The sequence below is a fragment of the Pseudoalteromonas sp. CO109Y genome, assembly GCF_004208935.1.
Taxonomy (GTDB): Bacteria; Pseudomonadota; Gammaproteobacteria; order Enterobacterales; family Alteromonadaceae; genus Pseudoalteromonas; species Pseudoalteromonas shioyasakiensis.
This window is the reverse complement of record NZ_SGPD01000038.1, coordinates 115,343-230,685: the sequence shown is the minus strand read 5'-3', so window position 1 is coordinate 230,685 and position 115,343 is coordinate 115,343. Positions and strand designations below refer to the sequence as shown.

The window sequence follows — 115,343 nt, the reverse complement described above, 5'->3', positions numbered from 1 at the left end:
GTTTGTTCACCAAGTAATTTAAGCTCAACTTGTTTATCAAGCTTTTGCGAGATATCGCGTACTAAGCGAGGAAAGCGACTAAACACAAAGCTGATAGGCAACATGCGAATACGCATGACATTTTCTTGTAAGTCACGGGTATTATGTGCCAGTTGTGCTAAGCCCTCTTGTAATGAGGCTATAGTTGCTTCAGTGATCTCTTGCTCACCCAATTGACTTAACATCGCTTGGGTAATCACTAATTCACCCACCATGTTGATCAATGAATCAACTTTGTCGATACCAACCCTGATTGAGGTTGACTCTGCATTGGCTGTGGTTGCTTTAACTGGCGCTGGCTTTTTCGTATCAGTGATTGGTTTAACTGCTGCAGGCTCAGCCTCTTTTGCTGGCGCAGCCTCTTCAGCAACAGTTTCAACAGCGGCAACCTCTTCATCACCAAACAAACCACCACATAGGGTGATGGTGATATCAGCATCATCTTCAACCCACTCGAAAATTTCTTCGATGCAGCTTTGCTCTTTGTCTGTGGTTAAGAAAAAGCGCCACGACAAAAAACAATCTTCAGGGGCAAGGTTAGTAATATCGGGCACATCATCTTGAAAGGCTTGTGTTTCAAGTTCTCCCAATTCCGCTAATTCACTGATCATGTACAGTGGTTCATTACCGGTTTTAAATAAATGATGGTGTGGTTTGAAATCGATTTGATAGGTGTTAAAGCTGCTTTCGCTAACAGCTTCTTGCGTTGGCTCTGGTGCTTTACTTGCAGCACGCATACCAAGAATTTCTTCAAATTTAATACGCAATTCATCAGCTTCAGTTAGATCTGGCTGCTGCTCAGCTTGTAAAGTTCTGAGTAAAGCCCGTAAACAGTCAACTGATTTTAAAAGTAAATTTACATGCTCAGCAGTAAGATCTCGTGAACCTTCACGAATTTGATCTAAAAGGGTTTCGAGAACATGAGTAAAGTCTGCAACAGCACTAAAGCCAAAGGTACCGCTGCCTCCTTTTATTGAATGCGCAGCGCGAAAAATTGTATTTATGGTCTCTAAGTCTTCTTCGCCAGGCACTAAGTTTAATAACTCAGCCTCCATAGCGTCGAGTCCTTCGAAGCTTTCTTCGAAGAATACTTCAAAAAATTGGCTTAGATCTATACTCATGCCCCGCTCCTATTATTAGCGAATCACTTTTTTCAATACCGCTAACAATTGCTCAGGATTAAATGGCTTAACAATCCAACCAGTTGCACCAGCAGCTTTACCTTCAGACTTTTTATCAAGACCCGACTCTGTGGTCAGCATCAGTAAAGGTGTGAACTTGTAATTAGGTAAGCTACGTAATTCACGAATAAGGGTAATACCATCCATTACCGGCATATTCACATCAGAAATAACAGCATCAAAGCCTTGTTGTTTTGCGATATTTAAAGCTTCGCTGCCGTCTTTCGCTTCTGTCACATCAAAGCCAGCTTTTTTAAGCGTAAAACCAACCATTTGGCGCATAGATGCAGAATCGTCTACTGCTAAAATTCTTTTCATAAAAACCTCTTAATTGGCATTCTCAAGCACAAGATAATGGCTTAAGCCCAAACTATTAATTGCCTGTTGCAACGGCTTACTCTCGCCAACCCAAATAATTTTGTGTTGCACCGAAAGTAAATGCTTCTGTAATGCACATAAAAGCTGAATTGATGCTGTGTCAGCACGGGTCACTTCACTGATATCCAAACAGATATCATCATTTGCTGACAACTCTTGTAGCAAATCTTGATGGAGTGTTTCGACCTGACTAATAGCTAATTCTGTAGGGAGCTTTAACATTACTTATACCTTCCCTGCTTTAAACAATTCATAACAAAAGCTTAGACTGACTAAATAAAAATGCCATAATTTGAATCAAAAAATAGTAAAATTTTTTAGTAGCTTAGACATTTATATCAAAAAAGGAAGCTTTTCTTTTGCGGAAAATGACTCCCTTAACCAAGAAAGTTTACTTTGCGTAATAATCTGCTATTTTTTTGAACTCTCCAGTCAAAGTTGTGGCGTTTATTAATGGCACGCTGCCTTGTTTAAATTCAGGCTTAAAAATCGCACGTACCGAGCCATCGCCATCAACCATCACTACCGACGCGCTATGATCAACTGCATACTCTTGCTCATCACTATCGTTAATTGCGTAAATTAAGCCAAGCTCTCTGACAAATGGAAAAAGCTGTTTGTGTGGGCCTGATACTGCAAGAAAATCAGGATTAAAGTAATCAATGTAGGCTTTGCGTTTTTCGGTTGTATCACGCTTTGGGTCAACGGCAACAAACCATACCTGCACTTTGTAATCTTGGCTTAACTGCTTTTGTACTGCCGTTAGTTTCGCCAATGTCATTGGACATATATCAGGGCAACTGGTGTAGCCTAAAAAGACCAAATTCCAATGCCCCATAAACTGACTGTTATCAGCGGGCGCACCATGTTGATCGGTTAATAAAAACGGACTAATCAGCTTTGCTTGCTCATAAACCAGTGCTTCGACTTCAGGAGCGCTGTTATTTTTACCACAACCGGTTACAAACAATACCGCACTGAAACATAAAAAAGCGACGATTCGCGTCATAAAACTAACCATTTATCAATGAATAAGGCGATAAAGAGTAGCATTAAATGCACGATTGAAAAACGAAATAAGTCCATTGCTGTATCATCTTTTGGGGCAATTTTTAGTTTTAACGCTTTATAAATGAATATCGCGTTTAAAACGCTTGCTCCTAGTAAGTAAATTAGCCCTGACATGCCAATTAAATAAGGCAACACACATACCAAAGCAAGCAAAATGCTGTAGCCAACAACGCAGGTTTTACAAAATTCGATACCGTGAGTAACAGGCAACATAGGAATCTTTGCCCGCTCATAATCGCTTTTACGTGCAATCGCTAATGCCCAAAAATGTGGTGGGGTCCAAGTAAATATAATCATCACTAACAGCCAAGGAGCCGCAGCCATATGGCCTGTTTCAGACACCCACCCTAGCAACGGCGGCATAGCACCTGCCAAACCACCAATAACAATATTTTGCGGTGTGGCACGCTTTAAAAATGAGGTGTAAATAAAGGCATAGCCGACAAGCGCAAACAAAGTAAGAATGGCGGTGAGCGTATTCGCCCATACCATAAGCATAACAAAACCTAGTATTCCTATAGTTGCAGCAAAGCTCAAAGCATGTTGTTTACTGAGCCGACCTTTTGCCACAGGACGATGACGTGTACGTGCCATTTTGCTGTCGATTTCACTATCAACAACATGATTGATCACGGCAGCAGCAGCCGACAGCAAGCCAATACCTAGCAAACTTGCAAGCTGCACAAATACCCCTCGCCCAACATCGGGAGCCAATGCCAAACCAACCCAAGCAGTTAGTACAAGCATGGCAACTACTTTAAATTTACTGATAGCTAAGTAATCTTTAAGTAACTCTGAGCTTTGAATAAATAATGATTTTTCTGAGCTTAGTAATAATGCCATCACAGCCTCCTAGGTTCTTATTTTTAAGTGGAAGCATAGTCTTACCATGCTAAGCAGTAACAATGCGGCCATTAGGTTGTGCGCAAGCGCTACACTTAATGGGAAGTGCCAGTGCACAACAGCTAGACCTAAACAGATTTGGCACAACAAAGCGATTAATACAGTGACTGTGCAGTGCTTAATTTTTCGAGAGTAACAGCGTGAATATATGCGCCACATGATCAGCGCTAACACCACACAAGTAACCAGCGCCCAAATACGGTGTAGCAGATGAATAGACATACGCGCCTGCTGCGATAAAACGCCATATTCATAGGTGCTGTGCTCAAGCGGTAGCTGAAACACACTCTTCAAAGAAAACGGTTGTCCGTAGCTACACAGCGGTAAGCCATTACAATGCGGAGCGGCGTAATTTGCTGCAAGCCAGCCACCCAACGCAATTTGCAGTATTAGCACCACCAAGCCCACCAGCGCTAACTGATAATATGGCTTTGCGCCGCTATCACTGCTAGCAACAGGGTCGGTCTTTAAACGTAGATACAATAAAAACAGCAACGACAAGATACTAAAACCGCCGAGCAAATGCCCCATAACAACCAAAGGCTGTAGGTTCATAGTGACAGTCCACATGCCCAATACGGCTTGGAATACCACCAGCAATAATAGTGCTAATGGCAGTTTAACCGGCGTATTTGGATATTGGCGTTTTAACCAGGCAAAAACAAACAAGGCTAAAATAAGTAAACCAAGGGCACCGGCAAAATAGCGATGGATCATTTCTTTCCATGCTTTTGCTGCTTCAAACATCATATCAGGGTAGTTTTGTTCAACATGTAACAGAGCAGTTTCATGTTTTGGCACAGTTAAAAATCCATAGCAACCAGGCCAGTCAGGGCAACCAAGTCCAGCATCACTCAGCCGTGTATAGGCACCAAGCCCAACAACTAAGATAGAGAAGAAAACCGTAATTAAGACTAAATATTTATAATTTTTATACATCTTTATCCCCTTAATGAGGTTTAACTTGAACGCGCATAGTTAAGTAGTTTCTTTAAGTCTTTAAGTAAGCCTTTTTGAATCAGTCTGTTTTGTTCTGGCTCAGCCGTGTAGGGGTAATGCAAAACCACTAAGCCCATGTGATCAACCAAGTATAAGTCTCCCGCTTTGAGCGCAGGACTTACTGCTAATTGACGCCAATTTGCCGATACCTGCTGTTGATTTGTCAGTACCGCCACATCCACTTTTTGCTGATTTTTACCTAAAGCGACATATAGGTTATCTAGACTGGCTAATTGGTTTGCACAAACTTCACTGCACTCTTTTGGATAATTAAGCGCAATTGTCCATTGTTTAGGATCGCCTTGTTGCCAATCAGCTAATTTAACTTCTTCGCTTAAAAGCTCACCATGATTACTCGAACCACTCGGTAACCACTCAAGCTTTAATGCTGCATAAGCAAGTGCCAGCGGCACAAAACAGCATAAAACGAATAAACTAAGCGGGTTTATTTTCATAACCTCTCCTTCTCATCGCAAAATAAGCAATAACAACACACGCTAAGCCGATTAATAACCACTGCACGGCATAGGCGTAATGTTTATCTGGCCCCATCACGACACTCTGGTAATGCGGGGTTGCAATACCATCTGCTTCATTGCGATAACCAATAAAGTCTTGTAAGGGCTTTGCTAATTGAGCACTAAAAATTGCTAAGTCGATGCCTTGAATACGCTTAGGCCAGCCTTGCTCTGCACCAATCTCATCGGCAAGTGTGAAGCCTTGTAAGCTGCCTTGTTTCAATTGCACAGTAGCCGTAAAGCTTGTTGATTCTGGCCACACAACGGTTGGCAACTGGCTACGGTTTGTTGGAGCTTTTAGCCAACCAAAGTTAACGATTAAAGGCACGCTTTCACCTGCAATTGTCATCGCTACTAGTAAGTCATAGCCCACTTGCCCCTGATAAATTTGATTATCAAGCAGCCAGTACTGTTGTTTATTTACCTCGCCAGAGACCTTGACTTGCAAGCCCGTTTTATTCAGCTCTCTAGGTAAACTTTGCAGCTCTTGCCAGCTCAAAACTCCTTGCTCTTTAGAAACGGCTAACTGGCTTAGTTGCTGCTGTTTTTGCTCGCCTCGCTGGTATTGCCAAACGCTTAGTCGCAAACAAATAAGCACTGCAAGTATCACAACGCAAATTGCGATAATTGAGCTAAGCTTTTGTTTACGCCATAAAATTAACTGCATTTGGAATACCTAATATGATTAAAATCATTATTGTTTTGTTATTACTTTATATTCTGTTCAACCTATTTAGAGCGCTGTTTGTGATGATGTCAGCAAAAGAGCACTCGAAACCCATGTCGCATTACTTAGGTCGTCGAGTGCTGTTTTCAGGTATTGTGCTGGTGCTCATCATTGCCGCAATGAAATTGGGCTTTATTCACACCAACCCGTCGCCGCTTCACAAAGCTACAGCACGTACACAAACACAAATAAACACAACCACACCACATCAACAAAGTGCCAATACCAAGCAGCCGCTTGAAAGGCAAAATGCTTTTCACTCGTGAAGTGGCCTTTAAAAATTCTGAGCAGCACCACAAATAAAATAATGGTGCCTAGTGTCACGTGCATACCGTGAAATCCAGTTAACAAGAAAAAGGTATTCCCATAAACGCCTGCATCTAAGGTCAAACCTAAATCTTGGTAAGCATGCATATACTCGTAAACTTGTAAGCCAAGGAAAATCACACCTAATAGCACGGTTAAAGATAAAAATACCTTTAGAGCGCCGCGCTTATTGTTTTCTATCGCAACATGAGCAAAGTGAATTGTGACCGATGAGGTAAGCAGAATAAGCGTGTTGATCAGAGGTAGACCTTGCCAGCCCATAGCCTGTGTGGTCTCGCCCGCTGGCGTAGTTAATAGCGGCCATACGGCTTCAAAGGTTGGCCAGAGCACTTCGTTGGTCATAGCGTTATTACCAGCGCCACCGAGCCAAGGCACCGAAATCATACGTGCGTAAAAAAGAGCGCCAAAAAACGCCATAAAGAACATAACCTCAGAGAATATGAACCAGCTCATACCTTGTCTGAATGAGCGGTCCATTTGTGCTGAGTAAAGCCCTTTATGAGACTCTTCAATAACGTTTCTAAACCAACTAAAAACCATATAAACTAATATGGCAATGCCTAGATACAAGACATACTGGCCACTACTGCCCTCACCACTTACTTGCATCACAGTTAAACCAGCACCAACAGCAATTAAAAACATCGCGATGGCACCAACTATTGGCCAAGGACTCTCGGCTGGAACATAGTATTTTTCATAATTTTGATTCATTTTGTTTGCTCCCAATTAGCAATTAGCTTGGCGGCTTTTAATCGTTTTTAGCCACAACATGCCCGCTAATATCAAACACGGTATACGACAACGTCAGTTCCTCAACATCGTCGGGTAACTCTGTATCAACATAAAACAACAAGGTAAATTCCATTTCTTCACCGGCTTTCATTGACTGCTGATCAAAGCAAAAACAGGCTATTTTATGTAAGTACTTTGCCGCTTTACCCGGTGATACTGATGGAATTGCTTGCATGACTTTGTCTTCATTACTGGTGTTCTTTGCTGAAAATTTAACTTCACGCATGGCACCTGGTTGTACCGCCACGCTGTATTGCTCAGACTGCACCTTAAATGGCGCGCCGCTTTGGGCGTGAGTGGTAAAGCTGACATCAACTTGGCGCTGTGTATTTATTGATTCACTCGCGCTCGCTTTTTCTAATGATGGCTTACCATTCAACCCTGTAACGTCGCAAAACACGTCGTAAAGCGGCACCATTGCAAAAGCAAATGCGAACATGAGCAAGCATGTAATCAGCAGTTTTTTTAGCAAAGGTGCATGGTTCATTACTTAATCTCCGGCGGTGTTTCAAAGGTGTGATAAGGCGCTGGAGAATCGACTTCCCACTCTAAACCTTCAGCTCCATCCCATACTTTGGCAGGTGCCTTTTCGCCACCTCGAGCACATTTAAATACCACCAATACAAACAACAGTTGCGATAAGCCAAATGCAAAACCACCAATACTGATAATGGCGTTAAAGTCAGCGAATTGCAGAGCATAATCAGGAATACGACGCGGCATACCAGCAAGGCCAACAAAGTGCATAGGGAAGAACAACACGTTGACACTGATTAGCGATAACCAAAAATGCCATTTCGCCAGCGTTTCGTTGTACATGTTGCCAGTCCATTTCGGTAGCCAATAATAGGCTCCCGCCATAATTGAGAACACAGCCCCCGTCACAAGCACATAATGGAAGTGAGCCACCACAAAATAGGTATCGTGATACTGAAAATCTGCTGGTGTAATCGCAAGCATCAAGCCAGAGAAACCACCTAAGGTGAATAACACAATAAAGGCGATGGCAAACATCATCGGAATTTCGAAGCTAATCGAACCTCGCCACATGGTGGCCACCCAATTAAACACTTTAACGCCCGTTGGCACTGAGATCAGCATGGTGGCGTACATGAAGAACAACTCGCCAGCCACAGGCATCCCAGTGGTAAACATATGATGTGCCCAAACGATAAAACTTAGCAGCGCAATCGATGAAGTTGCATACACCATAGACGCATAGCCAAATAGCTTTTTGCGCGAGAAGGTCGGTACGATAGTCGATATAATGCCAAAGGCCGGCAAAATCATGATGTACACTTCAGGGTGACCGAAGAACCAGAAAATGTGCTGGAACATCACAGGGTCGCCCCCACCGGCTGCATCAAAAAAGCTGGTTGCAAAGTATTTATCGGTCAACACCATAGTGACCGCCCCTGCTAGAACTGGCATAACAGCAATTAACAAGAATGCAGTGATTAACCATGTCCAAACAAATAGCGGCAGCTTCATCCACGTCATACCTGGCGCTCTTAGGTTGACGATAGTCACGATAACGTTAATCGCCCCCATAATTGAGCTGATACCCATGATATGTACGGCAAACACAAAAAGTGCAGTGTTATCGTTGCTGTAAGTTGTTGATAGTGGTGCGTAGAAAGTCCAACCAAACGCAGGACCACCACCAGGCATAAGTAACGAAGCCAATAGGATTAAAAATGCAAATGGCAAAATCCAAAAGCTCCAGTTATTCATACGTGGTAAGGCCATATCAGGTGCGCCTATCATCATAGGTACCATCCAGTTTGCAAGCCCTGTAAATGCGGGCATAACGGCACCAAACACCATGATCAAACCATGTACGGTAGTCATTTGGTTAAAAAAGTGCGGATCAACTAACTGTAATCCAGGCTGAAACAGTTCAGCGCGGATCACCATTGCCATCGCTCCACCAATTAAAAACATGGTGAGTGAAAAAATCAGGTATAAACTACCAATGTCTTTATGGTTGGTAGTGTAAAGCCAACGCTTAAAACCTTTAGCTGGATGATGGTCGTGATGCGCATGCCCTGTTGCTTGCTCGTTAATAACATTACTCATTAGTTCGCCTCCGCTGCTGCATCAATCGCGGCTTGAATTTGACTCGGTTGGATAACATCGCCGGTATCATTACCCCACGCGTTTCGCTTATAAGTAATAACCGCAGCAAGTTGCTTAATTGAAAGCTGTTTATCAAACGCTTGCATTGCTGTGCCAGGCTTACCGTGTAACACGATATCTATGTGATCTTTTACATCACCTAATACAATCGGGCTGCCTTTAAGTGCTGGAAAAACGCCTGGTAGGCCCATACCGGTAGGTTGGTGACATGCAGCACAGCTTGCCATATACACTTGCTCACCTAAGACCATAAGCTCTTCTTTCGGTAATGTTTGATCAAGCAAAGCAGCATCTGCTGCGGCCGCATTGGCTTTTTCTTGCTTGGCATCTGCAAGCCAATTAGCAAATTCATCTTCAGGTAAGGCTTTCACCACAACAGGCATAAAGCCATGATCTTTACCGCATAACTCAGCACATTGACCACGGTATACTCCTGGCTCGTTAATACGAGTCCACGCTTCATTGATAAACCCAGGATTTGCGTCCTTTTTAACCGCAAAATCAGGCACCCACCATGAATGAATTACATCGTCTGAGGTCATTAAAAAGCGAACTTTTTTATTGATAGGAAGTACTAGCGGTTTATCTACTTCAAGCAAATAATGCTCAGTTTTCTCTGCTTGGTTGTCTATTTGGTCTTTAGGTGTAGATAGAATCGAGTAATAAGCAATGTCTTCGCCCATGTACTCGTAATGCCACTTCCATTGTGAGCCAGTCACTTTAATGGTGATATCGGCTTTAGAGGCATCTTCCATGGCAATTAAGGTTTTTGTGGCAGGCACAGCCATGGCGATTAAGATGACAAATGGAATGGCAGTCCAAAGTATTTCAACTTTTGTACTTTCATGAAATTGGGCAGGCTTGGCCCCTTTGGATTTACGGTGGTGTATTAAAGCCCAAAACATCACCGCAAATACGATGATGCCGATTACACAGCAGATAATAAATATCGTCATGTGTAACTCATAAACATTATTACTTATATCGGTCACCCCTTTACGCATATTGTATTGGCTATTTGCCAATGCAAGCTCAGGAAGTGCAAACAATATAAGCCACAAGGCGTAACGCAGTTTACCCATGTGACGGCTCCTTTAGATGCTATTGCAAGACGCAAAGCGAAAAGGCGATACAACAAGGTGCCCATTCGTTTTTCTTATTGTTCAGAGCGACTACGTATCATTTTGACCCACTTATGATACCGACCCCATGACTAACACCTCGCACATTTTTGTGTCTTTTTATTAATTAGGTGTTAATACAGTGTATTAACCAATTAGTTAAAAAATGACCAATAAGCAAGTTTTAATGATAATAAATGTTTATTTTGGTGCAGAAATAACAACTATAATCAGCGCTTTATTTAATGTTTAGGAGTAAGAACGAAATATAAAAAGAGAGGAAAACTGCGCTATATAAGGCTTTAAATGAAGAGTAAGGATTCACAAATCCTAATTAAGTAGTAAAATTTCAGTGGCGCACCAAATTGAGTCAATTTAATGCACCAAATTGGGAACGTTTACATCCAGTCAGCGTTACGAATAACACCTACCGCTAACCCCTCGATGTTGAACGACTCATGCTCAAGGTCAACCTCAATAGGCGAAAACTCTTCGTTCTCAGCGTGTAAAAGTACTTTGCGACCCGCTTTTTCTAGACGCTTAACTGTTACATCTTCATCGACTCGAGCTACAACTACTTGCCCGTTTTCAGCAACTTGTGTTCTATGTACTGCAAGCAAATCGCCATCCATAATACCAATGTCTTTCATACTCATACCATTTACACGCAGTAAGAAATCGGCAGCAGGTTTAAATAATGAAGGATCAACTTGGCAGTGACTTTCAACATGCTCTTGCGCCAAAATAGGTTCACCGGCTGCAACACGGCCAATTAAAGGTAAGCCTAGTTGCTCTGGCTCATCTTCTTCAATTAACTGAATACCGCGACTCGCCCCAGGCTTCATTTTGATCATGCCTTTTTTTGCCAGTGCTTTTAGGTGTTCTTCAGCAGCGTTGGCACTTTTAAAACCCAATGTTTGAGCTATTTCAGCACGCGTAGGTGGCATGCCTGTATCTTTAATAAAGACTTTAATTAGTTCTAAAATTTGCGATTGGCGTTTAGTTAATGGGCGCATACAACTGGTTTTCCATACAGTACATTTAACTGTGAGTATATACAGTTATTTGAAAATCGCAAATTTAAATTAACCCCATCATATTGCTACAAAACTAACATTGAACCACACCGAAAGATGCCATAAGGTATTAGCTTTAATTAGCAGGCTAAGGAAACACAATGAGTATTTGGCACCAACCAATCACGTTAGAGCTTTGCAAAGAGCTGGAACAAGGGATTACCGGTCAAGGCACTTTAATGAAAACTATGGGCATTGAGGTAACTGAAATTGGCGATGATTATTTAATGGCAACCATGCCTGCTATTCCTGAGCATCATAACCCTATGGGCATGGTCCATGGCGGAGCAAACGTTGTATTAGCAGAGACAGTGGCAAGCTATGCAGCCAATTTCGTGGTTGATTTCAATAAGTTTTATGCTGTTGGCCAAGAGATTAATGCCAACCACATGAAAGCGTCACGCAAAGGAACGTTAACAGCAACTGCGAGACCGCTGCATTTAGGTAAGCGAACTTCTGTTTGGGATATTAAAATTACCAATGCCGCAGGAGAGCTTTGCTGCGTATCAAGAATGACCGCAGCTGTTGTAGAGCGATAAATTCTGGCTATTTTTCAACAGGATAAATAGTAATTTCAATCCCTGCGCCAATTGCAGAGATACGTAACAAGGTATCGGCATGCAGGGGTTGGTTAAAGCATTTAGGCGAATTACCTGATTCAAAGCCTATATCAAATGTACGCTTTGAGCACGATAACCACTGTTTTAATGCATTGCGCGAGCAAGACTCAATAAGCTCGCAAAGCTGGTTAATTGCTTTATCTGGAGAGCTGATATCTGCGGTTGCTTCAATACGTGCTAGTTGGCGGTATTCATCTTGGTCATAATGTAAAACCATGGCGTTTTTCTTCAAATCAGCAACAAGCGCACTTATATCGTGCTTTGACTCAAGCTCCAGATCTACATTTAAAAATTGAATTTCCGACATACTCTCGTTTTTACCCTCTATTGATATCGACTGAAACTTTAACTCAGTTTTGTATATATACCAAATCTAGAATACAGTTAATGCGACATTATGCCGCATTGGCAATCTAGCTAAACAACCTAAAATAGCGCCCACATAACAATAATAACGGGGTAATAATGAAAAAACGCCTGTTTAAGTATGCTCGTAAAGGGCATAAATGGCTTGGCTACTTACTTGCTTTGCAGATCTTTTTTTGGCTCTTAGGTGGGCTGGTAATGAGCTCATTACCACTTGAAAAAGTGCATGGTAAGCATCTGGCTAATCGCAGTTTAAGTAGCCCATTTTTATTGTCGGACTACCCTGCTTCAATTGATAAAATAACAGCGCAATTCGAGCAAATCGAGGGTATTAAATATAGCCATTTTTTAAATACCCCGATTATAGAAGTTACATCCTTTAGCGGTACGTTTATTTTTGATGGCAGAACAGGTGCTAAAATGCCTGCACCGAGTAAAGCGCAAATCATTGAAAATGCGCAAGCTCACCTGCTTATTGACGCAAAAATAACGCAAGCGCAGTTATTAACAAAAGGGCCTAGAGAAGTCGGTCACAAAGCCAATGTTTGGCAAATTAGCTTCGATGATTGGTTAACAACAACCTTATATTTAGATAGCCAAACCGGTAAAGTTATAACTGTGCGCAGCACCCTGTGGCGCATTTTCGACTTTTTCTGGATGCTACACATTATGGATTATGATGAGCGTGAGAACTTTAACAATCCACTACTCATCAGCTTCTCAGCCACCAGCGTACTATTTTGTATTACAGGAGTTCTCTTGTTACTACAAAACGTTCGAATTAAACGTAAAAAACCAGCTACACGTGTTGGTCAATCAAAATAGGATTGCCATCTGGGTCGGTGATAATAAAACTCGCGTCACCGGCCTTTTGTATTTCTAATCCTTGTTGCTGAAATTGTGCAGCTAATTGCTCAAAGGTTGCAAATTCATCCAAAGCTTCGGCATTTTGATCCCATCCAGGATTAAAGGTCAGCATGGTTTTATCAAACATACCTTGAAACAAACCAATCAAATGTTCACCGTTTTTCATAATTAGCCAATGCTGTTCTATCTCCCCAGCAAACTCTTTGAAACCTAGCTTTTCATAAAACTGCTTTGAAGCACGAATATCTTTTACATTTAGACTTACAGAAAAAGCACCTAATAACATGGTTGTAATTCCTTTAATAAAAACGGCCTAACAACTATAGCTGAGTTGAAAAACTTTTCCTTTTTAGAATAGTCGCTCTAGAATAGCTGTTCCTGTAGTTCACTGATGTGATGGATATGCGTTTATTTTTATACTTAGCCCTTTGTTTTATTTTCACTTTTCCTATATCCGCTAAAGAATTTTCGAGCTTTTACAGTGCCAAAAAGCATTTAATTAAGAATCTACCAAGCAATAGTAAAAGCTTATATTGTGGTTGCGATATCAAGCGCCAAGGTAAAAAACTTGTGCCAGACCCTGATGCGTGTGGTTATATTCCTAGAAACTCTGTCACCCGTTCAGGAAAAGAGAATGCTCGCGCAAAAAGAATAGAGTGGGAGCACATTGTGCCTGCCTGGGAGTTTGGTCATCAATTACAATGCTGGCAGGATGGCGGTCGTAAAAACTGCGTAAAGGTCAGTGAAAAATTTCGTCAAATGGAGGCCGACATAAATAACCTTGCCCCCGCTATAGGCGAGATCAATGCTGACCGTTCAAACTTTCGCTACGGTATGGTGTCAACATCAAGCGCAAGTTACGGAGCATGTCCCGTAAAAATCGATTTTAAGCAACGCGTATTTGAGCCACCCATTTATGCAAGAAAGCAAATAGCCGATACCTATTTTTATATGCAAAAAACCTATGGCTTAAAAATATCTGATAAACAACGTAAATTATTTGAATCGTGGCAAAAGCTTGAAATAGCTGAAATTAGCAATCGAAAGTCTTTATAACTAGCAGCACATTCGTTTACATTTTAGACACTATAATTTATTGCTTTCAGATTAAGTAATTGTTAGTTTTTAAACAATTTATATAAGAAAGGAAGCACCATGTTTAAAAATAACAAACTCGCTTTAGCTGTCTTCTTAGCGGCTTCAGGCATGTCTTTATCTGGCTGCGGCGGTGGTGGCTCATCGAGCAATACCGATACCACGAATCCACCACCAACAACTTCTGAACCCACTTGGACGGCTGGTGTCTTTGATCCATCAAGCGAATTTAAAGATCAATGCGCTGTACCGCGAACTGGCAATGATCCATATAACGATAATCAACCTTACCCAGATACAGCAGGCTCTGAGTTTACCGAGAAGATGTGGCTACGTTCATGGAGTGACGAAACCTATCTTTGGTACGATGAAATAGAAGACAATGACCCAGATAACTTCAGCTCTGTCGCCGCTTATTTTGATCAATTAAAAACCTTCGAAAAAACAGACTCTGGTGCTTATAAAGATCAATTCCATTTCAGCAGGCCGACAGATGAGTATTTTCAAGAGTCGCAATCAGGTGTGGTTTCTGGCTATGGTATCAATTGGGCATTTATCAGTAATGTTCCGCCACGAGAGTTACGTGTTGCCTATTTAGAGAGTGGCTCACCAGCTGCAAATGCAGGCTTACAACGCGGTGATACTATTTTAATGGTCGACGACGTCAGCATTGACACTAATACCCAACAAGGCGTAGATATTCTAAATGAAGCGCTATTTGGACCGACAGCTGGCGACTCGCACAATTTTGTTGTACGCAGTAATGATGGCACCGAAAAATCGTTTACTCTAGTCGCAGGTAATATAACCCAAACACCTGTACAAAATGTCGATACTATTACCACAGGAGATGGCACTAAAGTTGGCTACATGCAGTTTAACAGCCATATAAGTATTGCTCAGCCTGAGCTGATAAGTGCTGTGAATAAGTTCAAAACCGACAATATCGACGAGCTTGTGATCGACCTTAGATACAATGGCGGTGGTTTATTAGCGCTTTCTTCGCAACTTGCCTATATGATTGCAGGTCCAGCCAATACGAGTGACTATTTTTACTATCAAGTCATTGAAAATGACAAGCAGCCCGAGAGCGACCCATACCCGTTTATTGATATTGAAGTCGATTATTCTACTTTCGAGGGAACAGGTAACACACTACCTGACTTAAATTTATCGAAAGTCTATGTACTCAGCACTGATAATACATGTTCAGCATCAGAAGCACTTATCAATGGCTTAAAAGGCATAGATACTGAAGTTGTTTTAATAGGTGGTAAAACCTGCGGTAAACCATATGGTTTTACCCCAACACATAACTGTGCAACCACTTACTATACCATTCAGCTAACGGGTGTGAATTACAAAGGCTTTGGCGAATACTCTGACGGCTTAGTACCAACTCCTTCACCGCAATTCGATGCAGATGTAAAAGGCTGTGAACTCGATGACGACTTTAACCACCAGTTAGGTGATAGTGATGAAACACTTCTGAGTGCAGCGCTTTATCATATTGAGAATGATAGTTGCCCAGTGGTAACGCAAAGTGTCACAGCTAAGCAAGCGACAACCTCATCTTATGCTGCTGATGAAGCTGGTATTGCGCTAAAAGCTAATACTACACTTTACAAAAATAATATGGATTTAACCCGTCCGCTACCAGCTAAGGAAGGTGATAATGAATAAAGCACTGTTCTTAACCTGCACCTTACTGGCAAGCATAGCAGGCTGTAAAAGTACTCAAGCAGAGCAACCGCAAGATGCTACGCTTGTTCGGGTAAACCCGGGAGTGATTACTGATATACAGCAGGCTATTCAGTCTGCTAAGGGCGGTGCACTGGTCACCTTAGCCGATGATGTGTTTACTAAAAGCGCAGAGTTACTGATTGACCACGGCACCAACAAAGGGCCTGATGGCCTGCCAATTATGGGTGCCCATTCAATTCCTTCTGAGAAGTTTGTGTTGCAAAAAGCAGGTGAGCAATGCCTGCTTTACTACCCCAAAAAAGAGCTCCGTATTCCACTTCCTAATGTAGAGTGCGAAGTTAACTAACAAAAGGCGCAGCTTAGGCTGCGCCTTTTACATCATAGGCTTTGGTGAGGGCCAAACACCTCATAATGAATGCGTTCACTTGCAACCCCAATACCTAGTAGTTGCTCTTTTATCATTGCCATAAAGGCGATTGGACCACACAGGTAAAAGTTACCTTTGCTTATTGGTAAGCTTTCTGCGATGTGGTTTACATCCATTAAGCCCGCAAAATCGCCCCCCTTGCTATCTTTAAACCAGGTAACACAATGTAATGAAGCGTGCGCTTGCTGTTGCTTAAATAAGTACTCTTTATAGGCAAACTGCGTCTCACTGTCGCAAGCATGCAGGTAATGAATTGGCTGATTAGGTTGATTACTTAATAGTGTTTCGAGCATCGCCATCATCGGGGTTTGACCAACTCCCGCTGAAATCAATACAACAGGCGAGTCAATTTCGCGAAGCACAAAGTCGCCTGCGGGTGGGTAAATTTCTACCTCATCCCCCTCAGTTAAGCTATGTAGGTAGTTAGATACCAAGCCTTCTTTTTTCACGCTAATACGGTAATTACAACTATTACTTTGCTGCGATAAAGAGTATTGCCTAACTTGCGTTAAATCACTGTTTGCAGGCGTTACTTTAATCCCTAAATATTGGCCTGGTAAATACGCCACAACAGGCTTTGCATCGGCAGGCGTTAATGTGAAACTACAAATTTGCGATGACTCCATACGTTTTTCTGTAATAGTGAAAGTACGGGTACCAAACCATCCTCCCGGCGCCTTTTTGGTTTTTTGATATAGCGACATCTCCTCATTAATACATACATCAGCTAATAACGAATAGGCTTCACGCCACGCATACTCAACCTCAGGGGTAAATTGTTCTGGCAATAACTCTTTTAAAGTCGCAATCAAATGTCCACCAACAATAGGATAATGCTCTGGCAAAATATGGTAACTGGTGTGTTTATGATTAATGCGCGCAAGCGCATCTTTTAACACTGCCAAGTTATCAATATTTGCCGCGTAGGCAGCTAAGGCATTAAACAGCGCAAATTGCTGAGAGCCCGATTGCTGATGTGTCATATTAAAAATATTTTTAAGCTCAGGGTTGTAGCTAAACATACGATCATAAAAATACTCAGTCACTTGAGGGCCTGCTTGTGCAAGCAACGGCAAAGTACTTTTAACAATCTGGATCGTTTTTTCAGATAACATAGTTTTTCCTATTGGAGAGATTAACCGCGGCGACCATCAACACGACGATTCACTAAGATGGGCGCACAATGAAATAAAAATAAGCTAAAGCCAGCAACCCACAGCAACGCACTTAACTGCCATGCAAGGTAATGACCTAAATAAACGGGAAGTAACGAACGTACAATGGCAGCTATCACAATGAGTACAAATGCCAAACTAATGTACGCAGGGGCTTGTAATGCGCGCCCAGTGTGACCATGAGAGACACGTACCATCATGGCGATGATCATCACACCTATGGTGCCAACAGTGATCAGATGAAGCGCATCTTTGAATAAGATAATAGGGCTGAAATAGCTCAGCGCGACGAGTATTAAACCAACCGATAAAGCCCAATAAGCCACATGTAATGACCATAGCAAAGGCACTTTTAGAATGCCTTTATGCCACCACAAAACACACCGGGCTGAATGTAAACAAGCAAGCCAAGCAAAAACCCAACCGGTGCTCATTGCGCTAAAAAATAGCTGACTCATAAAAAACCACGCAATGGCGAAAAGTGAGCTAAATACGACTAATTTATCGAGCTTGGGGGTTCCAACTTGTTCACTTAGGTTAAGGCCGCGCGCGGTAAAAAATGGCACAACTCGCCCAGCCACAACACCAACTAGCAGTGTCATGATAAGTACAGCGGTATCAACAACCCCCAGTGCCAGCGACATTTTATTAAGTACAACTAAGCTCAAAAAAATCACATTGAGCGCACAGAGCAAAGATGCGATGACAACAAATAAGTAGTTATGGCTGCTTTTTGCCTGTATCAGCATGTCAGCTAGAATAATAATTCCAGCTAGCCACCAAACGAGTTGTAGCGCACTAACAAGATAAAGGTTTAGCTGCTCGAACCCTGCAATCTCAATAAAAAAACTAAGCCTTGCAGCAAGCCAAATCATGCTAAGCAAACAAAGCTTAATACCACTTACACTCGCCACACCTGTCCATGTTTGTGCGGCGGTTAGCAAAAAGCCCATGGCAACCACGCTTGCAAAGCCAAACAGCATTTCGTGAGCATGCCAAAGCGTTGCGGGCATTGTTAGGTGCCACTGTGCATAGCCCGCCAAGATTAAAAACCAGTAACTCATAGCAAATACAGCTAAGGCACCTGCCGCCAAGAAAAAAGGCCGAAATGCTAATGCCCATAACGGCCACTGGCTGAGTTGATAAAATTTGATCTTAGTTGGCATAGGTTCAGTTAAATTAATGACTTTCATTCGTGCTCTCAGCGTTTAATTTCCCCAGCTATTGCACAGTTCAAGCCAAAAATAAAAACCATTAAATATCAATGCATTAAATTTAGACACTTGATAAACAAGTCAAAATGACACACAATTAAAAACATCAATAAAACACATTCAGGTCAAATTGACATGACGCTCAAAAAATCTCTTCTTGATGTTGCACTTGCACTTACCAAAGCAAGCAGTGTTGATCATAATTTCAGTTATCTGTTGAGCTGCATTAATGATTGGCTTGAATGTGATGCAGTTGCCTTATTATTGAAACAAGGCGATGTGTTAAAGCCCGTAGCCCTTCATGGGTTGTCGGACGATACGTTAGGAAGACGCTTTAAAATAGCGGAGCATCCGCGCTTATTTGAAATATGCCGTGGCAGTGAACCGCTAAAATTTGCCAAAGATTGTGGCCTACCCGACCCCTACGATGGTTTATTACAAAGCCAGCATGGCGACTTTCCTGTTCATGCCTGCATGGGCGTGCCGCTGCTGAGTAGCAAAGATAACAACGAACTATTGGGTGTTTTGACCTTTGATAGTTTAGATGAACATGCCTTTGACGCTTTAGCAATGAACGAGCTCAATCAACTAAAACAGCTAGCTGCAGGCTATGTTGAGCATGCCCTAACCTTGCAGCATTTTATGCAGCACGCACAGCACAACCATCAAGTTGCGCAGCAGCTTAACCTTGAGGCACTAACACGAGAAGGTGTCGAAATTATTGGTAATAGCCAAGCAATGCAGACCCTTAAAAATGATATTCAGCTGGTGGCTGCCTCAGAATTTAGCGTATTGATACAAGGCGACACAGGCGTCGGGAAAGAACTCGTTGCGCGCAATATCCATTTAAACTCAAAACGCCGCGACATGCCGTTGATCCACTTAAACTGCGCATCGTTACCAGAGAACTTAGCAGAAAGTGAATTTTTTGGTCACAGTAAAGGCGCATTTACTGGGGCACATATTGCGCGCCAGGGTAAGTTTCAACTCGCCGATGGTGGTACGCTATTTTTAGATGAAATCGGCGAGCTTCCGCTTGCTATGCAAAGTAAGCTATTGCGCGTATTACAAAGTGGTGAAGTACAAACGGTGGGGGAAGATCAGAGCCGTTATGTTGATGTCAGAGTGATTGCAGCTACCAACCGCGATTTAAAACAAGAAGTCGCTGCGGGGCGCTTTCGTGCAGACCTTTATCATCGCTTAAGCGTTTACCCATTGCATGTTGCACCGTTAAAAGAGCGCGATAGCGATGTTATTTTATTGGCAGGCTTTTTTATTGAGCAAACATCTAAAAAATTGGCAATTAAGCAACTTAAGCTTAGTAGCGATACACAGTTACTACTGCGTCAATATGATTGGCCAGGCAATGTGAGAGAGCTTGAACATGTGATCAGCCGCGCAGCACTCAAAGCCAAGCAGCAGCAATGGCAACAAAGCATTGTCACAATCGAGCCTGAGCATTGTGATATCGCTAACACGACCGTTGCTGCACCAAGCCCTGTTGTAGTTAACGAACAAAAAGCCACTCGCTTATCGCTGAAAGAGGCAACCGACGCTTTTAGTTATCAATTGATTATGCAACAACTTGAACTACATAACCTAAATTGGGCTGCCACAGCACGTAGCTTAAGTGTTGATAGAGCCAACCTTGTGCGCCTAGCCAAACGGCTAGGCATTAGCGTTAAAAAGTCTGTTTAAGCTTTTAAATCTTTAAAATAGGCTTTTAAAAGCTGACTAAATGCTTGGACTTTGGCTGTGCGATGCACCAAGTGATGCGTTACCAGCCAAAGATCCGTTGGCCAGTTTAGCTCTTTAGGAAGCACTGGCAGCAGATCAGGGTATTGGCTTGCCACTTCATGCTGTAAACCACCAATTCCTAAGCCTCTCACAATCGCCCTTGTAGCTTCTGATGTTTCAGATACCCGTAACTTAATTTGCGAAGGTTCAATATGTTGATCAACCCATGCAAAATAAGGCACTTTACCGTTATAGCCAGCCACCCCAGAAACAAAACTATGCTGTTGCAACTGCTCAATATTCTTTGGCATGCCATACTTTTCAATATAACTTTTAGAGGCATAAAACCCTGACGAAAGTTCAGCTAAATGCTGGGCAATATAGTCGCCTTCATCAGGCCGAGGACCCGCTCGCACAGCAATGTGCGCCTGACCGTGATCAAGGCGTAAACGGTTTTGATCAAGAATAACTTCGAGTTGCACTTGCGGGTGCAGACTTTGAAACTGCTCACAGACATCACTAAGCACATCAATAAAACCACTGACCGTGGTTAATAATAAACTGCCTCGCAGTTGGCTATCAGCGGCAATAATATCGTTGTGAAGTTTTTCAAGTTCAGCGTTAATCGATTTTGCAGTCGCAAACAACTTAGCGCCTATTTCTGTCACTGTATAGCCACGGGCATGGCGGTGGAATAACCGCGCATCAAGGTTATCTTCTAAATTATTGATTCTTCTAAGCACTGTGCTGTGGTGAACACCTAACGATTCGGCAGCAGCGGTTAACGTGCCGAGCCTTGCCACCTCATAAGCGACTTTTACATCTTGCCAATCATCAAATTGAATCGCCATAACGGCTCCTTGTGTGCATATACGCACATAAGTTTTGCGTTTATTTGGCTTTTCTGCAAGCTGTTTTTTGCTACAGTGAGTATATCAACAGTGAAGCTTAAAAAAGGAAGCCATCATGACAGCACCAAAAATTATTGCCCTAGCAGGCAGCCTACGTAAAGACAGCTTTAATCAAAAACTGATTAATGAAGCTGCACGCTTCGCCCTCGAAAGTGGTGCTGAAGTAGAAGTGATTAAATTAAGTGATTTAGACTTACCATTATTTGATGAAGATATTGAAGCGCAAGGTACACCTGCTGGCGCACAATTATTAAAAGATAAGCTTCGCGCTGCTGATGGCATTTTATTAGCAAGCCCAGAATATAATGGCTCAATTACAGCGCCACTTAAAAACGCAATCGATTGGGCTTCTCGTACAGAGCAAGGCGCAGTGCCTGCATTTCGTAATAAAGTGACTGCACTTTATGCATCTTCACCGGGTGGTTTAGGTGGCTTACGTGGTTTAAATCACGTGCGTGATATTTTATCAGGTATTGGTAGTTTAGTACTTGCAGATCAACTCGCAGTACCTGCTATCCACACTAAATTAGATGAGCAAGGCCGCATCAGCGATGCTGATACAGCCGAGCAAGTTGCCAGCCTTGCCCAGCAACTTGTGAGCGTAGCGAGCAAATTAAATAAGTAAGCCTGATTTAATAGCCCTAGCTTAGTTTTGTCGCTGCTAGCTTAGCAGCGATAAAGTCTTCATGAGTTACATACAGCAAGCTTGCGACGCGGCGAATAACCATTTCTTCATGCTTATCTAAATTGCCATCTGCGTAGGCTAAACGCCACAACAGCTCGATGATTTCAATACGCTGCTCGGCACTGCACTGGGCATTAACTTGTTTTGAAAACTGAAAGTAATCTATTGCATCATCTAAGCTTTGCGATGCACTTGCAACTAACTCTTGAACCTCTTCTTCGTTGAGCGAGAAATACTTCTTTAAGGTCTCATTCAGGGTCTGTTGCTCATCATCTTGTAACTCATTATCTGCACGCATAACCTCAATTAATAACGCAGCAACGGCGGTTTTTAGGTCATGCTCAGCAATGCTAGATTGGGTATCATTCAGCGCTGAAAACAGCTGTTTTATTTTATTGAGCATCACATTTTCCCTTTTTGGGTGTTAGACTACATGTAAGACGTAACGTTACCTTAGTTTGACTATGGATGCTAACTCAGGTTCAACATCTCGATGAAACAAGGTATTAATCACATGGAGTTAAGTGTTTATGAGTGAAGTGAGAAGTACACAAGCACTATTAATCAGCGCCGTTTTAATGTTAGCGGGGTGCAGTAATGCGCAGGCAGCAAAAGGCGAAACCGAAAAGCTCTATGACTTCGACGAAAAAGTCCACTACTACCAAACTAAGTTGGCCGACGGCCGCTACCACCTCGAAATTCAGTCTGACGACTACAAGCACTTTCGCAATCAAAGCGTATTCTTACTTCGCCATGCAAGTCGCTTATGTAGAGACAAACCTTTTATGCTAAGAGTGACTGATGGGGTGCAGGAGTATGAACGTTTTCCAACTAAACCACGCGCCTATCAGCCACCTTTAACGGTTGTTTTACAGTGTGAAGACGAAGCTAAATAGCACTAGTCTTCATATCCCCACGGCGCGTTTGGCGGCGTGATAGGTTTAGTTAAGTCAAAATCAACACGAAATTCACGCCCTTCACGCACTAAGCGATACGTAAATTGCTTAGGATAAATATACATTTGCCACGTGTTACCCATTGATTGGGGAATACCTTGGCTCACAAACAACTCTTTTGAATACTGATCAGCCGGGAACGACTGCGCGTTAGCAAAACCCGCATCAAGGGTATGGCCACCATACATGGTTGATTTATCATCGCTGCCATCTTTATGACGATGGTCATGCTTTAAACTAAGTCCACTGCCCGTTTTTGTGATGATCCAAGTACGAGATGCATCATCACCTACATGAAATGGCACTTGTAACTCACGCTCGTTACAACGACGTACATGCATTACTAACTTTTTGCCCGCAAATGAGCTCGGGCCAGCAGCGTTATCAACGCTCACTTTACCTTCGTAAGCTTTACCGCAATGGGCAGCAATATTATCAAAAAAGCCATCATGGCTTGGAATTGACACTAATGGTGCCGGTCGTGCAGCCGCTAATGATGATGCTGCCACGAGCATCGATGCTACTAAGTATTTCATGGTGTGTTCCCTAAATAAAATTTCAGTCTAGGCTAATAGTTTAATGGCCATAAAGAAAACAATTACGATAAGCTGCTAGACAGCGAGTGGTTATCCTGTTTTTACAACTAATTTGTTGTCATTTTCAGCGCGATCTTTCATTAGCTTGAGAAGTGCTCGGTGAAAATCCTGAAAGATCACTTCCCCCCATACTCGCGAATAAATGCCAAAGTTAGTGTTATCAAGTACCGTCGTTTTAAGGCTTAACAGCGTTTGATTATTACCACTTGCAACTAACTCATAACCACCATGCAGTGGCGAAAAATATTCCCCACCTAATTTCACATGCTGATCAAGTGCATGATCAGAAATTAACTCTGGGTCAATCTCAAAGTTATAAAGCATTTTCTCATTCGGCAGCCACTCGGTTATCACTTCTTTAAATACAACATTTTTCTGCCACTGGCTGGTTCTAATTGCACCTACCCCACCACCACTCATATCAGCTCGAATTGGCCTAGGAATACCAATTAATTGCGAAAATGAACTTGGATATTCGCCCTCATGAATTTGGCTAACATTAGCTAATTGTTGCCACACAACATCAACAGGCACATTGATAACAATTGTATTTTTAACTTCGTAAGTTTTCGATAAGTGTAAAAAGTTGAGCTCTAAAGGAGAAAGGATCAACGGCAACAAAGCTACCGACATCACCGCTTTGTTGCTTTTCTTTGCCCAAAGGCGGTGGCATAGCCCTGCTAACATACCGCCAATACTAGCAAAAAACATAAATGCAGGGAGAGCCATTGCAACGCAGATACTTCCCTCTAAAAGAGTTACTACGCTGACAAATAAGAACACAAAAATAGGTTGCCAAGCGACTACCGCCATTCTTCCATATGTCATCGGCGATAGTTGATTATACTCAAAATGTACCCGTATAAACCCAATAGCAACAGGCACTAAAAACATAAACGAAATAGTAACAAGGCTACCGAAATTAAAGGTTCCGCTAACTTCAAGAAAGATGCGCATGCTGATGCCATAAAGCACACCCATCAAGATGCCGATAGATTTAGGAGAAAGAGGCCACATAGTTATTTGTTGTTTTCGTTATTTTACCAACCAAATTAGCAACTTTCTTTTTTAGAAACAAATAAAAACGCGGCCTTGGCCGCGTTTAGGTTCACATGGAAAAAACAGGTTATTGCCAAGGGCGTTCTGCTGCAAGTTGCTGCTCAAAGGCATCAATTTGGCTGTTAAGTGTTTCAGTCACACCGATAAAGTCTAAACCGCTTAATAAACGCTCTTTAATGTCATGGCGAATACCAAAGTGAATAGTGTCAAACTTATCGCTACGAAGTTGTTGGTTTTCTAAATCAACTTCGATATGAATATCATCATGCTGTTCACTCAGCACAAATAATTGCTCAAGTGTTTCTGCTGGTAATGCGATAGCAAGCATTTGGTTATTGCCGCAGTTATTAAAGAAAATATCGGCAAAACTTTCCGCTAAGATAACTTCAAAACCATATTGCTTTAATGCCCATGGCGCGTGCTCACGCGATGAACCACAACCAAAGTTGTCGCGAGTTAAAAGAATTTGCGCACCTTGGTAACAAGGGCGGTTCAAAATAAACTCAGGGTTTGGCTCGCCGTTATCTAAATAACGCCAATCGTAGAAAAGCGCCGCATCAAAGCCATCACGGCTGGTCGAAGTTAAAAATTGCTTTGGAATTATTTGGTCAGTATCAACATTGTTTTTATCTAACGGGGCCATTAAGCCACTAAAAAATACACTCATTAGGCTTCTCCTCTGATATCAACAAAACGACCATGAATTGCCGCTGCCGCAGCCATTGCAGGGCTCACTAAGTGAGTGCGGCCACCGCGACCTTGGCGACCTTCAAAGTTACGATTAGAGGTCGACGCACAGCGTTTACCGGCTTCTAATCTGTCGTCATTCATTGCTAAGCACATTGAACAACCTGGCTCACGCCATTCAAAGCCAGCTGCTTTAAAGATATCTGCAAGTCCTTCGTCTTCGGCTTGTTTTTTAACAAGGCCTGAGCCTGGAACAATCAGCGCTTCAACACCCGCAGCAACCTGCTTACCTTCAACAATTTGCGCGGCAGCACGTAAATCTTCAATTCGGCTATTTGTACATGAGCCAATAAATACGGTATCAACAGTCGCTGAAGATAATTTATCGCCTGCTTTTAAGCCCATATATTTTAGTGCGCTACGAATCGCATCAGCTTTGATTAAATCTGGTTCTTGCTCAGGATCAGGAATGAATTCATCTACGCCAATCACTTGCTCAGGGCTGGTACCCCAAGTAATTTGCGGTTGAATATCAGCGGCCTCTAATTCAACTACATGATCAAACTCTGCGCCTTCATCTGTTTTTAGTGTTTGCCAGTAGGCAACGGCACTATCAAAGTCAGCACCTTGTGGTGCAAATGGGCGACCTTTTAAATAATCATAAGTTGTTTGATCTGGTGCGATTAAACCCGCTTTTGCGCCCATTTCAATACTCATATTACAAAGCGTCATACGCGCTTCCATAGACAGCGCTTCGATCCCTTCGCCACAAAACTCAGCAACATAGCCAGTACCACCCGCAGTGCCTAATTTACCGATCACAGCCATGATTAAATCTTTGGCAGTAACGGTTGGGCGCAGGCGACCATTTATTTGAATTTTTAATGACTTTGCTTTTTTCTGCTGTAGCGTTTGAGTGGCTAGTACATGCTCAACTTCTGAAGTACCAATACCGTGCGCTAATGCACCAAATGCACCATGGGTAGAGGTATGGCTGTCACCACACACTATGGTTGTGCCCGGTAAGGTAATGCCCTGTTCAGGCCCCATTACATGCACAATACCTTGATTAATCGAATTTAAATCATAAAGTTGAATACCAAACTCTTTACAGTTTGCATCCAGTGCCATTAATTGATTTTTCGACACTTCACTCGCAGCATCTAATGAACGGCTTTTTGTTGAAACGTTATGGTCCATGGTCGCAAAAGTTTTTTCTGGGCAACGTACTTTGCGGTTTTTCTCACGTAAACCAGCAAAGGCTTGCGGCGATGTAACTTCGTGAACTAGGTGACGGTCGATATAAAGTAAATCGGTTTGATCATTTATACTGGCGACTACATGAGCTTGCCAAATTTTATCGTATAAGGTTTGGGCCACTTGCTATTCCCTCATTTTAGTTACGCTGAGTGACGAGCTCAGCGCAAACAATTTTTAATTAAATACGTGCCACAATTGCCGCAGCAACATCACTGGTGGTGTACCCTGCATTTGGGTAAATATCTGGCGTACCAACACCGGCCTCAACCGCTTCTGCTACCGCTTTTTCAATCGTACGAGCCGCTTCATCTTGTCCTAGTGAGTAACGCAACATAAGCGCAGCACTTAAAATTTGTGCGATTGGGTTTGCCACCCCTTTACCAGCGATATCAGGTGCTGAGCCACCAGCTGGCTCATACAAACCAAAGCCAGACTGATTTAAACTCGCTGATGGTAATAAGCCCATAGAGCCGGTGATCATCGCGCACTCATCAGACAAAATGTCGCCAAACAAGTTATCGCAAAGTAATACATCAAACTGACTTGGCTGTTTAACTAACTGCATTGCCGCGTTATCAACATAAATGTAGTCAAGGCTTACTTCTGGGTAATCTTTGCTTACTTCAGAGACTACTTCACGCCAAAGTACGCTGGTCGCTAACACATTCGCTTTATCAACCGAGGTAACATGATTACTACGCAGCTTTGCGGCTTCAAAGGCAAAGCGTGCGATGCGCTCAATTTCTTTACGTGAATATGTTTGGGTATCGAAAGCGGCTTCTTGCTCACCTTCGCCACTGCGGCCTTTTTCACCGAAATAAATACCGCCTGTTAGCTCGCGAACACATAAGATATCAAAGCCTTGTGCGCTGATATCTGCACGCAGCGGTGACGCAGCGCTTAGTGCTGGTAGTAATTGTGCTGGGCGTAAATTACAGAACAAACCAAAATGCTTGCGCAGTGGCAACAACGAAGCTCGCTCTGGTTGCTCGTTCGGTGGTAAGTTTTCCCACTTAGGGCCACCTACTGAGCCAAATAAAATCGCATCGGCATTTTCACAAGCACTAAGAGTGCTTTGCGGCAGTGCCTGACCAAACTCATCAATGGCAGCACCACCAATCGCGTGGTGATGACGAGTCAAAGTAAAACCAAACTTTTCGCTTACAGCATCCAAGACGGTTTCTGCTGCTGCCATAACTTCTGGACCAATCCCGTCGCCTGCTAATACTGCGATACTGTAATTCGATTGACTCATCCTGCTTTCCTCTGTTGTTTTAAATCAGACACTTTTTGTGCACGATAAATTAAGTTATAAACGCGGATCATAGCGCGTACCGACGCTTCAACCACATCCGCTGCAATGCCCGCGCCGTGATATGGGCGACCATCGTATTTAGCAATAATATTCACTTGTCCTAGCGAGCTGGCACCTTGGCCTGTTGCTTCTAGGTTGTATTCAATCATTTCGACCGACATACCCGTTAAGCGCTCAATTGCTAAGAATGATGCTTCAACAGGACCATTACCCGTTGCTGCCTCTTGCTTAGACTCGCCATCAATTGTCATGCCGATTGTTGAGCTCGCCACCGATTGTGAGTTAGACGTAGAGTTAACAAACTCAAGTTGGTACTTCTCGTCTTTATCTTTGATTTGGTTAAAGTAAATCATCGCTTCTAAGTCGTAGTCATACACAGTACCTTTTTGGTCTGCTAATGCTAAGAAGCTGCTGTATAAGCTATCCATATCGTAATCAGATTTTTGATAGCCTAACTCTTCTAAACGATGCTCAATAACATGACGACCTGAACGCGAAGTCATGTTTAATTGGTTATTAGGTACACCGACACTTTCTGGCGACATTATTTCGTAAGTGTTTTGGGCTTTTAATACGCCGTCTTGGTGGATCCCTGAACTGTGTGCAAAGGCATTTTCACCAACAATTGCTTTGTTTGGTTGTACTGGCATATTACAAATCTTCGCGACTTGACGCGAAGCACGGTAAATTTCTTCACTGCGAATATCGGTATGCACTTTTAAGTGGTCTTCACGCATCTTCATGATCATCGCCACTTCTTCAAGCGAACAGTTACCTGCGCGCTCACCAATGCCATTAATCGTACATTCGATTTGGCGAGCACCGGCTTGTACCGCTGCGATTGAGTTAGCAACCGCTAAACCTAAATCGTTATGACAATGCACGCTTAAACGCGCCTTGTCGATATTTGGCACATTGTTCATTAAGTGATGGATCATCGCAGCGTATTCGTCTGGCGTTACATAGCCCACGGTGTCAGGTAAGTTGATAGTTGATGCACCGGCATCAATAGCACTTTCAACGATACGGCATAAATCCCAATGCGGTGTACGACCTGCATCTTCACACGAAAACTCAACGTCATCGGTGTAGTTACGCGCAAGTTTAATCGACTTAACAGCCATCGCTGTTGCATCGTCTAAGCTCATACGTAATTTGTGTTCAAGGTGTAATGGACTGGTTGCAATAAATGTATGAATACGGCCCTGCTCTGCCGGGCGAAGTGCTTCACCACATGCTTCAATATCTTTTGCTACAGCACGTGCTAAGCCACAAATAATCGGCCCTTTCACTTCAGTCGCAATTCGCTGTACAGAACGAAAATCTGCCGGGCTAGATACCGGAAAACCCACTTCCATTACATCCACATTTAAGCGGCTAATGGTATGCGCAAGTTGAATTTTGTCGTCTTCGGTTAGGCTTGCTTTTAATGCTTGCTCACCATCACGTAACGTTGTGTCAAAAATCCAAACCTTATCTTTCATAAACTGTCCTCGTTCCCAATGACCCATTAGCGAGATAAAAAAAACCCCGCGGTTGCGGGGTTTTTTAATGTTCTACAAATGCAAATACACTAAGCCCCGCTCACTGATTTAAGCAGTAAGAGGTTTAGTTTTAATGTAATTGAATGTGTAATTTGCATCTTAATTTACTAAATGTGTGTTCAGTGGCTGTATTTTTAACATTCAAAAAACTTGCTTGCAAGCATAATTTTTCCACAAAAGCGATTTTTAAATCGCCTTAATGAAATTAAAAATCCACAAAAATGCATTTTTAAGGTTAATTAACCCTCATTGAGTGTATTGAACGTTTAAAGTTTCGGAAGGTAAAGCCTCTATTGCTTAGATTAACTTTTGCGATTGGTTACTATCACGCACGTATAAAGTGGCACCGCGAGCAATATAACGTAATTGCCAGATCAAGCGTTCAACCAGTTCTTCACGTTGTGTCCCTTCAATATCGAGGGCTTCGGCACCGGCGTTAAATACTAAAGTCACCATGGCTTCGGCTTGAATATATGCATGAGTTGGATCGCATGGTGTTTCGCTTTCAAGGTAATGCGCAAGCTCTAAAATGAAATGTTTAATTTCACGAGCAACCGCGGCACGAAATGCTTTTGAAGTTCCTGAGCGCTCACGCAATAACAATCTAAATTGGTTGCTCGAGTTATCGATGAACTCCATAAAGGTAACGATTGATGTCGTGATCACACTACCGCCGCTCTCAATACGGCGACGCGCTTGGCGCATAAGCTGGCGAAGTGTTAAACCAGCTTCATCAACCATGGTCAAACCAAGCTCATTCATGTCTTTAAAATGGCGGTAAAAAGAGGTAGGTGCAATCCCTGCTTCACGGGCAACTTCACGCAAGCTTAAATTAGAAAAACTATGATCGGCACTCAATTGATTGAATGCAGCCTCGATTAGTGCTTGTCGTGTTTTTTGTTTCTGTTGCGCTCTAACACCCGACATGGAAACTCCCAGCGTGAACTTTTAATGATTTTTCGGTTAATGAGACAGTCTAATACTTGACGCGGAGAGAATGAAACACTATTTTAGCGTACAACTGTACGCCGAGATTTATTCAGATGAAAAAACCACCGATTATTTGGACCAATGTGCTATTTTTTAGCCTTACATTTTTGGCCGCGATCACCCTTGTTCCTTGGTATGGCTTTAGCTACGGATACACCAGTACACAGTGGATAGCCTTTGTTGGCTGTATGTTCTACGCCGGACTTTCTATTACTGCAGGTTATCATCGTTTATGGGCACACAAAGCCTATGATGTGCATCCTGTTATTGAAGTGATTTTTGCCTTAGGCGGTGCTTTTGCATTACAAAATAGTGCCTTGCACTGGAGTAGCGATCACCGTATTCACCATGGTCAAGTTGATGATCCAATCAAAGACCCTTACGCCGCTACTAATGGCTTTTGGTATAGCCACATCGGTTGGATGCTGCGCGATTACCAAGGCGAACAATACGGTAACTACAGTAACTGCCGAGACTTACAAAAAAACAAAGTCGTTATGTGGCAACACCGTCACTATATGAAGTTAGTCGTCGCGACTAATTTTGGTATTCCTTTACTACTTGGTTTAATGCTTGGCGATGTATGGGGCATGTTATTACTGGTTGGTTTACTACGCTTGGTATTGAGCCAACATTTTACCTTTTTTATCAACTCGCTGGCGCATATCTGGGGTTCACGTCCGTACACAGAAAAAAACACCGCCCGCGATAATGGCTTTTTAGCGCTATTCACATACGGTGAAGGCTATCATAACTTCCATCACATTTTTGCTAGCGACTATCGCAATGGCATTAAGTGGTATCACTATGATCCAACTAAGTGGATGATCCGCTCTCTAGCGGCAATCGGTCTTGCTTCAAAGTTAAAGCGCACACCAATTGAGCGAATCGAAAAAGCCAAAGCAGAAACCTTGATGAATAAGACTCAAGGTCGCCTTGCAAAATTGCCTTTAGCGCAAGATAAGCTTACATTATTACAATCTGAGTACGATTTACTGCTGAAAAAACTGCAACACTTCTGTGCCTTGCAAAAACGCGTGTTAGAAATCAAACGTAATAAAATGATGAAACAGTGTGAAAAATCAGCATTAATGACACAATATCACGAGCTTGAAGCCGCTTGGGAAAACCAAAAGCAGGCTTGGCTTGCACTAAATGCGAGGTTGTTAAAAGCCTCTTTTAGTTAACATAGGAGCGGCTGTGGCCAAACAACAAGTAAAACAAAAAGATACTCCATCTTATCAATATGATGCGATCATCATAGGTACAGGTCCTGGCGGTGAAGGTACCGCCATGAACCTATCTAAAAGTAACAAAAAAGTCGCTGTTATTGAGCGTCAAGAAGCAGTAGGTGGCGGTTGTGTGCACTGGGGTACTATCCCGTCAAAAGCATTACGTCACTCTGTAAGTCGTTATATTGAATATAAAGCAAACCCGCTATTTAATATTAGTGAGCGCCCTAACCGCTTAACTTTCCCAGATATTTTGCGCCACGCAAGTAACGTCATTTCAAAGCAATCTAATTTACGCAGCAGCTTTTATGAGCGTAACCGCATTCATATGTATCAAGGTGATGCTGAATTTATTGATAAACACACTATCAAAGTGACGCACCTAGACGGTTCGTTTGAAACGCTTACTGCACAAACAATCGTTATTGCTACTGGCTCGCGCCCTTACCGTCCACCAGGTGTAGACTTTAAACACCCACGTATATACGACAGCGATACCATTTTAGGCCTTGAAGATGACCCTCATCGTGTGCTGATTTATGGTGCTGGTGTAATTGGTTGTGAATACGCCTCTATTTTTAAAGGCTTAGGCGCCAAGGTTGACCTAGTGAATACCCGTGACCGCCTACTTGCCTTTATGGATGCAGAAATTTCAGATGCTCTAAGCTATCACTTTTGGAATAGCGGTATTGTTATCCGTCATAATGAAGAGTTTGATCGCGTAGAAACTCGCGATGACTGTGTGGTAATGCACTTAAAATCAGGCAAGCGCGTAAAAGCTGACTGTATTTTATTTGCCAATGGTCGTACGGGTAACACAGACACATTAAACCTTGAAGCTGTTGGCCTAAAAGCGGATGGTCGTGGCCAGCTTAGAGTGAATGAAACATACCAAACAGAAGTCGACAACATTTATGCTGTGGGCGATGTAATAGGTTACCCAAGCCTTGCCAGTGCAGCATTTGACCAAGGCCGTATTGCAGCCGATGCGATTGCATGTGGTAACTGTGATGAAAAGCTGATCATTGATATCCCAGCAGGTATTTATACAATTCCTGAAATGAGTTCAGTGGGTAAAACAGAGCAAGAGTTAACAGCTGCAAAAGTCCCTTACGAGGTAGGCCGCGCTCAATTTAAGCATTTAGCACGTGCACAAATTGCAGGCACCGAGGTGGGTAGCTTAAAGATTTTATTCCATGTTGATACCAAAGAAGTACTGGGTGTGCACTGCTTCGGTGAGCGTGCCTCTGAAATCGTTCACATCGGTCAAGCGATTATGGAACAAAAGAACGGCGGTAATAACATTGATTACTTTGTAAATACCACGTTCAACTACCCGACTATGGCTGAAGCCTATCGCGTAGCTGCATTAAATGGCTTAAATCGTTTGTTTAAGTAACGAAATAAATTACAACAAAAAGCCCGCTTAATGCGGGCTTTTTTACGATTAGCTTTTGCTTATTTGTGGTATTTACCACTGAATTCATGAACGGCGTTGATAAATACACCTGCGTTTTCTGGGTCTACATCTGGTGTAATACCGTGACCTAGGTTGAATACATGGCCAGAGCCTGTACCAAAGTCTTCTAGGATAGTAGCAACTTCTTGGCGAATACGCTCAGGCGTGCCATGCAGCATTGCTGGGTCCATGTTGCCTTGCAGCGCGACTTTATCGCCAACACGACGTTTTGCATCACCGATGTTAATAGTCCAGTCTAGACCTACTGCATCACAGCCTGTTGCTGCAATGGCTTCAATCCACTGACCACCATTTTTAGTAAATAACGTCACTGGTACTTTACGGCCATCATGTTCGCGAATTAAGCCATCAACAATCTTGTGCATGTATTGTAATGAAAACTCATTGTAGTCACGTGGGCTTAATACACCGCCCCATGAGTCAAATACCATTAACGATTGCGCGCCCGCTTTAACTTGCGCGTTTAAATAGTCGATTACTGAGTCAGCTAATTTATCAAGTAATAGGTGCAGTGTTTGTGGCTCTGCAAAGGCCATTTTCTTGATTTTACCGAATGTTTTGCTGCTACCACCTTCAACCATGTAAGTGGCAAGTGTCCAAGGTGAACCAGAGAAACCAATTAGCGGTACTTCACCTTTTAATTCGCGACGAATCGTACTTACCGCATTCATCACATAACCAAGCTCATCAGTTGGATCGATATTTGGGATTTTTTTAACATCTGCTAATGAAGAAATCGGACGTTCAAATTTTGGACCTTCACCTGTTTCAAAGTAAAGACCTAAGCCCATAGCATCAGGAATAGTTAAAATATCACTGAATAGAATTGCAGCATCAAGCGGATAACGACGTAATGGCTGTAACGTTACTTCACAAGCAAGTTCAGCGTTTTTACATAAACTCATAAAGTCGCCTGCTTGGGCACGTGTAGCACGGTATTCAGGTAAATAGCGGCCAGCTTGGCGCATCATCCATACCGGTGTGACATCAACAGGTTGCTTTTGTAGTGCACGTAAATAACGATCGTTTTTTAATTCGCTCATGCGTATAGAATCCTAGAACTGAATGAAATTGAGCAGATTGTATCACCATATTGCGCGTCTCACTATGGATAGATAATCAAGGCTAGATATAGATCATGTTTTTTCAGCCAACCTAAGCCTAATGTGCGTTTTTTGAGCGAAAACAAAATAAATTTAAAACTTTCTATTAATAAATTTGCAACATACAAAAAAGCTTGGTATAACTTACCCCGCGTTAACAAAAACAATAATAAAAATCTTATAACAATAAGAACAACAATCTTCCCATAATAATAAGAACGCTTGTTTTAACAAGTCTAAGAAAAAGAATTAAACCACCAATTTTGGTGGTTTTTTCTTTTCTAAATCAGCAAATTACAACTCATCCGCTTAGATAAAAATTGCAAAATTAATACTAGTAGTTTTGAATCAATTCCCATACACTGCAATGAGAGCAAAAAAAAAGTCCACTCTAAAAACAAGGTCATTTTTTGGCCTATTCAATGCTGAAAAGTATGTCTTTAGAATGACTTTTACAATCTGTTGCAATTAGACACTAAGAATTTAGTTGATCTTTGTGTCATATTTCCTTTTTATATATACAAAGGAAAACCTACTCAGCGAGGAGATGAAATATGCTGACGCGTTTGGAAAAAGCTCAACAAAAATGGGGTGGTAGTCACTCTGTAATCGACAAATGGCTCACAGAACGTCAAGAGCTGCTTGTGTTGTTCTGCCGTATTGCAGGCTTTTCACCGTACGAAAAGAAAGATCATGCCCTTCCTGATCAGCTGCAAATTCAAAACTTTTGCCAAATTCTGATGGATTACCTTTCTGCTGGCCATTTCGAAATTTACGACGACATTGCCAAAGCGTGTGAAGAAAAAGGTCCTGAGAGCCAAAAGCTGGCTAATGCCTTATACCCGCGCATTTCTGAAACCACAGATGTAGCACTCGACTTTAACGACAAATACGCAGAAGTTGACAAAGATGACTTGCTTGATGAGTTTGATAAAGACCTATCAATCTTAGGCGAAGCACTTGAACTGCGCTTTGAGCTAGAAGATGAGTTAATCGACAACTTATATTCTAATCACACCAGCTAACAGCTTAGTTGCACAGCAGAGAAACACTCTCTGCTGAAGTGTTTTTGCCTTGCCAAAAAGAATCATCTATTCCATTTCGTAACAAATATTTGAAATATTTTCTTCAATGCGATACTCATACTATAAAACATGAGGCTCGCTATGAATAAACGGTCATTTTTAAAGTCACTTTCAATCCTTGCCGCTGGCGCAAGTTTAACATCAGCTCCTTTAATGGCTGCTCAGAATGCTAGTACCCAAACATTAATTAAGCCAAAAGCGCTGGAAAAAGGCGGCACAATTGGTGTGTGTAGCCCGTCAGCTGCCACTGCCGAACAGGCTGATATCATACTAGCAAAAGGCGTTATAGAGGCACTGGGATACAAGGCTAAGCTTGCACCAAACATTTTAGCAAGACGCGGACATTTAGCAGGCACTGATGCAATGCGAGCCGGCGACTTAAATAGTTTATTCAGCGACAAAGAGGTTGATGCCATTTTGTGTTTACGTGGCGGTTCAGGCGCTGCCCGTATTCTACCTTTGCTCGACTACGCAATGATCCGTAACAACCCAAAACCTCTAATGGGCTATTCAGATATTACCGCTCTTCATAACGCCTTACTGTCTCAAGCTGGGTTAATCAGCTTTCATGGTCCAAATGCATCGAGTGACTGGAACTCGTTTCATGTTGCACAATTTAAGAATATGTTCGAAGCTCGTAAGTTGATGCATTTCCAAAACTTACCAAAAGCCGATGATGAGCTTGTTAACACTCAGTACCTGACCCAAACGATTACACCAGGTAAGGCCTCTGGACGATTAATCGGCGGTAACTTAACGGTACTGACAGCCCTCGCAGGCTCGAATTATTTACCTGACTTTGATGGCGCAATTTTATTTTTAGAAGATATCGACGAAGCGCCATATCGAATTGACAGAATGATGAGCACACTAAAACTTATGGGCGCACTGGATAAGATTGCAGGCTTTGTATTTGGCGATTGTAATGACTGTAAGCCAGGCCGAGGTTATGGCTCGTTAACCCTTGACGATATTTTTGCAGATTATATAAAACCGCTGGGAATTCCTGCCTATCGTGGGGCTATGATTGGCCATATTAAACGCCAATTTATTCTGCCTGTTGGCACTGTGGTTGAGCTTGATGCAGATAGTGGCACATTAAAAATGAAAGAAACGGCATTTAGTTAATAAAATTTGCGCATAAAAAAAGGGCTAAAAAGCCCTTTTTTATTGAGTTAAATATTACTCAGCTGGTACAGCTTTGTCATCGCTTTGGATTTCAAGTAATTCTACTTCGAAAACAAGCGTTGAGTTTGCTGGGATCTTACCAAGATCACGCTCACCGTATGCAAGTTCAGATGGAATAGTGAACTTGTACTTAGAGCCAACTGGCATTAATTGTAAACCTTCAGTCCAACCTGGGATCACACGATTAAGTGGGAAAGTAGTTGGTTCGTTACGAGAGTAAGAGCTATCGAACTCAGTACCGTCTAATAAAGTGCCTTTGTAGTGTACTTTAACAACGTCAGTTGCTACTGGCTTTTCGCCTTCACCTTCAGTGATCACTTCGTACTGTAGGCCAGACTCAGTTACTGTAACGCCTTCTTTTTTCGCGTTTTCAGCTAGGTATTTTTCGCCTTCAGCTTTGCTCTTTTCAGATTCTACTTTCGCTTTTTCTTGTTGCTTAGTGCGAATGCTTTGATCAAGCGCCGTTAACACTTCACGAATTTTTTCGTCATCAAGTTTAGCGTTACCCGCTAGTGCGTCTTCAAAACCACGCTTAAGAAGTGCTTCGTCTAGTTCAACGCCTAGCGCTTTTTTATCAGCAAGGTCTTGGTTTAAGAAGTTACCAACAGATGCACCAATACCGTATGCTTGTTGTTGAGCTTCAGTCTCTAGTTTAACTTCAACTTGCTGTTCTTTTTTTGCTTCCTGATTACAAGCTGTAAGCGCTAAAACTGACGCTGCAATCAATGACAATTTAATCGTCTTTCTCATTTTATATCTCCGACACACTTTGCAGTTGTCAATTATTGTATTATTACTAGTTAAAGATTAACGACCTACATGGTAGGCTGCTTGTCTAATAACTAACGTCATGCCTATGCATGATCAGCGATTAGACTAACAACCTAGGCCTTCAACGAGACCTAGTCTAACCTCTCAATCACTAAGAGTTAAGGGGAAATACTCGTAATATGTCGATATTTCGTACTTTTTTGTATCTGCTCAGCCTTTGCTTAGTTGTAGCCTGCTCTGAGCAACATGAGCAATCAACTGCACGCTATGAGCATGCGGCTAAAGGTGCCTTCGCCAGTGCGCTGTCACACGATGGCAAATACAGCTTAATCTCATCAATACACCATGGGGTCGCACTGTGGGATAATCAACAACAGGTGCTAAAATACCAATGGTTTCAACAACAAAATCAAGATAGCTTGGTTCATACTGTTGCTATCTCTTACGACAATAGCCATGCAGTTACCGCTGAGAAGTCCACCTTTGCAGTGTGGGACATTGCCACGGGCAACAACACGGGTTATTACAAAATACACGCCTCAACAATTCGAGATATCGCGATAAGTAACCAAGGGCGCAGTGTATTATATGGCCGCGCCGACGGTGTAGTCGTTTACCTCGACTTAGAGAGTGGCAGGCGCATAGAGTTCCTTGGCCACCAAGAAAAAGTCAATGTTGTTGATCTATCGCCTAACGGTCACTACGCCATTAGCGGCTCAAATGATTATGTTGCTTACTTTTGGGATACTCGCACAGGGCAAGTGATCCACCGCTTTAATCACCCAAGTCGCGTTACTCAAGTCGCCCTTGATCCACAAGGTCGTTACGCATTTACCGCAGACAGTATGAAGCAAGCAAATGTATGGCAACTGACTACAGGTGATCTTGTTAGCAAACTGGCGTATATTGCGCGTCAGAAAATTTTTACCGCCGTCCGTTTTAACGATGAAGGCACTTTAATTGCCACCGGTTCACCCAATCGATTGGTTGATTTATGGCAGCTAGAGTCGGGTAAAAAATTACAAACGTGGCAAGTGATTCCTCGTGAAGGAAGCCGCCCGAAATCAGCCGTGGTGTTAGATGTTGCGTTTACTGATAACAACCAAGCGTTATTAACCGAAAGCTCCAGCGGATTCGCTGAAAGTTTTAATCTAAGAGAATCAAATGAATACAATTGAAGATCGTCTAATGGAACTTGAAGCGAAAGTCGCTTTTCAAGATGAAACAATTGAAATATTAAACGATGAGCTTAAAGCGCACCAACAGCAGCTGGCTAAAATGAAACGCCAGACAGAGTTACTTGCAGAAAAGATTAAAGAAGCGCAGCAGCCATCTTTAATGTCACAAATGCAAGAGCCGCCACCGCCGCACTATTAATTAGGTAGTGATAGAGCCGGGAATTAATCGCCCGGCTTAAATACACCAATCACTTGCTCAAATTGGCGTGTTGAGGCTTGCACTGCCTGCTCTGGTTGCGTCATTTTGTGGCCACACTGTACGCACTCCACTTTTTCCACATCATGTTCTTTATAAAGCATCATGGTATCCATGGCCTTACACTCAGGGCATGATGCGCCAGCAATAAAGCGTTTCTTTTGTTTCATAGATGATCTCCCGTGGCATGTAGGCGGCTATTTTAGCCTAATAATTCTCTGTTTGATACGATTGCGAAGGCTAATGTGATCCGTGTTATGATAGCGGCAATTTAATCAGTGCTGTGCAAGTAAACATTCATGATCCAAATTTCAGACATCGAACTTCTACGTGGTGGTAACGCCTTACTAAAAGGGGCCTCTGCAACCTTATTCCCAGAGCATAAAGTCGGCCTTGTTGGCGCTAATGGCTGTGGTAAATCAACGCTGTTCGCGCTATTAAAGTCTGAATTGCAACTCGATGCCGGTGAATGCCAAATTCCTAAAGACTGGTCAATTGCCTCTGTGAAGCAAGAAACACCCGCGCTCGAAATCAGCGCTCTAGATTATGTATTACAAGGTCACCCTGAATATTACGCGCTAAGAATTGCACTACGCGAAGCTGAGCAAAATAACGACGGCGATGCGCAGGCAAAAGCACATATTGGCCTAGAACATATTCAAGGCTATAGCATTGAGGCAAAAGCAGGAGAGCTATTACACGGTTTGGGTTTTAGTAATGAGCAAATAGACAACCCAGTGAGCGCCTTTTCTGGTGGCTGGCGTATGCGCTTAAACTTAGCACAAGCACTTATTCGTGATGCCGATTTATTACTGCTGGATGAGCCAACCAACCACTTAGATCTCGATGCGGTTTACTGGTTAGAACGCTTTTTACGTGCCTACACAGGCACTCTAGTGCTTATTTCCCATGACCGAGAATTCTTAGATGCCGTTGTTGACCAAATTTGGCACATAGACGCACAAAAAATAAATGTTTATAAAGGCAATTACTCGCAATTCGAACGCCAAAAAGCAGAGCGCTTATTACAACAACAAGCGATGTTCGAAAAGCAACAAGAACAAATTGCTCACCTAGAAAAATTCATTACGCGCTTCAAAGCAAAAGCCAGTAAGGCTAAGCAAGCACAAAGCCGCGTAAAAGCCCTAGAGCGTATGGAAAAGCTGGCTCCAGCCCATGTTGACTCACCCTTTGATTTTGAATTTGCTGAGCCAACAGCACTGCCAAACCCATTAATGACTCTCGACCAAGCCAAAGCAGGCTATGGCGACACCACCATTTTGCATAGCATCAAGCTAAACCTAGTGCCGGGTAGCCGTATTGCGCTGCTTGGCCGAAATGGTGCGGGTAAATCAACACTGATTAAATTATTAGCTGGCGATTTACAGCCTCAAGCAGGTGAAGTATTTCAGCATCAGGGCTTAAATATTGGTTACTTTGCGCAGCATCAACTCGAGTCACTCGATTTAAAAGCCAGTGCAGTGACCCATTTACAACGTTTAAATCCGCAAGCTCCAGAGCAATCATTGCGTGACTTTTTAGGTGGCTTTGCATTCTTTGGCGATAAAGCACTTGAGCCAGTTGCGCCATTTTCTGGCGGTGAAAAAGCCCGTTTAGTACTAGCAATGCTGGTGTACCAAAAGCCAAACCTACTGTTACTGGATGAGCCAACCAACCACCTCGATTTAGAAATGCGCCATGCTTTAGTTATGGCGCTGCAAGGCTTTGAAGGCGCTATGGTTACCGTATCGCACGACCGTCATATGCTTAAAAATACCGCTGATGAGTATTACCTTGTTGATAATGGCGAAGTAACACAATTTGGTTATGACCTTGATGCCTATTACCAATGGCTACTCAATGCCAATAAAGAAGCTGCTAAAAGCCCTGAAGACGATGCGCCTAAAGCCCATTCAAGCGTTAACCGCAAAGAGCAAAAGCGCTTAGAAGCTGAGTTCAGAAAGTCAGTGCAGCCGTTGAAAAAGCAAATCGAAAAGCTTGAAAAGCAACTTGATAAGTATTCGACAGAGCTTGGAGAAATCGAAAACGCTCTTGCCGACAATGACTTATACAGTGATGAAAATAAAGCCAAACTGACAGAGCTACTCGGTAAACAAGCAAACCTAACACCCAAGCTTAATGACGTTGAAGAAGAGCTACTCATGGCACTTGAAGAGCTTGAAGAAAAAGAGCAGGCCTTTGCCGATGAAACCGCTTAACAGCGAACAGTTTTGGCAGTTTGCATGCAAGCTTTACAGCAAAGACGGCATGCAAACCAAGCTACTAGGCTATCAGGACCAGCAAGGCAAAAATGTGAACCTTTGCCTGCTGCTTTATTATCTTGATTCTTTAGAGCTGGCTGTAACACCCTCTCAACTGAGTGAGCTTGAGTCGTGCATTGCCGAATTTGACCAGCAAGCTTTACAACCCCTAAGAGCCACACGCGCCTACCTGAAAACTATTCAAAACGAGATTTCAGACTACCCTACCATCCGCAAAGAGCTACTTAGCGCAGAACTAAAGCTAGAAAAACAACAGCAACAATTACTGATAAACACAGCGAATACGATGGTATTCACTCAGTACACAAATGCTGAAAATATAAGGCTTTATGTCGGTACTGAGTTAGCGAGTTAGCGAGTTAGCGAGTTAGCGAGGGTAAAGATTCTAGGTTTTAGGTTCTAGGTCAAGCATAACCTTGGGAGTGATTTATGATGGTTTGGGTTTACCAAAGAAAGGGTTTACATGGATTGCGTTGGGTTTCGCTTCGCTCAAACCAACCTACCCGAAGAATGAATAGGGCGAATGCTGAGTAAGACACTGCACTCAACAACTCCACCGCTCAACTGACGTCTGACGGCTGAAAGCTGATAGCTCCGCTTACGTTGGGTTTCGCTCCGCTCAAACCAACCTACTCCCTCCCATATCTATCATCAAATCGCTCGATGTCGCTTTCATCAAGTATTGCACCGGTTTGTACTTCAATAACGATCAGTGGCGTGTTTTGTTGATTAGCGAGGCTATGTAATTGTTTAGCCGCAATATAACAAGATTGATCGGCTGTTAGCTCAAACTCGTCATCACCTACTCGCACACTTGCCACTCCAGATACGACAACCCAATGCTCTGCACGGTGCTGATGGCGTTGAGTTGAGAGTTTTGCACCGCTGTTGACGATTATTTTCTTTACCTTAAAGCCAGTACTTTCAATTAAAGTTCGATAGTTGCCCCAAGGTCTGAATACCGCTTGATGGTGGGTTAGTTTATCGTTATCGACAACAGCAAGCTGTTTAAGTAAATCAGGGAGCTTATCGAGCGCACTTTTGTCTGCCACTAAGGTGGCATCATGAGTATGTATAATTGCTTTATTACTCACGCCGAGCGCCGCAATAGTATGGTCGGCTTCGCTGATAAGTAGATTATTCTCGCTATCTAAGCTCACCCCTTGCGAAGCTAAATAATTGCCATGCTGGTCTTTTTCTACGATTTTCGACAATGCTGAAAAGCTGCCAACATCGCTCCAATTCAAATCAACAGGAATAACAGCAACGTTAGCGCTACGCTCCAAAATAGCATAATCAATAGAATCACTTGGGCATGCTGTAAGCTCAGCCGCAACAGGCCGTTGAAAACCTAAATCTGCGGTGAAGCTAGCCGCCTTTGCGATACTGTCAGCAATCTTTGGCGCAAAACGATTAAGCTCACTCAAGTACACATCCGGTAAAAATAAGAACATGCCGCTATTCCAGCCATACTCACCACTGGTAAGGTATTTTTCGGCTAATTGCAGGGCCGGTTTTTCTTTGAACTCAGCCACCTTAAAACAACCTTCATGAGCTAATGGCTCACCTTGGCGAATATAACCATAACCGGTATGTGGTTCAGTGGGAGTAATAGCAAAGGTTACTAATTGTTTTTGCTGACAAAGCGCTATCGCATTATCTAAGCAGGCAATAAGCTTATCAAAATCACTGATATGGTGATCAGCAGGCATGACTAGTAAGGGATCTTTTAGGCCATTTTGCAATGCAAATTCAGCTGCTAAGGCAATCGCTGGCGCGGTATTTTTACCTTCAGGCTCAAGCAATAAAGTATAGTTATCTGTGATTTCTGCAATTTGCGTTTTAGCAATAAAACGATGCTCTTCATTACACACTAAAATTGGCGCATTAAATCGTGAGTCAGCTACTCGTAAAAGCGTGCTCTGTAAGAGTGATTTTTCGCTAAGTAAAGATAAAAACTGCTTAGGCATCGCTTTACGCGACAAAGGCCATAAACGAGAACCTATGCCACCAGCGAGAATAACGGGGGTGATTTTGCGACTCATGATTGCTTATAGTAAATAATCCAACCATGAGTTTAACAAATTTTTGAGTATGCGGCTTCGAGCAATTACAGTAACTGAAATTGATCAGCATCTAAGTGAGCAGGAAACGCTCTTCGAAAGTCATCAAGCGGTGACTTTTCTAAGCGCTGAATAATGATACCCGATTGATCATCTTCAAGCTTAGCCAAGGTGTCGCCTTTAAAATCATAAACGGCAGTACCACCACTGTGGGCAACATTATTACCATCAGCACCAATGCGATTCACACCCACGACATAACAGAGGTTTTCCATTGCGCGTGCTTTTAGAAGAGTATCCCACACATGGCGACGTGCCGCCGGCCAATTAGCTACGTTGATCATCACATCGTAGTCGTTGCAATTACGCTGAAATACAGGAAAGCGTAAGTCGTAACACACTTGCGGCAAAATGCGAAAATCATTGATTGCGAATATCTCGCGCTGCTCGCCTGCTGCGACGAAATTGCCTTCGTTACCTAAACAGAATAAATGGCGTTTGTCGTAATATTTCACTTCGCCATTTGGCCAAACCCAATAAAAGCGATTAGCCTTTTTGTCGCCTTTTGCAACTAAAACAGAGCCTGCAACCACAGCATTTTTTTGCTTAGCTGTAGCTTTTAACCAACTAAGTACCTCGCCTTGTTCTGGTTCGCTGCAATCTAGATTAATCGCAAAACCCGTGGCAAATGTTTCTGGCAAGACAATTAAATCAACTTGCTCGTTAAAACTGTTAAGCTGCTCTGTAAAGTGCGCAAGGTTGGCGCTTTTATCAAGCCAATGCAGTGATGACTGCACTAAAGCTAAGGTTAAAGTTGGCATAAAATCTCCGCGGCACGTTTTAATGTGTCATCATTTTTAGCAAAACATAAACGAATCACTTTGTCGCTGCTTGCGCTGTTATAAAACACACTGAGTGGTACAGCTGCAACACCCGCTTGCTCAACCAGCCATTGGCAAAACTCAACATCATCAAGATCAGACACATCACTATAATCGAGTAGCAAAAAGTAGGTGCCTTCACTTGGTAATATTTTAAAACGGCTTTGCGCTAGTGATTCGCTGAGCAAGTCGCGTTTTTGTTGATAAAAACCACTAAGTTCATCAACATGTTCTGGCTCTAACTCGAGCATATCGGCTAGTGCATGCTGGGCAGGCGTAAAGCTTGAAAAAGTCACATATTGGTGAATTTTACGAAACTCCCCCATTAATTGGGCAGGTGCAACACAATAACCCATCTTCCAGCCGGTGCTATGAAAAGTTTTGCCAAAGCTTGAGATCACAAAACTGCGTGCAAATAACTCAGGGTCGGTCAGCGCACTTAAATGCAAAGCGCCGTCAAAGGTAATGTGCTCATACACTTCATCGCTAATTACATATAAATCATGCTTAGTAACAAGCGCTTTAAGGGCATTAATATCTTCTGTTTTAAAGATTTTACCGCTTGGGTTATGTGGCGTGTTGATGATGATGACACGTGTTTTGTCTGTTATAACATCAGCTACAGCTTGCCAATCGATTTTGTAGTCTGGCGCATGCAAAGCAACATGAACTGAGCGACCGCCAGCAAGCTCAATTGCCGGTTGATACGAGTCATACGCGGGGTCAAATACCACAACTTCATCACCCTCTTTAACAAGCGCTTGAATTGCTACGAATAATGCCTCTGTTGCCCCTGAAGTGACGGTAACTTGTTGCTCGTAATTTATGTTGTTATGGTATTTTCTAGCAATCAAAGCCGCTATTTGCTGTTGTAGCTTTGCAACCCCACTTGAAGGCGCATATTGGTTTACCCCCTCAAGTACATAATGATTGAGCTGTTTTTTTAGTAATTCTGGTGCATCAAATTCAGGAAAACCCTGAGATAAATTAAGCGCTTGGTGCTTATTTGCTAGAGCGGTCATTTGACTAAAAATACTGGTGCCTAAATTCGGCAATTTACTTTCAAACACAGAGGTTCCTTAAAGATGGTTTTGCGCCCGAAGCGATGCTATCATTGCTTAAAACAGATGTATAGCCGTCTAAATAACTTTTAGAATGTCGAGGAATATATGCATAACAATACCGCTATTTCAGAACTAATTGAAGCTGGTAAATGGGTAAGCCAACGTGGCTGGGTCCCTGCTACTGGTGGTAACTTTTCAGCCCGCACTGCAAGCGGTTATGTCGTCACAGCAAGTGGTTTCGATAAAGGTCAACTCGGCACTCATGCATTTATTGAATTTGATCATGAAGGCAATCGTACTAAAGGCTCTGGCAATCCATCAGCTGAAACTGAGCTACATTTGAATATGTATAAGCTGATCCCATCAGCTAAATTTGTTTTGCATACCCATTCTGTTGCAGCAACTGTGTTATCGCGTGTGATCAAAGGCCACGCTATCAATTTGCATGGCTACGAAATGCAAAAGTCTTTAAGCGGTGTCAAATCGCACTTAGATACCTTAACTATTCCTATTTTTGATAATGACCAAGACATTGACCGTTTAAGCTTACTAGTCAGTGATCATCACCTTCACACCCCTATTGAGCATGCTGTATTAATTCGTGGCCATGGTTTATATGTCGTTGGTCGAGATATCAAAGAAGTACTTCGCCATTTAGAAGGCTTAGAGTTCCTATTTAGCTGTGAGCTTGAGCGCCTAAAACTAGAAGGTATTCAAGCTGGAGTTCAGCCATGATCAAAGCGATTTTAACCGATATTGAAGGCACAATTACCCGCATTTCTTTTGTTAAAGACGTATTATTTCCTTACGCGGCAGGGCAATTACCTGAGTTTGTAAAGTCACATCAAACAGACCCGGAAGTTGCAGCCCAAATTGAGGCCGTTAAAGCACATATTGAACAACCCGAAGCCGATATCGACACGGTCATTAAACATTTAATTCATTGGATTGAAACAGATCAAAAAATTACCCCACTCAAGCAGTTGCAAGGCTTAATTTGGCAAACGGGCTACGAGAGTGGTGATTTTACTGGCCACCTTTACCCAGATGCTTATGACTTTTTACAAGCCCAAAAACAAGCTGGTAAAAGTCTATATGTCTACTCATCAGGCTCAGTAAAAGCCCAACACCTGATTTTTGAGTTTTCTGATTACGGTGATGTTAGACCTTTATTTAGTGATTACTTCGACACTAAAGTCGGTGCAAAACAACAGCAAAGCTCTTATGAGAATATTATCGCCGAGCTGCCATTTGACGCTGCCGAAGTATTGTTTTTAAGCGATGTGGTGGCAGAGCTTGATGCTGCTAAAGCTGCTGGTCTTGGCACTTTACACCTTGTTCGCGATGGCCAAGCAGTAAGCGATGCTCACCCATATATCAACGACTTTTCGGAATTTAGTGCGGAGCTTTTAGCATGAGCCAATTAACTATTTATAACGATAATAACGCAAACAACATACTGTTTCACAGTGAAGACTTAAGCGCGATTGCGAGTGAGCTGAATGCGGTTGGCGTTCGCTTTGAGCAGTGGCAAGCAACGGCACAAATTGACCAAGAGACCAGTCATGACGCTATTTTAACTGCTTATGCTAAAGATATAGAGCGCTTAAAAGCTGAAGGGGGCTATCAAACAGTGGATGTTATTTCGCTTGCTAAGGGTAATCCCAATGCCAGCGAACTACGCGGTAAGTTCTTGTTTGAACATACACATAGCGAAGATGAAGTTCGTTTTTTTGTGAAAGGCCAAGGTTTATTCTGCTTACACTTAGGCGACAAAGTGTATCAAGTGCTTTGCCAACAAGGCGACCTAATTTCAGTACCAGAACTCACACCACATTGGTTTGATATGGGCAGCGACCCTGAATTCACAGCAATTCGCTTATTCAATAATACCGAAGGTTGGGTCGCTAAAAGTACTGAGTCAACTATTGCTACCAACTTCCCACTGCTGGACTAACATGGAAAAGCTATTCTCGTACGGTACCTTACAGTACCCGCAGGTTCAGCTTGATACCTTCGGGCGTTTGCTCGAAGGTCAACCTGCTACGCTAACTGGGTATGTCATTGGTGAAGTCGAGATCACCGACGAAGCCGTACTTAAAAGTAGTGGTCAACGTTTTCACCCGGCTTTAATCAAAACAAGTAAACCAAGTGATATTGTTAATGGCACTATTTATTTAATCACCGAACAAGAGCTTGCTCAGGCAGATGCTTACGAAGTAGATGATTATCAGCGAATTGCAGAAACATTCCAATGTAACAACCAAGCTTGGCTATATGTTGCAAAAAACAGCCTTTAATTTACAAATATAAAACAAAAAGACCCAAATTAAGAACAAAAGCTGCTATTATCCTCCCCATTAATAAGTACTAATTATTTGCTAAAGGACTAAACATGGGGTCGGCATTTTCACCCTTACGCGATACCGTTATTTATGTGGGTGAGTGGCAACTTAACACTCAGCAGCAAACCATCAGCGATGGCACTCATAAGCGTGAACTAGAACCTTTATTATTTAAATTACTGTGTTTCTTTATTGAGCATAATGATCGCATTATCACTCGCCAAGAGCTGGTTGAGAATATTTGGCAACAAAGCTTTGTTGATGACAATGCCATTAACCGTGCCATCTCTGAACTAAGAAAAACTCTTAAATCAGAAAAACAGCCCGGGCAAACCATTAAAACCCATTATCGCAAAGGTTATAGTCTATTTATTGAAGTTAAGCCTCTTGATCACACTGTGAGTACTGAGCCGCTAAAAACAGAAAATGTAATAACAGTAGATAAAGACGCTGATACTCAAGTTAAACCTACGGCCATTAATGAACAAAAAGCGCATTCTTCACGCTGGCCATGGCCTTTTGCAGCGTTAGTGCTTGGTTTATTGATTACTGCTATTTGGTTATTTTCACAACAGCCTAAAGCAAATGATGAAGTACAAAACGAAGCGCCATTTTTAGACCTGCAAGCTGAAACCATTTCATGGCATAAAGGCTCTCACTATCGTTTAATGCTAAGCCATGACAAAACTAAGCTTGCTTATATTCTAGAAAATGATGGTCAAAGTCTTTTTGTCGTCGACCTAACCACTAAAAAAGAATACGTGATTGCCTCTGGCAATATCTTTTTACAGGGTTGGTCTGAGGATGGAGAGCGATTATTTTACGGCTCTTGTGAAAACAAAGACTACAGCGATTGCATCACTTGGCAAGCAAGCAACCTGTTATCAAGTGAAGCGTTAATAAAGCCACGTATCAACCAATCTTTACTTAATTCTCAGCCAAGTCAGTACATTGAAGTGGGTGATGTCGCAATTTCGAGGCGTAATAATTACCGTGGCTTAACACATTTATATGCTTTATATGCACAAGATTTAAAAACCGGTGAAGAAATTCGCATCAGCACACCCAATATCACTGGCACTGGGGACTTTATTTTAACAACTATAAAAAACCCGAGCCGCATCATCTTTGAGCGCCATAATGTTGGCCAAGTAGAGATATACATGGCGAATTTAGATGGCAGCTCGCTAAAGCTTTTAACTACCAACGATTACCGTGCATGGGTAGCCACATATGATGAGCAGACCAACTCACTAATTTGGTATAGCCGCGGCACATCAACTATTGAATCATTCTCTTTTGATAGTATGAGTCGACAACCCGCTATAACAGCGCCAGTAAAACGAGCAAATTATGCTTACCCTTTAAGCAAAGAAAGTGTGTTGATCAGTACTGACCTTCACGATAAAGATGCCGCAGTCTTTGACCTTAATTCAAAAACAATGAGCTACATCGCCACAGCGAATAAGCATGAAGACGACTTAGTCGCATTAGCCAATAATGATGTGTACTTCTCTGACTTTGAGTTTTCAGAACGACAACACTGGCTCAGAAAAGCAAACCAATACATCAATATCACTGGCAAAATTGGTGAAGATAGTTCAGTAATTGCAGCAAATAGTGACAGTAGCCGACTTGTTAGCTTTAATAAAGCCGATCAGCAATTAACATTATTAAATGCTGCTGATTTCTCAGAAATTAAGCACTGGACACTTCCTGGTAGTACCAAGCTGGCAGCTATAAGGGGTAACAAGGTTGCCGTGCTATATACCGATCTTAGCAATCAGCTAAATCAAATAATGATTCTTCACACAAACAGCGATGAAGTGATTAAAAGCACTATAGATACACCCCTAGCTATTGCATGGTATGACGATACACAGCTGATTGTGCATTCTAAATACGATAAATACCTGCTTTTAGACAGCGATAACAACACCTATAGTGAGCTGACTACACCAGACAAACTAACTGAGTTAAAGCCTTCTATTGTGTCGATGGCAAGTAACCTACATAGTTTGTATATCGCCACTGATACTGAAGTTTTCAGCATTAATTTAGCCACAATGCAGGGCGTTGAGTCAGTACTTCAAATGAAGCCTTCTCACTATATATCGCGCCTTAATGCTAAAAACGACAAGCTGGCAGTGACCTTCTTAACTGCCAACAATCAAAATAGCATTGAGCTCTACACTAAAAAAAGCGCAGAGTAATTTACGACTTTAACTGTTTTAGAATACCTTGCTCGATATCGGACTGGTTATAAACTCCGCTATCGAGCACCCAGCCTGTGACTAGGCTCGCCGGTGTAACATCAAATGCTGGGTTATAAACCTTCGCGTTAGTCGGTGCCCACATTGCTTCACCAAAACTACCACTAACACCGCGCACTTCATTAGGGCTGCGTTGCTCAATTTCGATATCTGCACCACACACCGTTTGTGTATCAAGTGTAGTAAGTGGCGCAACGACATAAAATGGAATGTTATGAAAACGCGCTAACACTGCAAGGTTATATGTGCCGACTTTATTGGCAAAATCACCGTTTGCAGCAATACGGTCTGCCCCTACAAAGATTTTATCTACTTTGCCCGCAGCCATTAAACTCGCCGCCATGTTATCGCAAATCAAGGTATAAGGAATTTGCCAGCGCTCAAGCTCAAAAGCCGTTAAGCGGCCGCCTTGCAGTAACGGCCTTGTTTCATCAACCCAAACATGAATGTCACCATGGCGTTGCTGAGCTCTATAAATAACCCCTAATGCAGTGCCGACACCCGCAGTCGCTAACGCACCAGTATTACAGTGGGTTAAAATGTTATCTCCCTTATTTACCAAAGCCGCACCACGTTCTGCCATACTATCGCAAAGGGCAATATCTTCTTTAAATAACTGCTCAGCAGTAGAGACAACAGCTGCAACATAATCAGTCTCTGTTAGCGCTACGCGTAACTTGGCCATGCAGTGCATAAGGTTTACCGCTGTTGGGCGTGTTGCTTCAAGCTCATCTATAGCAACCGCTAGTGCTGATTGACTCATGCCTTGCTCAGCTAGGTGTGCAACCAATAAGCTAGCACCTAAGCCGATTAAAGGCGCTCCCCGGATTCTCAAAGTCAAAATCAAATCTTTCATCATTTCAACATCGTTACATACATGCCAATGCTGTTGATGTGGCAACAAATACTGATCAAGCACGGTTAGCGTACCTTGCTGATATTTAATACTGCTGGCGATGAGATCTTGCATACTGAATCCGAATAACTAATGAATAACTAATTTAAGTGAATAGTTATTTTACATCAGTTTTGATAACTAACAAGCTAGATGTATGGACATCTAAACGGTTACAGGTATAGAATGCTCAAAGTTAATTGTATTACGAGATAGAGCCATGGCTAAATACACTGCCTTTAATGCAGAGCATGCTGTTGATTACATTAAAGAACTTGTTAAAAGTGAATTAATTTCAGTCTTCCCTGCTGATGCAACACTGACTGCATACGAGTTTGGAGACGGAAACTTAAACTTAGTTTTTCGGGTTGCTGATCAGCACAACAACAGTGTAATTCTAAAGCAAGCACTCCCTTATGCCCGCTGCGTAGGTGAGTCATGGCCATTATCGTTAGACCGCGCCAGAATCGAAGCCGAAGTATTGATTAATCATGGTAAGTTATGCCCAGAGCATACCGTGGCGATATTGCATCACAATGTAGAGCTGGCATTAACCGTGTTAGAAGATTTAGGTGAGTTACAAATTTTACGTGGCGCACAAATCAATGCAGAGCAATTTCCATTATTGGCCAGCCATGTTGCGCTCTACTTAAGCCGTACAGGCTTTTATAACTCAGACTTTTACTTATCTGCTGAAGATAAAAAAGCCAAAGTCAGCCAATTTATTAATCCTGATTTATGTAAGATCACAGAAGACTTATTCTTTACTGATCCGTACATTGAGCATGAGCGCAATAATTTCCCAACTGAGCTTAGTGAGCACGTCGAAAGTATTCGAAATAATGATGGTTTAAAACTGGCCGCAGCGAAATTAAAAGCTAAATTTTTATCTTGCCCGCAAACTTTATTGCATGGCGATATGCACAGTGGCAGCATTTTTGTTGATAGCAAAACCACTAAAATGATCGACCCAGAGTTTGGTTTTTTTGGCCCTGTTGGCTTTGATATCGGCTCATTTATGGGTAACTTGCTACTAAATTACTGTGCCCAAAACGCCCGTATTACAGAGCAAGCAAAACGCCGTCAGTATCAAACCCATTTATTAACCTGCTTACAAGACTGCTATAGCCAATTTGAGCAACACTGGCTAAACCTAGCAAGCAGCGAAGCAACTGATATTAGCTTTGCAAACCGCGCCTTTAGCGAAGATTACTTACGACACGTATTGCGTGATGCGATTGGCTACTGTGGCGCTGAACTTATTCGCCGTACTATTGGTTTAGCCCATGTTGCAGATATAGACGGTATTGAAGATGCACAAGCTCGTTTAGCAGTACAACAGCAAACGCTCGTACTTGGCGAGCAACTGATGCTCAATGCCACAAGCTGTAACAATAAAGACGAGTTCTTTTCTTTATTAATCAGTTTATTAAACTGATAGTCAAAAAGTAAAAAGGCGCTTAATGCGCCTTTTAATTATTCAACAAGATTATTTATTGTAGTGCTCATACATTTTATCGAGCGGCTCTGATAAACCATTTTCTTGTACCACTCGCACATGCTGGCGAGCTAACTCGCGGGCACTTGATACACCACATGAATGAGCAATCAGCCCTGCACCATAATGAATAAACTTATTATAATTAGCGACACGTTGTGCCTTATCGGTCACATCGAGGCCTCGCTGTAAGCGTTCATTATGAGTCGTAATACCGGTCGGGCAGGTATCTTTATTACATTGTAGAGCCTGAATACAACCAAGCGAAAACATATGACCACGCGCCGAAACAATAAAATCAGCCCCTAGCGCCAATGCCCAAGCCACTTTTGACGGTACGATTAGCTTACCCGATGCAATCACTTTCACTCGCTCTCTGAGACCATGTTTTTTTAGCAGATCAACAACCAAAGGCAGGCTCTCTCGTAGCGGTAAACCAACTGAATCCATCAAGGGTTGAGGGGCTGCGCCCGTACCGCCGTCGGCACTATCAATAGTGATAAAGTCAGGGGCAGATTCAATACCACGATTATTAATTTCGCTGAACAAGGTTTCGAGCCAAGTGTATTCACCAATCACCGCTTTAAAACCGGTTGGCTTACCTGTGGTACTGCGTACCGCTTCAATCATATCGAGTAAATCTGCTGGGCATTTAATTTCTGGATGACCATTTGGACTAATCGAGTCATGCCCTTCGGGAATACCCCGAATTTTTGCAATTTCAGCGGTCACTTTGCGCCCTGGTAACATACCCCCTTTACCGGGTTTAGCACCTTGACTCATTTTAATTTCGAACATTTTAACTTGTTCGTGATCAGCAATCGCTTTGAGTTTTTCGGTGCTTAATTTACCGTGCTCATCTCGAACACCATATTTTGCCGTGCCAATCTGAAACACAATATCTGCACCACCTTCAAGGTGGTAAGGGCTGAGCCCTCCTTCGCCTGTATTCATCCAACAGCCCGCTAACTTTGCACCTCGCGATAGTGCGCGCACCGCTGGCTTAGATAAGGCACCAAAGCTCATGCCAGAAATATTAAATAACGAGTTTGTTGTATAAGGAGCTTGGCAATAAGGCCCTAACGTGACTTCGCTCGGGTCGAGTGCATCTTCATCTAAAGTTGGGAACGCACAGTTCATAAACATCACCGTTCCCGTTGCTTCAAGACTTTGGGTTGAACCAAAGGCCGTAGTGCGGTCAACATTTTTCGCAGCGCGGTAAACCCAGCTTCGCTCAGCACGATTAAATGGTAGCTCTTCCCTATCCATGGCAAAAAAGTATTGTCGGAAGAATTCACCTTGGCGTTCAAAAAAATAACGAAAGCGGCCGATCACCGGGTAATTACGGCGAATCGCCTGCTTAGATTGCGTCACATCACTAATGTAAAAGCACACAATCACCAGCAAGCCTATGCCTAGTGCAAAAATAAACAAGCTGGCAAAAACATCGATACTAAAAATTATAAAATCACTCATCCAAGGCCCCTTTGTGAAATGACATCCTTCAAAGCATATAAGGTGTTTATATTACGTGCAATAAACAAAAAAGGCGTGATGTAAGTCACGCCTTTTCGTTTCTTTTATGCCGCTATGCTGCTCGTTTGGCTAATTCAGCTTTAATATAAAGTTGAATTTGCTCTTCGAGCACTGACATTGGCACTGAGCCATGACGTAATATTTGATGGTGGAATTCGCGAATATCGAAATCTTGACCAAGTGCTTGCTCAGCTTCGTGGCGTAAACGTTTAATTGTTAGCTCACCTATTTTGTATGACAACGCTTGTGCAGGCCATGAAATATAACGGTCGGTTTCGGTCTTCACGTTATGTAATGATAGCGCGGTATTTTCGCTCATAAACTTCATTGCGCGTTCGCGGCTCCAGCCATACATATGCATACCTGTATCAACCACTAAACGTGCTGCACGCCACATTTCATAGGTTAAACGACCAAAATCACTGTATGGGTCTTGATAAAAGCCCGCTTCGATACCTAAAAACTCCGAATATAAGCCCCAACCTTCACCAAATGCCGACAAATATGCATTACGGCGATAGCTTGGTAATGACTCAAGTTCAGCATTTAGCGAGATTTGTAAATGATGCCCTGGTACAGCTTCGTGTAAAGTTAATGCTTCAAGAACATACAACGGGCGCTTATCTAACGCATAGGTATTAACCCAGTAATAACCCGCTTGATCATCACGGCGAGAACCTGAGTAACGGCCGGTTGTATATTTAGGGGCAATACTCTCTGGCACTGGCGCAACACCGTACGGCATTCTTGGCAAGGTGTGGAATAACTTAGGTAACTGCGCATCCATTTTCTTGGCGATGTAAGACGCTTCTTTTAGCAAATCTTTTGGTGTTTTTGCGTAAAATTGCGGATCAGTACGTAAAAAGTGCACAAAATCAGCAAACGAGCCTTCAAAGCCTACTTTCTCAATAATTTTTTCCATTTCTGCACGAATACGCGCAACTTCTTGTAAACCCAGTTCATGGATTTCTTTTGGCGTCATATCTGTGGTGGTGTAGTACTTAGCGCGATTTTCGTAAAACGCTTTGCCATTCGGCGTACTTGAAATACCAATATCTGTACGTGCACCCGGTTGATACTCATTGTTAAAGAAGGTTAAGTAACCTTGATATGCCGGAATAACTTGTTCTGTGATAATGGTTTGCGCTTGCTTTTGTAGCGCTGCAAACTCGCTATCACTTACACCTGCCGTGTTATTTAAAAATGGTTTGTAAAATTCAGACTGTGTCGCATCATCAACAATATAAGCCGTGATTGAGTCTTGATAGCCTTCTAAAACAGCCTTTGGTTGAGTTAAACCTACTTCAAGACCTTTACGCATCCAGCCGATATTTTGCGAAAAGTAGCGAGGAATTTGCTGTAATTTAGCAAGATATAGCTGGTAATCTTGTGGTTTTGTGTAATCTGAGCTTGATATCATAAATGATAGACTAGAGTGGAAACCATACTCAGATGTCAGCGGCATATAGTGCGCATTAAACACATATTCATCGACACTATTTTGCACTTGGCCACGCAAAATAGTCAGGTTAATGCGGTTTTCTTCCGATAACTTATCACGGTCGATAGCGTCTAGCTCGGCAAGTAGCTCAGTATTCTTCTTGTATTTTTGTTCTAAAAATTCAGCCGATAGATTTTCTAATAAATAACCATCAACGCCATTTTCTTTACCATATGGGCTGATGCTTTGGCGGTAATTAACAATATTTTCGGCTACTTGAGTAAATTGCTGATCAGCATCAATATTTGTTACCTGACAAGCGCTTAAAGTACAAGCTAAAGCAACCGCAATAACAGAACGGTTTAAAGTTCGCGACAGTGTTTGTTTCATAGCATTCTTTTTAGTTTTAATCAGTATCGCTAAAGTAGCGCAGCACTGGCTAAAACCCAAGCAAATGCGACCAAGCTCAGGTTAAATACGCTCAAATTAACAGCGTTGTGTAAATAAGAATGAGCAAGGTTTAAGCAATTTTTAATTACACTTGTTAAAGTTGTTGAGAAAATCAGCTAATAGACACAAACGAAACAAATTTAAGTTCCAAAATTAGCGATTTTGCTTTTAAATAGACTGATTACAGATTACTGTAGACTCGGTATTTATGCTTGGAAGCAAATAAACTTTACGGAAGAGATGATTAATTGGTTGATATGCGTATTTAGTGGTATTGAAAAATGATGTTCCATGATCCCATGGCTATTGCTCAAGAAAAAATGACAAAGGTATGTATCTTTTTAGAACATCATGCATTACCGCCGTCACCACTTAACTACCAAGTTGTTTACACCTACGTCAGCCAGTCTGACCCAAAACTTAACGCCGCTATTGACCGTGCCATCGCACAAAGAAAAACCATCGATTGTGTCTATGTAGAACAGCTTTATTTCGATTTTATAGAGCAAGGCCATAAAATGAAAACCGCCATTGTTCGCAACGTTGATTCCGTAATTAACACTCTTTCACGTAATGCTAGCAATAACGAACAAAATATTGTGCGCTTTGCTGATCAAGTTAGTGACTGTGTGCATTCAATCGATGAAAACAATATTGAGCAAACGCGTCACGCATTAAAAATGCTCAGTAAGCAATCAGAAGTGCTGCTCAATCAACACCGTCAATTTAAGCAAGAAATAGCAAAAGCCAAATCGCTGCAAGAAAAAACTCAAAAACAACTCACTCAATTACGCAAACAACACATTACCGACCAACAAACTGGCTTATATAAGCGCCACTATTTGAATCAACAAACCCAACTCTGGGTCGGCCAAAATAAAGCGGTTTGTGCTATCTCTATTCACATTGAGAACTTAAATCATTTTATTGAAAACTATGGCGATGTCATTGGTGAAGTCATTTTGAGTAAAGTCGCCAAGCAAGTGCAAAAGTACGTACAAGAAAGCGGTTTACCTGGGCGCACAAGTAAAGATGAATTTACCATCTTACTTGCTGATATAGAGCCTGAAACTGCAAACTTAATTGCCGAAAAAGTACGAAATGGCGTAGAAAAGCTGCGCTTTGTGAGCTCCAAAAATGGCACCAAACTTCCTGCTATCACCCTAGCCCTAGGTATCGCTAAACATGAAGGCGATGGCGACTTTAACAGTTTAGCTCGTAAAGCCTCTTTAGCAGCCGCTAAAGCCAAGTCGCTAGGGCAAAGTAGTTTTATTGCCGGCCAATAAAGTTCAAAACTGCGCTAAGTCATGAAAAGCCACGCTAATCTGATGATTTAGTTATAATCAAATTGCACCCCACAGCTACAATCAAGTACACTAGTCTTTATTGCCACGATAGAGATTAATCATGAACGAGAATCAAGAAAAGACCACGCATTTTGGCTATAAAACCGTTGCTGAAAACGACAAAGCATCAATGGTTGCAGATGTATTCCACTCAGTCGCTGCAAAGTATGACGTAATGAATGATCTTATGTCGTTCGGTATTCATCGTTTATGGAAACGCCAAACTATTGCAAGTTCAGGTGTTCGCAAAGGTCACTATGTATTAGATCTTGCCGGCGGTACAGGTGATTTAACCGCTAAATTTAGTCAGCTAGTGGGTGAAACCGGTCAGGTTATCTTAGGCGATATTAACTCTTCAATGCTGAAAGTTGGCCGTGAGAAACTGCGTAACCTAGGTCGTGTTGGCAATATCGAATATGTTCAAATGAATGCAGAAGCATTGCCATTTCCTGATAACAGCTTCGACTTAATTACGATTGCCTTTGGTCTTCGTAACGTGACCGATAAAGATAAAGCTCTGCGTTCAATGTATCGTATTCTTAAGCCTGGTGGCCGTTTACTCGTGCTTGAGTTCTCAAAACCAGAACAAGAAATATTAAGTAAAGCCTACGATTTCTACTCATTTAATATCTTACCTAAGATGGGTGAGCTGGTTGCGAATGATGGCGAGTCTTATCAATATCTTGCTGAATCAATCCGTATGCATCCAGATCAAGAAACATTAAAAGGCATGATGGAAGATGCTGGTTTTGAACAAACCAGTTATCAAAACCTTACTGGCGGTATTGTTGCCCTTCACCGTGGTTTTAAATACTAAAAATTCTGTAAATTAAGTAGGTAACGCGATGTTAGCAAACGCTCTGTTATCACTAGTCGAACGAATCATTAATCAACTGCTGCAGTTAGACCCTCAGTTAAAGGGTAAGCTTGCAGCAATTGCTGATAAACAGCTGTTGATTGAGATACGTGATTGGCAACAGTCAATTTTGTGTGTTTACAGCGACGAGCAAATTCACTTATACAGTACGCAAGAGCGTAGTTTTGATTGCATGATCAGCGCCGATATCGACACCTTGTTGGCGCTTAAAGATCCATCAATGCTCACGCAACTCATTCGCCAAGATAAGCTCGACTTACAAGGCGATTTAAATCTTGCGCAAGGCTTTAGCAATGCCTTTGCTGAGCTTGATATTGATTGGCCAGAACATTTTTCTCGGTACATTGGCGATGCCCCAGCACAACAGTTGTGGCTCTCTATTCAAGCTTTAAAGCGTCGTGGTTCACAAACAAAAAGTAAGTTAGAAAACACCTTAACAACGCTTTGCCAAGATGAGTTAGCAGTGACCATACACCCTCTTGAGCTTGCTGAATTTAAACAGCAAAACCGCCAATTAAAAAGCCAAGTATCTCAATTAGAGATGCGAATTAACGCGCTGTTACAGTCTCGCTAATGCGCTAAGGAACTTGTGTGTCGTCTGCTCGTCTTTATTACATCACTAAAACCCTACTGAGCTATGGCTTAGACGAATTAATTCCACGTAAACGAGTGCCTTGGTTTGCCAAACTCGCCCGTGGCAGCTTATTTTGGTTACGCGACCAACATAAAGATAAACCTGCAGGTATGCGCTTACGACTTGCTTTGCAAGAGCTTGGCCCAGTGTGGATCAAGTTTGGCCAAATGCTTTCTACACGCCGTGATTTACTCCCTCATGATGTCGCATTAGAGCTTGCACTACTGCAAGATCAAGTTGAGCCTTTTGAAGGTGAACTTGCCCAGCAGCTTATTGAAAAAGCGCTGGGTATTAATGATATTAGTGAATTGTTTAGTGATTTTTCGCAAACACCTTTAGCATCAGCCTCGATTGCACAAGTTCACACGGCAACCTTAATTGATGAGCATGGCGCACCACAAGATGTGGTGATTAAAGTCATTCGCCCTAACATTAAAGAGCAAATTGATGCCGACTTAATGCTAATGCAAAAAGTCGCACGCTTAGTTGCTAAGTTATTAAAAGAAGCCAAACGTTTACGCCCTATTGAGGTAGTAAACGAGTACAAAAAAACCTTGCTCGATGAGCTCGACCTAATGCGCGAAGGGGCGAATGCGATTCAGCTACGCCGTAACTTTGAAGACTCAGATTCGCTCTACATTCCTTTTGTTTACAGCGACTACAGCCGCAGTAACGTATTAGTAATGGAGCGCATTTACGGTATTCCAGTATCTGATACCGAAGCATTGCTGGCACAAAATACCAATATGCAGCTGCTAGCTGAGCGCGGTGTTGAAGTATTTTTCACACAAGTATTCCGTGATAGCTTCTTCCACGCTGATATGCACCCAGGTAATATCTTCGTTTCTCGTGAAAACCCTCATAACCCCAAATACATAGGTATTGATTGCGGTATTGTTGGCACCCTTAATCGTGAAGATAAGCGTTATTTAGCAGAAAACTTTATTGCCTTTTTCAATCGTGATTACCGCCAAGTAGCACAGCTACACGTTGATTCTGGCTGGGTACCCGCCGATACCAGCATTGAAGAGTTTGAATTTGCCATTCGTACTGTGTGTGAGCCAATTTTCAATAAACCACTGGCCGAAATCTCGTTTGGCCATGTGTTAGTCAACCTGTTTAATACGGCTCGTCGCTTTAATATGCAAGTTCAACCGCAATTAGTGTTACTGCAAAAGACGCTGTTGTATGTTGAAGGCCTTGGCAGACAACTGTATCCACAGCTTGATTTATGGAAAACCGCTAAACCTTTTCTAGAAGATTGGGTCAAAGAACAAGTTGGTCCGCTTGCAGTAATGAAAAAAATGTATGCGAACTTGCCATTTTGGGCAGAAAAAATGCCTGAATTACCTGATTTAATTTATCAAAACTTAAAGCGTCAACAACAACCTGTACAATTGCCAGCGCCGCAATCTGCTAAACCTTTGTTACTCAGCATCTTTGCTGGCAGCTGCTTGATTGTTTCAGGCTTATGTTATTTGCAGCATGACTTAGTTGCCAGTGCAATTACCGCAGGCTTTGCTGTAGCAGGCTTTATTGCAGCATGGCGTAGCGCATAAACTAAGTGCTATTTATGTTTTGGTGAGTATAATCGAGACAAGTCTATTCGATAAATTTGAAAAAACGGAGTAACCCATGGGTTTTGGTGGTATCAGTATTTGGCAATTAATCATTATTTTGGCAATCATCGTGTTGTTATTTGGCACAAAAAAACTTCGTGGCATCGGCGGTGATTTAGGTAGCGCAGTAAAAGGCTTTAAAAAAGCCGTGTCTGATGATGACCAAGCTAGCGCTAAAAGCGAGCAAATAGAACAAGCTTCTAACACGCAAAACAAAGAAACCGTAGAGAAAAGCAAAGACGACCATAAGGCTTAATCAACATGGGGATGTGGGAACTTGTTGTCGTACTGATCGTGGGTCTAATTGTATTAGGCCCAGAGCGCTTGCCTGTGGCAATTCGCACGGTTAGCCGCTGGGTAAAAACCTTAAAGTCAGTCGCCAACTCAGTGAAAGCAGAAGTGAACGAAGAACTCCGTATCCATGAGCTTCACGAAAACTTAAAAAAAGCAGAGCAACAAAACTTGCAAGAACTATCTCCAGATCTGCAAGACTCTGTAAACGAACTTCAAAAGGCTGCTCAGTCAGTCACCCACAGTTACAAAAAAGACACGCCTGAAAAAGCAGAAAGTAACAATAATGACGAAAAAAAGTGAATTTAATCTCTGCTTTTGTGGTCAATAACAATGATGATGAATAGTAAACTATGACCGAGCAAGCTCACACAGGCTTTGTTGGCCACTTAATTGAGTTACGAAATCGACTCATGAAAGCTTTGTTAAGCATTTTGCTAATATTTATCGCCTTGGTGTACTTTGCCAACGATATATATAGCTTTGTTGCAGCACCACTTATTGCAAACTTGCCTAGCACTGCCACCATGATCGCAACGGATGTAACGGCACCTTTTTTTGCACCGTTTAAACTCACCTTATTTGTGGCGTTATTTGCTGCTATTCCTATGATACTGCACCAAGTTTGGAGCTTTATAGCACCTGGCTTATATCAACATGAAAAGCGTATGCTAATGCCAATTTTGGCCTCTAGCATCTTGCTATTTTATAGTGGTATCGCTTTTTGCTACTTTGTGGTGTTACCTATTATTTTAGGGTTTTTCACTAACACTGGCCCTGATATGATGACATTAGCGCCTGATATTAGTAGCTATTTGAGTTTTGCTTTAAAACTGTTTTTTGCTTTTGGTATTGCGTTTGAAATACCTGTTGCCATCATGCTGTTATGCTGGAGTGGCGCAACAACAACGAAAAGTTTAAAAGAAAAACGGCCTTATATCGTGGTAGGTGTATTTGTAATTGCTATGTTCTTAACACCTCCTGATGTACTGTCACAAACATTACTAGCATTACCCATGCTGTTATTATTTGAATTAGGTTTAATTTTGGCTGCATTTTATACCGCCAAACCTCAACAGGAATCAGAGGAATAAATGAAAAAACAACTCATTCCATTAGTTGCACTGTTAACGATTACTGGCACTGCACAAGCAAACGAAGTTAACTTACAAGCACTACAAGCGTGTACTTTTGTTGAAAATGATTTTAACCGCTTACTTTGTTACGACAACGTGATGGCAGGTAAATCACTATCAAAGCCTGCGACAAAAAAACGAATTGAACAACCTGTTGCAAGCTCAGCTGCAGCTGCTTCCCCAGCACCTGTTGCCGCAGCAGGAGCTACAAATGAACAAATCGTAAGAACAAAAAATGAAGACTTTGGTTTAGAGCATAAAGAAGTTGCTAAAGTAAACGATGACCAAATTAGCGCTAGTGTAAAAAGCGTGAAAAAAGCCCCTTACGGTGAGCTCATCATCGAACTTGATAATGGTCAACAATGGCGTCAAGTTGGCTCTGATAGCTTACGTCTAAAAAAACAAGATGTTGTGGTTATTGAACGTGGCGTTTTCAATTCTTTCCTTTTAAAAGTTGAAGGCCAAAACCGTTCGATTCGTGTTAAGCGCACTAACTAATGAGCATTTCGCTGGTTGATGCTGGCGTCAACTTAAGCAATCATCAATTTGATGATATTCATGAAGCTGTGTTACAACGTGCCGCTGAGGCAAATGTAACGCAGCTGCTTCTTATTGGCTGCGATCTGCAAACTAGCCAAGCCTCTCTTAACCTAGCCAAAAAATTTAAGCAATTTTGCACTGCAGGAATTCACCCTCATGATGCAAAAACCGCCGACGAACACCTTGAAGAACACTTAACAACGCTTAGCCAAAACCATGAAGTAGTTGCTATTGGTGAATGTGGCCTCGATTACAATCGTGACTTTTCTCCTCGGGACGTTCAGCGTAGCGTTTTTAGACGCCAACTGCAGCTTGCTGAGCAGCTGAATATGCCAGTTTACTTGCATGAGCGAGATGCTAGTGAAGATATGCTCGCAATTTTAAGTGACTTCAAAGTACGAGGCGTATTGCACTGTTTTACGGGGGATGAAAAAGCGCTCCAAAGTTACCTAGCAATGGGGCTTTATATCGGTGTTACGGGTTGGGTCTGCGATGAACGCCGCGGTGAGCAATTACAAGCCTTAGTGCCATCAATCCCTTTAGAACGCTTGTTAATCGAGACTGATGCGCCTTTTTTAATGCCAAGAAATATTAGACCAAGACCGAAGTCTCGTCGCAATGAACCTCAGAACCTTCCTTATGTGTGTCAGCAAATTGCTGATTTAAAAGGCTGTGAATTTACTGAAGTGGCAAAACAAACTACACTAAACTTTCAGCAATTATTTTCCATAAAGGGTTAAGATGAAGCGCCTATGGTCACTTTGTGGCGTACTCTTCGTTTTTTTATTTACTCCTTATTTATTGGCTAACCCACTTATTGTTAGCTCACAATTTAAGTCTCAACATACGCTAAATGTTGAGTACACCCTTGATCCTATTACTCAACAACAAGCATTTAGCAATGCTAATGTAAAATGGCTGAAAAACCGAGGTGAAACCTTAAATCTAGGCATGACTTTAAAGCCTCTGTGGCTCAAGCTATCGATAAAAAACACCTCATTAGATGATGTACCGCTGATATTATCGATAGATAACCCTTTACTCGATGAAGTGAGCGTCTTTCACCTGCAAGGTGGGCATGTGTTATTTAACACAAAAATAGGTGACGCCGTTCCTTTAGCCAATCGGCAAATTAAAAATGAATCGCTGCTAGCCTCATTAACTATTCCAAAAGCCAGTCATTCCGAAATCTACCTAAAAATTAAAAACAACGGTGGCCTAAGAGTACCTCTAAGCCTTTGGAGCCCCTCTGAATACCTAAAACATAAAAGTAAGTTCAATTTATTGTACGGCTTATTAGTCGGTTTTATTTTATCGCTCGCACTCACTAATTTAGTACTTTATGGCTTTTCTAGACGCCGCTATTTCGCCTACACAGGGTTATTACTTACCTTACTTTGGTTGTCGTTAGCCTACCTTTATGGCTATGGTTATCGTTACTTACAACCGAGCGGTTCATCGTTTCAACAACTCACCATACCGAGCCTATTTTTCATTTGTGGTGCGTTATTTGTGCCATTGCAAAGCTATATATTTGGCTTTGCCAAATCTCGCTTAAATCGCTTTCAGTATTGGCTAGCCTGGGTTGTGGTGCTTGTCACCGTAATAATGTGGTTCTTACCAATTCATATTGCAATTACACTTTGCTTATTAAGTTTACCTGTGGTGCTTATCATCTTTGCAGGCATTGCTCTAAAGCAGTTTAACCGTGAGTATAAACAGCCTTGTAGCGCTTTTCTAATCGCCCTATTCGCTTTCTTCTGCGCCATTATTTACAGCGCTCTTGGGGTATTTAACCCGTTTAATTTAAATATCGGAGTGCTTTCACTTACCTTTATTTGCTTTTTGGTTTGTAGCTTAAGTTTAAGCTATGCAGTTATAAAACTGTTTTTGATGCAGCGCGATGCTGAAGTTGCAGCACAACAAAATGCCTTAGCTGAGAGCAAAGCTAAAGATACTTTAATGCGCGAGCGCCTTGAACTGCAAGAACAAGCTCGCCAAGACCTTGAAGCGAATATAGAGGAGCGTACCTTTGAGTTACAAGTGACATTACGCGAGCTTGAAGAGAAAAACCGTGAGCTTGAACAACTCAATATGGAAGACGCGCTGACAAAAACCAAGAACCGCCGTTACTTCGATAAAAAGCTACTAATGGATATTCGTCGCTCGCGACGTGAACAAACACCTTTAGCCATCATCATGTTAGATATTGACCATTTCAAAGTAATTAATGACACCTACGGTCATTTAACCGGTGATCAAACCATTCAATCAGCTGCCGATGTCATTAAACAGCACCTGAAACGACCTCTTGATGAAGTGGCGCGCTACGGAGGCGAAGAATTTGTCGTGCTGTTGCCTAATACGCCACTGACAGGTGCATTAGAAATTGCCGAACAAATACGCAAAGCAGCCCAAAATACTGATATAATAGTTGCCGGAACAACGATTAAATTTACTTTGAGTGCAGGTGTTTACAGCGCAATTGCTGAAGACATTAATAACCCAAGTTTATTCACTGACTATGCCGACAAAGCCTTATATCATGCCAAGCAAACAGGTCGAAATCGCGTAGTGAGTTATCCTCTACCAGACTAGGAGTATACAAAGCATGGCCCAATCAGGACTCGACCTTTTCCCTTATACACGTATGCGCCGCATGCGTCGTGATGACTTCTCTCGTCGCCTAATGGCTGAAAACCAACTAACTGTTAATGACCTTATTTTTCCTGTATTTGTGTTAGAAGGTAAAAACCGCCGCGAAGCTATTGAGTCTATGCCTGGCATTGAGCGTCTTTCTATCGATTTACTACTTGAAGAAGCAAAAGAGCTTGTTGAATTAGGTGTCCCTGCTGTGGCAATTTTCCCGGTAACACCGAGCGATAAAAAATCTCTACTTGCTGAAGAAGCCTATAACCCAGATGCATTAGCACAACGCACTGTCCGCGCGCTTAAAGAAGCTTTTCCTACACTAGGTGTGATCACAGATGTTGCACTTGACCCATTCACCGTTCATGGTCAAGACGGCATTATCGATGAAGACGGTTATGTGATTAACGATGTAACAACTGAAATTTTAGTTAAACAAGCGCTATCGCATGCCGAAGCTGGGGCTGATGTAGTTGCGCCATCAGACATGATGGATGGACGTATTGGTGCAATTCGTGAAGCACTCGAAGCCGAAGGCCATATCCACACTCGTATCATGGCTTACTCAGCTAAATACGCTTCAAGCTACTATGGCCCATTCCGTGATGCGGTAGGTTCTGCAGGCAACTTAAAAGGTGCCGATAAAAAGACCTATCAAATGGACCCTGCCAACTCTGATGAAGCGATTCGTGAAGTAGCCCTTGATCTGCAAGAAGGTGCAGACATGGTGATGGTAAAACCAGGTATGCCATATTTAGATGTAGTACGCCGCGTAAAAGATGAGTTTGGTGTGCCCACATTTGCTTATCAAGTAAGTGGTGAATATGCTATGCATAAAGCAGCCATTGATAACGGTTGGCTTGCAGAAGATGCAATAATCATGGAGTCATTATTAGCATTTAAGCGCGCTGGCGCCGATGGCATCCTGACTTATTTTGCAAAACAAGCTGCAAAATGGTTAAAAAACAACTAACTTAAAAAAATGTTCTTAAAATAGGTCATTATTTCTATTTTATTAACATTTTGTATTTAATTTGTCATAGATTTTTCTTAAAGTACTGTGTCCCATATTGGGACTTTAATAATACATACACGGGAAAAATAATGATAAATACAAAATTAACGCCGCTCGCGCTTGTTATTGCAAGCCTGAGCGCGCCTGCTTCTGCCAACCTAATCATCTCTGAATATGTTGAAGGAAGCTCTAACAATAAAGCGGTAGAGCTATACAACACATCGAGTGCTGAACTATCGCTTGACGGTTACACCATCTCTTTATACTCAAATGGTAACGGCGATCTAGCAGACCCTAATAACAGCTTAGCTTTAACCGGTACTCTTGCAGCAAATGCAACCTACGTTATTGTAAATGCGGGCTCTGCTGATGAGTTAAAAGCCAATGCAGATACTGAATCAACAATCACTTACTTCAACGGTGATGACGCATTAGTGCTAACTAAAGATGGTGCAATTGTTGATAGCTTTGGTCAACTGGGCGTTGATCCAGGTTCAGCATGGGATGAAGGCGGCGTTTCAACACAAAATAAAACACTGCGCCGTAAAGCAACTGTTACTACAGGCCGTACTGATGCAACCTCTGCGTTCAACCCAAGCGATGAGTGGGGGCAATTCGACCAAGACGATTTCAGCAATATTGGTCAATATGGTGAGAGCACAGAGCCAACGCCTGAGCCAGAACCTGTCACTCCCCTTGAGTGTGGTGCAGCAAAAACCTTAATCAGCGCAATTCAAGGTGAAGGCGGCGACAGCCCGCTTATTAACACTGAAGTAGAAGTTGAAGGTGTTGTTACAGCTGACTTCCAAGGTGATGATCAACTAAAAGGTTTCTTCATTAGCTCACTTGCTGCTGATGTTGATACAAACCCACTAACTTCTGAAGGTGTATTTGTTTATTTCGCAGATACCGACGTTGCAGTTGGTGACCATGTGCGTGTTAAAGGTAGCGTTGCTGAATACTACAGCGCAACACAACTAGGCGATGTTAGCCAAGTTGAGATCTGTGCGACAGGTTTATCTACTGATGCAACCGCTATCACTTTACCAGTTACTGACGTGGCTGACCTTGAAGCTTACGAAGGTATGTTAGTAACCATCGCGCAACCTTTAGTCGTTAATAACAACTACGGCCTTGGTCGCTATGGTGAAGTTGACTTAGGTACTGAGCGTTTATACCAAGGAACTCAAGTAGCGCTTCCAGGCGATGCAGCAAATGCTGTTGAAGCTGAAAACCTGAAAAAACAAATCTTAATCGACGATGGTTCAACAAAGCAAAACCTTGATCCTATTGCTTACCCAGGTACGGGCCTTGATGCCTATAACACATTACGTTTAGGCGATACTGTCAATACGATTACCGGTGTGATGGGTTATAGCTTCGACCGTTATCGTATTCACCCTACAGTACAACCTGAGTTCACTGCAACTAACCCTCGTACAGATGCACCAGAGCTTAACGAAGATGCAGATCTACGTGTAGCAAGCTTTAACGTATTAAACTACTTTAATGGCGACGGCCAAGGTGCAGGCTTCCCAACTAGCCGTGGTGCAGATAGCGAAGAAGAGTTTACTCGCCAAGAAGCTAAATTAGTTAGCGCAATCACGGCTATAAATGCTGATGTGATTGGCTTAATGGAAATCGAAAATGACGGTTTCGGTGAAAATAGCGCCATTGCTAGCCTAGTATCTGCACTTAATGATGAAGATGCAGAAAATACCTACGCATTCGTTGATTTCGGCGTTGACCAAATTGGTACTGATGCAATCACGACAGCACTGATTTATCGCTCAAATAAAGTTTCTGAAGTTGGTAAGGCTGCTCATACTACAGTAGAACCTTTCGATTACAGCAATCGCCCGCCTATTGCACAAAGCTTCCAATCTCTTGAAAGCGAAGAAATCTTCACAGTTGCCGTTGCCCACCTAAAATCTAAAGGCGGCTGTGGTAGCGCTGAAGGTAATAATGCTGACTTAGGCGATGGTCAAGCATGTTGGAATGAAATCCGTGTTGCGGGTGCAAATGCATATGCTGATTGGTTAGCCACTTACCCAACAGAAGTTGAAGATGAAGATATCATCCTAGTGGGCGATATGAACGCATACGCGATGGAAGATCCTATCCGTGCATTTGCAGATAAAGGTCTGAAGAGTGCGGTTGCTGAACTAGACGGCGACACATTAGGTTATTCTTATAGCTTCTCTGGCCGCATTGGTAGCCTTGACCACGCACTAGTCTCTGAATCTATGCTTGCTAAAGTTGTTGCTGCAACTGATTGGCATATCAATGCCGATGAGCCAATCAGCCTAGACTACAACCTTGAGTATAAATCATCGACACAACAAGCTAGCCTTTACGCTGACGATGCATACCGTGCATCTGATCACGACCCAGTGATTGTTGATATCCAATCTGCTGAGCCTGTTCCAGAACAACAAGCGCCAGTAATCGAAGTTCAGCAATCATTCGAAATCGTTGAAAACAGTGAGGTGGGCGCTGTGATTGGTCAACTTGTTTTCTCTGATGGTGACGCTGATTATACACCTGTCGTTAGCTTTAGCATTGAAGGTGAGCATGCTGACGCGATAGCAATCAGTGCTACAGGTGAAATCACAGTAGCCAAAGAGCTCGATTTTGAAGAAGAAGACAAGCTTACATTAATGATCCGTGCAGAAGATAGCGCAGGCAACTTATCAGAAGCACAACTGCTATACATCAACATTACCAATGATGTGGCAGATGATGTAACCGAAGAAGATGAAGCTGAAGAAGAGTCAAAAGATGATGATTCTGGTTCATTTGCTTGGTTAAGTCTACTTGCTTTACCATTTGCACTTCGTCGTCGCATGAAAAAATAAGCGACACCGCATATGAATAAGGCCGCATTTCGCGGCCTTTTTTATTTCAGTTCACTTTATTTAGCAATATTGAGACTTGCCAGTATTAGGCTTTACATTGCAGATTAGGCTTTATGGCACAACCTGCTTTTGACTTATAGAGCTTAGCAATGTCAATCTGTTGCTGCTCATCAATCTGCCAGTTCATAAACTGGTGTGTTTTACCATTCGCTAAGGTAATTTTAAATACTGTGATGAATGCCATTGGGTTAAATTCAACAGTGACAATATCTTCAGCGTTGATGTAACGCTTACCTAATCCTCGCGAATAACAAATCCCCGCCTTGTAACAGTGTAAGAAGCGCAATTCTAAAAAATTTAATAGAGTAATAAATAGCAGAACAGGTAACAATAGCATCAAAATTGATGCTCCTAGCAAAGTAACGCTTAATGCAACAAGAATAGCCAGTGCTATCTTGCTTCCCTGTAGAGTCCAATTAGGACTTAACTTAATCGTTTTCATGAGTATATTTCTATAGTTGTAATATTTAATAAGCAGACGTTTAATACAAAATGATTAAAAAATCATTCGGGCGCCATTTTACATAGACTAAAAAAGGTACACAAGGTACAAAAAAGCACTTTTTTACTAGAACAAAGTAATTAGCTTACAACTTACTAATAAGCTTATATATTTCTGGAAAATGAAATTTGTATTAAAATCGTACAATTTAAGAGCGGCAGCACTTAAATCGTATTCACTATTTAGAAAATACTTTAAAAGTGCGATACCTGTACCGGTACATTAATAACTCAAAGCTGAATGGTTAATTAACATACAAAGGAAAGAAATGATTACTTTGTAATCGAAAAAATTACGACAATATATTTACGATTTTTAGGCAATATAAAACCCGCAGCATGTGCGGGTTTTTTTAAAAGAATTAAACGGCTAATTACTTAGCAGCTTTTTTCTCTTTTTCTGCAGCGATTACTGTTTCAGCAACGTTTGCAGGACATGGTGCGTAGTGTGAGAACTCCATAGAGAACTGACCACGACCAGAAGTGATAGTACGTAAGTGGCCGATGTAACCAAACATTTCAGAAAGTGGTACATCACCCTTGATGCGAACGCCCATTGCGCCAGCTTCTTGGTCTTTGATCATACCACGACGACGGTTAAGGTCACCGATTACGTCACCTACGTTGTCTTCCGGAGTGAATACGTCAACTTTCATGATTGGCTCAAGAAGTTGTGCACCCGCTTTAGGGATAGACTGACGGAAAGCGCCTTTAGCAGCGATTTCGAACGCGATTGCTGATGAGTCAACTGCGTGGAAAGCACCGTCGAAAAGTTCAACTTCAACGTCTAATACTGGGAAGCCAGCTAGAACACCTTCTTGCATCATTGATGCGAAGCCTTTCTCAACTGCAGGCCAGAATTCTTTAGGTACGTTACCACCAACAACTGATGAAGAGAACGTGAAGCCTGAGTTTTGCTCGCCTGGCTTGATGCGGTAATCGATTTTACCGAATTGACCAGAACCACCAGATTGTTTCTTATGCGTGTAGCTATCTTCGATTTCTTTCGTGATAGTTTCACGGTAAGCAACCTGAGGTTGACCAACAACTAGGTCTACGCCGTAAGTACGCTTAAGGATATCTACTTTGATATCTAAGTGAAGCTCACCCATACCTTTAAGGATGGTTTCGCCTGAATCTTCGTCAGTTTCAACTTGGAATGAAGGATCTTCTGCAACCATCTTACCGATCGCGATACCCATCTTCTCGTTACCGCCTTTGTCTTTAGGAGCAACAGCGATTGAGATTACTGGATCAGGGAAGATCATCGCTTCAAGTGTACATTCGTGCTTAGGATCACAAAGAGTGTGACCAGTTTGAACGTTCTTCATACCAACAACAGCGATGATGTCACCCGCTTGTGCTTCAGTAAGTTCGTTACGCTCGTCAGCTTGCATTTCAACCATACGGCCGATACGCTCTGTTTTACCAGTTGCTGAGTTAAGGATTGTGTCACCTTTCTTCATGCGACCAGCGTAGATACGGATGAACGTAAGTGCACCGAAACGGTCGTCCATGATTTTGAACGCTAACGCTTTAAGTGGCTCATCTGCAGAAACAGTTGCTACTTCACCAGTAGGCTCACCTGTTTCAGGATCAGTTAGAGGTTGTGGGTCAACTTCTGTAGGCGAAGGTAGGTAATCTACAACCGCGTCTAATACTAACTGCATACCTTTGTTTTTGAATGCAGAACCACAGTATGTTGGGAAGAACGCAAGATCACGAGTACCTTTACGGATACAACGTTTGATGTCTTCTAGTGAAGGCTCTTCACCTTCCATGTAAGCCATCATTAGGTCTTCGTCTTGCTCAACAGCAGACTCAACAAGCATCTCATGGTATTCATCAACTTTGTCTACCATGTCAGCTGGAACGTCTTGTACTTCGTAGTTTTCAGGAAGACCAGTGTCATCCCAAACGTATGCTTTTTTCTCAAGTACGTCTACAACACCAATGAATTGGTCTTCGATACCGATTGGTAAAGTCATAACTAGTGGGTTAGCACCTAGTACTTTCTCAACTTGACCTACAACGCGGTAGAAATCAGCACCCATACGGTCTAATTTGTTTACGAAGATTACACGTGCAACTTCTGATTCGTTCGCATAACGCCAGTTAGTTTCTGACTGCGGCTCAACACCACCAGAACCACAGAATACACCGATACCACCGTCTAGTACTTTAAGTGAACGGTATACTTCTACTGTGAAGTCAACGTGTCCCGGAGTATCGATAACGTTTAAGCGGTGGCCTTTCCACTCACAAGTTACAGCTGCTGATTGGATTGTAATACCGCGCTCAGCTTCTTGTTCCATGAAGTCAGTAGTAGACTCACCGTCGTGTACCTCACCAGTCTTATGAATTTTACCCGTAAGCTTAAGGATACGCTCAGTGGTGGTAGTTTTACCCGCGTCAACGTGGGCGAAAATACCAATATTTCTGTACTTCGATAAATCTGCCATTATTTTACTCTTAATAAAGTCGAAAAATTATTCGGCGGGAGTATAGCATTACTTAAAGCGAACATCACCATCGAAGTCGCTTAAAATGCAATCAATTTTATAAAATTTTTCTATGCTCAGGATAAGCGGCACTTTTTAACGTGCCGAACAGTGAGTTTATGCTACTAAAATCGCTAATTTAGCACTGATTTGGCTATTAAATGATGCGATTAGCTACTTGTCATTTTATAACAGCGCTCAGGTCGCCCGATACTTCCATAGCTCTGATCAGCACTGACTTGCTCAGCTTCAAGCAAGTATTCGAGGTAACGACGGGCTGTTGAGCGGCTTACGCCGACTAAATCACCCATTTGCTGAGCAGTAAAAGCCGTGCCAATATTCGCTTTAAAAGCTTTTAAGATCTTTTGCAAAGTAAGCTGATCCACCCCTTTTGGCAACCTGACCGGGGCTTTTAACTGTTCTTGCGATCCAAATAAAGTATCGACCATAGATTGGGTTACTTCATCGGCATCTGACAAACATTGTTGCCTTGCTTCGAATCGCGCTAGTGCTTGATCTAAGCGATTTAGCATTAATGGTTTTACTAAGAAGTCACAGGCACCAAGTTGCATGGCTTTTTCAAGTGTTTCTACTTCTTTTGCTGCGGTTAATAGCATTACTTCGCTTTTCATTTCTTCGCGGCGTAATTCATTAAGTAAATCAAGACCATTGCCATCGGGTAAATGAATATCGAGCAAAATTAAATCGGCATTAATCGCCGATAATAGCGCTTTCGCAGTAGCAAGATTGCCTGCAATACCCACAACCTGATATTGCCCCTGACGCAGTGTTTGCCGCGCCCCTTGTTGGCCAGCAACGCCATGAGGAAGTAATAAGTATTGCGCCAATAATTGGGCTACTTCTACTTCGTCTTCAACAATGACAACTGAGTAAGTCATGTTCTTTACCTTTTATTTATAGGCTGATCATTTTTTATTATTTTGGAATGTAGACACTTAAGCGTGCCCCCATCAGATCAGACTCACCTATTTCTAAACTACCACGGCACGAATCTAAGTTGGTTTTAACTAAATAAAGGCCGATACCATGCTCAGCCCCAGACTTTGAACTGTATTGTGGTGTGAATATCACATCCTTGTCATCGCCTAATCCAAAGCCGCTGTCTTCAACATCAAACAATAATGTTTTACTGGTTTCATCAACCGTAACACGAACTTTAGGGGTACGTGTATCGCTAGCTCGAATAGCAGCTTCAATTGCGTTATCAATCAAATTGCCAAGTATCGAGACAACCCGTTCAAGCATATCTTTACGGGTGATCGATCCTAATAAGCTATCTGGATTAAGCTCAAGTATCACGTTTAATTCACGGGCTTTATGGTATTTACCAACCAATAAACCTGCTAGTACCGGATCTTGGATCCTTTCGAGCAAATGATGGATCTGCGCTTGCGAGCCTTTACTTTCTTGACCAATTAACTCAATCGCCTGATCCGTTTGCCCCATCTGAATTAACGCACCAATTAAGTTTAGCTTATTCGAGTAATCATGCGTTTGCACTCGTAATAACTCAGCAAAGGCTTGCACTTTGGTTAATTGCTGCGATAAATATTCAAGTTCATCCGCAGGGCGCATACTCAACAAAATACCATCAGCCTGACCTTGCACTTGCAATGCATATCGCGACAACACAATGCGTTTATCGGCGGCAAATAATTCAAAACCAACAATCGGACGCTGTTGGTTATGCATTAAAAACTCGCTATGTTCAGGAAGTAAGTCTGCAAGTTTAAGTGGTTGATGAATACAGCTGGTCGGTTTACCGAGGATTTCGCAGGCACGTTGATTTAAGTTACGTACATTACCTTCAGGATCGAGGGCGATAATGCCGCTACGAACAGTATTCAAAATAGCATCTTGCTCAGAGAACAACCGTGCTATTTCGTCAGGCTGTAACCCAAAAATAGCATTACGAACCCGTTGACCAATATACACCGCGGCCAAAATACTTAAACCTACTAACAACAAACCCCAAAGCATAATTTCAGCACTGCGAGCACGAATAAGCGGTTCAATTGATTGCACTAAAAAGCCAACCGATACCAAGCCGATGACTTCGCCTCGCTCTGAGAGCACAGGGACTTTGCCACGAATAGACTCACCCAAACTCCCTTTTGCAATTGACACATACCGCTCACCACGCAGCGCCGCTTTACTATCACCACCCACCATCGGCTTACCTAGCTTGTCGGGATCTGGGTGAACAATGCGGCGGGTATTCTTATCGCCAATCACGATAAAGCTAGCTGCGGTGAGTTCACGAATATGCTCTATTTGCGTATTTAACTCATCAAGCCCTTGCTTGGTTTGCAATGCATTTTGCACGTCATCCCGTGAGGCAATACTGGTTGCGAGCGCAAGCGCTTTATCACCCATGTGGTTATGTAAGCTTTCTGCGGTGATCTGATACACCAATGCGCCAAACAATACAGCCTGTAAAACACATAGACCGGTAACCCAAATAATGAGTCGCGTTTCTAAGCGCTTGGGTTTTTTAACCACATGCTGAAATGGGTTTAGCTTATTGGTGTATCTCATATCAGTGCCTTGTTCTACGCATGTTGCTCTGCTTGCGTAGCTGCTTTTTCTTTACGACGTTGGACAATATAGTCTTTCAGTGGGAACAACAACACTAAGATCGAAATCACAAAAATACTCAGTGTTAATGGGCGGTCCCATAAAAAGCTTAGTGAACCATCTGAAATCATCATGGCACGGCGGAAGTTTCGCTCAATCATATCACCGAGGATAAAGCCAAGTAATAAAGGCGCCATCGGGAAAGCTAACAATCGAAGCACCAAGGCCACCAGCGCAAAGCCCACCATCATAAATAAATCAAAGGTGTTAAATGACACTAAATACACACCAATTAAGCTGAAGAATAAAATCATCACTGTCAGCACAGATTTAGGCATTGCCAACACTTTAGCGAAATATGGGATCAACGGCAGATTCAAAATCAGCAGTACAATATTGCCAAAGTACATACTGACAATGACAGCCCAAAACACGCTTGGGTTTTCTTGCATTAACATAGGGCCCGGCTGAATACCGTAAGCAATTAATGCACCTAGCATGATCGCTGTTGTACCAGAGCCTGGAATACCTAAAGTCAGTAATGGTACAAATGAGCCCGTACAGGCAGCATTATTAGCAGACTCGGGTGCGGCTAAGCCACGCATTGAGCCCTTACCAAATTTATCTTTCAGTGCCTTTGGAGCAAGGTTACGCTCAGTGGCATAGGCCATAAAGCTAGCAATGGTTGCCCCTGCGCCCGGTAACACACCGACTATAAAACCAAGTAAAGATGAGCGCCCAACCACAGGAGCCATGTCTTTTACTTCTTCTTTAGTCAGTTTTGTTGAGCCAATTTTTGGCGTATCAGGATCATCAATTTTTTTATCTGGTTCAGCTTCAGGGCGTGCCACATTAATCAACGCCTCAGCCAACGCAAACGTTGCCATTGCTACTAATAAAAAGCTAATACCATCTAATAAATCAGCTTGGCCAAAAGTAAAGCGCTCGGTACCTGAAGAGGGATCAATACCTACCGTTGCCAGCATCAAACCAAATACCGTCATCATCATGGCTTTTAAAAATTGTCCTTTATTAGAGAACGCAGCGATAGCCGTTAAGCCTAAAAACATCAGTACAACATAATCAGGCGACTGAAAACTTAATGACACTTTCGCTAATAATGGCGCAGCCACCATCAATAAAATGGCGCCAATCGTCCCGCCTATAAAGGATGAATAAGCCGCAATCGCAAGGGCTTTACCTGCCTTACCCTGCTTTGCTAGCGGGTAGCCATCAAACGATGACGCTACCGTACCCGCCACACCCGGCGCATTAATCAAAATAGAAGAAGTAGAGCCACCGAATATAGCCCCATAGTAAACACCGGCCATTAAAATCATGCCCGAATCAGCACCGATGCTGTAAGTGATCGGGATCATCAACGCAATCGCAGTAATTGGACCAAGGCCTGGTAGCATACCAATGAACGTGCCAACAAAGCAGCCTACGATCACATATAACAAGTTGTTCCAGTCGAGTACGGTCGACAAACCTAACATAATTCCATCAAGCATAACTTAACTCCACAGATTGCCAGGTACTAAGTAAATGCCCAGTACTTGTGTCATTAAAAACCAAAAAACCACGGCCACAGGCACTGAAGCAAACAACAACACTGCCTTACGGCGTTCGCCCATGATAAAAAAGCCCGTAATTAAAAATGCACTGGTGGCAATTAAAAAGCCGAACGGTTCAAGCATGGCGCTATAAGCAACCATTAAAACCAACAATGCAAAGGTACGTAGTAAGTTGCCCTTACTGAGTAGCTCTGCTTTTTCTGCAGGCGCTTGCTTTAATAAGTTGGCACCAATCGAAAGTACACACACCACGATACCAAATACTGCATACACTTTTGGTAAGGTTGCAGAAGTAACGCTTTCGTACTCTTCAAATGGCATAAGTGGAATTTGCCAAGCCACAAGGGCGTAGAGGGTAAAGAGGACCAAGAATAAACTTGGTCCAATTAGTTCACGGTTTAACATCGTCTAACCTTAGCCTCGGATAAAACCAAGCTCTTTCATTACAACGCGTAATTGCGCTTCTTGCTGCTCAAGCGATTTAATAAACGCTTCTTTTTCTTGAAATAGATTTAGCCAACCATTGCGGGCACGAACCGCTTCCCATTCAGGGGTTTGTTGCAACTTACGTAGCTTTTCTGTGTACTCGGCAAGTTTGTCTGCTGGTAAATCTGGGGTTGCAAAAAAGCCGCGCCAGTTTACGAACTCCATGTCGTAACCTAGCGACTTTAAGGTTGGAATTGCTGGGTAATCTGGCAATTTATCTGCAGAAGTCACCGCTAAAATACGTGCCTGACCACCATTAGCGACTTCGAGTGCCTCACTTAAGCCTGTTGAAAGTAAGTTGACCTCACCCGACAGTAAACCAGCTTTCGCTTTACCACCGGCATCATAAGGAATGTAACGTAATCGACGACCATCAAGACCCGCCGCTTTAACCGCTTGTGCAGCCACTAAGTGATCCATGCTGCCGCGCGCAGAGCCACCTGCTACTTTTACAGAGCCTGGGTCTTTTTTCATTGCATCAATAACGTCTTGCCATGTTTTAAATGGCGAGTCATTGCGCACAACAAATGCACCATAATCAGCAATCATGCTGGCAACTGGCGTTAAATCGCGATAGCTGTAAGGAATTTTGCCTGATAATGCACGCAGAACGATAGGCGTTGAGTTAACCATCAACATATCGCCTTTTTTAGTGCCCGACTCAATCAGGTATGCAATTGCACGGCCACCGCCGCCGCCCGACATATTCTGAAACGATGCATTATCTTCAATGCCCGCTTTTACCATTGCTTCACCGACACCACGTGCTGTGGTATCCCAACCGCCGCCTGGGCCACCCGGTACCAAAAAGTGTAAGTTTGCTAATGCCAGTGGGCTGGCTACTAATAATGAAGCTGCTAAAACAGATCTTTTTAATGATTTAAACATAGTCATAATGCACGACTCCTAAAATAAGTACTGCATACGAGCACTGATGCCCATACCTGAATCTTCATCACCTACCAGCGTAGAAGCACCGGCACCATCAACATCGCTGTAAATCAGGTTGCCCATAAATTTGATATCGCTGCTTAGGTAATATGATGTGCCTAATGTATAAGTGGTTACGTCAGTACCTTGCTGTTTGCTGCTAGCATTCATTTGTGACACACGTGCAACCAGCTCCCATGCATCTTTAATCCCTTTTGGTTGTACAAATAGCGCTGAACCTGCTTTGTAACGGCGCTGCTCACCGCCTAAGAAGTAACTTGCCGAGACATGAAAGCCATCAAAACGCTCACCATCAAGTTCGTTACTACTATCGACCGTATCAAGGTAACGGCTGGCATATTCAGCCTCTAGAGTGAATGCATTTGCTTGGTAGGCAAATTCAAGACCGCTTTGTGACATGCTATTTAGCGCTGCGGTTTCACCACCGACTGCGTAATCCACTAAGCGAACATTGGTTTCACGCACTTCACCACGGGCAAAACGAGCGCTTAAATCATTGTCGCCCATATCACGATAAGAGTGCCAAGCACCTAAATGAATCACATCACCCGGCGCTGCACTTGACCAGGTTAAGCGACCTGTTACAGCCAATGTCAGTTTGTCATCTTCGTCATGGCCCGATGCACCAAACGCATCGTTTTTGTAAACACCCACGGCGTAACGTAAGCCTGAATCTTTAAAGTATTGATAAGCCGAGATACCCCAACGGAAGAAAGGCGAGAAGGTGTTAGCAAGGGTGCTACGCTCAATAGTATTAATGTGTTTAGAACTGGTTAGCGCATTGAGCGACATGTCTTCACGGATTTTACCGGCTTTTACTTTTAAGCCGTTGTCGAATGCATAACGTACCCGCGCTAACACGATTTCAGCCGTGCCTTCAGAAAATTCGAGTAGTAATTTGTGATCCCAGTTGCCATGTTCACTTTCAACATAAGTACGAATACGACGTGGGAAGAAGTCGCTGCCTCCAGCGCCATCATTGTCGGCATTGTAAGCACCGTCGAAATAGTTGTAATCAAGTTGCACGCGACCACCAAATTCTAGGTTGAAGCCGCTAGATGTTTTTAATGAATCCACTTCTTTTTGAAGTGCATCGAGTTGTTGCTGTAGTTGTTCAGTGTCGCTTTGTGCGAATGCTGATGTACTTGCTAACGCCGCTGCAACGGCTAAAGCGAGCTGTGTGTTACTTGCTTTCATGAATTACTCCACACCAGATTATAGTTATTTGTTGTCGTTGATCGGCCTACTGCAAACGGCGATCTGGTTTGGAGCATAGTGTTAACGATAGATTAACGAAATGTTTAGGGGGTAAGTTGCATTGATGGAGATAAATGGCTTTTTGTTCATAAAACTCATGAACAAAAAGCGCATTACTGGGGGTTAGTATAAAATCTAGGCAAATTAGCTGCTTAAAAGTCGCAAACTAGCTAAAAGTCATCTCAGGAACGTCACCAGAGACAATAAGTTTGCCCTGTGTCTTAGCAATAATCTCATCAACCGAGACACCTGGCGCACGCTCTAATAAATGAAATGCACCGTCTTTAATTTCTAAAAGTGCCAAATCGGTGATCACTTTATTGATACAACCAACGCCCGTTAACGGCAAACTACATTCGGTCAGCAGTTTTGATTCACCATGCTTGTTGGCATGGGTCATGGTACAAATAATGTTTTTAGCACCGGCTACTAAATCCATCGCACCGCCCATTCCTTTAACCAACTTTTTCGGGATCATCCAACTGGCTATGTTGCCGTTTTGGTCTACTTCAAACGCACCCAGCACGGTTAAATCAACGTGGCCGCCGCGGATCATGGCAAAGCTTTCTGCGGAGCTAAATATAGCCGCCCCCGTTGCAGCGGTGACCGTTTCTTTACCTGCGTTGATCATATCGGCATCAACTTGGTCTGCACTTGGGTATGGCCCCATACCGAGTAAACCATTTTCAGATTGCAGCATCACTTCGATGCCATCAGGGACATAATTAGCAACCAAGGTTGGAATACCTATACCTAAGTTAACGTAGTAACCATCCTGTAGTTCCATCGCCACGCGTTTAGCGATTTGCTCTCGTGTTAATGCCATCAGCGTGCTCCTTATTGATTCTCTTGCTTAGTGGTAACTTTCTCGATGCGCTTTTCAAATTCACCTTTAATCACTCGGTCAATATAGATACCCGGCGTGTGAATTTGGCTTGGCTCTAGCTCCCCTGGCTCAACAATTTCTTCAACTTCAAGAACCGTAATTTTGCCTGCGGTTGCTGCCATCGGATTAAAGTTCATCGCCGTATGACGATAAATGCAGTTACCGTAGCGATCTGCTTTCCACGCTTTAACTATCGCAAAGTCGCCAGTAATGCTTGGCTCTAATAAATAATCGCGACCATTAATATTGCGAGTTTCTTTACCGTCAGCCACCGGTGTACCGACACCCGTTGCGGTATAAAATGCTGGAATACCCGCACCACCAGCACGCATTTTTTCAGCTAAAGTGCCTTGCGGTGTGAGCTCAACTTCAAGTTCACCATTTAATAGTTGCTGCTCAAATAGCGCGTTTTCACCAACGTAAGAGGCAACCATCTTGCTGATTTGCTTGTCTTCAAGTAGCACTCCTAAACCAAAACCATCAACACCACAGTTATTCGATACCACGGTTAAATCACGGGTGCCTTGACGTTTAATTTGCGCAATCAATCCTTCAGGAATACCGCATAAGCCAAAACCACCGGCTATCACTGTCATGCCATCTTCAAGACCAGCCATCGCTTCGCTGTAACTTGTAACTACTTTATCAAAACCTGCCATTGGCTCCTCCTACTGTGCAGTCCAACCGCCATCAATGGCGATTGCTTGGGCGGTAATATTGCGTGCTGCATCGGCCATTAAAAAGCTAACGGTATGCAGGATCTCATCTAAGCCGATAAATGCTTTTTTCGGCATCGGTGCTAACATAATTGTGTCGATCACTTGTTGCTCTGAAATGCCATGCTCTTTGGCTTGCGAGGCAATTTGTTGCTCCACAAGCGGTGTTTTTACATAGGCTGGGCACACAGTATTAATCGTGATGTTGGCATCACCCGTTTCGAGTGCCATGGTTTTAGCAAAGCCGATTAAGCCATGTTTTGCAGCGATATAAGCAGACTTATATTTAGACGCCACCATCGCATGAATTGAGCCAATATTAATGATACGACCAAAATCTTGCTCACGCATGCGAGGGAGTACTGCCTTGGTCATCATCGCCGGGCCAACGAGCATAACTTGCTGTAAGAACTGCCACTTATCAGCCGGAAAATCTTCAAGCTTTGCCACGTGCTGAATACCCGCATTATTAATAAGTACATCAATTGGCTGATTAAGCTCAGTGAAAAACTGCTCAATTGCATCACTGTCTGCCACATTAAGTGCATACCCTTCGGCGCTACCACCTTGCTCAACAATGCCTGCTGCCGCTTGCTGTGCTGCTTGCTGATTTAAATCAGTCACAATAATAGTGTGACCTTGCATCGCCAGTTGCTGGGCAACATATAGACCAATACCACTGGCTGCACCGGTAATTAAAACTGTTTTGCTCATCGGGCTACTCCTCTAAAAACTCACTGATAAGCTGCGCTTTCGTGGCGATTGAGAAAATGCCATCAAGGTGTCCCCAACCCCCTTCAATTTCTGAAATCTCAACGTCTTTACCTGCCGCTTTCATGGTGTCAAACACGGTGCGCATGTTTTCAGGGCGAAGCAGTAAGTCGTTCGTTGCAGGTAGCAATAATGTTTTGGCAGAGACATTTTTAAGTGCTGTTGTTAAATCACTTTGCATGCCAGCGGTAAATAGTTGTGATGCCCGGACCAAATAAAGTACATGGTTGGCATCTTGCGTTTTCGCTCGTGCCATTGCGCGCTGAGCGAGTACTTGGTTTAACTTAGGCAAGGTACGAATATCTTTTAATGCGCCTTCATCTAATACATTAAAGTCAGGGAAGCTCGCGTTATAAATAATTGGATGCATCGCATCTTGCGTAATATTAAGCATGGTTGCTGCTAAGCCATCTAGCGGGCGCTCTTTGCCGTAGTAATTACCTTGCTGCCAATTTTTATCTAAACGAATTGGTAACGCCCATTTTTCAAGGGCAGCGACTGTCCATGCATCCATAGTTGCAGCGCCAATCACATGAATTAAACGCTCTACTTTATCTGGGTAACGTGTTGCCCACTCAAGTGCTTGAAATGAGCCCATTGATGCGCCCATCACAGCATGTAATTTAGTGATACCTAGGCTGTCGAGTAAACGCTTTTGCACATTCACAAAGTCAGTAATCGTAACCACAGGGAAATCCAAACCATAAGGTTTACCTGTTTTTGGATTAGTTGACGCAGGGCCTGTGGTGATGACATTTTCATCATGCCAGTTGGCATTCACTAGGGTATCTGAGCTAATCACATAATATTTATTCGTATCGATAGCTTTACCTGGGCCGATAATCGCATCCCAATAACCCGGTAGGGCGTCATCCGCTTTATATTTACCTGCAGCATGAGAAGTACCAGAGAAATAGTGAGTGATTAAAATCACGTTATCTTTATTGGCGTTTAGCTTTCCATAGCTTTCCCAGCCAATATCCACTTGCTCTAAAGTCACACCAGACACAGTGGTAAAATCTCTTGTCGTAAAATGCTGTTTTTCCACCAGCATGGTGTCGGCTTTGTTTGCAGCGCCAAACGCAGTGCTACTAAATACAACCAGCCATAGCAAAATTATTAATTTGGTTTTCATTGCTGTTCCTTAAAAGAAAATAAAGAGTCCGAGTGCCAATGCGACACCGATAAGCGGAATAACCGCTGTCAGAGCAGCCATTGACCAATACGCTCGCTGATGCGTTTCTTTACAGATAGCGCGTATTGTTGTGACCACATAACCATTATGCGGCAAGGTATCTAGGGCTCCAGAGCTTATTGCCACTACACGGTGTAGTTGTTCAGGGTTTACACCCATATCTAAATAACCCGGCGCGACAAGTGGTAATGCAATGGCTTGCCCGCCAGAAGCAGAGCCAGTTAAGCCGGCAATTACACTGACCGCAACTGCAGCACCAACCAACTCATTCCCCGGCATATGGGTCATCACATCGACAGCGGCGGTAAATGCTGGTGATACTTTCGCCACAGCGCCAAAGCCAACCACAGCAGCGGTATTACCGATTGCCACTAAAGCGCCGGTTGTACCAACATTAATGGCGTTACCCATATCGTGAAAATGCTTGAAGTTAATAATCACAATACTCAGTACACCACCAAGTAAGGCAACAATAAGCGCTGTTTGCTGTAGCACATCATGTAGCGTAAATGATAAAAGTAGCACCACGATCAGCGGGATCACACCCGTAATTGGATGCGGACGACGACGCTCAATAATGACAGGATCATCATCGCGCGCTTCAAAGGTCTCGCCGTTAGCAACGGCCTTTTTGATCATCTTGTTTAACCAAAAGTAACCTGCTGTCGCCATGAATATAGCCACCACTAAGCTCACTTCCCAAGCCGCATAGGGTGACGTACCAAGGTGTTTAACCGGGATCCAGTTTTGAATTTCTGGCGAGCCTGCCGAGGTCATGGTAAAGGTCACCGAACCAAATGCCAGTGTTGCTGGAATAAAGCGGCGCGGTAAGTTTGCATCTTTAAACAGACTTAATGCCATTGGATAGACAGAAAACGCAACAATAAAGACGCTCACGCCACCGTAGGTTAAAACTGCACAGGCAATCACAACCGCAAGAACGGCGTGCTTCATACCTAGTTTACCCACAATGTAGCTCGCAACACTGTCTGCAGCACCGGTGTCTTCCATGAACTTACCGAATAAAGAACCTAGTAAGAACATAAAGAACCATGCGCTTAAGAAGCCAGCAAAGCCATCCATATAGGCGTTAATAAAGTTTGTATCTGCCGATACAGGGAAAATGGCCATGCCACTACTAAGTGCAACTAACAGTGCACAGATTGGCGCAGCGATAAATAAATTTACCCCACGCAGCGTTAAAATGATCAGCAGTATTAAACCGCCTAACAGTCCTATCATGCTCAGCATAGACATTCCTATAATTATTGTTATTACACAGATGAGGTGACATCGGAATAATGCTTTCAGTCTTACCCTAAGCGTTCAAAAAATACATAACACTAAGGTACTATCTGCTTTAAAAATAGCTTAATTGCTTGATAAATAAAGGGCTATGGCGGGTATAGCACTATGGTACTAATTCAATTTCTGCAACTATCTTCTACATTAATTGACAGGTGACACGGGCAAATCTTATTAAGTCTTCGGCAACATCAATGTGAGTGGCCATAAGACTAATGACAACAATAACAAGGAATACAACATGATAAAGCTTAACCCAAAAGTCGCGCCACTTACTCTGGCTGTATCACTTGCTTTGGCAGGTGTCAGTGCTCAAGCGGCAGAACAAGCCGAACCTGCAGCAAAAAAAGGTGAACTTGAACGTATTCAGGTAACAGCACGTAAAACTGTTGAAAACCTGCAAGAAGTTCCTGTTGCTGTAACCTCAGTGGGTGCTGAAGAACTGGCAGAAAATGGCATCGTCGTTATGACCGAAGTTCAACAGTTCTCGCCAAATACCACCCTGCAAGCAAGCCGTGGTACTAACTCTACAATTACCGCGTTTATTCGTGGTGTAGGTCAGCAAGATCCTCTTTGGGGGTATGAGCCAGGCGTAGGTATTTATATCGATGATGTCTACCTTGCTCGTCCACAGGGTGCCGTGCTTGACCTTCTTGATGTGCAACAAATCGAAGTATTACGTGGTCCACAAGGGACGCTTTACGGTAAAAATACCATAGGTGGTGCCATTAAATACGTCACCAAAGAAATGAGCGGTGATGCTACCTTAAATATTCAAGGCACTGTAGGTAGCTATAACCAGAAAGATTTAAAAATCACTGGCCAATTACCGATTGTTGACGAAAAACTTTACGTTGGCTTTGGTTTTGCGACGCTTAACCGTGATGGCTTTGGCGAGTTTTTAACATCGGCTCTTGATAACCAAGACCGCGAAAACTACAACAAAGACGTAACAGCAGCACGCGTTACACTCGAATACACTCCGACCGATGACTTATTCTTCCGTTTCGCGTGGGATAAAACAGAAGACAAATCAAACGCAAAAGGTGGTTACCGTTTGCTACCAAGTATTCTTACTGATGCGCCAGTTCCAGACAGCGTGTATGACTCATACACCAGCTTGCCTACATGGAACAAAGTTGAACTCGAAGGCTATAGCCTAACTGCTCGTTGGGATATGACTGACAGCACTAGCATTAAATATATTGGTTCAAGCCGTGAGAGCTACTCACCAACGAATATCGACTTTGATAACACGTCAATTCAAATTTTCGATGTACCTGCTATTTACGATGATGAACAAACCACTCATGAGTTACAGCTAAATCATCAAGGCGATAACTACAAATTGGTTTCGGGCCTTTACTACTATGATGGTGAATCTTGCGGTCAATTTGAGGCTATTTTAGGTATCTTAGGTCAAAGCTTAGGTGCCCCGGGTCTGACTCGTGAAGTAAGCGGCTGTAGTAACTCAAACAGTAAAGCAGCGTATATCCAAAGCTCAATTGATTTAACCGATAAATGGTCAATGACACTCGGCGCGCGTTACACCAAAGACAAAAAAGAAGCACAGGTTAACAATGGCCTAATCTTTGACATTGTTTATCCAGAATCAGGTTGGGTACCAGGTTACACTCGCCCAGAAGGCCAACTGGTTCCAACAGTACTCGATGATGAAGAAGAATGGTCACGCTTCACACCACGTGCAGGTGTTGAATACCAGTACAATCGTGACATCATGTTCTTTGCTAGTTACGCGCAAGGCTTTAAGTCAGGTACTTTCAACCCACGTGCAACCACTGCAGAGCCGGCAGCAAAACCAGAAATCGTTGATTCATTCGAAATCGGTATGAAGAGTGAGTGGAACAACAACTTACGTGCAAACGTCACTTTATTCACCCTTGACCATAAAGACCGTCAATACATTTCTGTATTACCGGGCGATAGCGCAGCAGATCTAAATCAACGCTTGGGTAACATTGGTGAGTCAACATCAGATGGTATTGAGCTTGAACTAAACTATGTTGCAACAGAGTCACTCAGCTTTGATGCATCAGTAGGTTACATCGATAGTAACTTCGATAACGTAATTGATTACGACCCAGAAACCGGTGAAGCATTCGATAAATCAGATCGCTTTACGGTATCAAACACACCTGATTTAACCTTCAACCTGGGTGCAACGTACCGTATGTACACTGAAATGGGTGACTTTGTTATCAATGGTAACTACTACCACAGAGGCGACTACGCGCTATTCGAAGAAGATAGCTTATTAACGCAAGATGCTTACGGTATCTTTAATATGGGCATCACTTGGTACAGCACAGATGGTCACTGGACTGCTGGTCTTTACGGTAAAAACTTAACGGATGAAGAGTACATGATTGGTGGCTACCAATTCGTGGCACCTGATCCAACAGACCCAACTGATATCAGCAAATACACCCCAGGTTTAGGTGGTGATAATACCCTGATTGGTTACTACGGCGACCCTCGCACTGTAGCCTTCACTGTTGGTTACCGTTTCTAAAATAGAATCTAAATCCTTGTGTGAGAAAGGTTTGTCTGAAACTTCCCCTCAGGCAAACCTTGTTTCAAAGCGCAAAATCACTTATAACATAACGCATTGGAGAATCGAGGGAATGTCTTTAGCTGTGAACACCATAATCGCCGATGATCACCCGTTATTTAGAAGTGCGCTGCGTCAAGCTGCCGCGACATCAGTGCCAGAAGAACATATTAAAGAAACCAGTGACATTGATGGTTTGTTTGCACTGTTAAGCGCTCACCCTGAGATTGAACTAATATTTTTAGACCTTACGATCCCAGGTGCAAATGGCCTACAAGCCCTTTCGAAACTGCGTAACCATTACCCTGATATCTTAGTGATTATGGTCTCTGCCAATGAGACACCAGCCATAATCAAACAAGCGATGAGCCTTGGCGCTGCCGGCTATATTCCAAAGTCATCTTCTTTAGATGTCATCAGTGAAGCAATTAGCCATGTACTCAACGGCGACACTTGGTTACCACCTGAAGTAGATTTAACCGATGTGGTGATCAACGACGAACAAAGCGAATTTGCTCGTAACCTCGAAAAACTAACTCCGCAGCAATACCGCGTACTAGCGATGATTGCCGACGGTTTATTGAATAAACAAATCGCCTTTGAAATGTCGATTCAAGAAACCACAATCAAACAACATGTGTCAGCGATTTTACGCAAACTCAATGTTTATAACCGCACCCAAGCAGGCATTTTGTTTAATCAGCTTTCGCAAGTTGGCAAAATCGAAGAAAGCTAATTTAAGCATTCACTCCCAGTTTTAAAACTCGCTTTCCCAGTAATGGGAAAAGCTCACGTTCCAAAAAACAAAAAGCCATTACTTTTCAACACCTTAGTTTTTGGCACAAAATTCGCCTTAGCTATTCCATGATTATTTAAATTTATCAGTATCATGGATTTAGACAGCACACTAAAACGCAAACCTCAGCAATCAAAAGCTAAAAAATGGCTTATGGCTGCAGCCATAGGCGTGTCGGCTCTTGGCGCTTTAATGGTGTATCAATGGGCGACACCCACTGTGGTTGCTGCAAGCCAACTGCAAATAGCAACCGTAGAACAAGCCGATTTTGTGGTAAAAATACGTGGCTTTGGCCGTTTAAAGCCAAAGTATCAACGTTATTTAACCAATACCGACACCGCAATGGTCGAAGCTATCCATGTATACCCCGGCACTATCGTTAAAAAAGACACAGTGATTTTAAGCCTCGTCAACCCACAGCAAGCGCAGCGTTTATCGGTCGCTCGGCTAGAACTTGCTCGCCAAAAAGCCAGTGTTAATGAGCAAAGAATTAACCAGCAAAGTGAACTACTTGAGCGCCAAGCAAATCTCGCCATATTAAAAAGTGAGCTGCAAAGTGCAGAGCTTAGAGTCGATGCTGAAAGCAAACTGATCGAGCAAGGGATTGTTTCAAGCCTCGATTACAAACGAAGCATGCTAAACGTTGCACAGCTTACAGAGCGCGTAAGTATCGAGCAGCAACGCCTTGCACAGCTTAAAGAAATGCACTTACAACGTAGCAAAATACAGCAAGAACTATTAAGCCAATTTGAGCTTAATTATCAAGTTGAGCAACAGGCTTTTGATCAGCTGCAAATAACGGCAGGTATCGATGGCATGCTGCAAGAATTGAATGTTGAACTTGGCCAAAATCTCGTGCCCGGTACCCGCCTTGCGGTGGTTGGCTCAAATAAAGCACTCAAAGCAGAGCTAAGCGTTAAGCAAGCAGATGCCGAAAAAGTGGCACTCAATATGGCAGCGAAAGTAAACACCTTTAGCCAAGCAGACCACAGTGAAGTTGATGCCAAAGTCACCCGAATTGATCCTATTGTTACCGATGGTCGAGTTATTATCGAACTTGATTTACAAGGCACACTGCCTGCAAATGCTCGACCCGATTTAAGCATTGAAGGCTATGTGGTTAGCAACATTATTCCCGATGCGTTAACCATTAACGTGCCGCAAAAAGCACAAGCAAATAGCGAAGCCACGCTGTTTAAACTTAATCCAAACACCCAGTTAGCAACGCCAACCAATATCGAATTTGGTACACTCAGTGACAATCAAATTCAACTTTTGAGCGGTGCCACCGTGGGCGAACAGCTGATCATTTCAGACCTTTCTAAATGGCAGCATTTGGCAACAATAAAAATCGAACAGGACAGTTTATGAAAACCAATACGCTTATCTCATTAAACAAAATCGCCAAAGTTTATCGCGGCCAAAATGTTGAAACCTATGCATTAAAAGACATCAGCCTGAATATTAACCAAGGTGACTATATCTGCATTAGCGGCCCATCTGGCTGTGGTAAATCGACGCTGCTGTCATTATTAGGCTTACTCGATAGCCCAACTGCTGGCGACTATTTCATTAAAGAAGTCGACACAAAAACCCTTGATATGGATCAGCAAGCTGAACTTAGAAACCTTCACATTGGTTTTATATTTCAGTCGTTTAACCTAATTGATGAATTATCGGTGTTCGACAACGTGGCACTGCCGCTCACTTATCGAGAGCCAGCCATGAGCCCGAGCGAAATTGAGCTTGCGGTAAAACAGGCCCTTGATGAAGTTGAAATGGGCCACCGCTCTCAGCACAAACCAAATCAATTATCTGGTGGTCAGCAACAGCGTATTGCTATTGCCCGCGCACTGGCTGGCAAGCCAAGCATTTTATTGGTGGATGAGCCAACTGGTAACTTAGATTCAAAAAATGGTGATGCCGTCATGGACTTGCTTGATGAGCTGAATAAAAAAGGCACCACGATTTGTATGGTAACCCATGATTTACGTTATGCCGGGCGTGCAAAGACGCAACTTAAATTGCTAGATGGTGAAATTGTTTCCTACTCTGAAGCTCGCCAAGCACCTAGCAGCGACACTGCTGAGCAAGTACTCGAAAGCGCCGAGGTGATGTAATGAAATTAACCAAAACACGCGCCCAACTGAGCTTAGCGTGGGCATCATTAATGAATGCACCGGGCTTTGTCACTGCGGTTATCGCAACGCTTGCTTTAACACTTGCCACCTTGTTTGTAGTGCTTAGCCTTGTTAACAGCTACTTTTTAAAGCCCCTTGATGTGTACGATGAAAGCCGCATGGTAGTGGTTGAGCAATCACTTACTTATGATGACTACGATGCCACCGGCTTTCAAAGCTATCAATCGATGGTGCATTGGCTTAAACATAATCAAAGCTTTGAACAAAGTATGATGATCAATGCGGGTGAGCAAATCTTTGCAAACCTTGATGGCGAGCCTAAAGAGTCTGTGCTGTATGTTGGCGGCAACTACTTTGACTTATTAAACACGCCATTTTTAATGGGACAAGGTTTTGACCTTGGAGAAACGCTAGAAACACCTGATGACCGCGTTGTTATATCTGCCAATTTTTGGCGCAAGCATTACAACAGCGACCCGAACATTATTGGTAAAACACTCTCAGTCATGGCGGGTGAAACCGATTATGTTCACCGTATCGTGGGTGTTGTTGATGACTCATTCAGCCCACCTTACATGTTTAAAGCAAGCGATGTTGAAGTGTGGTTTCCATCAAGTGCGGACCGCCGTTTCTTTCACAATGACGATTGGCAAAGCCCATGGACAAACACTTTTAAAAACCTAAAACTGATTGCAGTTTTAAAGCCAGGGGTCACCATAGACCAAGTTAAAGTCGATTTAAAACAACAAATTGATACGGTTAAATCAGAGTGGCTAAACAACGGTGGTATCACCGATGTAAAACCTGAAGTAACTCCTTATCGTGACGTTGAGCTGGGTAATAACGATGACTTAAGCTTGATGATGTTAGCCGGTGCGGTAGGGCTACTGATTATTGCAGTACTGAATGTAAGCACATTATTCTTCTCGCGTGCTCTTGCTCAACATAAAACCCTCGCCTTGCAGGCGGTGTTAGGTGCTAAACGCAGCACGTTATTTAAAAGTATCTTTTTACAGTCACTGATTTTAATGACCTTATCGGTAAGCATTGCGCTGTTTTTATCGGTATGGGGCATACGCTTATTTAAAGTATTAGCAGAAGGCCGATTGCCACTGGTTAATAGCTTGGCCGTGGATAGCACGTTAGTTATTGTTGCCATCTTACTGTGTATTGCTCTTGCTTATATTTTCTCTGTAATTACAGCACGTTTAGTAAATTACAAAACCCTAAATACGCAAATGCAAAACAGTGGTAAAGGCGGGGTTTCACAGGTATCTGGCCGTACAGTGCGTATTTTAATTGGCTCACAAATGTTTGTTGCCGCGCTGCTTGTTAGCTTTTCAGTGATGGTAGTGAGTAAAGCCATGGGCACGATTAACCGCCCACTCGGTAGCGATACCGAAAACCTGTATTTTGCCAACCTGTTCCAACCAAATAATCAAATGTCATTGGCGGAGCGCTACGAACACATGCTGCAATACAAGCAGGTTTTGCTTGATAGCCAAGGTATTGATGATGTTGCCCTAGGTCACAGCCCTGTTTCGCAAAGACAAAACGCCAACACCCTGACTGATGTAAACGGTAAAAGCTCAATTTTCTTCCCTAGTCAGTGGGTAGGGCCTGATTACTTTGCGTTAGTTAACACCAAAATTCTCGCTGGCCGCACCTTTAGCGAACAAGCTATACGTGGTGAAACCAACGAGATACTGGTATCAGTTAGCGTTGCAGAGAACTTATTACCAAGCCAAGACTATCGAAATATCATCGGCAAGAGCTACCAAGGTTTAGAAGAAAAGATGTATGAAGTGGTGGGTGTAACCGAAGACTTTAATCACCCTAAATACTACGATGAGTCGTTTGGTCGTCACATTTGGTGGCCAGCAACACCGTATAGCTACATGTTTACTATCAAAGCTTCTGAAGGCGTTAAGCTGACTAATAAACAAATACTTAATACGCTAAAAGAAAAGAACAGCGACTTAACCATGTGGCAATTTAATGACCTGCAACAAGAGTACGACAATTTACTGTATATGAGCCGACTGACCGTGGTTCTGTGTAGTACCTTAGCGCTATTTACTCTATTATTAGCAGCAATCGGTATTTTTGGGGTACTGAGCTACAACCTGGGTCTGCGCCGCTATGAGTTTGGTATTCGTATGGCATTAGGTGCGAAAAAAGCACGCTTATTCAAGCTGATGAGTGTTGAAGCTATTATCCCTGTGCTCATTGGTTTTGCGGTTGCTCTCGCCGCGGTAATAGTGGGTTTTTACATGTTACAAGGACAGCTAATGTCTTGGCTGATACTTGATGTAAGACTGCAATTACTCGCTTGGAGTATTACCTTATGTATTGCGCTATTCGCTTGCTTTAGACCTTTGGTTTTACTGCTTAAAGCAAAACCTATGGCCGCACTACGTAACGATTAACAGCACAAAATGGTGGCTTAAATTTAAGCCACCTCAACAGGATAATAAGAAAACATCATGGACAAAATCTTAGTCATCGACGATCAAGCTGATGTACGTCTGGCTGCTACTGTTGCATTACAACAATTAGGCTTACACTGCCATGAGGCCGAAGGCCCTGAACATGCCCTTGAATTATTAAAATCAGAGCACATTAGCCTGATTTTGCTTGATATGAACTACAAGCTCGACACGACCTCAGGTGAAGAAGGGTTACGCTTTTTAAAGCAACTAAATCAATTAGGCTCGACCATACCTGTTATTGTGATGACCGCATGGGCCAGCATTGATGTTGCCGTTAAAGCCATGCAATTAGGGGCTGTCGACTTTGTTGAAAAGCCATGGAATAACTTACGCTTAACTGCCGTTGTGCAACAACAACTCAAGCTCAAGCAAAGTAATCACGACAATGCCTGTTTAAAGGCGCTTACCAGCGACACACAGGCCCATTACATAGCCCACTCAGAAATCATGCAACTGTTGCTTGCCAAAGCTGAGCGCGCAGCAAAAACCGATGCCAGTATTTTAATTACCGGCGAAAATGGCACTGGCAAAAGCTTATTGGCACATTATATCCACCAGCACTCGCTCAGAGCTGATAAACGCTATGTAAGCGTGAATGTTGGCGCCATTGCCCCGACGCTATTCGAAAGTGAATTATTTGGCCATAAGAAAGGCTCTTTTACTGATGCCAAAGAAGACCGCCTAGGACGTTTTGAAATTGCCGAAGGCGGCACCTTATTTTTAGATGAAATTGCGACTTTAAGCCTTGAGCTACAAAGTAAAATGCTCCGTGTGCTAGAAAGCAAAGAATTTGAAGTGCTAGGCTCAAGCCAAACCAAAACCGCCAATGTTCGCATTATTTCTGCCACCAATAGCGAATTAGCTACAGCTATTGAGCAGGGTGAGTTCCGCCGTGATTTATTATTTAGACTCAATACCATTGAACTGCACATTCCACCGCTTCGTGACAGAAAAGACGACATCGCTCCCTTGGCAGAACACTTATTGTTGGTGCATGGTAAAAAATATCAACGCGCGAATATGGCGCTCAGTGATGACGCCCTAAAGGCGCTAAAAAATTACAGTTGGCCTGGTAATATTCGTGAGCTAAGCCATTGTATTGAACGCGCGGTGATCATGAGCGATAACAACAATATTCAAGCCAATGACCTCATTTTAGATCAACCAAGTTGCGAGCAAACAAATAGCAATGCCGAACAGGCTTTGCCACTATTGCCCCTTGAAGAGCTTGAAAAACAGATGATTCAAAAAGCACTGCTGCAATTTAATGGCAATGTTATCGCCGCAGGAGAATTTTTAGGGTTAAGCAAATCGGCGATTTATCGTCGCATTGATAAACATCAGCTCGATTTAAAAGAAGTAGAACGCTAAATGAGTAACAAGTTGTCGTTAGAGCAGCGTATTCGACGCTATTTTTATATGCTTATAGCGGTGCTATTAACGCTTGGTATTGCCCTTTCGCTCAGCTTAAAACTAGATTGGTTTGCTAGTATCAGCCTATTATTGCCGTTTATCGGGATAAGCGCTTTTGCTTTAATTAAAAGCTACCGTGCGATCACCGATGTGGTTGAACGCTTTGGCCTGCAACTAGATGCATTGGCAAATGACGAAAGTAATAGTTGGCATTTAGCGTCTTATCAAAGTGGACGAGTCGCAGCGCTTAAGCAAGATTTTGCCAAGCTCAGCAATAAAATAGCCAAGAACAAACGCCATTATATGCAAACAGAAGAGTTTGTTTTTGAGTTTGCCAGCATGCTGGACTTACCCATCGTTATACTAGACCCCCATGGCTTAATTTACTTTAGTAATAAGGCGTTTATAAACAGTATTAGTCATCGCCAAATTGAAGGTAAGTCGGCCAGCGACTTAGGCATTGCTCTGCATGATGGCGAATGGCAACAAAACAGTGACTCACTGTTTAAACAACGCTTTAAAATCTCATCGCAGACTTTTTGGCGGACCGGCAGAAACTTTGAATTACTCACCTTCTTTTCAATTGAGCAACAGCTTCGCGATAATGAACAACTTGTTTGGCAACGGTTAATTCGCGTGTTAAATCATGAAGTACGTAACTCACTCACGCCGATTTATTCAATGAGTCAATCATTGCAAACCCTTAAGCGCCAAGGGCAAATTAGCAGTCACGATGATCTCGCCCAAGATATGCTGCAAGTTATAGAAAAGCGCGCTCAACACTTGCTTGATTTTGTAGCCAGTTACAGTGCGTTTGCAAAGCTACCACCCGCACAAAAGCAGGCAATCAGTAGCGAGCAATTAAACACACGTTTAAGTGCTATTTTTCCTGAACTAGTAATAAATAGCAGCGAAGAATTACATGTTAATGCCGACTTAGGCCAGCTAGAACAAGCGTTGATCAACCTGATAAAAAATGCCTTTGAAGCAGGCAGCAATTCTGCCCCTAGCCTCACTTGGTCAAGGCAAGGTGATAGCTTAAATATTGCAATTAGCGACCAAGGTTGTGGCATTCAAAACCCCGATAACTTGTTCGTGCCATTTTACTCAACCAAGGCAAATGGCACAGGTATAGGACTTGTGATAACCCGAGAACTTGTGCGCAACCAAGGCTTTGAATTATCAATAAACTCAAAACCCCAGCAAGGCACAGAAGCTACAATTACGGTGCCCAGATAGCTTATTTTACAAATGTGGCTTTCACACGCTTAGATAAAAGCATATAAGGTCCCCAGATCACAGCTTGAATAAGCCCTCTGATAATCATAGTTCTAACTTCATCGTCGAACACGTCGACATCAGGCACAATTAAACTAACCGCATAGGCATCGAGAGCAATAAACGCTAGTCCACCAAATAATATCGCTAAGTACCAACTTACAAATGCTTTCTTATGCTTAAAAAACAACACAATTAAATAAAGCGAAGCTAAAAATAGTGCTGCATTAAACACCATTTCAATGATCAGTAAAGGCTCCCAAAGCGGATGATACATATCACCAAATTGCGACGTTAAACGTTGCCACATCTCGGTCGTGAAAATGGGTTTAAAGGTATTAATTGATTCGATAAACACTCTAAAAGGGCTGATCACTACACCTATCGCCACAAGAATGAGCCAACCTTTTATGCCAACTAAGTCATCATTTACGGAGCTTTTAGCTTCTGGTGTTTCGATTTGGTTTTGTTGTTTTGCTTCTTCCATGAGTTGTCCTTTTTATTTTTATTTCTTCTACTATACGCTTATTTTTTAATAAAATTCACAAAAACAACAGATTGTTGCGCTTTCAGAAAAACCACGCTATGTTTATTTTTTAAACTACGGAAGGTCATAAAAATGAAAAACGCTATAAAACCCATCGTATTAGCAACATCACTTATTCTAGTTACAGCCTGTAATTCAACGGCTCCTATTAATAAAACAGCAACGACAGCCATAAGCCAAGAAAAATTTAGCCAATTTCATCAGTACGATGAAAAATCAAATATCACCCTTGAGTACACTGACTACGGGCAAATATTAAATGCCTCGGTGATTGATTTAGGTATGTCAGATCGCTATCGCATTTCACAAAACACAACCAAAATTGGCACCCGGTTGTCGTCGAACCCAAAACCGTCGACTGCAACAGAAGCAAACCGCTTTTATTATGATTCGTACAAAAAGAACCCTCAGATGAAGCAAGACTTGCAAAAAGTGCAAGAAAATATGGCCGACCTGCCAAACAAAATTAATTTAAGTAACTTACCAAAATCAGAGTTGCTCGCTTACTGGCTCAATCTTTATAACGTGACGGTGCTCAATGAGTTAGTGCAGCAGTACCCTGTTAAGAACCTGACCAAGTTATTAAATGAAGAACCAAGTTTTTTTGATAAGCCACGCTTTAACTTTAACGGTAACCAGTATTCATTAAACGACATTGAGTACAACATTGTTGCACCGCTATTTAACAATGACCCGCTATTAATATATGGCTACTACCGTGGCTACATTGGCAGCCCAAATTTGCTTGACCACCCATATACAGCAAAAAATGTGTTTACCGCCCTGACCACCAACGCAGTGCAATTTGTAAATTCAAACCGCGGTAGTGTGATAGGTAACCATAGCACTCGTGTTTCTTCGTTATACCTTGAAAAGAAAAACTATTTTCCTAACTTTGAAGAAGATTTAGCTGACCACCTTCAATCGTTAGTAATTCAAGAGCCAGATAAAGACCAAGTTGTAAAAAACCTCTCTTTTAGTATCGATAACTACGACATTACCGATATTTTAGGCAGTGATGTGGAATATGGTGGAGGTAATGCGACAGTCGCCGATCCGAGTATAGTCGCAGAGGGCTTTGATACTAGATTTGTTACTTATGGTGCAAACTTAACTAAAGAAGTCGGCCATGTAAGCCCGTTACGCCGCGAGATTTTGCAAAAAATCACGCAAAAATACTATGAAGTAAATACTCGCGTTGAAATAAAAGACTTACCAGCTAAAGAGTCTGAAGATAAATAACATAAACCTAAAGCGGCTCGCTATGAGCCGCTTTAATACCCGCTTAAATACCCAACTAAAACACTTAGCAAAACTGCAATAGCCAACTTTAAGTCTTTTTTTTCTGTGTTAATTACCTGGATATTGCCAATTTAAAGCAAAAGCAATGTGTTTATTTTTTGTACTAAGGAAGGTGGTAAAAATGAAAAGCGCTATAAAGACCATCGCATTAACAACATCACTTATTTTGGTAACAGCCTGTAATTCAACGGCTCCTATTAATAAAACAGCCATCACAGCAATTAACCAAGAAAAATTTAGCCAATTTCATCAGTATGATGCAAACTCAAACATTACTCTTGATTACGCTGGCTATGGGCAAATATTAAGTGCTTCGGTCATTGATTTAGGCATGTCTGACCGCTACCGCATCACCTCACACACCACGACGATTGGTACACATTTATCATCCAACCCTAAACCTTCAACAGCAACAGAAGCAAACCGCTTTTATTATGATTCATATAAAGACAATCCTAAAATGAGGCAAGCCTTGCAGGTCATACAAAAAAATATGGCCGACCTGCCAAATAAGATTAACTTGAGTAACTTGCCAAAGTCTGAACTGCTTGCTTACTGGTTCAATCTTTATAACGTGACGGTACTCAATGAGTTAGTCCAGCAGTACCCAGTAAAAAACTTATCTAAGCTAATAAACGAAGAGCCAAGTTTTTTTGATAAGCCACGCTTTAACTTTAACGGTAATCAATATTCATTGAACGATATAGAGTACAACATTGTTGCACCGCTATTTAACAATGACCCGCTATTAATATATGGCTATTACCGTGGTTATATTGGTAGCCCAAATTTACTTAACTACCCATATACAGCGAAAAATGTATTTACCGCCCTGACTAACAATGCAGTGCAATTTGTAAATTCAAATCGAGGCAGTGTTATTGATACTCATAGCACACGTGTTTCTTCGTTATACCTTGAAAAGAAAAACTATTTCCCTAACTTTGAAGAAGACTTAGCTGACCATCTTCAATCATTAGTTATTCAAGAACCAGATAAAGACCAAGTTGTGCAAAACCTCTCTTTTAGTATCGATAATTACGATATTACCGATATTTTAGGTACCGATGTTGCTTATGGTGGAGGTAATGCAGTTGTTGTCGATCCTAGTATTGTGGCACTGGGCTGGGATAAAACATTTACGACCTATGGTAACCACTTAACTAAAGCTGGCACCGTAAGCACATTACGCCGCGAGATTTTGAAAAAAATCACGCAAAAATACTATGAAGTAAATAGTCGCGTTGAAATAAAAGACTTACCTGATAAAGAAAGCACTGAAAATTAGCGCTTATTGAGCATTGGACCTAAAAAGAAGCATTTATATTGAATTTTATTTGGCTCATGCCGTGAAATTCAGTAATTTGTCATATAAAACTAAACGTAATTAGAAAATAACAATGAAATGGATGCACTTACAACTTAAGGTACTGGCTGTTTTTTTATTCTTTGTGAGCTGCTTTGCAGCCGCTGAAGAGTATCAGGTTGCACCCGCAGCTAACTGGGTAAAACAACATAAGTTACTCACCCCTGAAATTCCTCGAGACCAAATACGAGACGGGACTTTCTACCTGATGCTCGACACTCAGCTTCAGGTATCTGAGCAAGCCCCACAGCAACGCTTTAATCGTACTGTAATGCAAGCAGTCAATCAGTCTGGGGTTGATTATATTAGCCAGCTGAATATTGATTTTGACCCAAATTATCAATCTCTTACGCTCAATAGTTTAGGCATCATTCGTGACGGCCAATATATAGATAAACTAAATAGTGCCGAGCTACAGGTGTTACAACGCGAGACTGACTTAGCAAGTCGTATATACAATGGCACCTTAAGCCTAAATGTCATTATTGATGATATGCGGGTCATGGATATTTTAGATTACAGCTATACGATTTCGGGGAGTAATCCTGTTTATCAACACTTCAGCACCATGCGCACACTGAACTGGTCGGTGCCGATAGTGCAGCAATTTATGCGGGTAAAGTGGCAAAAGCCTACGCCCTTATATATCAACTTTATGAATGGCGAGTCACCAGTTACTAAAACCAAGCTAGATACGGGTTTTGACTACCAAATTAGCCAACACAATGAGCCGACAATTCGCTCCGCAAGCGAAGTACCGCATTGGTATTCACCTTACAAAGAAGTGTATTTCTCTGAAGTAAATAATTGGCAAGAGGTGATCAATTGGTCGTTACCTTTATACCAATCGGCCATCGAAGTAAGCCCTGCTATTGAAACAATTGCCCGTCAAATTAAGTTTCAACATACCGATTTAGAGTCTCAAATTGTTGCAGCCCTGCGCTTTAGCCAAGACGAAGTACGTTATTTAGGCCTAGAAATGGGCACCAACTCGCACCAGCCTACACCTGCATCAGAAACCTTGGCACTGCGCTATGGCGACTGTAAAGACAAAACCGTCTTGCTCATTTCTTTACTTAAAGCGCTCGGCGTAGAGGCTCATCCAGCTTTAGTTAACACCGAAGACAGGAAACGTACTGCCAGCTTACCGGTCTCTCCTAGCTTGTTTGACCATGTGATTGTCACCTTAGAGCACCAAGGTAAGCGCTATTGGCTTGATCCGACCATTTCATACCAGCGCGGCGATTTAGCACATTTAGCTCAACCGAACTACGATGTAGCGTTAATCATAAAGCAAGGTGAGACAGGCTTTACTGATATGTTCACAGAGCCTGCCCTAAAACGCATACAGGTTTTTGATAGTTATCAGATCCCAGAAGGTATTGATGAGCCAGTTAGTTTCTCAACTCAATATAAATACGGCGACTTTGAAGCAATTAGCCGCCGCAGTTCAATCGCTAAAAACAGCTTAAAAAGCATAGAAGATGATTACCGCGAATATTATCAAGATACCTACAAGGGCTTAAAAACAGTCAAACCTATGCTGGTTGAATCTCCAGAAGACACCGGTCAGCTAATTACCAATGAGCACTATACTATTGATAACTTTTGGCGACCTAAGGGTAATGATTTTCAAAACGACTTTTACGCCAGTGAAATTCAAAACTCAGTTTATAAGCCAGAACAGCGAGAGCGTAACAATGCACCAATGTGGTTTCGTTACCCAAATAATATCGAAACAACCATAAAGGTTACGTTTACGGATACTAATTGGCAGTTTGATGATGAGCAGGTCACGATCGACAACCCATTTTTTCATTTTGAAAAACGCGTGACATTTAAAGATTCTGTGTTGACCTTATACTTTGATTACAGTGCTAAGCAGGATCATATTCCAGCCGATCAAATAGACCTTTACCTAAGCGAGCGCAAAAAACTCAATAACGCGACCCATTACGGCATCATTAAATACGGCACAAATAGCGCCAAAACCACACCAGCGGATGACGAAACCAACTGGTATAGCGTTTTTATTTTAAGTTACTTGGCGGCAATCATCTTTTTCATCGCGGCTTGGCGTATAGAAGCAAGTAACCGCCCAGTTTTTGCTGAGCAACAGTTCTACCCTGTCAGTAACAGTAAGTTTGTTATTTATAGCTTATTAAGCTTAGGAATATTCATTAACTACTGGAGCTATCGCAACTGGAAAGCGATAAAAGAGCAACAACAAAGCCATATTATGCCGATTGCCCGAGGGATATTTGCACCACTGTTTTTTATTCCGTTGTTACTTGAGCTTTGCAAGCACAGCGAGCAAACCTTTGGTAAAAATAAGATCATGCCCGTTGCGGTTGGGTTCGTGTTATGGCTGGCGATTATCATTTCTGAAGTCGTAAGCTATAACTGGGAATATGGTACTTGGCTGTTTTTAGTTACACCTATTCTATGGTTGCCACTGGTTAATTACATTCAAAACCTCAAGCAACCCGAACAGGCTCTTGAGTACCACTCTCAGTGGCGAGCGAGGCAGGTTATCATTTCGATATTCATGCTGCCTTGGTTATTTTATGGCTTAATTTATGAGCTATATTTGTTGCCAAGTTCAGCCATAGTAACCGGTGACAAGCTTTGGTCTTATCAAGTTAACTTTTTAAAAAGAAAAGAAATTATTCCTGCCAACGAGAGTGTACATTATTTTTATAGTGACGCATTTATCGATTTTAAAACTGATGGAAACGGCATCACAGAAAACACTATTTTTAGTTACTGGAAAAATGAGCAAGGTGTGCTCGAAAAAGATCAGCGCCGCTTTAGTGACATTAAAGAGCTCAACGTTGATTATGCTAAAAGCGCCCTACTCACAACCACGCTCACGGTCATTGACCACAATGGTGATGAAATGATGTTATTTCTGAGCCATGAAGATGACTTAGATAAGAAGTTTGTCGCTGAGGTAGAGCGCTTAATTAAAGCCAATACCCCAGCAACTGAGCAAAACGCAGATTAAGTCAGTCGCTTAATCATGCGTTTTAAGGCGGGCGCTTTCAGAGGCTTATAAAGCAATGGATAGCCCGCATCGAGCACTAACTCGCGTATGCCTTCATCATGATTCGCAGTATTAACGATGGCTGGTAAGCGTGTTAGTGCCGCTTGCTCAATCACTTCAAGTCCCGTTACCCCATCATCAAGCTGATAATCAATAATCAACAATTGCGGCAGGGCTTGGCTTGCCTTTAACTCCTCAAGCTCCACTAAGTTTGTGGCTGTTGAGATTTCACAGCCCCAATTTTCGAGTAGCTGCTTTAGTGCCTCTAACACATTGCGGTCATTATCAAGCAACCAAATACGCAATTGCCCCAGCTCGGTTTCTTGTGATGCCTCAGCGCCTTTCGCTTGCGCTGGCGCAGTACTCACTCTACAAGGTAGAGTTAGGGTAAATTGCGTGCCTTTACCAAGCTCAGACCCCATCACTAGCGGAATTTTAAGTAAGTCACATATACGTTTAGTGATTGCCAACCCTAAGCCTAACCCCTCGGCGCTTGGCTTTGCACCAAGCTGTTTAAACTCTTGGAAAATAGTTTGTTGATCGCTCGATGCAATACCAATCCCTGTGTCTTCAACAATAAAGGATACATGGTCATCGTCGTACTGCATTTTTAAGCGCACTTCACCTTGCTCGGTATAACGAATCGCATTACTCAAAAGGTTACGCAGCACTCTTCGCAGCAGCGCTTTGTCGGTATGCAGGCGCACATCACAAGTTTCAATAATAAACTTTAAGCCTTTTTCACGGGCAAGGGCTTCGTAGTCATTACGCAGTGGCTCAACCAACGAGCTGGCAGCAAACTCGCTCATTTGTACTTTAAACGAGCCTGAATCGAGCTTGGTTAACTCTAAAATACTCGATAACAACTCTTCGGCGCTGCCTAATGAATTCTTTATATTCATCGCCAGCTCTTTAAGTTCGGTGTCTTGGGCTTTTTCATTCATTAAAGAACAAAACAAACTCGCAGCATTGAAAGGTTGCAGTAAATCATGGCTGGCAGCGGCAAAAAAGCGCGTTTTACTGACCGTTGCTTGTTCCGCCACTTGCTTTGCCATCGACAACTCTTGGTTTGCTTGAGTCAATGCCAAGGTGCGGGCTGCGACTTTTTCTTCAAGGCTAACATTTGCTTCGGTTAACGCTTTTTGTTGTTTTACGAACTCGGTGATGTCGGTATAGGTTGTTACAAAGCCACCACCGGGCAGTGGGTTACCTTGCATTTCAAACACCCGGCCATCATTGTGCGAGCGCTGGTATTTATAAGCGCTGCCTTGGCGTAAATAGGCTAAGCGTTTTTCAACTTCGCTGGTCATGCTCTCGCCGCTAAATAAGCCACGCTCGGCATTAAAACGAATAATGTCGGCAACCGGGCGGCCTATGTAAAGCGCATCATCTGGGTAGGCGAACATGTTTTTGTAGCCTTGGTTCCAAGCTACCAAGCGCAGCTCACTATCAACTACACTGATCCCTTGTTGAATGTTTTCGATTGTTGATTGCAGTAAATCACGATTAAATTTAAGTACTTGGCTTGCTTCATCAACAAACTCGGCAACCTGCTCTAGAGGCTGGCGCTGCTCATTTTTGGCCACATCTAAAATAAGCCGTGCCGATGCGCCGCCGATCACCGCAGACATCTCGCGCTCAACTAATAGTTCTAACTCAACATTGGCAGGACGTTTCCACTTACTTTTATCATCAGGAAAGTAATGATTTACCAACGACTGCGCCGCTTCTTTTTCGGCAAATCGTTGCATTAGTGCACCTAGGTCATGGTAACTCAAAGGCTGTAGATGATTACTCACTCGAGAATCACTAAGCTGCGACACAAACTTATTGCTCTGCAAGCGTTCAGCTAAGGTTGCTCGACTAAATAACGGTACTAAGAAATACACTAAACAGTTCGCACCTAGCGATAGCAATAAAGCTTGGCTAATGCTTTCCATTCCTAGTGAGAATAAGTCGGTTGGCGCTAACCAGCTTATTCCCCACGGTCCATTCACAAGCCATAAGCTATCGCTTCCTAAACCTCCGGCGATATTCGGTAGTAAAAGTGTGTATCCCCAAATAATAAAGCCGCTTAAAATCCCCAATTGCGCACCGCGACACGATGCTTGTCGCCACCATAAACCTATGATCATGGCAGGCGAAAATTGCGCGACTAAGGTAAACGACATCAAACCCACATTGGCAAGGGTTGTACTTTCGCCTAGCACTCGGTGAGTGAAGTAGCTTAGCAATAAAATCAATACGATAACTATTTTACGCGCATGTAAAAGGTTATTTTTATCAAGCCCGCGACTACTCGATGTAAGTTGCGAGCGGCGTAAAATAAACTGGTTAATAAAGTCATTAGTGATCATCACTGAAAGCACAATTGATGACACAATCACCATACTGGTAGCCGCTGAAAATCCACCTAAAAAGGCTAATAACGCCACAAAGGCATCATCAGCTGCCATAGGTAAAGCCAATACAAAGGTGTCGTAGCCGACTTCTTGACCTTGAAAGTAAATTAATCCAGCGTATGCAATCGGTAGAATAAACAGGTTAATAAGTAATAGGTAAATCGGAAATAGCCAACGCGCCGAGGCCAGCTCTTTATCGTTATTTTTTTCGATAAAGCTCATGTGGAATTGCCTTGGCAAACATAAGGTCGCCAAAATACCAAGCAAAGTATGAGCAACATACACATAGGTTGGACTTTGTGTGGCCGCCACTTGCTGATCAATATTTAGGTCATGCGCTTTTTCAAACAGCGCCACTGGGCTGTCGAATAGAGCAAAGCATACATACAAACCCACCGCTAAAAACGCCAACAACTTAACCACAGACTCGAAGGCAATACTGGCAATCAATCCTGGGTTATGTTCGCTGGGCTTTAACCGCCTCGCGCCGAATAAAATAGCAAACAGTGCCAATACAATCGTGATGTAAAAAGTGCTATCGGCCCATACTTCATGGCTTTGTGTGGCAGCACGATCGGTAAGTAAGTTGATACTTTGTGCAGTTGCACTTAGCTGTAAAGAGATATAGGGCACAATGGCAATCACTGAAATCAATGAAATGAGCCCAGACAAACTCGACGATTGACCATACCGAGTCGCAATGAAATCTGCCATTGAGGTTATTTTTTGCTGCCGACAAATATGCGCTATGCGGCAATACACTTGCCAGCCAAAAATGAATAACAAAATAGTACCGGCATAGGTCGGAGCCAACCACCAACCGTTGTAAGCAGCTTGTGCTGTGGTACCAAAAAACGCCCAAGAGGTGCAATACACCCCAAGTGATAAACCATAGGTTAAGCCTTTAAAAGGCAATACTTTTCTTTTATCAGCCCAGCCTGCAACCGCAAATAAAATTGCCAGATATACAATTGCAAGAAGGCTTATTGACCAAATTGAGAACATCGCATGTGATTATTTTAATTGTTATAGCCCCAGCATAGTTTTTATTGCACGTAATTTACAGCCTAACTTTAGTGCTAATGCATTGTATAACTGAAGTTTAAAAAACAGACATAAAGAAATGAGAATTATTTTCAATTGAGTGTTGACAGATACGCAAATCTAATTGATAATCACTATCAACAAGACAGTAAAGTGTTCTGACTTGTTCGGAATAAACTGATTTGTTTCTCGACCCTGAAACACGTGTGGCCCACGATAAAGCTAAGATCGCCTGTTGCTAATCGCAACGCCCCTTGATGTTGGCAACAGGTGATCGCCCTACTATTTTACTTGCTACATTGCTCATATCGGTGACGGTAGATATGAAACTCAAAAAGCCCTTACAGGGCTTTTTTTATGTCTAAAATTCGTACCAAATCTGCAAGCCAAACTAAATGAGAATTATTTTCAAAAATATATTGACAGCACCGCAAACCTAATTGATAATTAATCTCAACAAGCCAAGCGAAGTATGATGACTTGTTCAGATTGAATTTGTTTCTCCCCAGAAACGCGTGTCGCCACGTTAAAGCTTTAGCTTATATGTTACTAATGGCAACGCCCCTTGATATTGGCAACATATAAGCGACCCTACTTATTTTACTTGCTACATTGCTCATATCGGTGACGGTAGATATGAAACTAAAAAAGCCCTTGCAGGGCTTTTTTTATGTCTAAAAATTAATGTGTTAATTTTATCGACGGTTCTTACGTGCACGTGCGCGTCGTTGTTTTTTCTCTTCTTCTTTAGCGGCTTTTTTCGCCTCTGCAGCAGCGCGAAGCTCAGCAACCATTTGCTCTTCTTCTTCACGCATAGCTGGTGTTTCCATGGTAATACGACCAATAATGCCATCGCGTAATTCGTTAATAAGAATTTCAGACATTTTGTAAGTATCGATTTGATTACCACCGCGGATACAACCACGCTTTTTACCTGCCATTTCAACAAACTCCCAGTCAGACTCTGGTAGCTCATCAATTTTATAGCGGCTTTTTAAAAGCTCTGGGTATGCTTGCAATAAATATTCAGCGGTGTAACTTGCCACTTCTTCGTAGTCGATAGCGGTATCACGAATAGCGCCAGTTGCCCCTAAACGATAACCTGAGTTTTCGTTCTCTACTTTAGGCCATAACATACCCGGCGTGTCGTAAAGCATAATGCCATCGTCAAGCTTAATACGTTGCTGCGCTTTTGTTACCGCAGGTTCATTACCTGTTTTTGCTACGATACGGCCGGCCAAGGTATTAATAAGAGTTGATTTACCAACGTTTGGAATACCCATGATCATGGCTTTAATTTGTTTATCAGCGCCTACTTTATGCGGCACTAATTTTTTACAAAGCTCATTAATACGATGTACTTCACCCGCTTTATCATTACCAAAATCAATCGCTTTTACGCCACTTTGCTGCTCAAAGTAGTCTTTCCAAGCTTGCGTTAACTTAGGATCAGCCAAGTCCGCCTTGTTCATGATTTTGATCACCGGCTTGTCGCCACGCAGCGCAGTAACCATTGGGTTTTCACTACTATAAGGAATACGGGCATCAAGTACCTCAATGATCACATCCATCTGTGGCATGATTTCTTTAATTTCGTTTCGGGCTTTGTTCATGTGACCCGGGAACCACTGTATTCCTGTTCTACTCATTAGATTATTAAGCTCTTTATTTTAAAGGCTAACGCCATGGGGATTTTGCTGATAGGTATAGTTTACTACATCAAGCAGGATTGTTTAAAAATAAAATCATGCCTTCCATCACCACGAAAGACGAGCGACTACATGCGCTGTATCTGCATGCAGTGAGAATGACCAACCATTGCGCTCACATAAGCGTTGCACAATACCTAAACCTAAGCCGTAGCCATGAGAAGCTGTTTCAGTCGCCGTATGTTGGGCATCACCGTCACTGAACTGATTAGTGATTAATAATTCATGCTCTTTAATCAAAATTGCAATCGGCTCCTGTCCTGCAAGGGTATGCTCAAACGCGTTTCGCACCAGGTTATTAATCGCAATAGAAAATGCCTGTGCATGCCCATAAATTATGGGATTGGCGAGCTCATCAAGTTCAACGCCAACGAGCTTACCGTTTAACAAATAGCGTTGCTGCTCTACTGCTTTTCTTACCAGTGGCATTACTAAAAACTGCTCATCATACAAGCCATCATCAGTTTCACGAGCAAGACACAAAAACATTTCGATCATTGTATTCATGTCGTGTGTTGCCCGCCTTACACGATCTAGCACCTTCATATCGGCAGGAGTCAATTGGCTTTGTTCTAAAAGCTCTAGGGCACCGGTAATGACTGTCACTGGTGTGCGCAATTCATGGCTTGCTGAGTCTGTAAAATAGCGTTCTCTTGCGATGAATGCACTCACTCGCTCAAAAGCCTGCTCTATTGTACTTGCGAGCATGCCAACTTCATCATTTGTATATCGGTTAGCATGTATACGCTTGTAATCTTCGTTTGATAATTGCTCAGGATTAATGTCGGCCACAGCTTTAGCAAGTTGAGTTACGGGAGCCAAAGCTCGACGCATCACAACAATTCCAAGCCCAAAGCCTAATAACCCCAATGTTCCTACAAGGCTGCTAATAATAAGTAATAACCACCAATCCTCTGACGAAGAAGCCTCAATCTGCGCGACATCAAACACTACAAACCCAGGTGACTGCTCATTGCCTGTATCAATTACGGCAACATGTAATTCTTCGCTATCAAATTCATACAAGCCTACTACTGGATTTGTTTGCGCCCACGCTTGAAGTGATTGAGGTAAGTTATCTACTTTATCGTACGCCTTAAGATTTGTAGTAATAGCAGGGTAGTTATCTGATGCAACTTGCAATTGCTGGGTTAGCACGCGATCTTCACTCAATCTTATTGCAGCAAAGAAAGCAAACCCCCATGCAATACTGAGCACAGCCACACACATTGCAAACGCGATAGCGACACGTTTGTGCAAACTATGCCGATACATTATTGCACGTCCTTTGCAATTCGATAGCCGATACGGTGCACTGTATGAATCAATGGTGTATCAAATGGTTTATCAATTGCCTGTCTTAACTTGTACATGTGCGAACGAAGCGCATCACCATCGGGAGGCTCATCTGCCCATAATAAAGTTTCGAGACTATCGCGTGTAACAACAGAAGGAGATACCTCCATTAACCGCTGCAATAACTTCATACTTGCAGGATTAAGCTCAATAAGCTGGCCTGCACGATGTACTTGCAAGGTGGACTTATTCATCGTTAGATCAGACACAGTCAATATCTTGTTGGTATTACCGTGACTCCGCTTATAAAGAGCTTGCAGGCGCACATGTAACTCTTGCAATGCGAATGGCTTAACCAAATAATCGTCGGCTCCGACTGCAAACCCTCTCAGTTTATCATCAAGCGTGTCTCTCGCAGTGAGCATAAGTACAGGTGTTTCAACGTCAGCTTCAGCTCGCAACTTTTGACAAAAGTGTAAGCCATCCATCCCTGGAAGCATTAGGTCTAAAACAATGACATCAAACTTGTTGTTCATCGCTAGTTGCATTGCACTTATACCGTCATAAGCAAAGTCCAAGAGATAACAGTGCCTTTCTAGATACGCAGCAATATTCGCACTAATGTCACGATTATCTTCAACAATCAAAGCTCTGATCGGCTCAGTATTCAAAGCATCTAGCATTTTTCTTCCTTACCAAGCGTAATCTAATCGCAATCCGATCAGCGGTTCAGCTTCGCTATCGTCAACGACTTCAATTCCTCGGCGGTAATCAAACTCAGTGTCATCAGCTGATGAAGCTGCCGTGACATTTATAACATCAAGGAAGGCGGTAACATCAATAGGACCAAAGGCACGTCGGTAATCTACACGAACATTCAATGAGCCTGATCCTTCTTTACGGCCAACATTACGCTCTGTAATTTCCTTAGAGTAACGTAAAGGCTGTCCTGGCCCCAAAACATCTTCATGTACAATAAATATGTCATCTGGTCTGCCAGAAAGGTATTTATATCGTCCAGCAAGTTTCCAACGGTCACTTATCTCCCATGTCAGCCCTAACGTGGCAACATGTTCACGACTAAATTCAGCAGCTACGTCGCCAAAACCATCCTTTCGGTTTACGACCGCATCATTGTAAGAATAGGTTGCACTGGCGTAAAGACCTTCGAAAATAGTAGCATTAAGCACAAAATCAGCACCATATGAAGTACCATCACCATCATTTGCATAAGTTCCACTGGTACGGTCTAGGTCAACCACTAAGTCGCTAAGTTGCTGATAATAAACTTCCGTTAGTAATGACCAGTTGGCATTAGGGAAATATTTAAAACCAACACTCGTATGGGTAATTTTTTCAGTTTTAAGATTATTAGTCTCGTTAGCTGCAAGTTCTAAATATCGCGGTGACTGATGAAATAACCCCGCCGTTGCAAAATACCTTACCTTTTGACTTGGCATCCAGTTAATGCTGAATCGAGGTGATATAAAACTTTCATCAGCAAACCCATCTCGTTCAAATCGTAAACCTGTACCAAAATCCCAATCACCCATTTCAAAAATTTGTTCTATATAGCCTGCATAGTTTAATTCTTTCAAAGACGTGACTGAATTAAGGCTTTCAGGGGTTAGTACAATAAACTTTTGCTGTGGGTCTGGTCTATAATCGTCACTATCATAAACATACCGACTCCATTCACCATCTAAAAAGGTGCTGTAATCTAGTTCAATTTGCGTAATTCGGGCACCGACGCTCAACATCCCTAATTGATTTTCTACCTCGAAATCACTTCTCCAACCAATTTCTGTTTCACCTTCAGATATAGTGATAATGTCTTCTCGAATAGGGTATTCAGAAGCTGGCGTTCCCTCGGGCACAAGATCTGGATAAGCCTCACCTTCAGAGCTCAATTTATCACTTTTTCGGTAGTAAACTTTATTAGTCAAAACAGCGGTTTCACCAAGTAACGTGGTCAATGTTAAACCATACAAGTCACTATCTTGCTCAGCATTTTGCAATGCAGTATCTTCAAAATTAGGTGATTCAGAAACATGCTCAACGCCACGAGTATATTTCTCATGCGTATCCATGAGTAACACTTCAAAAGTGTTATTTTGATTAATGGGTATCACTGATTTAAAAATAATATCCCTTAAAACAGGTTCACCAATATCTAGCTCTTCGATAGTTTCAAACAAGGCACCAAAATCTAACCGCCTTGCAGAAAAAAGCATAGTTGCTTCATCAGTGATATTTATAGGGCCGTCATAACCTACTTCATAACCAGCAAGGTCGTAGCGAAAACTTGCTGATGGACTAGGGTTACCATCGGCCACTTCTAGCTTCAGTAAAGACCCTGCACGACCACCATAAGCTGCTTGCCACCCGCCAGGTGAAAATTCTGCTCCATTTATCACATTTGGGGCAAATATAGAAAAGCGACCACCGCCGCCTACATCTTCCTCTTCACCTAACGTCGCATCAAAGTGAATAGCTTTATCAAAAGGAAAATCATCAACAAAGAGTAAATTATCTCTTGGGCCTCGACCACGCACACTGAAACTTGCAAATTCACTGTCAGATGCGACACCTGGCAATCCATCTAGAGAAAGTAGTGGATCTGCACCTCCTCCCACGGCACTTCGCAGAGATTCTCTGTCGAGATAGGTGCTAGAGCCTGAAGTAAATGTATCAGCTTGTTGGGCTCTTACTTCAACTACTTCTATGGCTTGTTCTCTAAGGTCAAATTCAACCTTCGTATTTTTACGAGTTACAACGCGAATACTTGGTTCGTATAAAGCCGCAAAGCCACTTTTTGTAATCTTTATTGAGTAAAGGCCCGGGTCGAGTTGCTCAACAGCAATACGCCCTTGTAGATCAGTTTGTAAGGTTTGTATTGCAGAGGTTTCTCGTTCCTTAAGTATGACTTGTGCGTTTGGAAGTGGTCGATCTGTAGTCTGATTTTTAACAATAACCGTTATTGCCCCTGGCTCTTCTACTGCGTAAGAGTAAAATGCCAAACTACTCAACAATAGCCATGAAAATGACCAGAGTATCTGTCTAAATTGTTCTTTCATAATTGCGTCCCTCTTGGCACCAACCATGATCTTGATTTCAATAACTTGCACATACTTTCATCCTCCCAAATAGCCCTAATTATTGAATTCGAATTAATCAACTTTAGACGTTAGCAAAGTAAATGTGACTAAAATGTCACCGGCGTAATTTAGGTTTATGAATACTGCTTTTGATAATAGATAAGGATTAATCAAAAGTTTCGCTGGAGATATTTAAGCGTCGGTAAGATTAATTGCGCTATAATGACGCAAATTTTTTCAAGTAAGCAATTATGGCTCTTAAATCAACCATTATTAAAGCGCAATTATCGTTAAGCGATATGGACCGCCACATTTATCAAGATTTCAATTTAACACTGGCACAACACCCATCAGAAACCGAACAACGCTTGATGATCCGCTTGTTGGCTTTTGCGCTAAATGCCCGTGAAGGCTTAGAGTTTACTAAAGGCTTATGCGCCGATGATGAGCCTGAGCTTTGGCACATTAACTATAGCGAAGAAATTGAATTATGGGTTGAGCTTGGGCTACCAGACGAAAAACGCCTGAAAAAAGCCTGCAATAAGTCGAAGCAAGTTGTTTTATATACCTACGGCGAAAATAACCAAGCGATTTGGTGGCAAAAACATCAACCTAAGTTGTATGATTTTAAAAACTTAAGTATTTTTAGTCTCGATTATGCCGCGACTCAGGCATTAGCCGACTTAGCTGATCGCAATATTAAGCTCACTATTACCATTCAAGATGGTGAAGTATGGGTTAGCTCAGATACAGCAAATATCGAAATTAAACCGCAACAGTTAATGTAAGGAACGCGATGGCAATTAGGCAGGTTGTAGTATTACACGGACTTTATATGTCAGGCTTTGTGATGCGCCCACTGTGCGCGCGTCTTGAAAAGTCAGGTCTAAAAATACTCAATTTGACCTATAACACGCTCTCTCCCGATAGAGCGGCAATTTTCGATAAGATTGATCGCTTTATCGGTGGTAAACCTACCGCCTTAGTTTGCCATTCGATGGGCGGCTTGGTTGCTCGCGCTTACTTAGAGGCCAATTCTCTTCAAAGTCGCCATGTCGAAAAGGTGATCACCTTAGGCACCCCGCATAAAGGCAGTCATATTGCTAAGCAAATGCAGCAAAAGGGCTTTGAAATGCTGTTAAAAAATAGCGTGGAGTTTTTATTATCTGAGAATGGCGATTGGCCGTTTAATGCCAAGCTTTATAGTATTGCTGGTGACTTACCAATAGGGCTAATGCCACTGATTGCTAAAGGCAGTGTCTCTGATGGTACAGTTTTGATAGATGAAACCAAACTCAATGGCATGGCAGAACATAAGGTGTTTCATTTGAGTCACACCAGTATGATCTACTCACGCCAAGTGATGGATTACATTATTAAGCTTATAAATCAAAGTGAGTGATACTTTAATCTTCAGCACTTGCAGCCACTTTATATGAGATTAAAACAATGATCCCTAAGATCAATGGTACAGGTGCAGCAATGTAGCCAAAGGTATCAAAGTTTGCGAAGCTAGCACCAGCTAGATGACCTACCAAACCGATAACAAATGCAAGTAATGCAATCACTACAACAACTATTTCAGCTTTGCTTTCTTTAACTGTTTTACCGTCCATTTTTCTTCTCCTGGTTAAATGCGGTAAAGTCATTATGCGCTTATGGTTCGTTGTTTTTTTGACCTAAATCAAGTTCTAAATCGGCCAATTTATCAGCGAGTACAAACCTTGTTTTAGATCATACTTTCTGCCTAATTTTTGAATATTTGCAAAATAAGGTAGATTTATTGCTCAGTTGCCCCAAGTCTATATAAAAGTAATTCAAAGTTATGTTGATAGTGCACAAATGGACAAAACCAACCTTTGATAGCTAAAACCTATCACTGTGTTCGAATTAAACCATTTTACAGATTAGCCAAGATGGCTAATACTTAACACCAAGCACTAGCAAGTAAACACTTAACGGTTTTTTTAAGGAGCAATCTATGTCACAGGTAAATGCAATTGGTTTAAACAGCGCAAAAAGTGAAGATATCGTAAATTCACTAAACTCTTTACTAAGCTGCTACCAAATCCAATACATGAACGCACGCGGCTTTCATTGGAATATTAAAGGTCGTAACTTTTTTGAATTACACCTTAAGTTTGAAGAAATTTATAACTTACTACTTGAGAAAGTAGACGAGATTGCAGAGCGTATTTTAACGTTAGGCGGTACACCGGTACATGCATTCTCTGAGTACATCGAAGATAGCAAGATCAGTGAAGCTAAAAATATTACTGAAGGTACTGCTGCAGTAGAAAACCTTTTAGCAGGTTACAGCACACTTATTCAAATGCAGCGTGAAATCCTTGCACAAGCAGGTGATGCAGATGACGAAGGTACAGCATCGCTAATGGGCGACTACATTAAAGAACAAGAGAAACTTGTTTGGATGTTAAAAGCCTACCTTGGTTAATATTTAGAATTGACACGAAAAAGCCCTCAAATGAGGGCTTTTTTATATTTAGAAAGCATTACTTTAACCACTTTCTTAAATTATCGTACTCGGGTCTTGCTTGAAAAAAGCTTTCAGCATCTGGGTGAAAGTTAATATCCATTTCTACACCAGACCAAACTGTCTCTAATAAATTGCGAGCAATGATATTCGCTTTAATATAATCAACGCGTTTGTAACCCCGCGCTTTGACAGCCTGAAAGTAAGCCTTTGCAATCTCAATACTATCGGCAGTTGCTAATTCAAATTGTTCCAAATTAACCACAGCATACTGAATTGAATTTTCAGGGTACTTCATGATTTCTTGACCGACTTCAATACTAAATGAAGCAACGGCTTCTTTATTAAAGCTGCCACTAATTTCCACATAAATCACTGGCGGCTCAACAAAATAACGCCAATCACCATGGGCTTTAAACATGCTCACCCCTTTGAAATACAACTTAAGTTTACGCTTATAAAATTTATTTACTTATTTATCTAAGCCTTAATTCGGTAATAAAGCAATAAAAAACGCCATTTCTAATGCCTTTTCCTCAAGGCTTTTAAAGCGACCCGATGCGCCACCATGGCCTGCATCCATGTCGGTTTTAAATACCAAAATGTTGTCATCGGTTTTAAGTTCACGCAGCTTAGCAACCCACTTCATTGGCTCCCAGTATTGCACTTGAGAGTCATGGAACCCCGTGGTAACAAGAATATTAGGGTAAGCCTGCGACTTGATATTATCGTACGGCGAGTAAGCCTTAATCACATCATAAAACGCAGGATCATTTGGGTTACCCCACTCGTCGTATTCATTGGTCGTCAGTGGAATACTCTCATCAAGCATAGTGGTTAGCACATCTAAAAATGGCACATGACAACCGATACCTAAATAAAGCTCAGGTGCTTGATTAACAACAGCGCCCATTAATAAACCACCAGCACTGCCACCAGACGCGAAAACTTTTTCTGGGTGTGCATAGCCTTGCTCAGTAAGCGCATGAGTAACATCAATAAAATCGCTAAAGCTATTTTGCTTATATTGCTTTTTACCTTGCTCATACCAATGACGACCTAGCATTTCACCGCCACGAATATGTGCAATCGCATAAACAAAGCCGCGGTCAAGCAAGCTTAGTGAGCTGCTTGAAAAGCTTGGATCGATGGTAATGCCGTACGCGCCATAGCCATATTGCAGTACTGGGTTAGTGCCATCTTTATTAAATTTATCAATACGATAAACCAAAGAAACCGGCACTTGTTCGCCATCCCTTGCAGTAACCATTAAACGTTCTGAGCGATAATGCTCTGGGTTAAAATCCCCGAGCACTTGCTGTTGTTTTAATAAGGTTTTGTTACCTGTTTTTAAATCAACATCATACAAAGAACCTGGCGTCGTTAAGCTTGAATAGTAAATACGCGCAGAGCTCACATTCGGCTCAGGGTTCATGGCAATAGCAGCATAATAGCAAGGGTCATCAAACTCTAAAGTAAGACGCTCTGCTTGCTGATCCACTACCACAAAACGTGTTTGGCCAAGCTCTCGCTCGGTGAGGATAAGGTAGTCATTGAAGATTTCGACCCCTTCTAACAATACGTTTTCGCGATGCGGTGTATGCTCCTGCCAAAGACTTTTATCGGCAACGGTGCTTTGCGTCGCGGTCATTAAGCGAAAGTTTTTCGCTTGCCAGTTGGTAACAATGTAAAAGGTATCACCTAGCTTATCGACATCGAATTCATGGCCTTCTTCGCGCGGCATTAAAGCGCTAAATTCACCCTCTGGGTTATTCGCATCAAGCACCCAAGTATCGTTTGTTTCTGTGGTCGCAAGGTCAATAATAATAAGGCTTTCATCGCGGCTTTTGCCAAGCCCCATAAAGAAGCTTTTATCTTGCTCTTCATAAACAAGTACGTCATCAGCTTGCGGGGTGCCTAAAACATGGCGGTAAACCTGAAAACCCAATAAGGTTTGCAGGTCTTTTTTCACATAAAACACCGTTTTGTTATCATTAGCCCACACCACTTGGCCTTCGGTGTTTTCCAGCACATCACTAAACATCTCACCGCTGGCAATATTTTTAAAACGCACAGTATATATACGGCGACCTTCGGTATCTTCTGAGTAAGCAAGTAGCTGCTCGTCAGGGCTAATAGCCACTTCGCCTAATTCATAAAATTCGTAATCGCCGGCTAATTGATTTACATCTAACAACAAGGTCTTATCGCGCGCTTCTATTGAGCTGCTGCGATAATGGCGCGCATATTCATCATCACCACGTACTTCTGAGTGATACCAATATTGACCATCTTTTACCGGTACCGTGTTGTCGTCTTTTACAATACGGTCTTTTAGCTCATTGAATAATTGTTCGCGCAGTGGCTTTATGTCGGCTAGTTGCTTATCGCAATAATCGTTTTCGGCATTTAAGTGCGCTAATACATCCTCATTTTCGCGCTCATCATCACGCATCCAATAATAGTTATCGGTGCGAGTCTGTTGGTGAGTAGTTAATTGCTGAGGCTGTTTTTTTGCAACAGGAGGATGCGCTAATAAAGACAAAGAATACGAATTTGACGACACAAGAAAAAACCAAAATAAAAAAACGAATTGCTAGCAGTTTATCACAGAATTATACCAATCCGCTTAATTAAGTAGTCTATTTGAGGCAATGAAACCTCGTTGATAACAAGGCAAAAATTTCGTTATTTAGTTGTTCTAAATGAGAAATTTTTAACGTAGTTAGCGACAGGTTTAATCCCTCAAAATGATTAAGTATTATTGCGGGTTGGTATAAGTATTATTGCGGGTTGGTATTAAAAAAGCCCACTCAAATTGAGTGGGCTAAGCAATGCTAAAATAGCATTTAGGGGGAAACTGTTAATGCGATACTTGCTGCCAAGCCATAGCCCAGCTTTTTCCTACGCCTGGCTCAAACAGCGGGTTGTGTGAATCTTTAACACGACAAAACTCGCTAAATGGCCACGGTTTGCACATATAAATATGGCCCGTTTTTGGCTGCAGTACTTTAACACCTGCACTGTAATCGCTGCATGCTTGTGGGTATATATAGTCATAATCTTGCAGACTAT

General features: G+C 42.4%; 106 protein-coding genes (2 of these 106 running past the window's edge). 48 read left to right on the top strand and 58 right to left on the bottom strand.

Going from position 1 to position 115,343, the window contains the following annotated elements; translation table 11 throughout:
• From EXT43_RS15745 to EXT43_RS15710, 8 genes are all read right to left on the bottom strand, one after another.
• On the bottom strand, positions 1–1,160 hold the 5' portion of the coding sequence (locus tag EXT43_RS15745; RefSeq protein WP_130167396.1) for a chemotaxis protein CheA. The gene continues 922 nt to the left of window position 1, outside the view; the window shows 1,160 of its 2,082 coding nt (coding positions 1–1,160); it begins with the start codon at positions 1,158–1,160; the stop codon falls past the left edge of the window.
• Positions 1,161–1,175: 15 nt separating this feature from the next.
• Positions 1,176–1,538 (bottom strand): response regulator, encoded by a 363-nt coding sequence (locus EXT43_RS15740; RefSeq protein WP_054562870.1) that lies wholly within the window; start codon positions 1,536–1,538, stop codon positions 1,176–1,178.
• Between the two features lie 9 nt (positions 1,539–1,547).
• Complete coding sequence (locus EXT43_RS15735; RefSeq protein ID WP_054562871.1) at positions 1,548–1,820, bottom strand: STAS domain-containing protein; 273 nt, start codon at positions 1,818–1,820, stop codon at positions 1,548–1,550.
• Positions 1,821–1,989: 169 nt separating this feature from the next.
• Positions 1,990–2,607 carry an SCO family protein gene (locus tag EXT43_RS15730; RefSeq protein ID WP_240701516.1) on the bottom strand — a complete coding sequence of 206 codons (618 nt, stop codon included), beginning with the start codon at positions 2,605–2,607 and terminating at the stop codon, positions 1,990–1,992.
• The gene (gene cyoE / locus EXT43_RS15725) at positions 2,604–3,512 is read right to left on the bottom strand and encodes a heme o synthase (RefSeq protein ID WP_054562873.1); all 909 of its coding nucleotides are present in this window, start codon (positions 3,510–3,512) and stop codon (positions 2,604–2,606) included. Before cyoE ends, EXT43_RS15730 begins: the two co-directional genes overlap by 4 nt.
• Before the next feature lie 9 nt (positions 3,513–3,521).
• Entirely contained in the window at positions 3,522–4,511 is a 990-nt protein-coding gene (locus EXT43_RS15720; RefSeq protein ID WP_054562874.1) for a COX15/CtaA family protein, read from the bottom strand.
• Between the two features lie 20 nt (positions 4,512–4,531).
• Positions 4,532–5,026: a hypothetical protein gene (locus EXT43_RS15715; RefSeq protein ID WP_054562875.1), complete on the bottom strand. Its 495-nt coding sequence runs from the start codon at positions 5,024–5,026 to the stop codon at positions 4,532–4,534.
• Positions 5,007–5,756 (bottom strand): SURF1 family protein, encoded by a 750-nt coding sequence (locus EXT43_RS15710; RefSeq protein WP_130167394.1) that lies wholly within the window; start codon positions 5,754–5,756, stop codon positions 5,007–5,009. Before EXT43_RS15710 ends, EXT43_RS15715 begins: the two co-directional genes overlap by 20 nt.
• 14 nt (positions 5,757–5,770) lie before the next feature.
• Between EXT43_RS15710 and EXT43_RS20930 the strand changes: the two genes are divergently transcribed.
• Entirely contained in the window at positions 5,771–6,082 is a 312-nt protein-coding gene (locus EXT43_RS20930) for a DUF2909 domain-containing protein (protein WP_082710866.1), read from the top strand.
• Here the strand turns inward: EXT43_RS20930 and EXT43_RS15700 are convergent.
• From EXT43_RS15700 to lexA, 5 genes are all read right to left on the bottom strand, one after another.
• Complete coding sequence (locus tag EXT43_RS15700) at positions 5,982–6,857, bottom strand: cytochrome c oxidase subunit 3 (RefSeq protein ID WP_055020536.1); 876 nt, start codon at positions 6,855–6,857, stop codon at positions 5,982–5,984. The genes EXT43_RS20930 and EXT43_RS15700 overlap by 101 nt on opposite strands.
• A gap of 37 nt (positions 6,858–6,894) precedes the next feature.
• On the bottom strand, positions 6,895–7,425 hold the full coding sequence (locus tag EXT43_RS15695; RefSeq protein WP_130167393.1) for a cytochrome c oxidase assembly protein: 531 nt from the start codon (positions 7,423–7,425) through the stop codon (positions 6,895–6,897).
• On the bottom strand, positions 7,425–9,017 hold the full coding sequence (gene ctaD, locus EXT43_RS15690) for a cytochrome c oxidase subunit I (RefSeq protein WP_130167392.1): 1,593 nt from the start codon (positions 9,015–9,017) through the stop codon (positions 7,425–7,427). The genes EXT43_RS15695 and ctaD overlap by 1 nt, the downstream gene beginning before the upstream one ends.
• Positions 9,017–10,159, bottom strand: a complete 1,143-nt coding sequence (gene coxB / locus EXT43_RS15685) for a cytochrome c oxidase subunit II (RefSeq protein ID WP_054562878.1) — start codon at positions 10,157–10,159, stop codon at positions 9,017–9,019. The genes ctaD and coxB overlap by 1 nt, the downstream gene beginning before the upstream one ends.
• Positions 10,160–10,596: 437 nt before the next feature.
• On the bottom strand, positions 10,597–11,214 hold the full coding sequence (gene lexA / locus EXT43_RS15680; RefSeq protein WP_054554457.1) for a transcriptional repressor LexA: 618 nt from the start codon (positions 11,212–11,214) through the stop codon (positions 10,597–10,599).
• 161 nt (positions 11,215–11,375) lie between these two features.
• Between lexA and EXT43_RS15675 the strand changes: the two genes are divergently transcribed.
• Positions 11,376–11,813 carry a hotdog fold thioesterase gene (locus EXT43_RS15675; RefSeq protein WP_054562879.1) on the top strand — a complete coding sequence of 146 codons (438 nt, stop codon included), beginning with the start codon at positions 11,376–11,378 and terminating at the stop codon, positions 11,811–11,813.
• Positions 11,814–11,820: 7 nt separating this feature from the next.
• On the opposite strand, the gene EXT43_RS15670 is transcribed toward EXT43_RS15675, so the two are convergent.
• The gene (locus tag EXT43_RS15670) at positions 11,821–12,201 is read right to left on the bottom strand and encodes a hypothetical protein (RefSeq protein ID WP_054554459.1); all 381 of its coding nucleotides are present in this window, start codon (positions 12,199–12,201) and stop codon (positions 11,821–11,823) included.
• Positions 12,202–12,359: 158 nt separating this feature from the next.
• On the opposite strand from EXT43_RS15670, the gene EXT43_RS15665 reads away from it, so the two are divergent.
• Positions 12,360–13,085: a hypothetical protein gene (locus EXT43_RS15665; RefSeq protein ID WP_130167391.1), complete on the top strand. Its 726-nt coding sequence runs from the start codon at positions 12,360–12,362 to the stop codon at positions 13,083–13,085.
• Here the strand turns inward: EXT43_RS15665 and EXT43_RS15660 are convergent.
• Positions 13,060–13,413 (bottom strand): VOC family protein, encoded by a 354-nt coding sequence (locus tag EXT43_RS15660; RefSeq protein WP_054562881.1) that lies wholly within the window; start codon positions 13,411–13,413, stop codon positions 13,060–13,062. The genes EXT43_RS15665 and EXT43_RS15660 overlap by 26 nt on opposite strands.
• A gap of 116 nt (positions 13,414–13,529) precedes the next feature.
• On the opposite strand from EXT43_RS15660, the gene EXT43_RS15655 reads away from it, so the two are divergent.
• The 3 genes from EXT43_RS15655 (at position 13,530) to EXT43_RS15645 (ending at position 16,272) form a co-directional block, all read left to right on the top strand.
• Positions 13,530–14,183, top strand: a complete 654-nt coding sequence (locus tag EXT43_RS15655) for an endonuclease (RefSeq protein ID WP_063527405.1) — start codon at positions 13,530–13,532, stop codon at positions 14,181–14,183.
• Between the two features lie 99 nt (positions 14,184–14,282).
• Entirely contained in the window at positions 14,283–15,905 is a 1,623-nt protein-coding gene (locus EXT43_RS15650; protein ID WP_130167390.1) for a S41 family peptidase, read from the top strand.
• The gene (locus EXT43_RS15645) at positions 15,898–16,272 is read left to right on the top strand and encodes a hypothetical protein (protein ID WP_062564780.1); all 375 of its coding nucleotides are present in this window, start codon (positions 15,898–15,900) and stop codon (positions 16,270–16,272) included. The genes EXT43_RS15650 and EXT43_RS15645 overlap by 8 nt, the downstream gene beginning before the upstream one ends.
• 32 nt (positions 16,273–16,304) lie before the next feature.
• Here the strand turns inward: EXT43_RS15645 and hmpA are convergent, their stop codons facing one another.
• Together hmpA and EXT43_RS15635 are read right to left on the bottom strand one after the other, a co-directional pair.
• On the bottom strand, positions 16,305–17,468 hold the full coding sequence (hmpA, locus tag EXT43_RS15640) for an NO-inducible flavohemoprotein (RefSeq protein ID WP_130167389.1): 1,164 nt from the start codon (positions 17,466–17,468) through the stop codon (positions 16,305–16,307).
• Between the two features lie 20 nt (positions 17,469–17,488).
• Positions 17,489–18,721 (bottom strand): NnrS family protein, encoded by a 1,233-nt coding sequence (locus EXT43_RS15635; RefSeq protein WP_130167388.1) that lies wholly within the window; start codon positions 18,719–18,721, stop codon positions 17,489–17,491.
• 156 nt (positions 18,722–18,877) lie between these two features.
• Between EXT43_RS15635 and norR the strand changes: the two genes are divergently transcribed.
• Positions 18,878–20,440 (top strand): nitric oxide reductase transcriptional regulator NorR, encoded by a 1,563-nt coding sequence (gene norR, locus EXT43_RS15630; protein ID WP_063528593.1) that lies wholly within the window; start codon positions 18,878–18,880, stop codon positions 20,438–20,440.
• Here norR and EXT43_RS15625 read toward each other — a convergent pair.
• Complete coding sequence (locus EXT43_RS15625; protein ID WP_054562888.1) at positions 20,437–21,330, bottom strand: LysR family transcriptional regulator; 894 nt, start codon at positions 21,328–21,330, stop codon at positions 20,437–20,439. The genes norR and EXT43_RS15625 overlap by 4 nt on opposite strands.
• Positions 21,331–21,445: 115 nt before the next feature.
• On the opposite strand from EXT43_RS15625, the gene EXT43_RS15620 reads away from it, so the two are divergent.
• Positions 21,446–22,015: an NAD(P)H-dependent oxidoreductase gene (locus EXT43_RS15620; protein ID WP_054562889.1), complete on the top strand. Its 570-nt coding sequence runs from the start codon at positions 21,446–21,448 to the stop codon at positions 22,013–22,015.
• A gap of 16 nt (positions 22,016–22,031) precedes the next feature.
• On the opposite strand, the gene EXT43_RS15615 is transcribed toward EXT43_RS15620, so the two are convergent.
• On the bottom strand, positions 22,032–22,478 hold the full coding sequence (locus EXT43_RS15615) for a TerB family tellurite resistance protein (protein ID WP_058586124.1): 447 nt from the start codon (positions 22,476–22,478) through the stop codon (positions 22,032–22,034).
• A gap of 127 nt (positions 22,479–22,605) precedes the next feature.
• Here EXT43_RS15615 and EXT43_RS15610 point away from each other — a divergent pair, with 127 nt between their 5' ends.
• Complete coding sequence (locus EXT43_RS15610) at positions 22,606–22,971, top strand: hypothetical protein (RefSeq protein ID WP_055198597.1); 366 nt, start codon at positions 22,606–22,608, stop codon at positions 22,969–22,971.
• 2 nt (positions 22,972–22,973) lie between these two features.
• On the opposite strand, the gene EXT43_RS15605 is transcribed toward EXT43_RS15610, so the two are convergent.
• From EXT43_RS15605 to fabR, 7 genes are all read right to left on the bottom strand, one after another.
• Positions 22,974–23,567, bottom strand: coding sequence for a hypothetical protein (locus EXT43_RS15605; RefSeq protein WP_063528591.1), 594 nt, complete (start codon positions 23,565–23,567; stop codon positions 22,974–22,976).
• A 90-nt stretch (positions 23,568–23,657) separates the two neighbouring features.
• Positions 23,658–24,584, bottom strand: coding sequence for an SRPBCC family protein (locus EXT43_RS15600; RefSeq protein WP_346469943.1), 927 nt, complete (start codon positions 24,582–24,584; stop codon positions 23,658–23,660).
• Between the two features lie 169 nt (positions 24,585–24,753).
• Complete coding sequence (gene leuD, locus EXT43_RS15595; protein ID WP_130167386.1) at positions 24,754–25,353, bottom strand: 3-isopropylmalate dehydratase small subunit; 600 nt, start codon at positions 25,351–25,353, stop codon at positions 24,754–24,756.
• Entirely contained in the window at positions 25,353–26,753 is a 1,401-nt protein-coding gene (gene leuC, locus EXT43_RS15590) for a 3-isopropylmalate dehydratase large subunit (RefSeq protein ID WP_054554474.1), read from the bottom strand. The genes leuD and leuC overlap by 1 nt, the downstream gene beginning before the upstream one ends.
• A 58-nt stretch (positions 26,754–26,811) precedes the next feature.
• Entirely contained in the window at positions 26,812–27,888 is a 1,077-nt protein-coding gene (gene leuB, locus EXT43_RS15585; RefSeq protein WP_054554475.1) for a 3-isopropylmalate dehydrogenase, read from the bottom strand.
• The gene (gene leuA / locus EXT43_RS15580; protein ID WP_063528590.1) at positions 27,885–29,432 is read right to left on the bottom strand and encodes a 2-isopropylmalate synthase; all 1,548 of its coding nucleotides are present in this window, start codon (positions 29,430–29,432) and stop codon (positions 27,885–27,887) included. Before leuA ends, leuB begins: the two co-directional genes overlap by 4 nt.
• A gap of 357 nt (positions 29,433–29,789) precedes the next feature.
• The gene (gene fabR / locus EXT43_RS15575) at positions 29,790–30,419 is read right to left on the bottom strand and encodes an HTH-type transcriptional repressor FabR (RefSeq protein ID WP_054562898.1); all 630 of its coding nucleotides are present in this window, start codon (positions 30,417–30,419) and stop codon (positions 29,790–29,792) included.
• Between the two features lie 116 nt (positions 30,420–30,535).
• On the opposite strand from fabR, the gene EXT43_RS15570 reads away from it, so the two are divergent.
• On the top strand, positions 30,536–31,669 hold the full coding sequence (locus tag EXT43_RS15570; RefSeq protein ID WP_058586121.1) for a fatty acid desaturase: 1,134 nt from the start codon (positions 30,536–30,538) through the stop codon (positions 31,667–31,669).
• 13 nt (positions 31,670–31,682) lie between these two features.
• A complete protein-coding gene (gene sthA / locus EXT43_RS15565; RefSeq protein ID WP_062564769.1) occupies positions 31,683–33,113 on the top strand; it encodes a Si-specific NAD(P)(+) transhydrogenase in 1,431 nt (476 codons plus the stop codon).
• Positions 33,114–33,172: 59 nt separating this feature from the next.
• Here the strand turns inward: sthA and hemE are convergent, their stop codons facing one another.
• Positions 33,173–34,237, bottom strand: coding sequence for a uroporphyrinogen decarboxylase (gene hemE / locus EXT43_RS15560; protein ID WP_054562901.1), 1,065 nt, complete (start codon positions 34,235–34,237; stop codon positions 33,173–33,175).
• A 614-nt stretch (positions 34,238–34,851) separates the two neighbouring features.
• On the opposite strand from hemE, the gene EXT43_RS15555 reads away from it, so the two are divergent.
• Together EXT43_RS15555 and EXT43_RS15550 are read left to right on the top strand one after the other, a co-directional pair.
• Positions 34,852–35,322, top strand: a complete 471-nt coding sequence (locus EXT43_RS15555) for an Rsd/AlgQ family anti-sigma factor (protein WP_054562902.1) — start codon at positions 34,852–34,854, stop codon at positions 35,320–35,322.
• A gap of 141 nt (positions 35,323–35,463) precedes the next feature.
• Positions 35,464–36,510: an LD-carboxypeptidase gene (locus EXT43_RS15550; protein WP_171037153.1), complete on the top strand. Its 1,047-nt coding sequence runs from the start codon at positions 35,464–35,466 to the stop codon at positions 36,508–36,510.
• Positions 36,511–36,564: 54 nt separating this feature from the next.
• Here the strand turns inward: EXT43_RS15550 and fkpA are convergent, their stop codons facing one another.
• Positions 36,565–37,320: an FKBP-type peptidyl-prolyl cis-trans isomerase gene (fkpA, locus tag EXT43_RS15545; RefSeq protein ID WP_062564767.1), complete on the bottom strand. Its 756-nt coding sequence runs from the start codon at positions 37,318–37,320 to the stop codon at positions 36,565–36,567.
• Between the two features lie 200 nt (positions 37,321–37,520).
• Here fkpA and EXT43_RS15540 point away from each other — a divergent pair, with 200 nt between their 5' ends.
• Both EXT43_RS15540 and EXT43_RS15535 read left to right on the top strand, forming a co-directional pair.
• Positions 37,521–38,519 carry a hypothetical protein gene (locus EXT43_RS15540; protein WP_063529198.1) on the top strand — a complete coding sequence of 333 codons (999 nt, stop codon included), beginning with the start codon at positions 37,521–37,523 and terminating at the stop codon, positions 38,517–38,519.
• Positions 38,506–38,718, top strand: a complete 213-nt coding sequence (locus EXT43_RS15535) for a SlyX family protein (RefSeq protein ID WP_054554490.1) — start codon at positions 38,506–38,508, stop codon at positions 38,716–38,718. Before EXT43_RS15540 ends, EXT43_RS15535 begins: the two co-directional genes overlap by 14 nt.
• A gap of 23 nt (positions 38,719–38,741) precedes the next feature.
• Here EXT43_RS15535 and EXT43_RS15530 read toward each other — a convergent pair whose 3' ends face one another.
• Complete coding sequence (locus EXT43_RS15530; protein WP_130167384.1) at positions 38,742–38,945, bottom strand: YheV family putative zinc ribbon protein; 204 nt, start codon at positions 38,943–38,945, stop codon at positions 38,742–38,744.
• 129 nt (positions 38,946–39,074) lie between these two features.
• Between EXT43_RS15530 and EXT43_RS15525 the strand changes: the two genes are divergently transcribed.
• Positions 39,075–40,994, top strand: a complete 1,920-nt coding sequence (locus tag EXT43_RS15525; RefSeq protein ID WP_130167383.1) for an ATP-binding cassette domain-containing protein — start codon at positions 39,075–39,077, stop codon at positions 40,992–40,994.
• Entirely contained in the window at positions 40,981–41,412 is a 432-nt protein-coding gene (locus EXT43_RS15520) for a TIGR02444 family protein (protein ID WP_130167382.1), read from the top strand. The genes EXT43_RS15525 and EXT43_RS15520 overlap by 14 nt, the downstream gene beginning before the upstream one ends.
• Before the next feature lie 274 nt (positions 41,413–41,686).
• Here the strand turns inward: EXT43_RS15520 and EXT43_RS15515 are convergent, their stop codons facing one another.
• The 3 genes from EXT43_RS15515 to EXT43_RS15505 all read right to left on the bottom strand — a co-directional run bounded on the left by EXT43_RS15515 (position 41,687) and on the right by EXT43_RS15505 (position 45,071).
• On the bottom strand, positions 41,687–43,102 hold the full coding sequence (locus EXT43_RS15515; protein WP_171037156.1) for a mannose-1-phosphate guanylyltransferase/mannose-6-phosphate isomerase: 1,416 nt from the start codon (positions 43,100–43,102) through the stop codon (positions 41,687–41,689).
• Positions 43,103–43,167: 65 nt separating this feature from the next.
• Entirely contained in the window at positions 43,168–43,941 is a 774-nt protein-coding gene (locus EXT43_RS15510) for an amidohydrolase (RefSeq protein ID WP_062566289.1), read from the bottom strand.
• Positions 43,929–45,071, bottom strand: coding sequence for a methionine aminotransferase (locus tag EXT43_RS15505; protein WP_062566290.1), 1,143 nt, complete (start codon positions 45,069–45,071; stop codon positions 43,929–43,931). The genes EXT43_RS15510 and EXT43_RS15505 overlap by 13 nt, the downstream gene beginning before the upstream one ends.
• A gap of 99 nt (positions 45,072–45,170) precedes the next feature.
• Here EXT43_RS15505 and EXT43_RS15500 point away from each other — a divergent pair, with 99 nt between their 5' ends.
• The 5 genes from EXT43_RS15500 to EXT43_RS15480 all read left to right on the top strand — a co-directional run bounded on the left by EXT43_RS15500 (position 45,171) and on the right by EXT43_RS15480 (position 49,623).
• Positions 45,171–45,800: a methylthioribulose 1-phosphate dehydratase gene (locus EXT43_RS15500; protein ID WP_055020556.1), complete on the top strand. Its 630-nt coding sequence runs from the start codon at positions 45,171–45,173 to the stop codon at positions 45,798–45,800.
• A complete protein-coding gene (gene mtnC / locus EXT43_RS15495) occupies positions 45,797–46,483 on the top strand; it encodes an acireductone synthase (protein WP_062566291.1) in 687 nt (228 codons plus the stop codon). Before EXT43_RS15500 ends, mtnC begins: the two co-directional genes overlap by 4 nt.
• On the top strand, positions 46,480–47,022 hold the full coding sequence (locus EXT43_RS15490; RefSeq protein ID WP_062566292.1) for an acireductone dioxygenase: 543 nt from the start codon (positions 46,480–46,482) through the stop codon (positions 47,020–47,022). Before mtnC ends, EXT43_RS15490 begins: the two co-directional genes overlap by 4 nt.
• A gap of 1 nt (position 47,023) precedes the next feature.
• Positions 47,024–47,365, top strand: a complete 342-nt coding sequence (locus EXT43_RS15485) for a gamma-glutamylcyclotransferase family protein (protein WP_062566293.1) — start codon at positions 47,024–47,026, stop codon at positions 47,363–47,365.
• Between the two features lie 95 nt (positions 47,366–47,460).
• Positions 47,461–49,623 carry a winged helix-turn-helix domain-containing protein gene (locus tag EXT43_RS15480; RefSeq protein ID WP_062566294.1) on the top strand — a complete coding sequence of 721 codons (2,163 nt, stop codon included), beginning with the start codon at positions 47,461–47,463 and terminating at the stop codon, positions 49,621–49,623.
• 1 nt (position 49,624) lies between these two features.
• Here the strand turns inward: EXT43_RS15480 and mtnA are convergent, their stop codons facing one another.
• The gene (gene mtnA, locus EXT43_RS15475; RefSeq protein ID WP_130167380.1) at positions 49,625–50,653 is read right to left on the bottom strand and encodes an S-methyl-5-thioribose-1-phosphate isomerase; all 1,029 of its coding nucleotides are present in this window, start codon (positions 50,651–50,653) and stop codon (positions 49,625–49,627) included.
• Positions 50,654–50,798: 145 nt separating this feature from the next.
• On the opposite strand from mtnA, the gene mtnK reads away from it, so the two are divergent.
• Entirely contained in the window at positions 50,799–52,016 is a 1,218-nt protein-coding gene (gene mtnK, locus EXT43_RS15470) for an S-methyl-5-thioribose kinase (RefSeq protein WP_130167379.1), read from the top strand.
• Positions 52,017–52,067: 51 nt separating this feature from the next.
• Here the strand turns inward: mtnK and EXT43_RS15465 are convergent, their stop codons facing one another.
• Both EXT43_RS15465 and EXT43_RS15460 read right to left on the bottom strand, forming a co-directional pair.
• On the bottom strand, positions 52,068–53,552 hold the full coding sequence (locus EXT43_RS15465; protein ID WP_130167378.1) for an FMN-binding glutamate synthase family protein: 1,485 nt from the start codon (positions 53,550–53,552) through the stop codon (positions 52,068–52,070).
• 112 nt (positions 53,553–53,664) lie between these two features.
• On the bottom strand, positions 53,665–55,443 hold the full coding sequence (locus EXT43_RS15460; protein ID WP_130167377.1) for a DUF885 domain-containing protein: 1,779 nt from the start codon (positions 55,441–55,443) through the stop codon (positions 53,665–53,667).
• A gap of 359 nt (positions 55,444–55,802) precedes the next feature.
• Between EXT43_RS15460 and EXT43_RS15455 the strand changes: the two genes are divergently transcribed.
• The 12 genes from EXT43_RS15455 to EXT43_RS15400 all read left to right on the top strand — a co-directional run bounded on the left by EXT43_RS15455 (position 55,803) and on the right by EXT43_RS15400 (position 68,468).
• Entirely contained in the window at positions 55,803–56,789 is a 987-nt protein-coding gene (locus EXT43_RS15455; RefSeq protein WP_130167422.1) for a GGDEF domain-containing protein, read from the top strand.
• Positions 56,790–56,910: 121 nt separating this feature from the next.
• The gene (ubiE, locus tag EXT43_RS15450; RefSeq protein WP_055020565.1) at positions 56,911–57,666 is read left to right on the top strand and encodes a bifunctional demethylmenaquinone methyltransferase/2-methoxy-6-polyprenyl-1,4-benzoquinol methylase UbiE; all 756 of its coding nucleotides are present in this window, start codon (positions 56,911–56,913) and stop codon (positions 57,664–57,666) included.
• Between the two features lie 28 nt (positions 57,667–57,694).
• The gene (locus EXT43_RS15445) at positions 57,695–58,300 is read left to right on the top strand and encodes an SCP2 sterol-binding domain-containing protein (protein ID WP_058586104.1); all 606 of its coding nucleotides are present in this window, start codon (positions 57,695–57,697) and stop codon (positions 58,298–58,300) included.
• 17 nt (positions 58,301–58,317) lie between these two features.
• On the top strand, positions 58,318–59,919 hold the full coding sequence (ubiB, locus tag EXT43_RS15440; protein ID WP_130167376.1) for a ubiquinone biosynthesis regulatory protein kinase UbiB: 1,602 nt from the start codon (positions 58,318–58,320) through the stop codon (positions 59,917–59,919).
• A 76-nt stretch (positions 59,920–59,995) separates the two neighbouring features.
• Positions 59,996–60,235, top strand: coding sequence for a Sec-independent protein translocase subunit TatA (gene tatA / locus EXT43_RS15435; protein ID WP_054562924.1), 240 nt, complete (start codon positions 59,996–59,998; stop codon positions 60,233–60,235).
• Positions 60,236–60,240: 5 nt separating this feature from the next.
• The gene (gene tatB / locus EXT43_RS15430; protein WP_054562925.1) at positions 60,241–60,573 is read left to right on the top strand and encodes a Sec-independent protein translocase protein TatB; all 333 of its coding nucleotides are present in this window, start codon (positions 60,241–60,243) and stop codon (positions 60,571–60,573) included.
• A gap of 50 nt (positions 60,574–60,623) precedes the next feature.
• Positions 60,624–61,364 carry a twin-arginine translocase subunit TatC gene (gene tatC / locus EXT43_RS15425; RefSeq protein ID WP_055198578.1) on the top strand — a complete coding sequence of 247 codons (741 nt, stop codon included), beginning with the start codon at positions 60,624–60,626 and terminating at the stop codon, positions 61,362–61,364.
• Entirely contained in the window at positions 61,365–61,904 is a 540-nt protein-coding gene (locus EXT43_RS15420) for a hypothetical protein (protein ID WP_130167375.1), read from the top strand. It abuts the gene before it with no gap.
• Positions 61,904–62,686: a TatD family hydrolase gene (locus EXT43_RS15415; RefSeq protein ID WP_130167374.1), complete on the top strand. Its 783-nt coding sequence runs from the start codon at positions 61,904–61,906 to the stop codon at positions 62,684–62,686. The genes EXT43_RS15420 and EXT43_RS15415 overlap by 1 nt, the downstream gene beginning before the upstream one ends.
• Before the next feature lies 1 nt (position 62,687).
• Entirely contained in the window at positions 62,688–64,544 is a 1,857-nt protein-coding gene (locus EXT43_RS15410) for a diguanylate cyclase (protein ID WP_130167373.1), read from the top strand.
• A gap of 13 nt (positions 64,545–64,557) precedes the next feature.
• Entirely contained in the window at positions 64,558–65,568 is a 1,011-nt protein-coding gene (gene hemB / locus EXT43_RS15405) for a porphobilinogen synthase (RefSeq protein WP_130167372.1), read from the top strand.
• Positions 65,569–65,699: 131 nt separating this feature from the next.
• Positions 65,700–68,468, top strand: coding sequence for an ExeM/NucH family extracellular endonuclease (locus EXT43_RS15400; RefSeq protein WP_130167371.1), 2,769 nt, complete (start codon positions 65,700–65,702; stop codon positions 68,466–68,468).
• 85 nt (positions 68,469–68,553) lie between these two features.
• Here EXT43_RS15400 and EXT43_RS15395 read toward each other — a convergent pair whose 3' ends face one another.
• The 13 genes from EXT43_RS15395 to EXT43_RS15335 all read right to left on the bottom strand — a co-directional run bounded on the left by EXT43_RS15395 (position 68,554) and on the right by EXT43_RS15335 (position 83,218).
• Positions 68,554–68,970 (bottom strand): hypothetical protein, encoded by a 417-nt coding sequence (locus EXT43_RS15395; RefSeq protein WP_130167370.1) that lies wholly within the window; start codon positions 68,968–68,970, stop codon positions 68,554–68,556.
• Positions 68,971–69,403: 433 nt separating this feature from the next.
• Positions 69,404–71,491 (bottom strand): elongation factor G, encoded by a 2,088-nt coding sequence (gene fusA, locus EXT43_RS15390; RefSeq protein ID WP_054552334.1) that lies wholly within the window; start codon positions 71,489–71,491, stop codon positions 69,404–69,406.
• Between the two features lie 209 nt (positions 71,492–71,700).
• Complete coding sequence (locus EXT43_RS15385; RefSeq protein ID WP_054552333.1) at positions 71,701–72,429, bottom strand: response regulator; 729 nt, start codon at positions 72,427–72,429, stop codon at positions 71,701–71,703.
• Positions 72,430–72,466: 37 nt separating this feature from the next.
• Complete coding sequence (locus tag EXT43_RS15380; protein WP_062566305.1) at positions 72,467–74,089, bottom strand: sensor histidine kinase; 1,623 nt, start codon at positions 74,087–74,089, stop codon at positions 72,467–72,469.
• A 14-nt stretch (positions 74,090–74,103) separates the two neighbouring features.
• Entirely contained in the window at positions 74,104–75,642 is a 1,539-nt protein-coding gene (locus tag EXT43_RS15375; protein WP_054552331.1) for a tripartite tricarboxylate transporter permease, read from the bottom strand.
• Positions 75,643–75,645: 3 nt separating this feature from the next.
• A complete protein-coding gene (locus EXT43_RS15370; RefSeq protein WP_054562934.1) occupies positions 75,646–76,110 on the bottom strand; it encodes a tripartite tricarboxylate transporter TctB family protein in 465 nt (154 codons plus the stop codon).
• 9 nt (positions 76,111–76,119) lie between these two features.
• Positions 76,120–77,079, bottom strand: a complete 960-nt coding sequence (locus EXT43_RS15365) for a tripartite tricarboxylate transporter substrate-binding protein (RefSeq protein WP_054552553.1) — start codon at positions 77,077–77,079, stop codon at positions 76,120–76,122.
• 18 nt (positions 77,080–77,097) lie between these two features.
• Entirely contained in the window at positions 77,098–78,339 is a 1,242-nt protein-coding gene (locus EXT43_RS15360; RefSeq protein WP_054552329.1) for a porin, read from the bottom strand.
• A 226-nt stretch (positions 78,340–78,565) separates the two neighbouring features.
• Positions 78,566–79,225: a 3-oxoacid CoA-transferase subunit B gene (locus EXT43_RS15355; protein WP_063527724.1), complete on the bottom strand. Its 660-nt coding sequence runs from the start codon at positions 79,223–79,225 to the stop codon at positions 78,566–78,568.
• An 11-nt stretch (positions 79,226–79,236) separates the two neighbouring features.
• Entirely contained in the window at positions 79,237–79,944 is a 708-nt protein-coding gene (locus EXT43_RS15350; RefSeq protein WP_063527828.1) for a CoA transferase subunit A, read from the bottom strand.
• A 9-nt stretch (positions 79,945–79,953) separates the two neighbouring features.
• The gene (locus tag EXT43_RS15345; RefSeq protein ID WP_054552326.1) at positions 79,954–80,715 is read right to left on the bottom strand and encodes a 3-hydroxybutyrate dehydrogenase; all 762 of its coding nucleotides are present in this window, start codon (positions 80,713–80,715) and stop codon (positions 79,954–79,956) included.
• A 4-nt stretch (positions 80,716–80,719) separates the two neighbouring features.
• The gene (locus EXT43_RS15340; protein WP_130167369.1) at positions 80,720–81,907 is read right to left on the bottom strand and encodes a homoserine O-acetyltransferase; all 1,188 of its coding nucleotides are present in this window, start codon (positions 81,905–81,907) and stop codon (positions 80,720–80,722) included.
• A gap of 9 nt (positions 81,908–81,916) precedes the next feature.
• The gene (locus tag EXT43_RS15335) at positions 81,917–83,218 is read right to left on the bottom strand and encodes a GntP family permease (RefSeq protein WP_054552324.1); all 1,302 of its coding nucleotides are present in this window, start codon (positions 83,216–83,218) and stop codon (positions 81,917–81,919) included.
• A gap of 295 nt (positions 83,219–83,513) precedes the next feature.
• Here EXT43_RS15335 and EXT43_RS15330 point away from each other — a divergent pair, with 295 nt between their 5' ends.
• The 7 genes from EXT43_RS15330 (at position 83,514) to EXT43_RS15300 (ending at position 93,925) form a co-directional block, all read left to right on the top strand.
• A complete protein-coding gene (locus tag EXT43_RS15330) occupies positions 83,514–85,805 on the top strand; it encodes a TonB-dependent receptor (RefSeq protein WP_130167368.1) in 2,292 nt (763 codons plus the stop codon).
• A gap of 112 nt (positions 85,806–85,917) precedes the next feature.
• Complete coding sequence (locus EXT43_RS15325; protein WP_130167367.1) at positions 85,918–86,580, top strand: response regulator transcription factor; 663 nt, start codon at positions 85,918–85,920, stop codon at positions 86,578–86,580.
• A 153-nt stretch (positions 86,581–86,733) separates the two neighbouring features.
• Positions 86,734–88,011 carry an HlyD family efflux transporter periplasmic adaptor subunit gene (locus tag EXT43_RS15320; RefSeq protein ID WP_130167366.1) on the top strand — a complete coding sequence of 426 codons (1,278 nt, stop codon included), beginning with the start codon at positions 86,734–86,736 and terminating at the stop codon, positions 88,009–88,011.
• A complete protein-coding gene (locus tag EXT43_RS15315; protein WP_062566311.1) occupies positions 88,008–88,760 on the top strand; it encodes an ABC transporter ATP-binding protein in 753 nt (250 codons plus the stop codon). The genes EXT43_RS15320 and EXT43_RS15315 overlap by 4 nt, the downstream gene beginning before the upstream one ends.
• On the top strand, positions 88,760–91,210 hold the full coding sequence (locus EXT43_RS15310; protein WP_130167365.1) for an ABC transporter permease: 2,451 nt from the start codon (positions 88,760–88,762) through the stop codon (positions 91,208–91,210). The genes EXT43_RS15315 and EXT43_RS15310 overlap by 1 nt, the downstream gene beginning before the upstream one ends.
• 57 nt (positions 91,211–91,267) lie before the next feature.
• Entirely contained in the window at positions 91,268–92,644 is a 1,377-nt protein-coding gene (locus EXT43_RS15305; RefSeq protein WP_063529422.1) for a sigma-54 dependent transcriptional regulator, read from the top strand.
• On the top strand, positions 92,645–93,925 hold the full coding sequence (locus EXT43_RS15300; RefSeq protein ID WP_130167364.1) for a HAMP domain-containing sensor histidine kinase: 1,281 nt from the start codon (positions 92,645–92,647) through the stop codon (positions 93,923–93,925). It abuts the gene before it with no gap.
• 1 nt (position 93,926) lies between these two features.
• Here EXT43_RS15300 and EXT43_RS15295 read toward each other — a convergent pair whose 3' ends face one another.
• Positions 93,927–94,451 carry a DUF2569 domain-containing protein gene (locus EXT43_RS15295; RefSeq protein WP_130167363.1) on the bottom strand — a complete coding sequence of 175 codons (525 nt, stop codon included), beginning with the start codon at positions 94,449–94,451 and terminating at the stop codon, positions 93,927–93,929.
• Positions 94,452–94,583: 132 nt separating this feature from the next.
• On the opposite strand from EXT43_RS15295, the gene EXT43_RS15290 reads away from it, so the two are divergent.
• The 3 genes from EXT43_RS15290 (at position 94,584) to EXT43_RS15280 (ending at position 100,186) form a co-directional block, all read left to right on the top strand.
• On the top strand, positions 94,584–95,753 hold the full coding sequence (locus EXT43_RS15290) for a DUF547 domain-containing protein (protein ID WP_130167362.1): 1,170 nt from the start codon (positions 94,584–94,586) through the stop codon (positions 95,751–95,753).
• 181 nt (positions 95,754–95,934) lie between these two features.
• Positions 95,935–97,101: a DUF547 domain-containing protein gene (locus tag EXT43_RS15285; protein WP_165385113.1), complete on the top strand. Its 1,167-nt coding sequence runs from the start codon at positions 95,935–95,937 to the stop codon at positions 97,099–97,101.
• Between the two features lie 112 nt (positions 97,102–97,213).
• The gene (locus EXT43_RS15280) at positions 97,214–100,186 is read left to right on the top strand and encodes a DUF3857 domain-containing transglutaminase family protein (RefSeq protein ID WP_130167360.1); all 2,973 of its coding nucleotides are present in this window, start codon (positions 97,214–97,216) and stop codon (positions 100,184–100,186) included.
• Here the strand turns inward: EXT43_RS15280 and EXT43_RS15275 are convergent.
• The 5 genes from EXT43_RS15275 to EXT43_RS15255 form a co-directional block, all read right to left on the bottom strand.
• Complete coding sequence (locus EXT43_RS15275) at positions 100,183–103,632, bottom strand: PAS domain-containing hybrid sensor histidine kinase/response regulator (protein WP_105181008.1); 3,450 nt, start codon at positions 103,630–103,632, stop codon at positions 100,183–100,185. The genes EXT43_RS15280 and EXT43_RS15275 overlap by 4 nt on opposite strands.
• Positions 103,633–104,366: 734 nt before the next feature.
• A complete protein-coding gene (ylqF, locus tag EXT43_RS15270; RefSeq protein WP_058586080.1) occupies positions 104,367–105,320 on the bottom strand; it encodes a ribosome biogenesis GTPase YlqF in 954 nt (317 codons plus the stop codon).
• A 108-nt stretch (positions 105,321–105,428) separates the two neighbouring features.
• Positions 105,429–106,655: a HAMP domain-containing sensor histidine kinase gene (locus tag EXT43_RS15265; protein ID WP_240701515.1), complete on the bottom strand. Its 1,227-nt coding sequence runs from the start codon at positions 106,653–106,655 to the stop codon at positions 105,429–105,431.
• The gene (locus EXT43_RS15260) at positions 106,655–107,332 is read right to left on the bottom strand and encodes a response regulator transcription factor (protein ID WP_062566391.1); all 678 of its coding nucleotides are present in this window, start codon (positions 107,330–107,332) and stop codon (positions 106,655–106,657) included. Before EXT43_RS15260 ends, EXT43_RS15265 begins: the two co-directional genes overlap by 1 nt.
• Positions 107,333–107,368: 36 nt before the next feature.
• Entirely contained in the window at positions 107,369–109,753 is a 2,385-nt protein-coding gene (locus tag EXT43_RS15255; RefSeq protein ID WP_130167358.1) for a TonB-dependent receptor, read from the bottom strand.
• Between the two features lie 272 nt (positions 109,754–110,025).
• On the opposite strand from EXT43_RS15255, the gene EXT43_RS15250 reads away from it, so the two are divergent.
• On the top strand, positions 110,026–110,562 hold the full coding sequence (locus EXT43_RS15250) for a YaeQ family protein (protein ID WP_054552313.1): 537 nt from the start codon (positions 110,026–110,028) through the stop codon (positions 110,560–110,562).
• 8 nt (positions 110,563–110,570) lie between these two features.
• Positions 110,571–111,176, top strand: a complete 606-nt coding sequence (locus EXT43_RS15245; protein ID WP_062566321.1) for an alpha/beta hydrolase — start codon at positions 110,571–110,573, stop codon at positions 111,174–111,176.
• A gap of 4 nt (positions 111,177–111,180) precedes the next feature.
• Here the strand turns inward: EXT43_RS15245 and EXT43_RS15240 are convergent, their stop codons facing one another.
• On the bottom strand, positions 111,181–111,390 hold the full coding sequence (locus tag EXT43_RS15240; protein WP_054562952.1) for a hypothetical protein: 210 nt from the start codon (positions 111,388–111,390) through the stop codon (positions 111,181–111,183).
• Positions 111,391–111,755: 365 nt separating this feature from the next.
• Between EXT43_RS15240 and EXT43_RS15235 the strand changes: the two genes are divergently transcribed.
• Positions 111,756–112,229, top strand: a complete 474-nt coding sequence (locus EXT43_RS15235) for a Dps family protein (protein WP_054562953.1) — start codon at positions 111,756–111,758, stop codon at positions 112,227–112,229.
• Between the two features lie 58 nt (positions 112,230–112,287).
• Here the strand turns inward: EXT43_RS15235 and EXT43_RS15230 are convergent, their stop codons facing one another.
• From EXT43_RS15230 to EXT43_RS15220, 3 genes are all read right to left on the bottom strand, one after another.
• Positions 112,288–112,689 carry a hypothetical protein gene (locus EXT43_RS15230; protein ID WP_130167357.1) on the bottom strand — a complete coding sequence of 134 codons (402 nt, stop codon included), beginning with the start codon at positions 112,687–112,689 and terminating at the stop codon, positions 112,288–112,290.
• A 66-nt stretch (positions 112,690–112,755) separates the two neighbouring features.
• Positions 112,756–114,834 carry a S9 family peptidase gene (locus EXT43_RS15225; protein WP_063529593.1) on the bottom strand — a complete coding sequence of 693 codons (2,079 nt, stop codon included), beginning with the start codon at positions 114,832–114,834 and terminating at the stop codon, positions 112,756–112,758.
• Positions 114,835–115,131: 297 nt separating this feature from the next.
• Positions 115,132–115,343, bottom strand: the 3' portion of a protein-coding gene (locus EXT43_RS15220) for a hypothetical protein (protein ID WP_062566323.1). The gene runs 358 nt beyond the window's last position; the window shows 212 of its 570 coding nt (coding positions 359–570); its start codon lies off the right edge, out of view — the gene reads right to left on this strand; it ends in the stop codon at positions 115,132–115,134.

Excerpts from the sequence above, each read along its gene's own strand:
- EXT43_RS15740 (WP_054562870.1), bottom strand. The coding sequence starts at position 1,538 with ATGAAAAGAATTTTAGCAGTAGACGATTCTGCATCTATGCGCCAAATG.
- EXT43_RS15735 (WP_054562871.1), bottom strand. The coding sequence starts at position 1,820 with ATGTTAAAGCTCCCTACAGAATTAGCTATTAGTCAGGTCGAAACACTC.
- EXT43_RS15730 (WP_240701516.1), bottom strand. The coding sequence starts at position 2,607 with ATGACGCGAATCGTCGCTTTTTTATGTTTCAGTGCGGTATTGTTTGTA.
- cyoE (WP_054562873.1), bottom strand. The coding sequence starts at position 3,512 with ATGGCATTATTACTAAGCTCAGAAAAATCATTATTTATTCAAAGCTCA.
- EXT43_RS15720 (WP_054562874.1), bottom strand. The coding sequence starts at position 4,511 with ATGTATAAAAATTATAAATATTTAGTCTTAATTACGGTTTTCTTCTCT.
- EXT43_RS15715 (WP_054562875.1), bottom strand. The coding sequence starts at position 5,026 with ATGAAAATAAACCCGCTTAGTTTATTCGTTTTATGCTGTTTTGTGCCG.
- EXT43_RS15710 (WP_130167394.1), bottom strand. The coding sequence starts at position 5,756 with ATGCAGTTAATTTTATGGCGTAAACAAAAGCTTAGCTCAATTATCGCA.
- EXT43_RS20930 (WP_082710866.1), top strand. The coding sequence starts at position 5,771 with ATGATTAAAATCATTATTGTTTTGTTATTACTTTATATTCTGTTCAAC.
- EXT43_RS15700 (WP_055020536.1), bottom strand. The coding sequence starts at position 6,857 with ATGAATCAAAATTATGAAAAATACTATGTTCCAGCCGAGAGTCCTTGG.
- EXT43_RS15695 (WP_130167393.1), bottom strand. The coding sequence starts at position 7,425 with ATGAACCATGCACCTTTGCTAAAAAAACTGCTGATTACATGCTTGCTC.
- ctaD (WP_130167392.1), bottom strand. The coding sequence starts at position 9,017 with ATGAGTAATGTTATTAACGAGCAAGCAACAGGGCATGCGCATCACGAC.
- coxB (WP_054562878.1), bottom strand. The coding sequence starts at position 10,159 with ATGGGTAAACTGCGTTACGCCTTGTGGCTTATATTGTTTGCACTTCCT.
- lexA (WP_054554457.1), bottom strand. The coding sequence starts at position 11,214 with ATGCGCCCATTAACTAAACGCCAATCGCAAATTTTAGAACTAATTAAA.
- EXT43_RS15675 (WP_054562879.1), top strand. The coding sequence starts at position 11,376 with ATGAGTATTTGGCACCAACCAATCACGTTAGAGCTTTGCAAAGAGCTG.
- EXT43_RS15670 (WP_054554459.1), bottom strand. The coding sequence starts at position 12,201 with ATGTCGGAAATTCAATTTTTAAATGTAGATCTGGAGCTTGAGTCAAAG.
- EXT43_RS15665 (WP_130167391.1), top strand. The coding sequence starts at position 12,360 with ATGAAAAAACGCCTGTTTAAGTATGCTCGTAAAGGGCATAAATGGCTT.
- EXT43_RS15660 (WP_054562881.1), bottom strand. The coding sequence starts at position 13,413 with ATGTTATTAGGTGCTTTTTCTGTAAGTCTAAATGTAAAAGATATTCGT.
- EXT43_RS15655 (WP_063527405.1), top strand. The coding sequence starts at position 13,530 with ATGCGTTTATTTTTATACTTAGCCCTTTGTTTTATTTTCACTTTTCCT.
- EXT43_RS15650 (WP_130167390.1), top strand. The coding sequence starts at position 14,283 with ATGTTTAAAAATAACAAACTCGCTTTAGCTGTCTTCTTAGCGGCTTCA.
- EXT43_RS15645 (WP_062564780.1), top strand. The coding sequence starts at position 15,898 with ATGAATAAAGCACTGTTCTTAACCTGCACCTTACTGGCAAGCATAGCA.
- hmpA (WP_130167389.1), bottom strand. The coding sequence starts at position 17,468 with ATGTTATCTGAAAAAACGATCCAGATTGTTAAAAGTACTTTGCCGTTG.
- EXT43_RS15635 (WP_130167388.1), bottom strand. The coding sequence starts at position 18,721 with ATGAAAGTCATTAATTTAACTGAACCTATGCCAACTAAGATCAAATTT.
- norR (WP_063528593.1), top strand. The coding sequence starts at position 18,878 with ATGACGCTCAAAAAATCTCTTCTTGATGTTGCACTTGCACTTACCAAA.
- EXT43_RS15625 (WP_054562888.1), bottom strand. The coding sequence starts at position 21,330 with ATGGCGATTCAATTTGATGATTGGCAAGATGTAAAAGTCGCTTATGAG.
- EXT43_RS15620 (WP_054562889.1), top strand. The coding sequence starts at position 21,446 with ATGACAGCACCAAAAATTATTGCCCTAGCAGGCAGCCTACGTAAAGAC.
- EXT43_RS15615 (WP_058586124.1), bottom strand. The coding sequence starts at position 22,478 with ATGCTCAATAAAATAAAACAGCTGTTTTCAGCGCTGAATGATACCCAA.
- EXT43_RS15610 (WP_055198597.1), top strand. The coding sequence starts at position 22,606 with ATGAGTGAAGTGAGAAGTACACAAGCACTATTAATCAGCGCCGTTTTA.
- EXT43_RS15605 (WP_063528591.1), bottom strand. The coding sequence starts at position 23,567 with ATGAAATACTTAGTAGCATCGATGCTCGTGGCAGCATCATCATTAGCG.
- EXT43_RS15600 (WP_346469943.1), bottom strand. The coding sequence starts at position 24,584 with ATGCGCATCTTTCTTGAAGTTAGCGGAACCTTTAATTTCGGTAGCCTT.
- leuD (WP_130167386.1), bottom strand. The coding sequence starts at position 25,353 with ATGAGTGTATTTTTTAGTGGCTTAATGGCCCCGTTAGATAAAAACAAT.
- leuB (WP_054554475.1), bottom strand. The coding sequence starts at position 27,888 with ATGAGTCAATCGAATTACAGTATCGCAGTATTAGCAGGCGACGGGATT.
- leuA (WP_063528590.1), bottom strand. The coding sequence starts at position 29,432 with ATGAAAGATAAGGTTTGGATTTTTGACACAACGTTACGTGATGGTGAG.
- fabR (WP_054562898.1), bottom strand. The coding sequence starts at position 30,419 with ATGTCGGGTGTTAGAGCGCAACAGAAACAAAAAACACGACAAGCACTA.
- EXT43_RS15570 (WP_058586121.1), top strand. The coding sequence starts at position 30,536 with ATGAAAAAACCACCGATTATTTGGACCAATGTGCTATTTTTTAGCCTT.
- hemE (WP_054562901.1), bottom strand. The coding sequence starts at position 34,237 with ATGAGCGAATTAAAAAACGATCGTTATTTACGTGCACTACAAAAGCAA.
- EXT43_RS15555 (WP_054562902.1), top strand. The coding sequence starts at position 34,852 with ATGCTGACGCGTTTGGAAAAAGCTCAACAAAAATGGGGTGGTAGTCAC.
- EXT43_RS15550 (WP_171037153.1), top strand. The coding sequence starts at position 35,464 with ATGAATAAACGGTCATTTTTAAAGTCACTTTCAATCCTTGCCGCTGGC.
- fkpA (WP_062564767.1), bottom strand. The coding sequence starts at position 37,320 with ATGAGAAAGACGATTAAATTGTCATTGATTGCAGCGTCAGTTTTAGCG.
- EXT43_RS15540 (WP_063529198.1), top strand. The coding sequence starts at position 37,521 with ATGTCGATATTTCGTACTTTTTTGTATCTGCTCAGCCTTTGCTTAGTT.
- EXT43_RS15535 (WP_054554490.1), top strand. The coding sequence starts at position 38,506 with ATGAATACAATTGAAGATCGTCTAATGGAACTTGAAGCGAAAGTCGCT.
- EXT43_RS15530 (WP_130167384.1), bottom strand. The coding sequence starts at position 38,945 with ATGAAACAAAAGAAACGCTTTATTGCTGGCGCATCATGCCCTGAGTGT.
- EXT43_RS15525 (WP_130167383.1), top strand. The coding sequence starts at position 39,075 with ATGATCCAAATTTCAGACATCGAACTTCTACGTGGTGGTAACGCCTTA.
- EXT43_RS15520 (WP_130167382.1), top strand. The coding sequence starts at position 40,981 with ATGAAACCGCTTAACAGCGAACAGTTTTGGCAGTTTGCATGCAAGCTT.
- EXT43_RS15515 (WP_171037156.1), bottom strand. The coding sequence starts at position 43,102 with ATGAGTCGCAAAATCACCCCCGTTATTCTCGCTGGTGGCATAGGTTCT.
- EXT43_RS15510 (WP_062566289.1), bottom strand. The coding sequence starts at position 43,941 with ATGCCAACTTTAACCTTAGCTTTAGTGCAGTCATCACTGCATTGGCTT.
- EXT43_RS15500 (WP_055020556.1), top strand. The coding sequence starts at position 45,171 with ATGCATAACAATACCGCTATTTCAGAACTAATTGAAGCTGGTAAATGG.
- mtnC (WP_062566291.1), top strand. The coding sequence starts at position 45,797 with ATGATCAAAGCGATTTTAACCGATATTGAAGGCACAATTACCCGCATT.
- EXT43_RS15490 (WP_062566292.1), top strand. The coding sequence starts at position 46,480 with ATGAGCCAATTAACTATTTATAACGATAATAACGCAAACAACATACTG.
- EXT43_RS15485 (WP_062566293.1), top strand. The coding sequence starts at position 47,024 with ATGGAAAAGCTATTCTCGTACGGTACCTTACAGTACCCGCAGGTTCAG.
- EXT43_RS15480 (WP_062566294.1), top strand. The coding sequence starts at position 47,461 with ATGGGGTCGGCATTTTCACCCTTACGCGATACCGTTATTTATGTGGGT.
- mtnA (WP_130167380.1), bottom strand. The coding sequence starts at position 50,653 with ATGCAAGATCTCATCGCCAGCAGTATTAAATATCAGCAAGGTACGCTA.
- mtnK (WP_130167379.1), top strand. The coding sequence starts at position 50,799 with ATGGCTAAATACACTGCCTTTAATGCAGAGCATGCTGTTGATTACATT.
- EXT43_RS15465 (WP_130167378.1), bottom strand. The coding sequence starts at position 53,552 with ATGAGTGATTTTATAATTTTTAGTATCGATGTTTTTGCCAGCTTGTTT.
- EXT43_RS15460 (WP_130167377.1), bottom strand. The coding sequence starts at position 55,443 with ATGAAACAAACACTGTCGCGAACTTTAAACCGTTCTGTTATTGCGGTT.
- EXT43_RS15455 (WP_130167422.1), top strand. The coding sequence starts at position 55,803 with ATGGCTATTGCTCAAGAAAAAATGACAAAGGTATGTATCTTTTTAGAA.
- ubiE (WP_055020565.1), top strand. The coding sequence starts at position 56,911 with ATGAACGAGAATCAAGAAAAGACCACGCATTTTGGCTATAAAACCGTT.
- EXT43_RS15445 (WP_058586104.1), top strand. The coding sequence starts at position 57,695 with ATGTTAGCAAACGCTCTGTTATCACTAGTCGAACGAATCATTAATCAA.
- tatA (WP_054562924.1), top strand. The coding sequence starts at position 59,996 with ATGGGTTTTGGTGGTATCAGTATTTGGCAATTAATCATTATTTTGGCA.
- tatB (WP_054562925.1), top strand. The coding sequence starts at position 60,241 with ATGGGGATGTGGGAACTTGTTGTCGTACTGATCGTGGGTCTAATTGTA.
- tatC (WP_055198578.1), top strand. The coding sequence starts at position 60,624 with ATGACCGAGCAAGCTCACACAGGCTTTGTTGGCCACTTAATTGAGTTA.
- EXT43_RS15420 (WP_130167375.1), top strand. The coding sequence starts at position 61,365 with ATGAAAAAACAACTCATTCCATTAGTTGCACTGTTAACGATTACTGGC.
- EXT43_RS15415 (WP_130167374.1), top strand. The coding sequence starts at position 61,904 with ATGAGCATTTCGCTGGTTGATGCTGGCGTCAACTTAAGCAATCATCAA.
- EXT43_RS15410 (WP_130167373.1), top strand. The coding sequence starts at position 62,688 with ATGAAGCGCCTATGGTCACTTTGTGGCGTACTCTTCGTTTTTTTATTT.
- hemB (WP_130167372.1), top strand. The coding sequence starts at position 64,558 with ATGGCCCAATCAGGACTCGACCTTTTCCCTTATACACGTATGCGCCGC.
- EXT43_RS15400 (WP_130167371.1), top strand. The coding sequence starts at position 65,700 with ATGATAAATACAAAATTAACGCCGCTCGCGCTTGTTATTGCAAGCCTG.
- EXT43_RS15395 (WP_130167370.1), bottom strand. The coding sequence starts at position 68,970 with ATGAAAACGATTAAGTTAAGTCCTAATTGGACTCTACAGGGAAGCAAG.
- fusA (WP_054552334.1), bottom strand. The coding sequence starts at position 71,491 with ATGGCAGATTTATCGAAGTACAGAAATATTGGTATTTTCGCCCACGTT.
- EXT43_RS15385 (WP_054552333.1), bottom strand. The coding sequence starts at position 72,429 with ATGACTTACTCAGTTGTCATTGTTGAAGACGAAGTAGAAGTAGCCCAA.
- EXT43_RS15380 (WP_062566305.1), bottom strand. The coding sequence starts at position 74,089 with ATGAGATACACCAATAAGCTAAACCCATTTCAGCATGTGGTTAAAAAA.
- EXT43_RS15375 (WP_054552331.1), bottom strand. The coding sequence starts at position 75,642 with ATGCTTGATGGAATTATGTTAGGTTTGTCGACCGTACTCGACTGGAAC.
- EXT43_RS15370 (WP_054562934.1), bottom strand. The coding sequence starts at position 76,110 with ATGTTAAACCGTGAACTAATTGGACCAAGTTTATTCTTGGTCCTCTTT.
- EXT43_RS15365 (WP_054552553.1), bottom strand. The coding sequence starts at position 77,079 with ATGTTTAAATCATTAAAAAGATCTGTTTTAGCAGCTTCATTATTAGTA.
- EXT43_RS15360 (WP_054552329.1), bottom strand. The coding sequence starts at position 78,339 with ATGAAAGCAAGTAACACACAGCTCGCTTTAGCCGTTGCAGCGGCGTTA.
- EXT43_RS15355 (WP_063527724.1), bottom strand. The coding sequence starts at position 79,225 with ATGGCATTAACACGAGAGCAAATCGCTAAACGCGTGGCGATGGAACTA.
- EXT43_RS15350 (WP_063527828.1), bottom strand. The coding sequence starts at position 79,944 with ATGGCAGGTTTTGATAAAGTAGTTACAAGTTACAGCGAAGCGATGGCT.
- EXT43_RS15345 (WP_054552326.1), bottom strand. The coding sequence starts at position 80,715 with ATGAGCAAAACAGTTTTAATTACCGGTGCAGCCAGTGGTATTGGTCTA.
- EXT43_RS15340 (WP_130167369.1), bottom strand. The coding sequence starts at position 81,907 with ATGAAAACCAAATTAATAATTTTGCTATGGCTGGTTGTATTTAGTAGC.
- EXT43_RS15335 (WP_054552324.1), bottom strand. The coding sequence starts at position 83,218 with ATGCTGAGCATGATAGGACTGTTAGGCGGTTTAATACTGCTGATCATT.
- EXT43_RS15330 (WP_130167368.1), top strand. The coding sequence starts at position 83,514 with ATGATAAAGCTTAACCCAAAAGTCGCGCCACTTACTCTGGCTGTATCA.
- EXT43_RS15325 (WP_130167367.1), top strand. The coding sequence starts at position 85,918 with ATGTCTTTAGCTGTGAACACCATAATCGCCGATGATCACCCGTTATTT.
- EXT43_RS15320 (WP_130167366.1), top strand. The coding sequence starts at position 86,734 with ATGGATTTAGACAGCACACTAAAACGCAAACCTCAGCAATCAAAAGCT.
- EXT43_RS15315 (WP_062566311.1), top strand. The coding sequence starts at position 88,008 with ATGAAAACCAATACGCTTATCTCATTAAACAAAATCGCCAAAGTTTAT.
- EXT43_RS15310 (WP_130167365.1), top strand. The coding sequence starts at position 88,760 with ATGAAATTAACCAAAACACGCGCCCAACTGAGCTTAGCGTGGGCATCA.
- EXT43_RS15305 (WP_063529422.1), top strand. The coding sequence starts at position 91,268 with ATGGACAAAATCTTAGTCATCGACGATCAAGCTGATGTACGTCTGGCT.
- EXT43_RS15300 (WP_130167364.1), top strand. The coding sequence starts at position 92,645 with ATGAGTAACAAGTTGTCGTTAGAGCAGCGTATTCGACGCTATTTTTAT.
- EXT43_RS15295 (WP_130167363.1), bottom strand. The coding sequence starts at position 94,451 with ATGGAAGAAGCAAAACAACAAAACCAAATCGAAACACCAGAAGCTAAA.
- EXT43_RS15290 (WP_130167362.1), top strand. The coding sequence starts at position 94,584 with ATGAAAAACGCTATAAAACCCATCGTATTAGCAACATCACTTATTCTA.
- EXT43_RS15285 (WP_165385113.1), top strand. The coding sequence starts at position 95,935 with ATGAAAAGCGCTATAAAGACCATCGCATTAACAACATCACTTATTTTG.
- EXT43_RS15280 (WP_130167360.1), top strand. The coding sequence starts at position 97,214 with ATGAAATGGATGCACTTACAACTTAAGGTACTGGCTGTTTTTTTATTC.
- EXT43_RS15275 (WP_105181008.1), bottom strand. The coding sequence starts at position 103,632 with ATGTTCTCAATTTGGTCAATAAGCCTTCTTGCAATTGTATATCTGGCA.
- ylqF (WP_058586080.1), bottom strand. The coding sequence starts at position 105,320 with ATGAGTAGAACAGGAATACAGTGGTTCCCGGGTCACATGAACAAAGCC.
- EXT43_RS15265 (WP_240701515.1), bottom strand. The coding sequence starts at position 106,655 with ATGTATCGGCATAGTTTGCACAAACGTGTCGCTATCGCGTTTGCAATG.
- EXT43_RS15255 (WP_130167358.1), bottom strand. The coding sequence starts at position 109,753 with ATGAAAGAACAATTTAGACAGATACTCTGGTCATTTTCATGGCTATTG.
- EXT43_RS15250 (WP_054552313.1), top strand. The coding sequence starts at position 110,026 with ATGGCTCTTAAATCAACCATTATTAAAGCGCAATTATCGTTAAGCGAT.
- EXT43_RS15245 (WP_062566321.1), top strand. The coding sequence starts at position 110,571 with ATGGCAATTAGGCAGGTTGTAGTATTACACGGACTTTATATGTCAGGC.
- EXT43_RS15240 (WP_054562952.1), bottom strand. The coding sequence starts at position 111,390 with ATGGACGGTAAAACAGTTAAAGAAAGCAAAGCTGAAATAGTTGTTGTA.
- EXT43_RS15235 (WP_054562953.1), top strand. The coding sequence starts at position 111,756 with ATGTCACAGGTAAATGCAATTGGTTTAAACAGCGCAAAAAGTGAAGAT.
- EXT43_RS15230 (WP_130167357.1), bottom strand. The coding sequence starts at position 112,689 with ATGTTTAAAGCCCATGGTGATTGGCGTTATTTTGTTGAGCCGCCAGTG.